An 83,017-nucleotide genomic window follows, 5' to 3' on the forward strand; every position below is an offset into this window, starting at 1 on the left:
TTTTCGGTGCTGGTGACCCAGTTGCAAAACTGGTCCCACAGGTTGGCGCTTTCGCGCTGCTGTAAGGTTGTTGTCATTTGTTTATGATTGCTTTATTTGGTTTTCAATGTTCGTGACGGCTTTGTGTTCCGCCATGTAAATAAACATAAAGCTTTTATTTCAGTTTGTAAAGGCCTTCTAAGCACAGATTTTCTTATACTTAACATAGATTATGCTTATTCAAAGCCAGAAGGCTTGCTGTATCGGGAGTTTAAAAGCAGAAGGCGTAATTTGTGGGCGATCGCCCACAAATGAAGAATACTCATAATCTACCTGGGCAACGAGATTCGGGACAGGCGTCCGTGTTAAGATAGATGAAGGGTTGCGATCGCCAACCGCAAAACTCGCACTGCACAGATAACAGATATATGTTGTTGCACAAGTCCGATCGATAAAAATCCCAAGAAATGTCCCGCACAGTCACCTACAGCCCTGCTTATACTCTGGTTCCCACTTACGAGTGTTTTAACCGCTGCACCTATTGCAATTTTCGGGCCGAACCCCTGCAAAGTCCTTGGCTGACGCTACCAGAAGCCGAAAAACAGCTCAACTTGCTGCAAACTCAAGGTGTAATTGAAATTCTCATCCTCAGCGGCGAGGTACATCCTCAAAGTAAACGGCGAAAAGCTTGGTTGCAGCGGATTTACGATTTGTGCGAACTGGCACTTGCTCTGGGATTTTTGCCGCATACTAATGTGGGGCCGCTCAGCTTTGAGGAGATGGCACAGTTAAAAGAGGTAAATGTATCGATGGGGCTGATGCTAGAACAGCTTGCCCCAGATTTGTTACAAACGGTTCACCGACACGCACCGAGTAAAGTGCCGGCGCTGCGGCTGCAACAGTTAGAATGGGCTGGGAAATTAAAGATTCCGTTCACAACTGGTTTGCTGCTGGGAATTGGCGAAAGTGAAGTCGATTGGATTGAGACATTAGAGGCGATCGCCCTGATTCATTCGCGTTACAATCACATTCAAGAAGTTATCCTCCAGCCCTACAGTCCGGGAAATCAGCAAATTTGGGACGGTGAAGTTTTTGATTCTACAAAAATGCCCGAAGTAATTGCGATCGCCCGCAGCATTTTACCTGATGAAATTGCCCTACAAATTCCGCCCAATTTAGTTGCACAGCCAGACATATTACTTGCTTGTGTAGAAGCAGGTGCTACAGATTTAGGAGGAATTGGGCCACGGGATGAAGTTAATCCCGATTATCCTCACTTGCAACACCAAACTTTAACAAAAACTTTAGCAGCATCGGGATGGCAACTTGTGCAGCGTTTGCCTGTTTATCCTCAGTACGATAAGTGGCTGCCACAAACATTGCAAAGTGCTGTAAAAAACAGGAGAGTTATATCAATTTCGGTAGCATCGGAATAGTAAAATCCAGCCAATAGTCAACAATCACAGATGGTGCAACCGGAATCGATTTAATTCATCTGCGTTAATCTGTGTTAATCTGTCTGTATCTGCAGTCAAAAAAAGATAATTTCTTCTTCACCGAAGATGACAAGAGATTGACGCCCATTTACGCAGAGGTCGAGAAGAGAGATAGGAATAATTCCGATTATAACAAATTTGATATTAGTCATTAGACACTATCAGGAAAAGGCACTGCAGTGTCCAGAGTTGCTATCATTCCGGTGCAACGGAAATTGATATAATATATTGAGATTTTAAATCAAAGAACCGCCACCATCAATCCAGACTTCTGTACCTGTGATAAAGCTGGACGCATCTGATACCAGAAATAAAACTAACTGGGCGACTTCTTCAGTAGAACCGGCCGTATTATCAGTCAAAGGAATCATATCTTGAATCGAATCAGGCGCGACTGGAATGCGATCAAGATGGCGCTTAGTGGTACTTTCCTCAATCGCAGTCAGCACCCCACCCGGACAGATAACATTGACTCGGATTTGGCTGGGAGCAAGTTCTAGCGCCAGCATTTTTGCTAAAGCTACTTGGGCAGCTTTGCTGGAAGCGTAAGCTGTGGCCCCCACTTTCCTGAAACTTCTGGTGCCATTAATCGATGATGTAATAACGATGGAACCTCCTTGTTTTTTTAGATAAGGAACAGCATATTTGACAGTCAAAAATGTTCCTCTGAGGTTGGTATTAATTGTCCGATCCCACTCCTCTGGTTCTATCTCTTCTATCGGCGACCATACGCCGTTAATACCCGCGTTTGCCAACACAATATCAATCCTTTGATATTTGTCAAAAATTGTTTGAAATGCCTGTTGCATTTGCTGAGAATCTGCCACATCGGCGGCAATAGCCAGCCCGCATCCTCCTTCATTGACCAACTTGCGGACGGTTTCTTGCCCCGTGTCTAAAATGCGATCGATAATAGCAACTTTTGCGCCTTCCTTAGCCATTAAAATTGCTGCTGCACGACCTATTCCCGACCCACCGCCGGTAATAACGGCAACTTTTGCTGAAAGTTTCATATTTTTTTATATAAATAATTTTTTGCGCGATCGCAGAGCATAAAAATAATACTAGAGAGAAGACTTTAGTCCTCACTACAAACAAGTTTTTTTCCTCAAAATCATGAAAGTAAAAAGTGGTTTAATGTACTAATTATAGCGGTAAGGTGTGCAGTGCACACCCTACTTTAGGCAGAGGAGTACGTCAATTTTAACGCTGTTCTTAGGGCTGTGGCACCCAGACCGAAACAGAACCGGCGTTACACCGAAAATCAGCCCAACCATCGTCATTAGTTGTGATTGGTTCTTTGATGTGTTCGGTGATGTCAATATAAGTTCGATTCGGTTGTCCGACTTCCATAAACTTGGTGCCATCGCCTCCGTTACTGAGTACCACAGCCATGCCGCCCGGATGTTCTTCATTTCCGAGTCGCGTCCAGCCAATAGTGTTGGCGTGGTCGAAGTAATCGTACTGATTGCCGTAGGAATAAGTTTGGCGGGCTAACAAGAATTTATCGAGAATAAACTGATGTTTGTCTAACCAAATCTCGTATTCGTTGCCATCGTTTCCTGTATCCTTATAGTGCTCGCCGTAATAATCGGGGTAGAAAATGCAAGGATATCCTTCGCGCCGCAGCAGGATTAAAGCGTAGGCAAGGGGTTTAAACCAAGCCTCGACAACTGATTCTAGGGATTGTAAGGGTTGCGAATCGTGGTTGTCAACCAAGGTAACGGCGAGGGTTGGTTGTTGTTGGACGAGGGTGTTATCAAAAATTGTTCGCAAGTCGTAGTTATTGCCGGCCTTGCTAGCAGCGTGGAAGTTGTAGTGGAGGGGTGCGTCAAATAAGGTGACTTTACCATCGGTTGCTGTAATGAAGCTGTGCAAAGCTTCCACTTCGTAAGACCAATATTCGCCGACGGCAAATAGGTCGCGTTGGGCATAGTGGCGGACGTGTTCCAACCATTCTTGGAAAAATTCTGCTGATACGTGTTTGACGGCATCGAAGCGAAAGCCATCAACGTTTGTTGTATCGACATACCACTCACCCCAGTATTTTAATTCCCCGGTGACTTCTGGGTTGTCCATATCTAAATCGCAACCCATTAGGTAGTCATAATTGCCTTTTTCTAAGTCTACTCCTCGATCGAATTCTTTACCTTTGAGCAGGTAAACGGCATGGGTTTCTGTGTTGTAAACGTTGTAATCAATGGCGTCAAAATGCCACCAATGCCACTCCATGCTGGAATATTTTTTGTCGCGGCCGGGGAAGGTAAAATGCGTCCAAGCTTTGATTTTTTGATATTCGCCTACGGTGTCGTTTCGGTTGTCGGGATTGAAGGGTGTGGCTTCGGCTTCTTCTTCGGCATCCGCACCTAATTTGTGGTTGAAGACAACATCGGCATAAATCCGAATTCCAGCATCTTGTGCAGCTTTAATCGCGGCTAAATACTCATCTTTTGTGCCGTATTTCGTGCGTACCGACCCTTTTTGGTCGAACTCGCCTAAATCGAATAAGTCGTAGACGCCGTAACCCACATCCATACCGCCGCCCGTTCCTTTATAGGCTGGCGGCAACCACAGGGATGTAACGCCTATTTTGGCTAAATCTTTTGCAGATTTCGCTAGCTGATTCCACAGGTTCCCGTCAGCGGGGGTGTACCAGTGGAAATACTGCATCATCACCCCATTTAGTTCAGACATAAATTTAGTTTTTCCTATTTTGTAATGTTCCCAGATAGATTTTTGTTCGTAGCTTGCTAGTTTACGTAGGTCTGCAATCTATCGCTAATAAATATCATAATAGATGGGGTTGCTCACCACAATCTATCTGTTGATGGATTGACAACAGAATGTAAATTTGATAATAATTATTTTCAGGCTATCGAAAATTATTAAAAAGGTAGCGATCCTTCTGCAACTCGTTCAACTCTGGTTTTCCAAGTACCGTCGATCGCCAATTCAAGCAATCTAAATCCTGGGGGGATTTCGTCAAGGATAATCGGATGGCTTTTGGGTAAAAGTTGGATGCAGGTGCTGGGTGTCCCCAAGTAGGTAACTGACCCCCGCTGTTGTTGAAATTCTTGGTGAATGTGGCCACAAAGAACGATTTTGATTTGAGGATATCGATCGACAATTGCCAAAAATTCATCGGCATTGTGCAGCATCATTCCATCCATTATTTCAGAGTCGATCGGCAGCGGATGATGGTGCAAGGCAATCATAACAGGTCGATCGCCCGTTTGTTGCAGTTGAGAGTCGAGCCAATGCAAGCTTTCTGGGGAAAGCCGCCCGCCGTCGCATCCGGCTTCGACACTCGAAAGTAATAGAAATTGCCAGTTTCCTAGCATCCATGATTTTTCTGGGGAAAGAGGCGACTGATTTAAGATTTCTGCCATGACTGGGATGTTATCGTGGTTCCCAGGTATCCAGTAGGCGGGAATTCCGATGGGGGCGATGAGAGAGACGAGGCGCTGGTAGGATTCGGGTGTTTCGTCTTGGGACAAGTCGCCTGTGAGTAGGAGTAAGTCGGGCGGCGGCTGTATCTGTTGCAAGCGATCAAGAACTGCTTGGAGGGTGCGGGTTGTTGAGAGGCCTTTCCATTCTCGATCGAGCTCTGCAAACAAGTGAGTGTCCGTGATTTGGGCGACGAGTAGGGGAGAATCGGGTGTCATGGCTGGTGTTGCGGGTCGTTGCTATAGTTCTAGAGTACCTTCCCACAAGGGTTTTGGGGATATGGGAAAAAAGGGCGATTCCCTACCCTTGGGGAACCCACGCGCGATCGGGATAGCTGCGCTTCACGAAATTTTTGACAGGTATGTTAAAATTTTCGAGATTTGGTGTACTATAAGAAAACGTCAAATTTCAGACGTGACGGCGGCATAGCCAAGTGGTAAGGCAGAGGTCTGCAAAACCTCCACCCCCAGTTCAAATCTGGGTGCCGCCTTTTTTAATTTGTACAGTAACAAATTCTTTGTCAGTGATGACAGAGTTTTGTCCATTGAGGGAGAAGGAACCAGAGTTTACGAATCCGGTTTCGCCGTGGCGGTTTATGCTGTGGTGGAATTCATTCATGGCGATCGCTCGATCTGGTAGAGTTGGATAAGTCGAGGGCGATCGTATCCCTAGATAAAGGTCAGCCTGTAATTCCGGTGTGGTTAGATGTAATTTATCAGCAGTTGAATAACAGACTTAATGAGGGGAACGAATAGGTTTAATCTCTATGGGAGATAATGCTTGATGACTAATAGAAATACACAACCTGATGAGGGTATTTTCGATTCTGCTCTGGCTAACCAACGTGGAGTACAAGAAACCTTCTTCCTAGATTTTTCGGCTGACGAAAGTATTGCCCAAAATCTTCACCAATCCGATGAATCTGTGCAGCGTCGGATACGCCAATTCATGGAACAGGCTAATACTCAAACTCAGTTTTTATTTGACTTCAATACATACGGTAATAATTTCGATGAAGAAGTCGCAGCAGATTTAAGGAGTGGGGCAATTGCAGCAATTGACTCTACAGATATTTTACCGATTACTGACTTAATGACCACATCTTTTTATGCTGTTGGAGTTGGATATATTACAAGCCAGAATCGCCATAAACCCGAGTTTGTTTTGACTTGGACAAACGCTAAATATGCAACACCTGATAAGATTACCGCGAATGATAAAGACTTGTGGAATTTATGCGACGACTTAGATAATGCTCGGCAGACGAAAGGATCTTGGGCAACTACATTTCGAGAACACCAAGAACGAAAAGTCGCAATTGATGATAAGTGTAAGCAAGATATCGTGCTACTAGATGGACCTATTTTTACTCAAAACCTGATTACCCAGCATTCAGGACGAGAACTTTATTCTGAGATGATGCAAACAGGGAAGCGTTTTATTGGTGTAATCAAAGATTTGGGGAGTTCATGGGCAATTAGTAAGTGGACAGCCATGAGTTTAGAAAGAGGAGAAGGATTCGTCCTGTGTCCTATCCAAGGCCAGTATCAACGACGCTTTAGAGATAACAGAAGCATTAATAATTGGATTGGTGCATTACCTGGGCAGTATGTCCGGGTCGTTTATCGTCCTGCTGAGAAAGCATTTGCCTTTGAATGCGCTCTAGCTGACTTATCATACGCAGTCAGCTTATTGCGCCAAGATGCTAGTCCAACAATTAACCACGAAATCCCGCTTTTGCTGGAAACGGTTGATTGGCATCTCAGAGGAAGCAACAACTCCCAGGCAATTAAACACTCCTTTATTAGCGAAATCCAGCGCAATAACTACCGTATGGGAGTAGATATTACAAATGAAGGTAACTACCGATGACACTCATTCAAATTCCTGACACGATCAATTCTGACTTAAGTTTAATCTGTGGCTACACTTTTAACGAACCAGAATTATCAGCCAACGATTTTGTAATCGTTGAAGATCGCGCCAGCCAAAGGAACTATTTTGGACAAGTTGTTGGACCACAAGCCAACTTGAATCGCTCGGCACTTGGCCCACAAGATAACGCGACAATTAATGCTTTTGAGCAGCTAGAGCAGAATAACTACGCTCGTGAAGTTGTAGTTCGAGAGGTTTATTTTTATCAAGTAAATCTGATTAAAGATATTACTCAAGACCCACCAAGTAGCGTTCGTCGGCGACCCCAAATTGGATCTATTGCCAGACAAGCAAAAGAAGATGAGATCATCACATACTTAAACTTGCCTCCTGTCGAGGAAAAATATCAAATTGGACAAATTATCGATACAAACATTGGCATTTATGTCAATCCACGAACTCTTTATTATCAAAGCTTGATTGCTGGTTCAACTGGGAGCGGAAAAACTAATTCTTGTGCCAATTACATTCGCGCAGCATTACAAATGGGCTTTGCAGTTATTATTTACGATCACAAGCCTGATTATCAACATATTGATAGACCAAATCAAGATGCAATAAACATTTTCAATCCAAATGGTCAAACAGACCAAAAGACAACCTGGATTGAAGGAGTTAATGCTGATTTTTACTACTTGGGAGAGGAATCAACTGCCTTTCAAGGTACTCCAATTGCTATTCCAGCCTCAGAGTTCGATCCAGCAGTTCTGGCAGCAGTAATGTACTATCCTCCTAATGAAACTAACTCTCGTGAAGAATTCGAGACTTTATTAGAAGAATTCGACGACGAGCGACAGGCAGAGCAGAATGGTAACGAGAGAGCAATTTGGACACTAAGCGACTTTTTCCGATGGGTCACTAGCAACAATGATCGAAATTGGCAGCCGCCTGCTCATACAGGTGATCGTTTTGCTGGACGCCAGAGATCCACCTATGACGCAATGGTAAAGAAAATGCTCCGCCGGAATCGTCGTCCGGCTTGGGTTGACGGTGGACTGCCAATCCGTCCAACGACAAATTCTAACGGTGCTAGAGACACAAGTCCGAGTGCGGCTGTATTTGGTCAAGATCAAACCCCTGAGAAACCAAAATGGTTTGATCCTACTGAGCTATTAAAAGGTGGAAAAGCATTAGTTATCCGTGTAGGACAGGCAGGTGGAGGACGTGACTATGGCTTATTCCTAAACTATATGCTTAAACGAGTTTACGAGCTCAAAGAGCAACGCAAGATTACTTTCCCAGTCCTGCATCATATTGATGAAGCTCAAGACCTCTTCAATGGTAGTAAGCAGTTTTCCTCTGCAATAGGGAATGTTCTTAGTGAAGGAGTTCGTAAAGGCAGAAGCCGACAAATTGCTTTTACTATTGCTGTTCAGAGCGCGGCTCAGATACCTGATGATATCTTAAATAATTTAAACACTCGCATTATTCATCGGCATAACCGAGCCAGTGAAGCACAGAGAGCATTGGAGAAAGCCGCAGATGCCCAAATTTCGATGACCAAGAATTTTGGGCCTGGTGAAGCACTTGTCGATCTATTTGGTGCTTCAGCAGTAGTTAATGCCAGAATGCGTTTATCGCCTTTTCAGCTTACTACTGAGGAGTTATTAGACCAGATAGAACAACAACAGCAGCCACACCAAGAGCAACAGCAGCAAGAACAACAACCACACCAAGAAATATCGGCAGAGGACGGAGACATACCGTTTTAAATGCAAGGACATCATAAAAACTTTTTGACGAAAAAAATCGAGCCCATGCAAGAGATACTAAATCAACAGCCAGCAGTTCTGGCTTCATCTTCTATCGTCCTAACTGTGGTTATCGGTAGTCAGGAGGAAATCAATCAATGAAAGAGCCTTCATTTGAACATGAATTTGCTATTATCCCCACCATTGTTAGTGGCAATCAAGAAACTGTTGTTGTCCAATTTTTGAAAGCAGCGACGGAATTATTAAGCAAAGCTAAAACTCTCGAAGAAATTCAGGATGCTTGGCAAAAAGTCAATGCGCTGGAAGCTCTCTCTAAAAAATTCAGATTAAGTAAGGATGTGCAGCTTGACGCTACTGAATTGCGGATTCGGATTGAACGTCGATTAGGAGAAATGTTAAGCAAAAAAAATCAAAGCGGAGAAGGAGGTTTAAAAAAACAGAATCAAAATTCAGTTAAGGTTGATTTGGATTCGGAGACTTCTAAAAGCATCCGATCAAATCTTAATTTTACCAAAAATGATTTGTCAAAATTCCAGGAACTTGCAAGCACTCCACAAAAACTATTTGAGGCTGTTGTAACTGATTTGAGGACTGAAGCAGTCATTAAAAGGCAGACAGCTTTATCCACAACCGGAATACTACGGGCTATTCGGAATGAACATAAAAAAGATAGCGAACCCCTATTTAGCCCTATTATCAAGCCTTCTGACAACTGGAACTTTAGCACGGTTCAATATGGTCGGATCGATGAAGAATTGGAGGAATACAGAGGTTACATTCCTGGAGAAATTTATGCTAACTGCTTCTGGTACTACGTCAAGCCAGGGGATTTAGTAATTGCACCAATGGCTGGCTCTGGTCAGGCTTGGCGAGTATATGAAGCTCGTCAAGAGTGGATGGGTCAGCACGTTTATGATTTTAAATTAAAAATGTTTGATCTGACTCCACGCGGGAAGTACAAAGATTTAATTATTCAACATGATTTGACAAAAAGCTTCCCGGTTGAGAATCCCGATTACATTGTTATGGACATTCCTTATTATGGGATGGTTGCCCAACAGTATTCTAATAAGTCGGAAGATTTAGCCAATATGTCTTTAGAAGATTGGCAGATAGCAATCGCTAGAATTGCTAAAAATTGTGCCACCGCACAAAAAACTGGAACTCTTTGCACTGTTATTTCTCCAAATTATCGGGATGTAGCCAATGGTTTAATTGTAATGGTTACAGATATAATCCGCTCTTTGTGGGAGTCTGCTGGCTATATTCTTCACGATAAGGCTTATTCAAGTCGAAGAATTCAGCAAAATCAAACCCCACAGATGGCGCGAATGAATAATCAAGCTAAAGCTAATCGAATTATGTTGACTGACATTACAGAGATTTTGACATTTCGGAGAGTTTAATTCCGAGAACTTCCCAACAACTTTAAATTGCCAGTCTATTGTATAACAAGGAGGCTCAGGATAATCTGACAATTAAATTGCTAATTGCTCATCGCCCCAAAGCAATTAGCAATTAGCAATCTTGCCCAAATCATCACATTTGGCTGATCGTTCTTTAAAACTTTAATTACCGTCTAAGAAATATTGAGCGGGATTGTCGCTCGCTTTAATATTTGTTGAACCACCCCATAATAGTTAGGATTTTCTAACCCTTCTAATTCATGTTCGATATCTTCCCAATCCCCTAGCTTGCTTTTCCACTTACCATCCTCTTCTTGTCGGGCTGCGTGCTGTGGCTGGCCGTTATAGGTGTAGATTGCTATTTTTTGAAACTCCGGTTCCAGGTCACGATTATCACAAGGTTCATATCCAATAGTTTGATAAGCTTGGATAAAAGCTTCCAGCGTTAACTCTCTTGAAACACCATCCGGCCAGTACCCATCTGGGTCTACCGGGTCCCATCTGCATTCCTCTTCTCCAGCAGCAAAAGCAAAACAATTATAATCTACTGTTTCTTCACTTGTTACTTGATATTCAGTAAGCTCTAAGTTAGGAAATCTCAATATTTTTCGGTACTCTAGCTTACCACTCATAACCGTGTTCTTTTCCCCATTGTATCCAGGCTTGGGCCATTTGCTTCATCCGGCCGCGCTGTTCGGGTTTTACCGGATTGTCACCAGTAATTGCCCTCAACGCCCAAAACCAATGGTCTGGCTTTTGTTCGAGGTCACGCAAAATCAACGGGATAACTGGCTGTCCCATGCCGATAATTCTCTGATAAGCCTGGTGCATGGATTTCTGTGTAACTAATGATAGCATCCCCGTTTCGACGCGCCATTCTTCGGCGAACTTCTTAAACTCTGCTTCGAGTTCTACCTTGCTTTTAATCGGGAAGTCATCAGCAGGAATTCCTGAAGGCAACAAATATACTTTTAAAACATCTTTGGCTTTTGATGCCGATTCTAAAAAGCTATTCGGCATCAACAAATCATTAAGCTTTTCACAAAATCGCTCTTTTTCTTCTGTTGATAAGTTAGAGAGTTCTTCAAATTCATCAACAGCCGCAATAAGCTCGTCTGCTAGTTCTTCCACTGTCCAAGTATAAGTTTTCTTTAAAGCGTATATAGGAATAATACTCTCTAGTATATTGACTAAATCATCATGGTTCGTGTTTTCTACCTCTGACTCTACGTTTCTGACTAAATCATCAAGAGGCAACGCAGGGACTGTTTTTCTCAACGCAGTCACAATAGCCTCAAACACTGAGTTGTCCAAGGCTATAATTTTTTCGATGCCGGATTGATATTGGCGATGTATTTTTAAAGAAGGCATATTAGTTTTCTTATCTTTGCTAAGAGAAAGTTAACTTGAGACTAATTGGCTGACTTATACATTCCTTCAAACACAAAGGGTAAGGTGCGCTAGGCGCACCCTACAAGTAGAGTCTTTGCGTAAGTCCTAAATTAGCAATCTTGCCCAAACGATCACATTTTGCTGATAATTCTTTGCAGGATTTCTACGCCTGATACCGCTTGCCAGCCAAACAGACCCAAGAGCACAACATTTAGAAAGATGTGAGTGTTTCTGGCCAAATCATTGCCTTTTTGCATCAAAGGAGTCAGCGAGGCGGCGATCGCAATTATTGCCGTCATTCCCAATCCTGCTAGCAAGTGCGGGCCGACAAATAGTTTGCCGTTGTTGATGTAGGTGACGGCCATTCCGCCGACTGCCCCCGTTACCATCAAGGCTAGCAGCAAAGAACCCATTTGGTGATGCTTGATGTTGAATTTACCCTTAATTAACTCTTTTTTGACTTCGCCTTCCGCACTTCTGGTACGGCGGATTTGCAGGCCGAGATACAAAGCATACAAGGAGATTGCTAGCAATACCCACATTAAAACTGGGTGGAAGAATTGGCTCCAAACTTTAACTGACTGAGGAATTTCGAGATTCATGGTGTTCTGAGGATTAGCAAACATACTTCATAAAACTTAGCATACCAGTCAGGCCGTCTCGTGCGACGGTAAAAATATACGGTATGAGAGACTATTATGGCTGCCACTAAACAAGACGCTGTATTGATTCAAGCCGCCAAGACTGGCAACATTATTCACGTCCAAGCTTTACTCGCTAAGGGAGTTGACGCTAATGCCAAAGACTCTGAGGGGACGACGGCTTTGATGTTTGCGACCCAAAAGGGCTATACGGAAGTCGTGCGTATCTTACTAAACAATGGCGCTAATGTCAATCAAGCGAGCAGGCGTTTTGGGCTGACGGCTTTGATGCTGGCGGCGGCTCACAAACAGCCTGATTCTGCACGGCTGTTGTTAGCTGCAGGTGCTGATATTAATGCTAAAAATGATGATGGAAGTACGGCTTTGATGGCGGCTTCTCTGAAAGGTGATATCAATGTTGTGCGGCTTTTACTTGATGCTAATGCTGATGTAAATGTCCGAGATAAAGATGGAGATTCGGCTCTAAAAATAGCTGCTTTATCTGGTCATCTAGCTGTTGTTAAAGTTTTGGTGGATGCGGGTGCGGTTGCTGACAATTCTATGCTCTTTTTAGCTGTCCGTCAAGGTAGCGCAGAAATTGTGCGAATTTTGCTCAAGTGTGGGGCGGATGCTAATGTTAAAAATCTAGAGAGCAAAACTGCTTTGATGCTGGCTGCGACGGCGGGAAATTTGGCTGTTGTCGAGGCGCTGTTGGCTGCTGGTGCTGATGTCGAAATTCGCGACAAAGAGGGCGAAACTGCTTTAACTTTGGCTGCGGATTCCGGCAATACTGATGTGGTGCAAACTTTGCTTGGTGCGGGTGCTGATGCGAATGTGAAAAATGGAGATGGGGGTACGGCTTTGATGGCCGCTGCTGCTGGCGGAAATTTGCCGATCGCCCATATCTTACTCGATGCTGGTGCCGATATCAACGCTAAGGATAAAGATGATGAAACTGCTTTGAATTTTGCCGTGGTTGAAGGCTGCGAAGATGTGGTGGAATTGCTCTTAAACCGAGGTGCTAGTGTCGGTTCGAGAAATCGGTTGGGCGATACGCCTTTACTGGTGGCGGCTGTTCACGGTCATAGTGCGATCGTATCGGCTTTGCTGCAAAAAGTAAACTCAAATCCGGCTGATTTTCTGAATGCTAAAAACTTTGGGGAGACGGCTTTGACGCTGGCGGCTTTTCACGGACATACCGAGACGGTAAAGGCTTTGCTTGACGGCGGTGCTGATGCGAATATCCCGGCGGATTTGGGGAAAACGGCTTTAATGAAGGCGTGCGATCGCGGTTATATGGCGATCGTCCAATTATTAGTCGAAAAAGGTGCGGATGTCAACTTGCTGGATGATTCGGGCGCAACTGCTTTAATGTGGGCTGCACATCGGGGTTATGCTGATGCAGTAAAGATTTTAATCGCTGCTGGTGCAGAACTAAACCACAAAAATCCGGGAAATTATACAGCTTTAATGCTGGCTGAGTTTAAGGGTTATTCCACTGTGGTGAAATTGCTCAAAAGTGCTGGAGCACAGGAGTAAAAATTAAATAGTATAGTTTTGAGTAACGTAATTATGTCATTCTCAGCGCAGGCTTTGCGAAGTAAAAAAGCTCACATATCCGGACTTACCGATTGTAACGGTGTGGCAATGGTTTGAGATTCTTCGGTTCACTCAGAATGATATAACTAGGTGATTAGTGCGTCCAGGACTATGAATTAACCTCAATTTGCTTTGCGTACCCAGCCGTTAATAGTAAAGCGGCTATCAGCAAAAGCTTTCGAGGGACAGCTAACTCGCAAAACTTCGTGCATATACCGACTAAGAAAAAATACGATGCTGTTATTACGAGGCTCAACGGTTCTGAATGTCTCGTCCGCAACATAGAAATTGTTCTCAATTTTGCTGTCATAAATCTGCAATTCGCCTCCAGAAAAAGCTTTGGGTTCTCGATTAAAATAGTAAACGTAAGTAAAAAATCTGGTTGCGGTATCTGGAGAGCCACTGTCGTTGTGAAGTTTGTAAAAGTTGTTGTCGTTGTGCATGGTTAACTGAGCTTCTATTTCACCAAGCGGAAATGAGGGAATATTTAATTTGCGCAGCACGTCGGGGAGAATTGCTTTGATGCGATTAACCATCAGTTCCGAAAATTCGGGGAACGAATGGAGTACCATCGAACGCCGATAATCTTCGGCATTGGTTGAGGTGCTGGTACTCACAAATTCTGATTCTTTTGCTAAAACATATTTGATGAGTTTGTTCTTTTCTGCGGATGTCAAAAAGTTGTCAATTTGGGCGTAGCGAGATATTAAGTCATCATTTACAGGTGGCGCAGGGGCGGGAATTTCTGGGGCGGGAATTTCTACGGGAGTTGCAGGCTGCTGCGGTTGCAGTTGCTGCAAGTAAATTGGGGGTTCGGTGACTAATCCGACTAGGTTTTCGCCGGGAAAAGAAAGGGCGGAACGACCTCCGTCTATAGGGATTTGAAATAAGGTGGAAAAACCGGGTGTTTGTTGAGTGCGATCGACTAATGTTTTAATCAGGCTGTGCAATAATTGTGTATCAGATTTGAGGGTGACGGTACATTGATGTCCGCCGGTGAGGAGGATTTTGACTTTTATGTCTTGGGGTTTAATTTGCGGTTTAATTGTGCTAGTCATAGCCGTTAGTTATAGAAGAAGAAAATTCGGCAACGGATTCGCAAGGGCGGATGGAAGATGGAAGATGGAAGATGGAAGATGGAAGATGGAAGAACAAAAATTCTATCATTGCTTTAGGGCTGGCTAGAAGCCCATCCCACAATAGAATTGACTCTTTGTGGAACAGGCATCTTGTTTGTTCGTGAGAGATACCTAAGATGTCATTACTACACTACGAACTTAATTAATGCAAAAAGTGACGGATGTCGGTGAAAACCATTGTGATTCCGAGTTGGTTGGCGGCTTCAATGGAATCTCGATCGCGCATACTTCCTCCCGGTTGGACGATCGCAATTATTCCCGCCTCAGCCGCAGTTTTGACTGAATCGTCGAAGGGGAAGAAACCGTCGCTAGCCAAAATCGCTCCTTTGCTCTTCTCTGCTGCTTGTTCCAATGCTAGTTTAACCGATCCCACGCGATTCATTTGTCCGGCGCCGACACCGATTGTAGTGCGATCGCGCGTCACAACGATCGCATTTGATTTGACGTGTTTCGCTACTTTCCAACCAAACAGCAATTCTTCCAACTCTCCCGCCGTCGGCTGTTTCTCAGTAACAGTCCGCCATTTGCTAGTTTCTTCTACTATATTATCTGACTCTTGTACCAGCAAACCGCCTGCAATAATTTTAACAGTTTGTGGCGGCCCTTGAGTCAAATCTGGCAAAATTAATACTCTAACTTTCGCCTTTTTCTTGATAATTTCTTCTGCTTCTGGTTCGCACCCCGGCGCGACAATACATTCTAAAAATGTTTTAGTTAATGCCGTTGCGGTAGCAGCATCAATCGGGCGGTTGAGGGCAACAATTCCACCGAAAGCTGAGACTGAATCGGTATCGAAGGCTTTTTGATAAGCTTCAGAAATAGTTGTTCCCAAGGCTGTGCCGCAAGGATTTGTATGCTTCAGAATAGCGGCGGCGGGGGTGTCAGGGAATTCTACGATCAGCCGCCTTGCTGCTTCTAAATCTACTAAATTATTGTAGCTTAATTCTTTGCCTTGCAGGATGGTGCTAGTCGTCCAGCCTGTCGGTGTACTTCCGCTTTGATACCAGGTGGCGGCTTGATGGGGATTTTCGCCGTAGCGGAGAGTTTGCAACTCTTTTCCTGATAAATTAAACTGGTCTGGTAGCGCAGATTCTTCAGCGGATTGGCTGCTGAGATAAGTTGCGATCGCGCGCTCGTAGTTTGCTGTATGTTTAAAGGTTTCTAGGGCGCATCTTTGCCGAAACTCTAAGGATGCTTCGCCGCCATTTTCCCGCAATTCTTTTAAATAAGTATTGTACTGTTCTGGGTCGCACAAAACTGTCAAATGAGCGTGGTTTTTGGCTGAAGCTCTCAACATTGCTGGCCCGCCGATATCTATCTGCTCAATTGCGTCTGCTAGAGTAACTCCTGGTTTAGAAATTGTCTCTTCAAATGGATACAGATTCACTACAACTAGATCGATCGCCCGAATTTGATTTTCGGTTAAATCTGCCAGGTCTTCCGGTACATCGCGGCGCGCTAAAATACCTCCGTGGATTCGTGGGTGAAGTGTTTTGACTCGCCCTCCCAAAATTTCGGGCGAACCAGTATATTCCGCAACTTTGGTCACTGGGATGCCTGCTTCTTTGAGGGCCGTTGCTGTCCCGCCGCTACTAATTATGTCAAATTCAAATTCTTCTACTAGACTGCGCGCTAAGTCGATTAGTCCGGTTTTATTAGATGTGCTCAGAAGTGCTAGACGTGCCATTGGTTTGAAGTTGCGATCGCAAAAATAGATAGGTTATATTCTATATCACATCTGCCTGCAGGGAGATGATTTGGTAATGGCTAATTATGATTATTTTTGAAGTTTTAAGGATGAGTTCGCTCATTTAAAGTATATTATTTGTCAAAATTATATAATATTTTATACTGACCAGTGGCTTCTAAATATTTAGGACTTTTGCGTGGAACTGATTATTTTGTGAGTGCGAGGGGGATTGAAGCCATATCCAGCTTGCACAGTTCGTGTCGCTACGTAAGTGTCAATGTTGTTGAAATTACTTAATAAAACTTAATTGATAATTCTATGGCGATGGCTGTTGAATTTTAACGATGTTTTATGATGAATTCTAAAAGTCATGTGCTAGCATCGGGTGTAAATTGCTCTCTCCCTAAATTTCCCGGAAAATTGGGCGAGCGCAACACCTTAATCTAGAAAATAATTTGGTAGGGTTAAAATATGTTTTTTCAAGAAGCCGATCCAGAAAATAAACTCAGTAATATTAGCAGGAACCATAAAAAAACTGCTCCCAATCTGACCAATAGAACAGGCTACCAACAGATGCCAAAAAAAAGAGCGGAGAATTCGACCGAGGCAAATATTTCCGAAGCTTATAGTGTTAGTTTGTGCGAACTGCAGCAGGTGGAGCGAGCAATGGAACAGCTAAAGCAGGATTTGAAGGCTAGCGAATCTCGGTTTCGGAATGCGATCGAAAAAAATGCCGACGGCATCGCAATCGTTAACAAGCGAGGACTTGTCTGTTTTGCCAACCAGTCAGCAGAAGCGCTGTTTAACTGCAAAGCAGAGGAACTTTTAGGTCAAGCATTTTTTGGCAATTTGGTAGTAGAAAGTTCAGCTTGCGACATTGAGATGGCCACGGATATTATTCCCCAAGTAGGAAAAACAGAAGTAGCAGGAACTCGCGTCGTGCAAACAGAAGTTGAAGCTATTCGCCAGCAAAAAGCAAATGCTGTAGTAGAAATGCGGGTGGTGGAAACGGAATGGGAGGGAGAAATGGCTTATTTAGCTACGCTGCGGGACATTACCGATCGCAAGCGCGCAGAAGAAATGCTTTGGTTGTACGATCGAGCTATAGCAGCTACTAGCACCGGAGTTACGATTTGTGACGCCACTCACCCAGAACATCCCATTATTTATTGCAATCCCGCATTTGAAAGCATGACAGGTTATCGCCGACAGGAAATTCTCGGAAAAAACTGCCGATTTTTGCACGGAAGCGATACGGATCTGGCGGCAGTAGAAATCATTCGCCAAGCCTTGCAAACAGAAAGCGAATGCAAGGTAATATTAAAGAATTACCGCAAAGACGGAACCGCTTTTTGGAATTGTTTCTCAATATCACCCGTGCGCGATCGAATGGGCAAATTAACTCATTTTATTGGCGTACAGAGAGACATCACTGAGCGCAAACAAGCCGAAGAAGCCTTGCATAATTCCGAAGCACAAAGCAGAGAACAAACCGCTCAACTAGCAGCTACACTTAACCAACTCAAAGCCACTCATTCCCAATTAGTTCAAAGCGAAAAAATGTCTAGTTTGGGATTGCTACTTGCCGGCGTCGCTCACGAAATTAACAACCCAGTTAGCTTCATTTATGGCAATCTCACTCATCTCACAAATTATACTCAAGACTTGTTTGACCACCTCGAACTTTACCAAAAGCATTATCCTAATCCAGTCGCTGAAATTCAACAGGAAAGAGAAGAAAATGAACTCGATTTTTTAGCTGAAGATTTACCTAAAATACTGTCCTCAATGAGCGTTGGTGTCGAGCGGATTTGCCAGATTGTGCAGTCGCTGCGGAACTTTTCGCGGCACGACGATTCACAGATGAAACCCGTTAACCTCCACGAAGGTATTGACAGCACGCTGTTAATTCTCAATCACCGTTTGAAAGGGAACGGAGAAAAGCCGCCAATTCAAATTGTCAAACAATACGGAGAATTGCCGACTGTTGAGTGTTTTGCTGGGCCGATCAATCAAGTTTTTATGAATATTCTCAGCAATGCGATCGATGCTTTAGAAGATGCGAACAGTAGGCAAAATTGTCAAGAAATGCTAGAAAATCCTAGCCAGATTAGTATTGGTACGGAAGTGGTCGGCAATTTTGTAGAAATTAAAATTGCCGACAACGGCCCGGGAATAAATGAGGAAGTCAAACAGCAGATATTCGATACATTTTTTACTACCAAACCCATTGGCAAAGGCACGGGAATGGGTTTGTCAATTAGCTACCAAATTATTGTAGAAAGACACAACGGCGAATTATATTGTACTTCGGAATTGGGCAAGGGCACGGAATTTACTATCAAAATTCCGATCGCACATTAGCGCGGAATGTGCAATCTGCACCTTACCAACTTGATATATAGGCAAACAAGCGATCGGGACGAGCGCACTCCTAAAAAACGAGAAAAAGCGTTTTTTCTCGTTACCCGAATCTGGCTGGAAACGCATATTTAGAGGCTTTGCCTCCCCATTGTAGAGACAATTTCAGGGTGCTTTTCTGCTGACATTACCCGCATAAATAGCGAATTAAAAAACCTCCGCACCATCCAACTTCTTAAAAGTTTCAACCTTAGCCCTCGCCGCTTCTCCGCAAGTCTTCGGCGTCGGAAACATCTTCCCAGGATTCGCCAAACCTTTCGGATTAAACACCTGACGCACCCACTGCATCGTCTCCAAATCTACCTCGGAAAACATATCTGGCATAAAACACTTCTTGTCAGCACCGATGCCGTGTTCCCCCGAAAGACTTCCCCCAACTTTCACGCAAAGCCTGAGAATTTCCCCGCCCAATTCTTCCACCTTTTCCAGCGCACCTTTTACCGAGTTATCGTACAGAATCAGCGGGTGTAAATTCCCGTCTCCCGCGTGAAATACATTAGCAATTCGATAACCGTATTTCTCGCTCAAACCCTCAATTTCTTTCAAAACATAAGCCATTTGCGTTCGTGGAATTACGCCGTCTTGCACGTAATAATCCGGGCTGAGATGACCCGCCGCAGCAAAAGCAGCTTTCCGCCCTTTCCAAATTTTTAGGCGCGTTTCCGGGTCGGTTGCCGTGGTGATATTTCGCGCTCCGTTATGCTTGCAAATATCGGCAATCCGCTGTTTGTTTGTGGCCACTTCCACTTCTAAACCGTCGATTTCTACCAGGAGAATTGCCGCGGCATCGCGGGGATAACATCCAGTTGCCACCACATCTTCCACAGCATTAATGCTGATGTTATCCATAATTTCCATGCCTCCGGGAATAATACCAGCGCTGATAATATCGGAAACCGATTCGCCCGCTGCTTCTATACTGGAAAAATCCGCTAGGAGAACGCAAATCGATTCCGGCGCTTTGAGAATTCGCAAAGTAACTTCTGTGGCGATTCCTAAAGTGCCTTCGGAACCGACAAATACACCAGTTAAATCGTAACCGGGCATTTCGGAAATTTCGCCACCGACATCGACAATAGAACCGTCTGGAAGTACCAATTTTAATCCTAAAACGTGATTTGTTGTGACTCCGTATTTGAGGCAGTGAACCCCGCCAGAATTTTCGGCAACGTTGCCGCCAATCGAACAAACAATTTGACTGGAAGGATCGGGCGCGTAGTAGAAACCAGCGCCGCTAACTGCTTGCGTTACCCAGTTATTAATTACTCCCGGCTGCACGACTACTTGCTGATTTTCTAAGTCTACTTTCAGGATTTTTCGCATCAGGGCAGTGACAATCAGCACGCAGTTTTCTACAGGCAAAGCGCCGCCGGAAAGGCCGGTGCCTGCGCCTCTAGCCACCCAGGGAATTGAGTTGCGATCGCATATTTTGACCAATTGCGCCACTTCCTCCGTAGTTCGAGGCAATACCGCCACGGCGGGGCGCTGGCGGTAGCTGGCGAGTCCGTCACACTCGTAGACAATTAATTCTTCGCGACGCTGCACAACGCCATTTTTGCCGACTACAGCCTCGAATTCTTTAATAACGGGTTTCCAGTTGCGTTCTGTTTCTATGGCTATCATTAGTGAATTTAATTAGGGAACTATCAATAATATTGTGACAAACTTTACTATTTTTGTGCAATTATTTTTCTAAGGGTTGCAATATTGACACAGGGAAGGATCGGCAGTCTCTCGACCGTCGGGAAATAGTTTTTCTTTAGTATAACCGCACTTTTTGCATTTATAGATTGCCGATCGCACTAGCTGAGTCGGAAAATAGCAAAGTTCGCAGGGCAATCCGATTTTCGTCTCAGCAATATCGAATCCCGGCCAACCGCACTCCGGGCAGAATTGCTTAAATTTTTTAACTAAATCGAGAGTTGCATTTTCGATGTTTTTCATCCGAGTTGGATTGTACATCGCCCGCATATCTGTTTCGATGTGAACTCGGCCAGTTGACGATTTTTTTAAGCCGGCTGTTACAGCGTCAAAAAGTTGTTTTTCTGTCTTAATGCCCTTGACAATTTCACCGTTACCGAGGGCAGCGTCACCAACTACAACCACCAGTCCGTGATCGGGAAATCCCGCTTTTTTCGCAAAATCATCTGCTTCTTCTGTGCTGGAAACTAACTGGTGACTGTAGTTAGTTTCAACGGAGAAAGAGTCGCCGATTAGTTCGATATTGTTGGCTCGATCTAATAAAATTACTATTTCTCTGTTAGCTGGCAGATACGGCATCATTGGGTGAGGGCCGAAAGTACCTTCGCTGGCAAAGGCAAGAGTTTCGCCCGCAATTTCTAGGGCTTTTTGTGCTTTATGGCGAGCCGCTTCTATTTGTGTTCCTAAGCGTTTGACTTCTCTGGTGAACGTGCCGAATGCGTCAGTGTCAAGCGCCGCAGGTACTAGGATATTTACACCCAATTCTCGTTCCAACACTGGAGCCATCACCCGTTCTTTTTGGTGCATGGTAGCAAGAACTGCGGTGCGATCGCTCAATAATTGATTGGGATTCACCGGCTCAGAAATATTAGACATATAGCAGCATCATTTCATAACAGTGTGAATTTCTTACTCCCTCCCCTTGGTAAGGGGAGGGTTGGGGTGGGGTCAAAAATTTACTACTCATTTACGATTGCTATACACCCTTTGACTTAAGTTATCAATTCAGCACTCCAGCGTCAATCTTAAAAGCGATCGCTAGTTGCCTCCTGTCACCCCCCCAGCTTGACCTCTGAGTACAAAAATTACTCCCGTCATAATCATGGCTACGCCTACTAACCGCAGCGGCGGCAAAGGCTCGTGAAATATAAGTTTGCCACCTAAAACAGTAAACAGGTAACTAATTGACAGTAAAGGCGAGACTATGCTAAGGTTTGCCCGCGACAAAACTACAATAAAGCCGATCGAAGAAATTGCATACAAAGAAAGACCGCCTACAATCAACGGCTGGGTAGCCATTGCTATAATTTTTTCCATTAAATTAGCAGCGCCAATAGGCCCTAATATTTTAGCTCCTGCCTTCAGGCTGAATTGACCTGCGACGCCGCACAAGATTGCAGCAAGCAATAACATAAAAACGCTTCTATTCATAAGTTTACTAACCTATAGTACAATCAAAAATTGCCGTTCCCAAAAACCTAAAAAACTTTAATTAAGTTTTGTTAGGTTTTATTCACCACTAATATTTTAAGCAGAGATACGGGAAAATCAAGTATGGTCGATCGCGATCGAGAGTGGAACAAATATATGGCAGAACAGACCAATCCAAGCGGAGAATATACTCTAGAACTATCGATACTCATGCCTTGTCTGAACGAAGCAGAAACTTTAGAAATCTGCATACAGAAAGCACTGAGGTCGCTGCGCGAACTTGATATTGCCGGCGAGGTCATCATAGCAGACAACGGCAGCACTGACGGTTCTCAAGCTATCGCTACCAGAATGGGAGCGAGAGTTGTGCCCGTAGCAGCCAAAGGCTACGGCAGCGCCCTGATGGGAGGCATCATCGCAGCGCGCGGAGTTTATATTATCATGGGCGATGCTGACGACAGCTACAATTTTTCCAACCTCGGCTTTTTTGTCAACAAATTGCGAGAAGGTTTCGACTTAGTAATGGGAAACCGCTTTCAAGGGGGCATCAAACCGGGTGCAATGCCGCCGCTGCACAAATATTTAGGAAATCCGGTGCTGACATGGGTTGGGCGGCTATTTTTTGCAAGTCCCGTCGGCGATTTTCACTGCGGATTGCGGGGTTTTAGGAGAGACTCAATTTTGAAACTCGACTTGCAAACAACGGGGATGGAATTTGCTAGCGAAATGGTGGTCAAGGCCTCTGTATACAAGCTGCGGATAACTGAAATCCCAACCGTACTTTCTCCCGACGGCCGCAGCCGACCGCCGCACTTGCGAACTTGGCGAGATGGCTGGCGGCACCTCCGATTTTTGCTGCTTTACAGTCCTCGGTGGCTGTTTTTGTATCCGGGTACTGCGCTGATGATTTGGGGTCTAATTATCGTGGTTTGGCTGTTACCCGGTACTCAAAAGATTGGGAGTATCAGCTTTGATGTACACACGCTGCTGTATGGTGCGATCGCAATTATCATCGGTTTTCAAGCAGTAACTTTCGCTTTTTTCACCAAAATTTTTGCCATCAGCGAGAAATTTCTGCCCGAAGACCCCAAACTCAACAAAATATTTCGCTATGTCACTCTAGAGACAGGATTGATTGTCGGAGTCACGCTGATTTTAATTGGAATAGTTGGCTCGTTCTTGTCATTAACTATCTGGAGCAAAACGGCTTTCGGGACTCTCGATCCTTCTAAAACTCTGCGTTTGGTTATTCCCTCGCTCACTTGCCTGACTGTCGGTTTGCAGATGGTTTTGTCGAGCTTTTTTCTCAGCGTGCTGGGGTTGAAGCGCAGGTGATAACATTATACTGGCAACATTCCTCACAACTAAATTGCAGTTTGGGGAAGTTCAGGGCGATCGCAATGCAGGCAATATCGGGGCGATCGCAATCCAGGCAATATCGGGGCGATCGCAATCCAGGCAGGGAAAATCAGGGCCGCAGGAGCCAAATTTCAGACTATCTGATATAATCAAACAGCCAGCTCTAATAATTTTCAATAGCTATGAACTATGAAAACTCAAGAACTTCGCCAGAATCTTAAGCAATCCATAGATCGCTTATCTCCTGAACGGCTGATCGTTGTGGCTGATTTCTTAGCTTATTTAGCAGAACGTGAAAGCAATGAAGCTACGGTGGAATTATTAAAAATTCCCGGTTTTCTTGAAGTATTTAATAAAGCCCAAAAAGATATAGCAGCAGGTAAGGTGACTTCAGTTGAGGAAGTCAAACGAAAATACTGATGAAAGTCTAAAGTTTTATTCAGTCGTTCTTAGCTTTGATGCTCAGGAGTTTTTTGAAGAATCATCAGCTTCTTTACAACGCAAGCTAGATAGATGTTTTGAGATGTTGAAAACTGACCCTCGCAGTCATCCAAATATTAAGCAACTCAAAGGCGAATTAGCTGGATACTATCGCTATCGCGTTGGAGATTATCGGGTAGTTTATGACATTGATGATGAGCAAAAGCGTGTGGTTGTGACTGTTATTGCTCATCGTCGTGAAGTGTATTAGGGCGCACTTTTGGGAAGATAAGGGCGATCGCACTTCCCACAATCCTAAATTGCTATAATAACAATCAGCCAAAAAATCTCAACATAAAGCCTATGTCTACTTATAACGAGGTACTGAGTCAGGCTCAAAGTCTCACTCCTGACGAGCAACAGCAGCTTTTAGAAGTATTGTCAGCTTTGATGCGCGATCGGGTAACAACCCAGACTGAGGGTAGTAGTGAAAGATTGCCGAGAAAAAATTTAAAGAGATGGCGCGGTTTTTTGCCTAAGCGTGTGGATGCTTTGGAATTCCAGTTGCAACTTAGAAAAGAATGGGATGATTAATAAATATCTTCTCGATACCAACATTCTGATTTACTACTTCTATGACGAGCCGGAGGTTCAGCCTATATTTGATGAGATTGAAGCTGGAGATGCAGAGGCATTTTACTCTCCGATTAGTTGGGTAGAGTTACTTTGTTACCCGGCATTGACAGAAGAACAAGCGAATGAGTTGCGGAAATTTTTGAGGCTTATTAAGTGCGTATCATTAACAGAATCAGTTTTAGATCGTGCAGCCCAAATTCGTAGAGATTATCGCTTGAAATTAGGTGATGGTGTAATTGCAGCCTGTGCTTTAGCTGAGGGATGTGTCTTGGTAACTCGCAATGCTAAGGATTTTAAGCGCGTTGATGGGTTAACTATATTGAATCCATTTGATTAGGTAAAAGAAGGGGCGATCGCACTTGAGGAAGAAAAGGGCGATTGTACTTTGGGAAAATAAGGGCGATCGTACGTTGGGCATAAAAGGGCGATCGTACTTTGGGGAAGATAAGGGCTATCGCTTTTCCCCGAATCCCGAATTGAGATATAATAAATAACAAGCAAAAAAATCAACGAAATTTAGTGTAAGTTAAGATAGCCTATGTTGACTATTGAACAAATAGAAAATGCGATTCTCCAACTTCCGCCCAACAAGATTGGAGAGTTGTTAGAGTGGTTTCTAAATTTGGATTACCAACGATGGGATGTTCAGTTAGAGAAAGATATTGCTGAGGGGAAACTGGATGCTTTAGCAGCAGAGGCGATCGCAGATTTTGAGAGTGGTAATTATCGAGAGATTTAATGCACTACACTACTCGAAAATTTTGGGATTGTTACAATGCTTTGCCATTAAATGTACAAGCTACAGCAGATCAGTGTTATGAGTTGCTGAAGGCAGATCCGTCTCATCCTTCTCTGCATTTTAAGAAGGTTGGTAATTATTGGTCTGTAAGGGCCGGACAAGCTTATCGGGCGTTGGGTATTGAAATTAAAACAGGTATTTTGTGGTTTTGGATTGGTACTCACGCAGAGTACGATCGGCTGATAGGAAAATAAGGGCGATCGCACTTTTGGGAAGAAAAGGGCGATGGCACTTTGGGAAAATAAGGGCGATCGTACTTGCGGAAATCAGGGCGATCGTACTTTGGGAAGATAAGGGCGATCGTACTTCCTTCGCTCCTAAATTGCTATAATGACAATCAGCCAAAAAATCTTAATGCAGAGTCTATGTCTACTTACAGCACGGTACTGACTCAGGTTCTAAAACTTGCACCAGATGAGCAAATGCGACTCATCTCTGAATTGTTTGCACATATTCGTCAACGGGTGATTCCTAAGCCGAAGCGCAGTATTTTAGAATTATCAGGCTTGGGTAAGGAAATTTGGCATGAGATTGATGCTCAAGAATATGTGGATCGGGAAAGAGATTCATGGAATGGATAGCTCAGTTACAGGGACAAGTTGTCGGATTGGATACTGCGCCTCTGATTTACTTTATGGAGCAAAATCCAAAATATCTAGAGATGATGCTGCTTTTCTTTGGATCGTTTAATCGCGGTGATTTTAGGATAGTGACATCAACAGTAACGCTCGTAGAAGTGCTAGTTCATCCCCTGCGACAGAAAAATACTGCCTTGGCTCAAGAATATCGTGAAATATTGATGAATCAAGAAAGTTTAACTGTTGTTGAATTAACTCCAGATATTGCTGAAACAGCGGCACAACTGAGAGCAACTTACAATTTGCGATCGCCCGATTCTATTCAAATGGCTACAGCTATCCATGAGGGTGCTTCGTTTTTTTTGACAAATGATGCGCGGTTGCCTTCTTTGCCGGGGTTAACGGTTTTAGTGTTGGATAATTTGAGAATTTGAGCGATTATTTTTGGATGGGAAGAGAGGGGCGATCGCACTTTGGGGAAGATAAGGGCGATCGTACTCTGGGAAAATAAGGGCGATCGTACTTTAGGAAGAAAAGGGCGATCGTACTTTGGAAAGATAAGGGCGATCGCACTTTAAGAAGAAAAGGGCGATCGCCATTCCTTCGATCCTAAATTGCTATAATAACAATCAGCCAAAAAATCTCAACATAAAGCCTATGTCTACTTATAACGAGGTACTGAGTCAGGCTCAAAGTCTCACTCCTGACGAGCAACAGCAGCTTTTAGAAGTATTGTCAGCATTGATTCGCGATCGGGTAACAAGCCAGACTGAGGGTAGTAGTGAAAGATTGCCGAGAAAAAATTTAAAGAGATGGCGAGGTTTTTTGCCGTATCGTGTGGATGCTTTGGAATTCCAGTTACAAATTAGAGAAGTGTCTTGGTAACTCGCAATGCTGAGGATTTTAAGCGCGTTGATGGGTTAAGAATGTTGAATCCATTTGATTAAGTTGGGCGATGTGTTGACTGAGCCTAGGTATCTTTTTTTTCTACTGAAGACAGCTCATAAGTCGAAAAAACAAGCGTACCATAATATAGTAATGAAGTGCATTACTAGGCCGAAATATGGCGGGTAAATGACCCTTTGGTGCTGACTCTTGATAAATTAGACGATCATTGTCTGATTCCCATCCTATTATGTCATAGAATTTACGGAAGGCATCGGACTGAGCTAAGAAGTCAAGTTCGTCGTGGCTACTTTCTATTTTTTCTCGCCTGTTAAATTCTTCTTTCTCATCGTAAAGACGAAGATAAATATCCTTCCAAATTATAAATTGAACACTCAAACCAAAACGTCCTTCGCTGTATTTGACCCACAGCCTGTCTATAGTAAATATATCTGTGCAAGGAATTCTTGGTATTTTCGTGTTTTGAGGATCTGGATTGGTTAGGGTAATGTCCATATAGGAAATTTTTTCAAAAATAGATTTAGTTTCCTTATTAGCAGATTCAAAATCTTTAACTGCTAGACACTTCCGCAGGTTTCGATAATCTATCCCTACTGCTGAACTCAGATCGTCATTCAGTTGACTTTCATCAATAGTCGGGTATCTTATTTCATTACGATTAGGAAGGCTAGGAGTTTGATTTTCATTTTTATTAACTAAGACAAAGTAAGCAATAGTGGCAATCACAATTACAATTAGAATTAATGTCATCATTATCAATTTTTATCGACAAATATTTTATGTATAACGGAGAGCTTAAGAAACGGTAGAACCGGATGGGGTTTTAACTTCACCAATTTTATCTTTAGCCATTGTTGACTCCTAGTCAGGTATAATGTACATAATGTGCGAAAATCTAAGCCGTGTCATTCGGAACTGTCGGGACTTACCCCAGACACCCCGATCGCAAATGCCCAAAATATCCACAATAACGGATGTAGCCCGATCGCTCTCAGTGCAATCAACCTCTACTCCAAAAATCATACAATGACCCCATTGCGCCATCGCCCACCAACTCACTTTAGAAAATGTTATATTTTGTTATCTAAAAAGTTATAAAAAATAAGTTATAATTACTAAAAATTACCCCATACGCGATCTATGGAGCTTCAGGAAGTCTTAAGATTTGCCGATGACAAAGTTTTTTCTAAAACAGGGAAGCATTTAGATGACCTCCAAGAAGCTATTTTAAAAGAAGCGCTCCAAGGTCGAAAATATGCAACAAAAATAGCGCAAGACCGTGATTGTAGTGAAGGTTATGTTAGGGTTGCTGCTTCTGAATTATGGAAGATATTATCAGATGTCTTCGGGGAAGATGTTAGTAAAGTAAATGTTAGAGCGATACTGGAAAGGGCAAAGTTTTATAATTCTCCATCAGCTATTTTGAGCAATCATGTCACGTTTAATAACGTCAATGTTTGTCAAGAAAGGGCGAGAAGTCCAACAGAAGCTCAAAACCCCCAACAAACTCCAACCCAACTCCACATAGACTTAGGCGACTCACCCGAAATATTCACCTTTTTCGATCGCACTTCTGAACTCTCCACCCTCGAAAACTGGATAACACAGGAACACACTCGCCTCATCGCCCTCCTCGGAATCAGCGGAATCGGCAAAACAACCCTCTCCCTAAGCCTGATCGATCGCATCAAAACTCAATTAGATTACGTCATCTATCGCAGCCTCCGCTTTTCCCCAACCCTCGATGCAACCCTCACCAACCTGCTGCAAATCTTTTCCCAACAATCAGAAATTCCCCAAAACATCGAAACCAAAATTTCCCAAATCCTCGATTACCTGCGAAAATACCGATGTCTGATTGTCCTCGATGACGTGCAGATGCTTTTCGGCAGCGGACAACTAGCAGGACAATATAAAACTGGATATGAAGATTATCAGTTATTTTTTAAACTAATCGCCGAAGTTTGTCATCAAAGTTGTTTGATCTTGAATAGTTGGGAAAAACCCAGAGAAATAGCCAGATTATCAAAAGATAATCATCCCGTGCGATGTTTTGTATTGGCAAGTTTAGGAGAAGCAGCTAAAGAGATTTTGAACTCACAAAAGTTATCCGATGAGGAAACATGGTCAACTTTGATTGATATTTATCAAGGCAATCCTCTGTGGTTGGAGTTCACTGCAACGCTAATTCAAGACTTGTTTGGGGGGAGAGTTTCTGAGTTTTTGCAGTGCGAGATGCCGATTTTAGATGAAGGGTTGCAATCTCAGTTATCTAAACCTTTTGGGCGTTTGACTCCTGCAGAATTAGCAGTGATGGTTCACCTGGCTAATCAACCTGAACCCGTTGCTGTGTCGCAAATTTTCAACAAAATACCTTTTTCGCCGTCAGAAATAGTCAATGCAGTGCGATCTCTTGGAAATCGCTTTTTATTGGATGCTGTAGAACGGGAAAAGATAACTTTATTTATTTTGAATCCTGTGATGAAACAGTATGTGAAAACTCAGTATCTTTCTAACCGATCGAATTAAAAAGGGCGGGAACCTTGCTCTATTATGCGAACATTAATCTACCTTTAGGTTGAGGGATCGATCGCCCTAAGTGCCGAGCAGTCTCAACCCACTCCTGCATAATAATCTCTAGATTTTGCAATGCTTCTTGATAAGTTTCCCCATCCGCAGCACATCCGGGCAATTCTGGTACTTCGGCAATAAATGCCTGGTCTTCATCACTCCAGTAAATGATTACTTCATACTTCATTATCATCTTGGTTCACCAATTTATATTTCAAAATTACTGCACGAACTTGCTTTACTTGATAAGCTTTAGCTTTTGACCTATAGCCTTTCTTAAAAAGATGAGGTGCACGAGATTCCCTGAATATCGGGACTTTCAAGCCTTATTACATACCTCATCTATCTGAGAAATGCTATATCTCCTTTTTGTGGTTGGAGGTTGAGAATTTCTGCGACTCCCTCCTTGCTGAAAATATGGTGACTACCATTAATTCTTACCTCAAATCCTAAAATCTGGAGTATTTGACATAAATCGCTAAAGGAAAAATTAGCATCGGATGCACCAACCATCAGCTTGGCGAGGAGTTTGTTTATTTGAGTCATTAATTATTTTCATTATAATCTTTGCTTTAGTAGTCTAAAAATAAGTGTCAGGGTAATTGCTTGCCCTGACACCATTCTACACTAATTCGGGAACCTTATTCTACCCCCTCAATCCGGTCTTCCACCTCCTGATAAAGTTCACGCAAGCGATCCAAATTGTTCTCCGAAGTTTCCCAATAACCCCGGCCATTCACCTCAAGCAAAGTGCTGACAATCTTGCGGAACGAATGAGGATTTAAGTTAAGCAAACGCTTCTGCATCTCCTCATCTTGGATAAACGTAGTGTTGACATCCTCATACACCCAATTATCCACAGCGCCCGCCGTCGCACTCCATCCAGTCGTATTCACCAGACGCTTAGAAATCTCCCGCACACCTTCATAACCGTGCGACAACATCCCCTCGTACCACTTCGGATTCAGCAGCTTAGTCCGCGAATCTAAACGCACGGTTTCTGATAGCGTCCGCACCTGCGCGTTGGCTGTGGTTGTATCAGCAACAAAGGATGCTGGTTTCTTCCCATCTGCACGCAAACTGCCGATCAATTTAGTCGGATCGGAGTCGAAATAGTGCGACACGTCGGTTAGCGAAATCTCCGCAGAATCCAAGTTTTGGAAGGTGACTTCAGCAGTTTTTAAGGATGATTCAAAAATTTTCCGGTCTTGTTCCATTGTTCCGGGATTGTCGGAAGAAAAGGCGAATGATTTGCGAGTTAAGTACATTTCCTGCAACTCTGCTTCGCTTTCCCAAGTGCTGTTTTCTACCGCCAAGTTGACGTTAGATGAATAGGAACCAGAAGCATTGGAAAATACCCGGGTTGCTGCTTGTCGCAGGTTGATTCCCATTTCTTCCGCTTGCTTCAGGGCGTGTTTGCGGACGAAGTTCATCTCTAACGGTTCGTCGGCTTCCGCTGCCATTTTCACGGCTTTATCTAACAAATTCATTTGGTTGATGAACAAGTCGCGGAATACGCCGGAACAGTTAATTACTACGTCGATCCGAGGGCGTCCCAACTCTTCTAAAGAAAGCAATTCGAGTTTGTTTACCCGGCCCAAAGCGTCGGGAACTGGCTTCACTCCCACCATCCACATTACTTGGGCGAGGGATTCGCCGTAAGTCTTGATGTTGTCGGTTCCCCACAACACAACGGCGATCGTTTCTGGGTAATTTCCGCCGTTATCAACGCGCTGTCTTTCTAACAGCCGATCGACTACAATCTTTGCAGACTTAACCGCCCCTGTTGTAGGGATTGACTGCGGGTCTAAAGCGTGCATATTCTTGCCAGTCGGCAAAACATCCGGGTTGCGAATCGGATCGCCCCCGGGCCCGGGGATAATGTATTCGCCCTCTAACGCGCGCAATAATGCGCCCAATTCGTTGTCGGCACAAACTTGCTGCAAGCAGAATTCCAGATACTCAAACAGCGGTTTAATCAGTTCTGGATCGACCTTTTTATAACCGGCTGCGTGCAAGGCTTCAACCCAAGGTGTTTTCTTGCCCATGTTGAAGAAATTCAACTTAGAAACCAGGGAAACTCTACCTTCAGCATCGGTTTGTTCCTTCACCAAAGCGCCAACAGCATCCCGACAGGCTAAAGTGATGTTTTGTAACAATTCAACATCTGCTAAAATGCCTTTGTCGTTATTGGTGTAGATCTCGTCAATATTGCGATCGAGACTTTGAGCAATAATCCGCGACAAACTGATTAATCCGTCTTCTTCCCGGTCTAAATTGGCAATATTCACCAAAGTTGCGATCGCCTCTTCCGCAGTCGGCGGCTTACCGATCACGTGCAAGCCGCAAGGTAACAACCGCGACTCAATCTCCATCAACTTGCGGTAAACCAAGCCAACTAAATTGTCCCGTTCCTCCGAAGTCATGTCCGCAGCAACCCCTCGTTCTTGTTCGGGAGGTAAGGCGATATCCTTATCCAAATTCACCAAACGGCATTTTTCGACGATCGCATCCACAATCGGCACACCGCGCCCAGTCTCTTTTAAAGTTTGATAAGAAGCAATTAACTCGCTGAGTTCCTGCAAACCTTTGTACAACCCAGCATTTTCAGCCGGAGGAGTCAGATAACTGATTGTTTCAGCATAACTGCGGCGCTTAGCAATTGTTGCCTCACTAGGATTATTAGCAGCGTAATAATAGAGGTTAGGAATCTTGCCGATCAAACTGTCAGGATAACAATCGACAGACATTCCCATCTGCTTACCGGGCATGAATTCCAGGGAACCGTGAGTGCCAAAGTGCAGCACCGCATCCGCACCCCAAATGCGCTCCAAATATGTATAGTAAGCAGCAAAACCGTGGTGCGGGCTAGCAGAACGAGAGAATAACAACCGCATCGGATCGCCTTCGTATCCAAAAGTAGGTTGCACTCCGATAAACACATTGCCAAAATGTTTGCCAAAAATCAGCAAATTTTGTCCGTCGCTGTTCAAATGTCCCGGAGGTGGCCCCCAATTTTCTTGCAACCGTTCCGAATAAGGAGTGAATTCTTCGTATTCAGCTACGGACATCCGGTAAGCAATATTTAATTCGGGACTTTGGTATTGGGCTGTTGCGTCATGAATGACTTCTTGCATCAGTTTTTCGGCGGAATCCGGCAATTCTGGCAAGTCGTAACCGTTACCTTTTAAGGCTTTCAATACTTCGTAAATCGAGCCGAAAACGTCCAAATAAGCGGCTGTTCCGACGTTGCCTTTATCGGGAGGAAAACTGAAAACTGTGATCGCAACTTTCTTATCTAATTTTGGTTTGCGGCGCAGCATTGCCCATTTCATGGCGCGCTGGGAAATTGCTTCAATTCGATCTTGCAGGGCGATCGCCTTGCCAGTTGCACCATCGCGTCCCGACACAATAATCGGTTCGATCGCACCATCCAACTCAGGAATCGCAACTTGCAACGCAACTTGAATCGGGTGCAAGCCTAAATCGCTATCTTCCCACTCTTCTGTCGTTTGGAAAACCAGCGGCAAAGCCACCATGTAAGGGCAATTTAATTTTTTCAAAGATTCGATCGCCTTCGGGTGATCTTGTTTCGCCGGGCCACCCACCAAAGCAAAACCAGTCAGAGAAACCACCGCATCAACAATCGGCAGAGGTGTCACACCTTTTGCCCCGACTTCCAAGAAAAAAGTCTCAACAGGTTTAGAGAAGTCCAAACCGCCGGCAAAAATCGGCACAACCCGTGCGCCCATTGCCTCCAATTCCTGCACCATTGCTACATAGTGCGCGTCATCTCCTGTGACTAAGTGAGTGCGTTGCAACACTAAACCAATGCAAGGTGCGAGGGGATCTTTGAGATCGGCAGAAATATCTGTACGGGCATTAAACCACGTCAGATATGCTTTTACATCTTCAAACATCGACGGTGCCAAAGGATGCCAAATTCCCATGTCTGGGTAGACAACCGGTTCTTGGAAAGTTGGCTGTGACTGGCCTTTGAAGACATATTTATGTGACAGCATCAGCAGGAAGTTTTCCAAGTTTTCTTGGGAACCGCCCAGCCAATACTGGAAACTCAGCATGAAGTTGCGCGCATCTTGGGCTTTGTCGATCGGCAAATATTTCAGCACTTTCGGCAAAGTTTGCAGCAGTTTGAGCATTCCGTCTTGGAAGGAACTCCCGGATTTTTCCTTCCGTTTTTTCATGAATTCGCCGATCGCACTTTTGCTTTGTCCCAACTGTGCCATCGAGAAACTGCCCATTTTATTTAGCCGCATCACCCCTGGCATCGACGGGAAGACGACGGCGACATCCAAGCTGTCGCGCAGCGGTTCAACTGCCGCTACCACTTTTTCGGCCAAATCTTCGATAAAAATTAGAGAAGCAATAAATACATTGGCATCCGCCACATCCCGCTTGAAGGCCTCGTAATTTTCCGGGCTGCGGAGTTCCTCGATCAGGTAGCCACTGATTTCTATTGCCAGATTCGGATTTTTCTGGTTTATCGATCGAACCGCTGCCGACAGGGCGCTTTGATACTGCGGTTCCAGTACGACATAGACCACCTTCATGAGCGATCGCCCCTGCAAGTTTTCCGGCACAACGTGGCGAATGGTGGGCTTGACGTGAGTGAACATCCGGTTAGGCTCCTTTAAGATGCTGTTTTCGGGAATCGGGAATTTTTTTATCCCATAAGCATTTTTACCAGAAAACACTTGCCATTAGGCGATTTGAGCCTGCACAGTACACAATTCGACAAATTTCTGGCAACTTTTCGTTACATTTTTTGATAAATTCCTTGAGCAAATACTCCATATTTTATTTACAAAAATTTACTTGACAAATTGTAATTTTTATGAATACGATTAATGGGTTGGATAAAAATAATTAAAAATTCACCAACTATTGAGCAAGAAATCCTGAAAAAAGTTCCAAGTTTTGTAGAACAGATCAAACTTGCGATCGAGCAATTAACAGATGGAAAAAAGGCATAATTTGTGAAGGCAGAATGTAGCCTTCGGATAATTGCTGACTCAAAAAAGTTGACATTTTACCAGGAACTTAAAACCATTTCATAACATATGTTTTGTGTAAATTCCCGATCTGCGATCGAGTTCATGGAAAGCTAATTGCTATAAACTCTCAAACTCATCCAAACTTTAAGGGGAAAACATGGCTAACTACGAAATTTTTGACGAACAATTCTACCTCGCCTCATATCCTTGGGTCAAACCAGCCATTGACGCAGGAGTAATCTCATCTGGGAGAGAACACTTTGAAAAATTCGGGCGAGAAGGCGGTCTAACTAAAGTATCGCGTTATTTTGACGAAAATGCTTACCTTACTGGGAATCCAGACCTCGCACCCTTCGTGCGCACAGTCAACCCAAACGCACCTTTTGCGACCGGCCTCGATCACTTTATTCAGTTCGGTTACGATGAAGGACAGCGCCGCACCCAAGTATCACCCGAGTACAACGAAAGCTTTTATTTAACAAACAACTCTGAACTCCAACCGTTCGTTCAGAACGGAACTTTCAAATCAGGCTACCAGCATTTCATTCAATTCGGCTCAAAAGAAGGTCGTTTTGGAACTTCATTTTTTGAACCGGAATACTTAAAAGAAAACCCTGACATCGTGCCGTTTGTCAACTCTGGAGCCTTGAACACTGGTCGGGATCACTACTTCAATTTCGGGAAAAACGAGCCGGCCCGCGACGCAACTTTTGTCGGCACCCGCAGCAACGACGTTTTAACTGGTGTTGGCGTGGGCGACGTCGAACTCGTGGGAGTGGAAGTAGGTATCGATCGCAACGGCAACCGTCAGTATGAAAGCTTTGGCACTAATGAATTCGATGTCCTGATTGGTGCCCCGGGAACTAATACATTCGTACTCGGAGTTCCTGCTACAGCCGGGAATGTCACCCCGACACCGCTGTATTTGGGTAACGGTCAAGCTACCATTCGCAACTTCGACATAGAAAGCGATTTTATCCAACTGCAAGGAACTTCTTTAAGCGGTTACAACCTGATTCCTGTTGGCAGCAATTTGTCAATCCAGCGTTTTGGAGATGTGCTCGGCGTGATTGAAGGAGGAGCAAGCTTGGGTTTGAGCTTCCAAGAATCTAACGGTAACGGTACTTTCTTGATTGGTTAGTCATTGGTCATTGGTCATTAGTCATTAGTCATTAGTCATTAGTTAATACTTATGATTGATGACTTTTTTATGTCGAACAATTAACTGATAGAAAAAAGTCTAACTACCGCAACAAAAATAAAGTCTTCGGATAAAGTGTTTATTTAAAAAATAATATTTCACCCGGAACTTAAAACCATTTCATAAAGTCTGCATTGTATAAATTATTTATAGGCGATCGAGTGAATGGAAAGCTGATGGGTATTCACGCTCCAAATCATCAAAACAGTAGGAGGAAAACATGGCTAACTACGCAATTTTTGACGAACAATACTACCTCGCCCAATATCCGTGGGTCAAGCCAGCCATTGATGCAGGAATCATCAAATCTGGAAGAGAACACTTTGAAAAATTCGGTCAAGCCGCCGGCCTCACAAAAATATCGCGGTATTTTGACGAAGATACATATCTAGCTCAAAATCAAGATATTGCACCCTTTGTTCGCACCACCAACAACCAAAACCGACCCTTGGCTTCAGGTTTAGACCACTTTATCCAGTTTGGTTACGAAGAAGGTCGCACGCGAGTATCGCCTGACTACGACGAAGTTTTTTATTTAAAGCGCCACCCGGAGATAACTCCCTTCGTGCAGAACGGAATTTTTCAATCCGGCTTTCAACACTTTATCCAATTCGGAAAAACAGAAGGTAGGTACGGGACAAGTTTCTTTGAACCACGTTACTTGGGAGATAACCCAGATGTGGCGGCAGTTGTAGAGGCTGGAAGTTTAAAAACTGGTCGAGAACACTATCTAAAATTTGGGCAATTTGAGTCAAATCGATACGGATTTTTTACAGGAACCAACGGTAATGATATCGTCACGGGATTTACAGCGGGAAAAAATCAAATTATCGGATTGCAAGTAGCTTTCGCCGGCCCAAATCCACCTTTTGGCATTAATAAGAATAAGTATGACGCTTTGAAATTGGATGACATCACGAGAGAGCCTTTCCTGACTACCGCTGAATTCGATACATTGATTGGCACTTCTGGCATTGATTACTTCGTGATCGGAGATGCTGTTCCCAACAACCGACGTAGTTTGATCGGCCGGGTAGATTTCTATACGGGCGGTGGCGAGGCCAGGATTGTCAATTTTGAAAAAGGAAAAGATTTTATTCAGTTGGTGGAAAACGTTAATGAACTGAGTATATTTCCATCAGGGGCGGACTTATTAATTCAAAAATCGGGAGATACACTTGCCAGAATTCAGGGCGGATCAAATCTAACTCTGCAACCGATTGAGATGATAAATCCATTTAGTCCTCCAGTCAGTCTCACTTTTTTCGGCTAGAAAGCATAGAGCTTAAGTGAGATTTGACACTTGGAAAAAATTACCCGCTCGGGTATTGTCTCAGTTTCTGATGATTGATAAATTGCATAAACATCTCATTAAAGCCGCAGGAGGAAAACATGGCTAGTTACGCAATTTTTGACGAAAAATACTACCTCTATCAATATCCTTGGGTCAAACCAGCCATTGATGCAGGAGTCATCAAATCTGGAAGAGAACACTTTGAAAAATTCGGTCAAGCCGCCGGTCTAACTAAAGTATCGCGGTATTTTGACGAAGCTACTTACCTTGCGGGCAACCCAGATATCGCTGCCTTAGTCCGCACCCCCAACAACCCAAATGCACCTTTTGCGACCGGACTAGACCACTTTATCCAATATGGTTACGAAGAAGGTCGCACTCGCGTATCGCCTGAGTATGACGAACCGTTTTATCTCGCAAATAACCGACAGTTGCAGCCGTTTATTCAGAAGGGAAGTTTTAAAAATGGCTACCAGCATTTCATTGAATTCGGCATCAAAGACGGTCAGTTTGGGACTTCATTTTTTGAAACAGAATACTTACAAAAATACTCCGATGTTCAGTCGTTTGTCGAATCGGGAGCTTTGAAAACTGGTCGCGAACACTACTTCAATTTCGGCAAAAACGATCCAAGCCGCTCAGCGACTTTTATCGGAACTTCCGGGAATGACATGATTGCCGGTGCTGGGGTGGGGAATACCGAATTAATTGGAGTTGAAGTAGGTTTAGGTAAAGGTGATGCCTTTTCCATCCCCGGCCGAAATTATGAAAGTGACGGCAGTAATGAATTCGATACTCTCACTGGCGGTAGCGGCCGCGATAAATTCATGCTCGGAGACGTTTTAGTAGGCCCTGGTGGTAAGGGATACAGTTCCCCAACCAAGTTATATATCGGGCCTGGTTTTGCTACAATTCGGAACTTTACCCAAGGTCAGGATAGCATTCAGCTAGCAACAAGCGATATCCAACCTTCCTTAGATAAATTCTTGATATTTCCCATCAACAACAATCGAGATTTAGCTATCCAAACGAACGGCTTGTTCGTCTCCCTTCCAGATGGAAGTTCGGGAATTAGTAGATTTGACACGATCGCTGTTATTGAAGGCGGCGGAAATCTCAAGTTGAATCTATTACCAGAATCTAGAGCTTCTCTACCTCTACTTGGCTAGAAATCTCGAAGCTATTGGGGATTTGGCTGATTGTTGCTGGGGAGTGCGATCGCACTTTCCTATGCCGGCAACTCACTTTTCTTGAATCCATAATTACCGAAACAAAAATAAAGTCTTCGCAGAATTAGTGTCTCACAAAAATTAATACTTAACCAGGAACTTAAAACCATTTCATAAAGTCTGAATTGTATAAATTATTGATAGCCGATCGAGTGAATGGAAAGCTGATGGGTATTCACGCTCCAAATCATCAAAACCGTAGGAGGAAAATATGGCTAACTACGCAATTTTTGACGAACAATACTACCTTTCGCAATATCCGTGGCTGAAACCCGCCATTGATGCAGGGATCATCCAATCTGGAAGAGAACACTTTGAAAAATTTGGTCAAGCCGCCGGCCTCACCAAAATATCGCGGTATTTTGACGAAGCTACATACCTAGCAGACAATCCAGACATCGCACCCTTAGTCCGCACTTCCAACAACCCAAACGCCCCTTTTGCAACAGGCTTAGACCACTTTATTCAGTTTGGTTACGAAGAGGGTCGCACCCGCGTATCGCCTGACTATGACGAAGCGTTTTATCTAGCAAATAACCGAGATTTGCAGCCGTTTATTCAGAATGGCAATTTTAAAAATGGCTACAACCACTTTATTCAATTCGGGGCAAAACAAGGCCGTTTTGGTACTTCATTTTTTGAATCAAAATACTTAAGGGACAACCCCGATATTGTACCGTTGGTCAACTCTGGAGCTTTGAAAACAGGTAGGGAACACTACTTTAATTTTGGGCAATTTGAGCCTAGTCGCTCTGCGACTTTTGTCGGAACTTCCGGCAATGATATCGTCACTGGTGTAGGGGTGGGGGATGTAACATTATTTGGAGTTGAAGTAGGAGGAAACCAAATATTTAGATACTTCGGGCCGGAAAGTGACGGCAGCAATGAATTCGATACTCTCATTGGTAGTAGTGGCCGCGATACATTTATGCTCGCCACAATTTTTACGGGGCGCCGGAGCGGGATTGACATCGAACCGTTCTACATCGGGCCCGGTTTTGCTACAATTCAGAACTTTACCAAAGGTCAGGATCGTATTCAACTCGGAGGGTATGGAGGGTATTTCTTAGATCCCTACATTCTGATTCCCACCAACAATAATCGAGATTTAGCAATCCAAACCAACGGCGGTGACACGATCGCAGTTATTGAAGGTGGCGGAAATCTCAAGTTGAATTTATTACCAGAATCTTCTTTTGGGACACTTTTACTTGGATAGAAATATCGCAGCTATTCGGGATTGGTATTGGTCTGCTGTCGGTGCGATAATTGATTGTACCCTCAAGAAACCGGATTTATCGAATAAACCCGGTTTCTAAGTCTTTAATGGCGATCGCGCGCTAGCTTCAAAACCTCAACCGCATCTTTGTGACCCTCCGAAGACGCCCAAATTAACGCAGTCCAAGTATTATTATCCTTAGCTTTGATATCAGCTCCTTTATCGATTAAAAATTCCACAACTTGAGTGCGCCCGCTACCTGCTGCACTCATCAAAGCCGTCAAACCAAAATTAGTTTTAGCATTCACATCCGCCCCCGCCTCCAGCAAAAGCTGTACAATCTCGCTATGTCCGGCAGCAGCGGCACTCATTAACGGCGTCCACCCGTCATTATCCTGGCTGTTTGCCCCCGCACCTGCAGCCAGCAATTTTTTGACGATCGCAGAATTGCCAGCCTCAGCAGCCGCCGTCAAAGCCGTCTCACCTTGCTCATCTTTGGCATTGATATCTGCACGCTGTTCGATCGCACTTTCTACAGCCGCAACGTCACCCGTCTTGACGGCATTAATTAAATCTGTCATAAAATCTCCCTTGCATCCTCTCAAATATTAAATCCTATGGCAGTAGATATTTTAATCCTCTCCAACGGCCCCGGAGAATTGGCAACTTGGGTGCGTCCCTCCGTGCAAGCTTTGCGCGAGCAATTGGGAAACGCGGGCACTCAAGCGCGCATCTCTGTGGTGCTGTCCCCCTGTCCGCACGCCACCGGGAAAGAAGCACAAATCGCCCGTTCCTACCCAGAAGTGGACAGAGTGCAGGCGCCGGAGCATTTTTTTCCATTCTTATTATCGGGCAAAACTGCTGAAAATTGGGATTGGTATGAAACAGGAGTTGTTTTGTTTTTAGGCGGCGATCAATTTTTCACGGTTGTTATTGGCAAAAGGCTAAAGTATCACACTGTTATTTATGCGGAATGGGATGCGCGGTGGTATCGCTGGATTGATAAATTTGCGGCGATGAAACCTGAAGTTTTCGCTAAAATTCCTCAAAAATATGCTAATAAATTTACAGTTGTGGGAGATTTGATTTCCGAAGTAGGGAACGGGAAATCGGGCAGGGCGGGCACGGGGGCACCGCCCCTACGGAAAATAGAATTAATTGGATTGTTGCCCGGTTCTAAAGCCGCAAAATTAGCTTTAGGTGTACCGTTATGTTTGTCGATCGCCCAATCCATCCATCGCATCCGCCCTGAAACTCGCTTTGTAATTCCCGTTGCTCCTACCTTAGATCTGCAAACTCTAGCACGTTTTGCCGACCCCAAACAAAATCCTTGCCTGCATTTATTTGAGAACGCCAGCGCCGAACTTCTGTTAACAGAACCGCCGTTTTTGCAGACAGCAAATAACTTGCAAGTAGAACTTTGGACGCAGACACCCGCTTACGATTTGCTATCAGAATGCAGTCTTTGTTTAACTACTGTGGGAGCGAATACTGCCGAATTGGGTTCGTTAGCTGTACCGATGATTGTTTTGATTCCGACGCAGCAATTGGATGCGATGAAAGCTTGGGACGGATTGCCGGGATTGCTGGCAAATTTGCCGTTAGTCGGTTCAGTTTTTGCGACGGGAATTAATTGGCTAATCTGGCAATTGGGAAAGGGAAAGCTTTATGCTTGGCCGAATATTTGGGCACAGGAAGAGATTGTGCCGGAGTTAATTGGGAAGCTGGAACCGGAAGTAATAGCTCAATTGGCGATCGACTATTTGAGCCATCCTGATAAATTAGCACAGATGGGCGATCGTTTGCGTGCGGTTCGAGGAGAATCAGGGGCGGCGAAAAAAATTGCTGAATTGGTTTGTGAAGAAATTGAGGTGCAATCTCATTCTGAGAAAAATTAGATTTTTTTATTTTTAACCGCAGATGTAGGCGCTTTGCCTTCGGGAAGGGTACGCGGATGAACGCAGATTTAATACAGATTAATTGGTGAAAACAGGCAAAAGAAAATTTATTTTCTCTAGCCTGTTTATTATCCAAAAACTGGATTTGGCCTCAAGTTAAGCTCGATCGTGCTTAGCAATGACCCAAACAGCGTGAATGATGCCGGGAATAAAGCCCAAAAACGTGAGAACCAGGTTGATCCAAAAATCAGTACCGATGCCGACAGTCAAAAATACGCCCAGCGGGGGAAGAAAAATGGCAGCGACTATGCGAATTAAATTGTCCATGTCAGTTACTCCAAACTACTTTTCTCTTTCAATTTAACTTCACTGACCGACCGAACCTTTCCCGAAAAACTTAGGCGGTGCTGCCATAGTGTAAACTTCGGTTTCAGCGGCGATTACCTGCCGTAAGTGACCGGGAACTTGCATCAACCCCAACAGTGTAATCCCGTCGAACATCCGCAACCCGCCAGTTGTTTTCTCGGCGAGTAATTTGTCAGTCACTTCAGGTTCTGGCCGCGTATTTATTTCTTGAGTAGAAGCTACCGCAAAACCCCAAGGAGCTCCGTAAGTAGAAATAAAGCTGGTGCAGGATTGAACGTTGGGGAAAACCGATTTCAGGGTATTGACAATGCGAGCGTGCATTTTCATTTCGGCAGGAGAAACTGGCCCCGCTTGCACTACGAAATATCCGTTAGGCGACATTACGCTGCGAACTTTCTCAAAATATTCCTTGGTAAACAACTGGAAAGATGGGCCTTCTTCAATGGGATCGGACAAGTCTGAAATGACAATATCCCAATCTTTGTCTGTGTTGTCTAAATAGTCCAAAGCATCGCCGATTACTACTTCGCAGCGGGGGTCATCAAAGGCGTTTTGGTGCATTTCTGGCAGGTGTTCGCGGCAAGCTTCTACTACTTCGCCGTCAATATCGATCATTACGACTTTTTCAACTGTTTTCCAGCGCAGCACTTCTCTAATTGTAGCTCCTTCTCCGCCGCCGAGAACTAGCACTTTTTTGGGGGAACCGTGACAAATCATGGCTGGGTGTACCAGGGGTTCGTGGTACAGAAACTCGTCGCCTGTACAAGATTGCCATTTGCCGTCCAGAACTAAGCCTTTGCCGTAGGTACCGGTCTGAACTACGTACATTTCTTGATAGGCTGTTTTCTTGTAAGCGAGCACGCCGATGATGCCGTGAACGTAAATATCCCAAGGGGTTATGTACTCGCTCATCCAAAAGTCTGCACGAACTTCGCTACCTGACATCAATTACTCTCCAAATATAAACTGCTGTGCGGATGTTGTCACAAGTAGTAGTTCTTAGCACAAAATGGTGCGGCTGTGTGAGTACGCTCGACACATCGGAGTCAGATTTCTCAGCAATGGTATAGTGGGATGGCGTTCTGGGAGAGCGCAATTGGCTTGGTACTTGAGATTGCTTGTGGGCGATCGCGCGCCCAGTCGATCGTACTTTTTCCGTCGCCCCCGGTCGATCGCAGTCACATTTAATATTTTCGCTTTGCATTGCCAGCGAGTTTTGTATAAATGTTGTCTGAATCGGGCCATGTTTCGCGCTCAGCCCGCCCTTCTAAGTTTGCGATCGGCCTGCTTATTTATCAATAATCGGATGAAAATCCCGCAAATGCTGCGGAGAAGAAAAGTTGCGCCCGGTTTTAACCAGATTTGTTATTAATAACTTACTTGACATTTTGAATATATCTTAGATAAGATTTTTAGATCGACTAAAATAAAGGAACGGTTGAATTTTTATGAAAAAATTGCAGAGGCAATGTGCGAGGATATTCTAGCTAGGTAAAAGGTGCAACTAAATTTACTAATAAAACTGTTATGACACTATTTTTAGGTTCAAAATAATAGCCGATGGAACCAACAGACTGGGAAAACAGAATCAAAGAGCTGGAAAAGGAAAATCGCATCCTGCGGGAAAAAATCGAAAGTTCGGAAACCGAACGCAGCCAATTAGAAGCCCTTAATCAAAAAAAAGAATCTTTGCTAAAAATAGTCACTGAGGAATTTAGAGATTCCGAAAATATTTTAAAAGCAAGAATGTCTACACTAGAAAAAGCTCTGGAAAACCAGCAAACAATGCAGCTCAAATTGATCGAAGCAGAAAAAATGTCGGCTTTGGGAATTTTGGTAGCTGGTATCGCCCACGAAATCAACAATCCCGTCAACTTTATTTACGGCAATATTACCTATGTCAATGACTACGCTGGTGACATTTTAAAATTGCTCGCAATGTACCAGGATCGGTATCCTGAAACAGATGCAGAGATTGAAGATTTTCTTGAAAAAATTGACCTCAACTTTCTGCGCGAAGATTTGTTAAAAACTCTTTCGTCAATGAAAGTTGGCTCCGAGCGCATCCGCGAAATTGTGCTGACTTTACGCAACTTTGCGCGGGTAGATGAAGCTGAAAAGAAACCAGTTAACATTCACGAAGGAATTGACAGCACGTTGTTAATTTTGCAGCATTTAACTAAAGAGAAACCAGGGAACCCAGCTATAAAAATTGTTAAAGACTATGGAGATTTACCGAAAATAGAATGTTATCCCGGGCAATTAAATCAGGTATTTATGAACATCATTAATAATGCTGTTGATGCCCTGCGGGAGCGAGACAAAAAGCGTTCCCTAGGCGAGATAGAAGCCAAGCCAAGCCATATTGTAATTACTACTTCTCTTTTTTCGGAAAAATGGGCTAGAATTAGCATCAAAGATAATGGTTTGGGAATGAATGAAGCTGTAAGAATGAAAATTTTCGATCCGTTTTTTACCACCAAACCAGTCGGTCAAGGGACGGGTTTGGGACTGTCAATTAGCTATCAAATTGTTGTGGATAAACACGGTGGGAGGTTGGAGTGCATATCCGCAATTGGAGAAGGGACTGAATTGGCGATCGAGATTCCGATCGCCAATTCCCGCAGCTAAGATCGATCGATCGAGCTAAACTGAGGGATAATGAAAACTCCCTTTGACCGCGGCTCCTCCTAGTTTGATGTGCAACCCTATGTCTACTGTCACTTTTGGTTTGTCAACCCCTATAGCGGCAGAGGCCGGGGCATCCTACGGCAGCAGCGAACCGCCACAGCGCCCCACCCTGCAAGCAGAGTGGATCGAGGTATTGGTGGACTCTCCTTTCAGGGTTGCGGGGGACTCCCCAGGGGAGGAAAATAAGTTATTTACCTATCGTTTACCTGCGGAACTTACCGTGCAACCAGGGGATATTTTGAGTGTACCCTTTGGCAGTCAACAGGTAGGGGCGATCGCGATTCGGTTCATTTCTCAACTGCCGCCAGACTTAGATCCGGCGCGGGTTAAAGATGTCGAGGATGTTGTCAGTACGGGCTTTTTCCCGCCTACTTACTGGGAATTGCTCGATCGCACTGCCACCTATTATTGCACACCATTAATTCAAGTAATTAGAGCCTCGCTGCCGCCCGGTTTATTAAACCGTTCCGTGCGCCGAATTCGCTTAATTAAGGACGCAATTTCTCCGAATGCCGAAACATTTCTCAATCCCGCAGCAAATCAAATTTTGCAATTGCTGCAAGCTCAAAAAAACGGCGATTACACTTGGCAATACCTCCAGCGCCAAGTTAAGGGAAGTTATCGGGGATTGAAAGATTTATTGAAACGCGGTTGGGTAGAAAGTTATTTAGAACCTCCCAATCCTCCCAAACCGCAACTAAAACCGGCAGTGACATTAATTGCTAGTGCATTTGTCACAGATTTAACCAAGCGGCAACAAGAAGTATTGGAAGTTTTGCGGCGCGGCGGCGGTGAAATGTGGATGAACGATTTGCTGAGAATTTGCAGCGCGAGTTCTTCCGTTGTCAAAAATTTGGAACAAAAAGGTAGCGTTGTAATTGACCAAAGGGAAGTGATCAGGGGCGATCGCGGAATTTCTCAATTGCCCGATGCACCGAAAACTTTAACTCATTTTCAAGCTCAAGCCTTAGCGTTTATTAACTCTTTTTCGGGATTCCGTCAAGTGCTGCTGCACGGCGTTACAGGTTCCGGGAAAACCGAAGTGTATTTGCAGGCGATCGCCCCAATCTTAGCCAGCGGCAAATCCGCCCTCGTACTCGTTCCCGAAATTGGTTTGACACCGCAACTTACGGATAGATTCCGAGCCCGTTTTGGCGAGCAAATTTGCGTGTACCACAGCGCCCTATCCGACGGCGAACGTTACGATACATGGCGTCAGATGCTGACTGGAACGCCGCAAATTGTCATCGGCACGCGATCGGCCATTTTCGCACCTTTACCTCACCTCGGCTTAATTATCCTCGATGAAGAACACGACAGCAGCTTCAAACAAGACCAACCAGCCCCCTGCTACCACGCCCGCACCGTTGCCAAATGGCGCGCCGAATTAGAAAATTGTCCTTTAATTTTAGGTTCCGCAACGCCAGCATTAGAGACTTTGGTGGGGACGCGCCGAGATTATTACTCATTACCAAATATCCATTATTTATCATTGCCCGATCGCATTTATTCCCGGCCGATGCCGCCTGTGGAAATAGTCGATATGCGCCAAGAATTGCGGCAAGGAAACCGTTCAATTTTCAGTGCTTCCCTGCAAAACGCGCTGGAACAATTGCAAGCAAGACAACAGCAAGGTATTCTATTTATTCACAGAAGAGGACACAGTACCTTTGTCTCTTGTCGAAGTTGCGGCTATGTGATGGAATGCCCGAACTGCGATGTTTCCCTGTCTTACCACCACGTCGGCGAAGGAACAGCAGAAATATTGCGCTGTCACTACTGCAACCACACGGAACGACACCCCCAAAACTGCCCGGAATGCAGTTCTCCTTACTTCAAAAACTTTGGTAGCGGCACTCAGCGAGTCGAACAGGAATTAACGAGATTATTTCCCGAATTGCGGGCAATTCGGTTTGACAGCGATACGACTAGAAATAAGGGCGACCACCGCAGATTGTTAACGCAATTTGCTAACGGGGAAGCTGACATTTTGTTGGGTACGCAAATGCTGACGAAAGGGTTAGATTTAGCCGGAGTCACATTAGTGGGAGTTGTGTCTGCTGACGGGTTGCTGAACTTATCCGATTATCGGGCAAGCGAACGAGCTTTTCAAACATTAACTCAAGTCGCGGGCCGTGCGGGCAGAGGCGACGATCCGGGGCGGGTAATTATTCAAACTTACACTCCCGAACACCGGGTTATTCAAGCAGTTAGGCGGCACGAATATGCGGGTTTTGTGGAAACAGAATTAGCAGAAAGAGCGGCGCTAAATTATCCACCTTCGGGGCGGCTGGTTTTGTTGCGGTTGAGCAGTGTAGATGCGGCGGAAGTGGCGGTGACTGCGGTACAATTGGCCTCTGTTTGTCAGGAGTATATTGAGCGATTGTCTGTACCGGGGTGTGAGTTGTTGGGGCCTGCACCTGCGGCGATTATGCGGGTGGCAAATCGCTATCGGTGGCAGATTTTGCTGAAGTTGCCTTTGGATGAGTCGGTGGATTTGTCGGATTTGATCGGATTGCGCGATCGCACGCCGCGTTCTGTTAGTTTAACTATTGATGTCGATCCGTTGAATTTTGGTTGATTGGTGGGGCTACAGGCCATTGTAGATACTGTCAACTGTCAACAGTTAACTGTCAACTGTCAACTGTTAACTGTTAACTGTCAACTGTCAACTGTCAACTGTCAACTGTCAACTGTCAACTGTCAACTGTCAACTGTTTAAGGCATTTTAGATTACAATATTTTTGTGGGTCTAGAAAAACTTGTATAAAACTCTAGCCACGGCGCGATCGCACTTCTAAAATCTTATGGTAACACTTCAGCTCAGACAGCTCGATATTCCGCTAGGACAGCGAGTGCTGCTACACGATGTTAGTTGGTCAGAATTTGAAGCAATTTTAGCAGAAATGGGCGAACATCGAGCCGCCCGCTTAGCTTATAGCCAAGGAACATTGGAGATTCGGATGCCTTTACCAGAACATGAGGTAGACAAAGAACTAATTGGCGATATGGTGAAAATATTGCTAGAAGAATTAGAAATAGATTGCGAGTGTTTTGGTTCGACGACGTTTAAACGAGAAACGAAAAAAAGCGGTGTGGAACCAGATCAATGTTTCTATATTCAAAACCATCAGCAAATGAGAGGAAAACGGCGACTGGATTTAACAGTCGATCCTCCTCCCGATTTAGCAATTGAAATCGATGTCACTTCCAAGACGCAATTGGATGCTTATCAAGCTTTGCAAGTTCCTGAACTGTGGCAGTATGAGAATAATCAACTGCAAATTAATGTGCTGCAAGATGGGAAATATGTTAAATTCCCCAGTAGCCCGATTTTTCCAGGATTGCCAATTATAGAAATGATAGCCGAGTTTGTCGCTCAAAGTGCAACTCTCGGCAGAAGCCCGACTTTAAGAAATTTTCGCGATCGAATTAGGCGGTTGAAAAAATAGATGTAAGCTGCTGTTTTACCAACCATGTATGTCGGAAACCAACAATATAAGAAATCAGGAAACGGCAGTGCCGTGTCCCTACAATTAATCGCGGTAGGGAAACGGCAATGCCGTGTCCTCTATATCATTCCGGCGCAGCCGGAATTGATATTAAATCCGAGTTTGAAAGGACTGAAGTCCTTATAGTTTTGGCAAATCAGGACTAAAGTCCTCACTACAAACACCTTAAAAATCTGGGTTGTGCCACTCTCTCTCGATTCTTTCTAAATCCTTCGCGGCTCCCAATTGTTGAAAGATTTGATGGGCTGTGTTGTAATGTTGTTGGGCAAGCTCTGGGTTGTTGCGCTGGCGTTCAAGTCGTGCTAAATCGTAGTTAGCCTCGGCAATTTTTGCAGATTCTCCCAGTTCTTGTAATTTCGCTAAAGCATCTTTTAAGTAACCGGACACAATTAATTACATCAAGCCTTTTGAAGAGGCAAGGTTTTTAGGCGGTATTTTGGGTAATTAATTGTGTCCTACTACTTATCAGCCATTCTGCTGCATCCAAATTACCCCTAAGCATCTCAATTTCTCCCAAACAACCGATCGAACTTGCCATACCAGAGCGATCGCCCAATTCTGTCATAACTTCCAAAGATTGTCGATACAATCTCTCAGCTTCATCCCAATTCCATCTCGTTTTTAAGTAAGTTGGGGGCGGGTTCACCAGATTTTGGGTTTTTTATTCAAAATCTTGGTGAACCCGCCCCTACCGACCCATAAATTAGCGGAAATTGAATAAGTTCGATCGACCCACACCTACAAACTAAGGTAAATCCGTGCTCCCCATCAAATAAAGGTCGCACTCACGGGCGACGCCCCGCCCTTCGTTAATCGCCCAAACCACCAAACTTTGTCCCCGGCGACAGTCCCCTGCCGCGAAAACTCCCGGAATGCTGGTTGTATATTTTTCGTGTTCGGCTTTCACGTTGCTGCGGGCGTCGCGTTCCAATCCCAAGTCATCCAGCAAGGGCTGTTCCGGGCCGAGGAAGCCCATCGCTAGCAACACAAGCTGCGCCGGCAACACTTTTTCCGTGCCCGGGATTTGTTTCGGAATGAACTGCCCTTTCTCGTTTTTCGTCCACTCCACCTCAACGGTGTGCACAGCTTTGACATTGCCGTTTTCGTCGCCCTCGAACTTTGTCGCGGTGGTGAGATAGCCGCGGGGGTCGTCGCCGAATTTGGCTGCGGCTTCTTCTTGGCCGTAGTCGAGACGGTAGACTTTCGGCCATTCGGGCCAGGGATTGTTGGCGGCGCGTTCCGAGGGTGGTTTGGGCAGGATTTCTAGCTGTACCAGGCTGTTGCAGCCGTGGCGGATGGAGGTGCCCACGCAGTCGGTGCCTGTGTCGCCACCGCCGATGATTACGACATCTTTGCCGGTGGCGGAGATGAAGTTCTCGTCCGTGCTCTTGTCTAAAACTGCTTTGGTGTTCGCAGTCAGAAAGTCCATTGCGAAGTGGATGCCTTTTAATTCCCGGCCGGGGATGCCCAAGTCGCGGGGTTTGGTGGCGCCGGTACAGAGCACAACGGAGTCGTATTCTTTTAGCAGTTGTTCGGCTGGTAAGTCTTTGCCGACTTCGGTGTTGCAGACGAATGTCACCCCTTCCTCTTCAAGGACTTTGAGGCGGCGCATCACGACTTGTTCTTTGTCTAGCTTCATGTTGGGGATGCCATACATTAGCAGGCCGCCTGGTCGATCGGCTCTTTCGTATACTGTTACCCAATGACCGGCTTTGTTGAGTTGGGCGGCGGCGGACAAACCGGCGGGCCCGGAACCGATGACGGCGATTTTTTTGCCGGTGCGTTTGGCTGGCGGTTCGGCGGTAATCCAGCCTTCATCCCAGCCTTTGTCGATAATCGAGGCTTCGATGTTTTTAATCGTGACTGGCGGGTTGTTGATGCCGAGCACGCAAGCGCCTTCGCAGGGTGCGGGACAGACGCGGCCGGTGAATTCAGGGAAGTTGTTGGTTTTGTGGAGTCTGTCTAGGGCTTCTTTCCACAGTCCGCGATATACTAGGTCGTTCCATTCGGGGATGAGGTTGTTAATCGGGCAGCCGCTTGCCATGCCGCTGATGACGGTGCCCGTGTGGCAAAACGGAATGCCGCAATCCATGCAGCGCGCGCCTTGGGTGCGGAGTTTGTCCTCATCCATCGGCAGGTGAAATTCGTCCCAGTTGTGGACTCTCTCGACTGGTGAGAGTTCGGAGGGCAATTCGCGCAAGAATTCGATAAAGCCTGTTGGTTTTCCCATAGTGGTGTCTCTGTTAGAATTTACTATTCTGTCAGTTTCTCAAAGGTGAAGCTGGCGGGCTTCTGAATTAACTATTGTGATCTAAATTGTGTGCGATCGCACCTCAGATTGAGCAATTCCTACCTTAAATCTTCAATATCGCCGGGACTGGCGAATTGTCGGTAGTCGGGGAATCGTCAGGCCAGCAGACTACCGCAAAACAGCCATTGCTGCTAAGCTGTTGGGCATTTAACCTGCATACTGCGGGCGAGGACATTTAATTTTTCCCGAATTGACTGACGATCGCATTTATCGTATTTACCGCTACAGCCACATCTCAAAACGCTCACGGGTTAACTTTTCCGGCCCGCCAGCGTCAACTTTCAAGCGCAGTCCCCATCAGAAGGGCCTCGAAATACAATACAAAAAGTTACAGGTGTGGCAAAATATTATTTATTTTCAGGATATACTACTGTAAATCGGTCAGATAAGCGGAGTTTAGTTTTTTAACTCCTAAAATAGGTAAATAGACTCATGAGCATTACAGTTCAGAACGTATCGAAACACTTCGGCTCCTTCCACGCAATTGACAACGTGAATTTGGAAATTAAAAGGGGTTCTTTAGTCGCGCTGTTGGGGCCTTCCGGTTCCGGGAAATCGACTCTGCTGAGGATGATCGCAGGGCTAGAACCGCCGGACAGCGGTCAGATTTACCTGATCGGTGAAGATGCTACTCATCAGTCGGTGCAGGAACGCCATATCGGTTTTGTGTTTCAGCACTACGCTTTATTCAAACACATGAGTATTCGGAAAAATATTGCTTTTGCGATGGAAATTCGCAAAGTTCCTCAAGGCTCAATTAGCAGGCGGGTTGATGAACTTTTGGATTTAGTGCAGTTGACAGGTTTGGGCGATCGCTATCCTTCGCAACTTTCCGGGGGCCAGCGGCAGCGGGTGGCTTTGGCGAGAGCTCTAGCAGTTCAACCCAAAGTGCTGCTGCTAGACGAACCTTTTGGAGCATTAGATGCTAAAGTCCGCAAAGAATTGCGATCGTGGCTGCACAACCTTCACAAAGAAGTTAACATCACTACAGTTTTTGTGACTCACGACCAAGAAGAAGCTATGGAAGTAGCCGATGAAATTGTGGTGATGAACAAAGGTAGAGTCGAACAAGTTGGCACTCCTGCTGAAATTTACGACAAACCCGCAACAGCTTTTGTGATGAGTTTTATTGGGCCTGTCAATGTGCTGCCGAATGCTGCGGGTTTGTTCGCCAGCAACGGCACAACGGCTCACAATAACGGAGCAGCCCATTCTGATTTAGTGTTTTTGCGCCCCCACGATGTGGAAATTCAAACTAAGCCGCAGTCTGGTTTTGCATTAGCAACAGTCAGCCGCATTATTCATTTAGGGCGGGAAATACAAACCGAGTTGCTGTTAGAATCGGAGCAGGTAGTAACAGCTTACGTGAGTCGCGAGCGCTTCGATTCTCTACAGTTAACGCGAGATCAGCAGGTTTACGTCAAGCCAAAACACGCGATGACTTTTCCTGCTTATTCAATTTAAATCAGCGCCTGCATCTTACTCAAAATACTATCGGGGAGCTTTTACAAAACACTGCTACCACATCGTTACCAGGCACGTGCCTGGTAATGCTGTCTCGTGGCTCTAAATCGGAGGCAGAGCCTCCTGAAATTCATTCCCAGGCAGAGCCTGGGAAGGGGAAAAAGCTTCCTCCTGAAATTTTGAGTGGGAAGCATAAAAAAAGGTCAGCGAAGAATATGAATCCTAACAAATTGTTTAATTTAGCAACTAGCACTTTAGTTGGTTATCGCCGTTACATCCAGGCAGGATTAACACTTTGTGCAGGATTGGGACTGTCTGCGATCGCCTCTTCAGTTGCGTACAATTGGGAATACAAATCCATGCAAGCTGAACTGCAAGACCGGCTGGACAAAATAGCTACAGACATTCAGAGAGATGTTAGCGGCAATTTAGAAATAATTCGTGCTGCTGGAGCATTTTACAGCGTATTTGACGGCGTTAAAAAACCAGAAATGAAGACATTTGTTGGTCCTGCCCTCTACCGCCATCCGAGCCTGAAGGCGATCGCTTGGTTGCCCCGTGTTTCTGACTCTCCGCAATTCCTGACAGAGGAAATAGATTTAAGTTTAGATTTAACCGCCAATCGGGTAGCGTTAGAAAACGCCACAAAAAGACAAGAAATTACCGCGACTGACCGCCAAAAATTGCCCTCACAAAATCCCCCAAGCTTCTTTGTCTTTCTGCCAATTTTTAGTCAAACGTCTCCTGACGATACCGCAGCCTTGTCGGAAAAGTCACCTGCTAAAAAACCAGAAAATTTGAAAGGTTTTACTCTGGGGATTTTGCTCATTGATGCTATTGTTAAATCGGCTTTACAGGAAACTCAACTTAACTTTGTTAACGTGTATCTTCAAGATGCTATGGCTCCTGAAGCCGAAAGATTTCTCGCTTTTTACGAAGCGAAGACTAAAAGAATAATTACTGACGAAAACATTAAAAATCAACTATCTATTGGGGAAAAAGCTTACTGCCCGGACGGCAGCAGTTGCACCCGCATTCTCAATATTGAAAATCGCAGGTGGCTGCTGCAACTGCGGCTGACGCCAGAGTACATTAATCCTCTAAGATTTTGGCGTTCTTTGACTGTTTTAATATTAGGGAATATCTTAAGCTTTGCTGTGACACTTTATCTAATGAGCTTGTTGAATTATACCGATAGACTTGAAAGAGTAGCAGCAGAACGCACGGCTAAATCTCAACAGCTAGAGCAAACCTTACAAGAATTGCAGCAAACTCAAACTCAACTGATTCAGCAGGAAAAAATGTCTAGTTTGGGTTTATTAGTTGCTGGTGTCGCCCACGAAGTTAACAATCCTATTAGTTTTATTTACGGCAATATTCAACACGCCAGCGCATATAGTAGCGATTTGTTGGAGTTGGTAAAACTCTACCAAAAACACTATTCATACCCTCCATCGGAAATTTCAAAGTATTTAGAAAATATTGACTTTGAGTTTCTCAGCAAAGATTTGCCACAACTGCTGTCATCGATGAAAATAGGAGCAGATCGCATTGTTCAAATTGTCAAGTCTTTGCGTAATTTCTCTCGCTTAGATGAAAGCGAAATGAAACCTGTCAACATTCATGAAGGCATTGACAGCACTCTGCTAATTCTCCAAAGTCGCCTGAAAGCTACAGCCGATCGCCCGGCGATCGAGATTGTTAAAAATTACAGCCATTTACCTTTAGTAGAGTGCTATGCCGGACAATTAAATCAGGTGTTTATGAATATTCTGGCTAATGCGATCGACGCCCTTGAGAGTTACAACCTCGATCGCGGGCCCAAAGCAGCGAAAGCCAATCCGATCGCGATCGCCATAACCACAGAATATTCGAGCCCCGATAAAATAATTGTGCGGATATCTGACAACGGCCCCGGTATGGCAGAAAATGTCAAAAAACTGCTGTTTGACCCGTTCTTTACAACGAAACCAGCCGGAAAAGGGACGGGATTGGGACTGTCAATCAGCTATAAAATTGTCGTAGAAAAGCACAAGGGTGCGCTGCGCTGCGATTCGACACCGGGATTGGGGACGGAATTCTCCATCGAGATTCCGCTGCGGCAAGAAGTCAAACAAGCTGTACCGTTTGTTTCGCGGAAAATATCGGAGGCAGCTTAGAAAGGGTTGGGGAAGAAAAATTTTTTTCTCATTAACTACTGTAAATCGGTCGATTTACAGTATTATGTGTAATAATGCCAAAACCAATACTGCTTTATGCAGCTTAAACCCTTGGCACTGCCGATACTGTATAACCCAAACACGGCGAGACTAAATATGTTCAGTGACTTGCAAATTATTTACGAACGCGACCCCGCGGCGCGCAACTGGCTGGAAGTATTATTTTGCTATCCCGGACTGCAAGCACTTTTTTTGCACCGGATAGCAAACTGGCTTTATTCCGCTGGCCTGCCGTTTGTACCCCGCTTGATTTCCCAACAGAGTCGGTTTTTAACAGGTATTGAGATCCACCCAGGTGCGAAAATTGGTAGGGGGGTGTTTATCGACCACGGCATGGGGGTGGTAATTGGCGAAACTGCGATCGTTGGAGATTATGCTGTAATTTATCAAGGAGCGACCATTGGCGGCACGGGCAAAGAAATAGGAAAACGGCATCCAACGCTGGGAGAAAATGTAGTCGTGGGAGCCGGCGCTAAAGTTTTAGGCAATATTCAAATTGGCAATAATGTTCGGATTGGTGCGGGTTCGGTAGTGCTGCGGGATGTCCCTAGCGATTGCACAGTTGTAGGAATTCCCGGTCGCATCATCCCTCGGAAAAAACAGGTGGAAGATGCTCAAAATTCTCAAGACATACCGGATTTGGAAGCTCAAGCGATTCGAGCTTTGTTCGATCGGATTAAGGATTTAGAAGACCAGGTTAATTTTTTAAAATCTCAAGTCTCTCCGCTTAAAGCAACTGAATCTGAGCAAAAAGAAGCCGAGAAGCATAAATTATTTATGTCTTCTAATTTATTCATTACAGACTTTTTAGACGGTGCAGGAATCTAGTAAAGCTTTAATTTATATAGATTTTTGCCAGCAACACTATCCTGCTGCCATTGTGCAAACTAACTTTAGATTCCTTAAATAACTGGCTATGACTATTGCTTCTCTTTCCACTAAAACTTTTGATGAAACGAGCAGACATATATTTTCTCGCCGCTCGCACTTGCCCAACAGAAGCAATGCTCTGTGGCGAATTGAAACTGGAGTAGTGCGAACTGTAACGTGGCTTGAAGATGGCACAATTATCACCTTGGGATTGTGGGGGCCTGGTGATACGATCGGCAAACCGATATCAAAATGCGATCCTTTTCAAATTGAATGCCTCACTAAAGTCGAAGCAATTTTACTATCTGGCGATCGCTGGCTAAATAGAGAGATTTTGCTCAGTCACATTCAGCAGGCTGAAGATTTTATGGTAATGCGAGGTTACAAAAGAGTTGATTTTATGCTCTATCAACTCTTAACTTGGCTGGCTAAGAGGTTTGGTTCCGAGGTAGAGCGAGGACATCTGATCGATATGATTTTAACGCATCAGGACATTGCAGAAATTCTCGGTACAAGTCGCGTAACTGTCACTCGCACCCTCGGTAATTTTGAGCAGCAAGGCTTGATTAATCGTCTGCCGCTCCACCGGATTATTCTGCAACCTTCCGAGGTGTGGCACTACGAAATATAAAAAAAGGATATTAACTGTTAATCTTTTCAACTCCAGATATTTTATAATGTTTCACAAAAAATCATGTAGAGTTTGTGAGGTATTTGTGATTGGCTGTGGAGGGCCGCTAGCTTTTGGCTGCAATGTCGGCGCTTTTTTTAGCGGCATTGCTTGCATCAGTTTGCACGGTTGGCTGTGGATTGCTGCTGATGAAGTGGGTAGTGTTACGGGAGTTAAATTGCGATCGCTCCTCCGACTCCACAATTAAGCCACCATAAAATACTGTTTGCCTATAGACATTAAGTAGTTAATCGTGTAGTCTGTTAAATTAAGCAGAGATCGTTTGCGATCGAGCCTTGAGTGCGAAGCCCAACTGCGGGCAAAAAACTCTCTCAATAGTGCCATTGTTGCCCTTAGCAAAAATTACTGCCATAGCGAAATGTTATAGATGTTCGTGGCAAATATTATTGGATTGCATTTGCACTGCTTGCCAGCGCAGGACATTATGTTTTGCGCTCAATTCACCTGAAACTAAAACAACAATAGGAACTCTCCTTAATGTGGTACGATCGCCTAAAAAATAGAATTTTGTGGTTCTCGGAAAAAAAGACTGGTTCGGCAGGTTTTTCTCTGAAGTCAGCAAATTTCCTTAAATCGTCACTGTTCAAAGTTTTTACTTTCTTTTTTGCAGTAGGTTTAGGCTTGAGCTGGTTAATTCCTCAGCCTGCAATCAGCCAGCCAAAACCAAAAGATGTCGAACTCACCTTAGTTTCCTTTTCTGTTACCAAATCCGCCTACGAAAAGATTGTTCCCGGCTTTGTAGCGAAGTGGAAACGAGAAAACAACCAGAATGTCAGTATCAGCCAAAGCTACGGCGGTTCAGGTTCCCAAACCCGTGCTGTGATTAGCGGTTTGGAAGCCGATGTCGTACACTTAGCCTTAGCTTTTGATACCGATCGCATCCAAGAAGCCGGTCTAATTAAACAGGGTTGGGAACGAGAAGTACCTAATAACGGAATTGTTAGCAAATCAGTTGCAGCATTAGTAATGCGGGCCGGAAATCCCAAAAAAATCCAAGGCTGGGCCGATTTAGCCAAACCGGGTATCAAAGTAATTACTGCTAATCCCAAAACCTCTGGTGTCGCGCGCTGGAACTTCTTAGCTTTGTGGGGTTCGATAAGTCGAAACGGAGGAAACGAACAAGCAGCCCGCACCTTTGTCAGCCAGGTTTACAAAAACGTACCAGTGCTTCCCAAAGATGCCCGCGAAGCATCTGATACCTTCTACAAACAAAACCAAGGCGATGTACTGATCAACTACGAAAACGAAATTCTCTTGGCGAAAACGAAGGGCGAAGCTGAACCTTTCATCATCCCCCAAGTGAATATTTCCATTGACAACCCCGTGGCTGTAGTTGATAAATACGCAGCCAAACACGGAACTACGAAGGTGGCGGAGGCTTTTGTGAAATATCTTTACACGCCGGAAGCTCAGCGAGAATTTGCTAAAGCGGGTTTTCGACCTGTGAACTCGACGGTAGCCGGAGAATTTAGCAGTAAGTTTCCCAGAATTGGCAAACTGTTTACTATCGCCGATGTAGGCGGCTGGAATGCGGTGCAAAAGAAATTCTTTGCTGACAATGCGATATTCGATCAAATTGAGAATGCTCTGGGCCGGAGATAATCTGGAGCGAAATTGCGTTAATTAAATTTAATCCTCGACTGGTCAATAAGTTCAAAAGCAAGTGCGACGATCGCCCTTGCTTTTCTCTTTCTCCTGATTTCTTTCTTCTCACTGCCAACAGATGCGATATCTCGCACCTGTTGACGGCCCCCAAGTAGGTGAGTATGAATAAACTTAACGATGACACAGCATATATCCGCCTACCTACTTAGCAGTTACTTCAAGGTGGGGGTATTGCCTGTAAAATAGTTGCTCCCTGCAACATTTGAGACTTTCGGGCTCTACCCGCTTCTGGGTGTTCCCAAGACGGTGCAAATGGCGGAACCAAGAAGGGGCAAGCTTTCCACCCACCCTGTACCGCCACGCCGAGCATCTGGCAGTTTCCGCCCCTGTGCCCGTGCTGCTCGTAATATCGACAGTGCCGACAGCTTAAACCTACATTTACGTTGCTCACGGGATTTCTCCAACCGTTTTTGTAATAAAAAGATACTAACACCTGTACACCTACCGGAATTGTGTACTATGATATAATGTACAATTTAAATTCGATCGCCAGTGGGGAATGTGGAACTATCTTCTAGAGTAGAATATGCCCTGTTAGCGCTCTTGGAACTGGCGAGCCACCACCCGAAGGATTCGCCCCTAACAGTGAACGAACTTACTGCTTCTCAAGAGATACCGGAACGCTATCTAGACCAAATTCTTGCCGTGCTGCGGCGTGCAAGTATCGTCCAGAGTTTGCGGGGCGCTAAAGGCGGTTATTTGCTGGCAAAAGAGCCTTGGCAGATTACTTTGCTAGAGGTGTTTTCGACACTCGAAGGCGACGGCAGCAGCCAGACTCAAAAAGTTTCGGAATCTGTAACAATAGAAAAAACTGCGGTGCTAGAAATCTGGCAGGAAGCTCAACAGGCATCTTGGGCTGTTTTGGGCAAATACACATTACAAGATTTGTGCGAACAGCGGGATGTTCGCAAACAAGCACATCCCATGTACTACATTTAAGGGGAGAGAAATTAAACCATGAGAATTGCTAAGGATGTTACAGGAATAATTGGCAGAACTCCATTAGTTCAGCTCAATAAAATTCCCCAAGCCGAAGGAGTAGTTGCTCAAATTGTGGCAAAATTGGAAGGGATGAATCCGGCTGCTTCGGTGAAAGATCGGATTGCGGCAAGCATGATTCAGGCGGCAGAAGATGCGGGGTTAATTCAACCGGGGAAAACTATTTTAGTTGAACCGACTTCAGGAAATACTGGAATTGCTTTGGCAATGATCGCGGCGGCGAAAGGCTACAGTCTGATTTTAACTATGCCGGATACGATGAGTTTAGAGCGCCGATCGATGCTGAAAGCTTACGGAGCTCAGTTGGAATTAACTCCGGGACATGAAGGGATGTTAAGCGCGATCGCCCGTGCGGAAGAAATTGTAGAAGAAACCCCCGACGCTTTCATGCTGCAACAGTTTCGCAACCCCGCTAATCCGAAAATTCACCGGGCAACCACGGCCGAAGAAATTTGGGAAGATACAGAGGGTAAAGTAGATTTTTTAGTTGCTGGAGTTGGCACCGGCGGTACGATTACTGGAGTTGCTGAGGTAATTAAACAGCGGAAACCGAGTTTTAAGGCGATCGCAGTTGAACCAGCCACCAGCGCCGTGCTTTCTGGAGGTAAATCTGGTGCTCACAAAATTCAAGGAATTGGTGCAGGATTCATCCCGGAAGTGTTGAAACCAGAGTTAATTGATGAGGTGATTGCAGTTAGCGACGCAGATGCGATCGCCTACAGTCGCCGACTAGCCAGAGAAGAAGGATTGTTGTCAGGAATCTCAGCAGGCGCGGCTTTGTTTGCCGCAATTCAAGTCGGCAAGCGTCCCGAAAATGCTGGGAAATTGATAGTTTTTGTGCAGCCTTCTTATGGCGAACGCTACCTCAGTACAGTCTTGTTCAAAGACTTAGAATTGCCGACAGTCAGCGAACTCGAAGCATTAGTCAGCAATTATTAATACGTAGTAGGGCATTGGTGACAACTTAACGTCAAACCGACCGTCTCTCTTATTGTATCGAAGTCTAGATCCCCCCTCACTCCCCTTAATAAAGGGGGGACAAAATTATTCTCAAAGTCCCCCTTCTTAAGGGGGATTTAGGGGGATCTAGACTCGGCGATAAACAAGATATACAAAGGTTTTTATGGGATTGTTGACACCAATGGGCTGGGTACTATCCCTACTTTTCAGACTTGATACAACTTCCAACTAGCCATCGCCAACATTCCGTAAATCACAAACTTTAGCGGGCGTTGAGGCATAATTTGGCAGAATTTAGCCCCTACCAAAACTCCCGGCACCGAACCCAACCAAATTGGCAAAACTAAACTCCAGTTTACTGTTCCGAGGCTGAGGTGTCCCACAGACGTAAACATCAACAAAATTGCCGCCTGGGAAATATCTGTACCCACCAATTTAGAAGTATCCAAGCGGAAAACAGCAATCAGCAACAGTGCAAACATCGAACCGGAAGACACGCTAGTGATTCCCACTATGCAGCCTAAAATTGCTGCCGCACTCACAGTACAAATACGGCCATAATTAGTATTTAAGTCCCATTCTGGGGTCGCAGGCAATTTAAAATTAGGGAAAAATGTTTTGAGAACTAATTGGGTCAGCGATAAAGCGACAATTAGTGCGATCGCTACTCCGAGAACGCGCAGCAATATGCTGTCTAAATTCTGATTTCCGCTGGATTTGATGCAGTGTAAAATCCACACCCCAGTCAGCGAACCGGGCACGCTGCCCAAAGCCAGCCACTTAACTACTTGCAAGTCGAGGGTTTTTTGCTGCCAGTGTTTGAAGCCGCCAACAACTTTCATCAGTGTAGCAGCTACGACATCCGAACTAATAGCAATTGATGCCGGAACCTGGAAAACAAAAATTAACATTGGGGTGATGAGCGACGCTCCGCCAACTCCGGTCAAACCAACGATAATGCCAACAAAAAAGCTGAGAAAGGATAGTAATAAGTAGTTCACGGTTATGCCCAAAAATTGTGTATTTAAGCGCTGCCAACCAACAAATAGATAACTTGGGCGGCTCCTGCCACACAGCAACACAGGCAAAATCTTACTCGCATTTCAATATTTGTTACCAGAACTTTTGCTCTTCAACGCTTATTTTTTTTTCGTTTTTAGCTACAATATTCTAGGTTAAACTCAGTAAATGCAATTAAACAAACCTACAAAAAATGTAGTGTAAAAGCTCCCTGATTTTATTATATTTACCTGTGTAACTGATTAAAAACCCTCGATTAATTGATGGGTTTATGTTCTGCCTTTTACCTTAAAGTGACTATCGTCATAGGTAAAACAGAGCTGAGGTTAACCGATTCTTTGCCGGCAAAGAAATCGGGAGTATCGAGAACATTAAAATGAATCAATGCCACAACGACAATTGTGAAGACGGTTGAGGAAACTAAACCCGTCAATAACTCTTTTTTGAGGTTTTTTTCCTTGGGTTTGTCTGCAAAAACATCTACAGCCCCGAATTGCATCAACAGAATTCCAGCAATATTGGAAAGCCAGTAGCCGACAATTGTGCCAGGAAACAGTAAATCTGGGGAAAGCCCACTACAGATATACCCAAAGGCGTAGGCAATTGGCAGATTGAAAAATATGTCGTTCCACCAACACAGCGGTGATAGCAAATATCCAATTGCCAGAAGCAACCCGCCTCGGATTTTTTTAAACCTGACTTCCTTAAAGCCCTTAGCTTCTGGCAACTGTTGGGTCAGTTGTCCTGCAAGCTGGTACTCTTCAATGACTTTTTTAGCGTTTTCCACGTTAATAGCTCATTACTCGATCGACTTACCGTAGTTTAGCATTCCAACAGAGCTATGTCTAGTAAGTCAATCAAGTTACCGTATTTTAGGAGCGATCGGCTACATCTACTTTGTTCCGGGTACAAAAATATCTATCCGGGAGAAATTGTTGAGAATGCTGGCTGGTGGGAGTTTAGGCGCCCATCGAGAAATTGAAAGCTTCAGGCAAATGCTTGACAGTTTGCCAAAGATATGCAGTATCGATGCCCCAGTAAAATTGCAGGTAAACGAGCAAAAGCCCGATCGCGACTGTCACGCCCAGCAATTTAGGGAATATTTTCGCGACACTCTCGAGCACTGCGAATGCTGCCCAGATAGCAGCAGCTAAGATGATAATGGAAGCGATCGTGGCAATTGTATCGCTGTTCATGGTTAACTCCTGTTGACAATCAATCGGGTATTACAGAACTACTTGGGCTGACGGCGGCTACAAAGATAAAATAAATTACTCCAATCCCCAATAAGCCGACAGCCGAACTGAAGAGGAATATCAACCAATCTGAGGGTTCGTAGGTATCCTCCTCAATTTGGCGGCGAACGATAAAGTATTTTCCAGTTGAGATTAAGACTGTCGCCAAACCTATGAGAGAGAAGATTAAACCTAACTTCCACCCCATCACCTGGCGGTACTGCACGGGCAGTTGCCCGACGCGAAGTCGGACGATGATGACGCCAAAAGCCATGAGTGCAACCGCGACCCGCATCCACGATAAAAAGGTGCGTTCGTTTGCCGATCGATCGATCGCCCGCGACAGATTTTGCTGCGTTTGTTTCTCATCATCTACTTGCATCGGTTTGAACGATAATTGCACGCGCTCCAACTCTTTAAGATTAATATAAAACCAGCGCCATTATTCTGGTGCCATCAAACCTTCTAAGCTAGAAGGAATGGTGAAAATATAATAAATTACCCCAGTCCCTAGGATGGCGATCGCGAGGCTGAAAAGAATTACCCAGCGATCCGTAGGTTCATAAGTATCGTAATCGATATCGTGGCGAACGCCGAAGTAGTGCTTAGTTGATAAGAGCACTGTCAGCAAACCCACTATTGAAAAAAGCAAACCCAACTTCCAACCATTGCCGGGAGTTGGCAGCAGAGGGGGATGGAAGGCGCGAAGGCGCACGATAACTACGCCAAAACCCATCAGCGATATTGCTGTCCGCATCCATGCTAAATAAGTGCGCTCGTTTGCCAAGTGATCCCGCACCCGCGACGGATTTGGTCGCTTAATCTTTTCTGTATTTACTTTCGTGGATTTCCAATTTAATAGCATAGAGCAACCTTTTAATATTAACTCCAAATATGAAGGTAAACCGATATATTTTCGCTGGGACGATTATCCGCCGGGGATCGATCCCCGGCGGTTCTTGCGTTGCAACGGGCTTTACACAGCCGATCGCATTACAACTTCACCAAAACTAATCATTTTCCTCAGTAGGTGCGTTGGGAAGTTGCGTATCTATGTACGCCTGAGTCACGTCAGGAACAAACCAATTCGCATCCCCTGGCTGGAAAACTTTAGCAGTAGGAACGTTGAATTCTACAGCCCCCGTATCGGGATTAGCTCTCGCTACAAGTTGAGTTCCGTCAACTATCTTAACAGCTAGACCGCCAGTCAATTGTTCTGAATCTTGATCGGTCGTTCTTAAATCGGTTGCATTGACATCGCTGGGTAGAAAAATCCCATCGCAATCCCATTTATATTCAGTTGTTTGGCCGTCAGCTAGAAAATACAGGGCATTCTCGTAAGAAGAGTCCGCTGCTTTTTTGCCTTTCGGGCCGTAGACAGCCAGGGTTTTCCCTGTCTCGTTGCGGCACTGACCCCAAGGTTTTCCCGTTTCTAAAGTGTATTTTTGAAACTCCAATTGAGAGATTTTTTTGTGGAGTTCCTTAGGGGTATAATCCTGGGCGCTATCCGGTGAGTCTTTCGCAGCCTTGAGAGTGTTCAGAGCTTCAGTCAGAGCTTCACTCACCTCTATGTAGTCGGGATTGCTCGCATATCTCGGCGTTTTTGGAGCGTCGGCCCAGGAGGGAGGAACGAATACTAAATTGGCGACCATTACCAAGAGCACTAAAACAAATTTGAACATTTTCACAATTTTTCTCCTTTTCTAGATTGTCAGGTTTTTTCCAACTTTCTGTTTGCTTGCTATTTTCGGACTTAGGCAAAAACGATATCTCTTTAAATGGTTTGCCTGAGAAGCCAAATTTGGCAGAATCGAAAAATCAGGTTTTTTAGCATTATACCTATTGTCAAAGTCGAGCTGGGTGGGGTAGTGGCAAAGTGTTCGGGCGATATTCTAGGGATTCATCCTCAAGTTTTTAGCTTTGTTAGATTCACCACTACAGGATTTCTTGAGACAATAGGTATATTGTTGCCTAAGTCTGGTTATTGGCTAGCTCAAAAGATGGTTTGCACTTTAGTGAAGACTAGAGCCTAAATTCGTTTGAAGCTGCTTTTAGTTTAGTCAATCACTTCATTATTAACTTAGCATATTTCTTGAGATATTTCAAGCGAATTAGCGCAATTTTTAAGCAAACAATTGTTAAGGTAAAAATGATGAGTTGGGAGTTATGAATTATGGCAAATTATCTACCTATAGAGGGATGCAAATAGCTGCACTTGGGCTGATTATTAGTTAGATTGAAATTGCGGGAGCAGGCGATAAGTACCGCTTTCAATCAGAATAAATATTCCCAAACCAATCAAAACAAAAGGAACAACAACCTTGGTATAGCGAGTCAAAATACGGGCGATCGCCCTTTGGCGAGTTAATCGGTAAGCGGCATAAGACCAAACACCTACCATCACCGAGAAAACCGCCAAAATCACCACCAACCTCGGCAAATCGCTGCTAGCAAACAGCGGCAAATAAATACCGATGTTGTCACCCCCGTTGGCTATAGTAACAGCAGCCACATTCAAAGTTTGGGGGTTGAAAAGATTTGCTATTTTTGACACAGGTGAATTAGATTTCCGGTTAAATTCGCCCGATACCGCTTGTACGTCATTTTCCTCATTTTCTTTCTTGACTAAGTGACTGATGCCGATCGCGATCGGAACCAAACCCAGCAAGCCAATCCAAGCTTTCGGCACAATTAAACCGCCAAAAAAACCGGGCAAACTAGCAGCGATGAGTGCTGCAAATCCGAGGTACTTACCGACAAAGATATGCCGGGGGCGGAAAGTATCATTTACCTGGGCGAAGAACAGCATGGAAAGCACCATATCGTCGATATTGGTTGCGGCAAAAGATGTAATCCCGGCAATAATCGCTGCTGCAATCCAATTCATGTGCTATCCCTTCAATATTTCTAAACTTCAGTTTCCCTGGCGTTACTTCTGCTCATAGTTATCAAACAGAAACAGCAACCAACTAAAGATATTATACTTAAAGTTGGGCTTGCCAGAGTGCCGCTTTTGACCAGAATCGCCATTCCCAATCCGATCAAAACAAAAGGCACAAGCTGATTGCCGTAACGAGTCAAAGTATCCGCGATCGCCTGCATCTGAATTAACCGATAAGCAGCGTAGCACCAAACGCCAACCATCGCGAAGAATACAGCGAGAATCACCGCCAAACTTTCTAAAGTATTGCTAGCAAAAAGCGGCACATATATCCCGATATTGTCGCCCCCATTTGCCACCGTCACCGCTGCTACGCTGTAAGTTTCAGGAGACAGGAAACTGCTAAAAAAAGATTTCTCAGATTGCTCTAATTCTGCCTCAACTTCCGAATCGTCGGTTTCTGGATTCAGCAAGCGGCTAAGCCCGATCGCAATTGGCAGCAAACCCAGCATTCCGAGCCAATCTGGCGGAAAGATTAAGCGGCCAAAAAAGCTGGGAAGGCTAACAAACACCAGTGCAGTAAAACCCAGATACTGACCGAAGACGATATGCCTGTGCCGAAATACTGCATTCACCTGCGAGAAAAACAGCAGCAAAATCAGAATATCGTCAAGATTCGTAGCCGTAAAAGCCGTCATACCCGTAGAAATTGCTGTTAGTAATTCATTCATTTCTGTGTCTCCTCAGATTTTTTATTTCGTTGTACTCGCTGGGATCGTATCTTAGGAACAGGCTCTCCGGCCCGTTCCACACAAATTAAATTTTATTGTGGCCAGTTGCTCCGACGCTGCCCTTGAAATGCCGATCGACAATCCTGCCATATCTCAGTAAAAACCCCGTTGCTAAAAACTCTTCGTTCTGACTGCGAACTGGTAACTGCTAATCAAAAACGATCGCTGTCAAAGGGAACGGCTTTCAATCGAACACCACCATAAATTGCATTTTCTTCCTCGAACTTGGCATGAATTGCGTCAATACCCTGCTGCATCGATCCCGTCAGTCCAGGAGAACGCAGCCGCTGCCAGAAAAACCATCCGCAAGTAGCCACCAAGTACATCAAGAACAAGTAAGGAAAGGCATCGTAAGGAGCTTCTGGAGGTGGGAACATAGTGCTGCCGGGAATGCCCACGCTGCCCGCAATCGGAATCATCATAAATGCGATCGCCACAGCCGAGAACGCTACATCTCGCACGCGCAATTTACCAATTTTGTGCAGGTAAACCGGGGCTGCGATCGAAATTAAGACGTACACGGTTAAAAATCCGTAGCTGCAAATTGCCCCCAAATAACCCATACAATCGAACAGTTTGATGTTAAACATAGACATCACAGCCGGCACCAAAAATGTCAGAAATGTACACATCGTTACTGCAACGTGGGGAGTTCTATTAGATGAATGCGCTACACCTAATGAAGAGTGAAACAAACCGTGCCGCGCCATCATAAAAAACACTCTCGCCGCTGGATTGATGCTGCCAAGCACGCAAGCAAAAAAGCTAAATAAAGCGCCTAAAGCCACTAACTCTCCCAACCAGCCCATGCCCACTTGTTGCGCTAGAAAAGTCAGAGGTTCTTCACTATTAGTAATAGAAACTCCAGTACCGCTAAAACCCAAAACCTCAATATAGGTCATCAGAATGAAGAATAAGCCTGCCATGACAGCACTGCCCATGACAGCCCTGGGGATATTTTTTAAGGGTTTTTTCGCTTCGTCGCCCAGAGATGTAGCACTTTCAAAACCTGAGAAACCAAACATGACTAATACAAGTCCCGTCGCTATGTTGCCGGGAGTTACGCCTTCCAAAGTTAATTGGGACATATCCAGGGCAAAACCTTTGTGCGCCCAGATGATAATTCCTAAAAGTGCGATCGCGGCCACTGATGCCCCCTCCAGCCACAGCATCGCCATAGCTGAGAGTTGGATATCTTTATAACCTGCATACCAAGCAACGCCCGCCCCGATCGCTAACAGCGTAATCGGTGACGGATGGATGCCTAAATGACCGATGAAAGTACCCGTAAAGTTGGCAAAACCACACAAAACGGCCATCGCAGTAAATAGATAAGCCAGTACCAAACTCCAGCCGCAAATTACGCCGGCAGTCGGGCCTAGTCCTTTAACAATATAAGAATAAAGAGAACCTGCAGAAGCCGATCGACTCGCAAATTGGTTGATATTGATACTGACAAATACTAGGCCGATCAAGCCGATCGCAAAACTCAGCCAAGCCCCGTTACCCGAAAGAGCGACGATTAAACCTATATTAGATGCTGGTATAGTTGTAGGTGCAATGACGGCAAAGGATTGAGCTAAAACCTCACCGAAGGAGAGGCAGTCCGGCTTTAAGCCGTGGGTACTGTGATTTTTTTGCGTTTTCTTGGTCATTTATCTTCTCTATTTTTGTCGATCGACTTTTGGCGATCGGCTTCAACTTGTCGGTTCTGCTTCGGCGTCGGGCCGAGCGTTCAGACGCTTGAGTCTAACTGTAAGACCCTTCAGCGGTAAAATCAAATGTTGTTTTTTATCGAATTCATAAATGCAAGTGATGCAGTGCCGCGGCAAAAGAACTGTTGGAAGACGATACCTATCGGTCGCCACAAGCTCAAACCCTTGACGTTAAAAGGAAAATTTAAATAGCGGCTGGCAACCGTACTTTTTTGGTAATTCCAGCCTGTACCAGAGACTCGATCCAAAAGTTCAGGTCAAAGTTTAGCCGCCAGAGATTTTAATCTCAAAAAATAACTGTATTTAGTAAAAGGGTACTCAGCATGGCCGGAATGACACTTGACCAACTGCGAGTTTTTCTAGCTGTCGCGGAACACCTGCACTTCAGCCGCGCGGCGGAGGAACTTTACATCACTCAACCCGCTGTCAGTGCGGCAATCCAAAGCTTAGAGGCGCAATATGGAGTAAAACTATTTCACCGCATCGGTCGCCACATCGAAATCACGGAAGCCGGGAAGTTGCTGCAAGTTGAAACGCAGAAAATTCTCGACCAAGTTGCTTTGACTGAGAGAGGTTTGCGGGAGTTGAACGACTTGCAGCGAGGCGATTTAAAATTGGGTTGCAGTCTGACCATTGGCAATTATTGGTTGCCTGATAAAATTAGCACGTTCAAACAGAAATATCCTGGTATTTGCGTGAATTGTACTCTGGCAAATGCCGAAGAAATTTGTGCGGGGACGGCGACGGGAACATTTGATTTGGGTTTAGTGACGGGAGACATCAAAGCTTCGCTTAAGAACACTCTGGAGGAAGAAGTTATAGGCAGCGAACGCTTGCTGATTGTTGTTGGCAAATCTCACCCTTGGTTTGAACGTGCAGAGGTGAGTTTAACGGAAATTGCGCAAACGGATTGGGTGATGCGAGAAGCTGGTTCTGGAGTTCAGCAAATGTTGGAACAAGCTTTGCAAAGTTGGGGCATTAATCCCAATGAATTGAATGTAACTTTAGTTTTGAACAGCAGTGAAATGGTAAAAGCAGTGGTGGAAAGTGGCACAGGTGCAGCGGCTATTCCTGAATTGATGGTAAAAAAAGAATTGCAGCTATCTACACTGCGATCGATAAAAATTATAGATAACCAACCAAGTTCTAATGTATGTTTTGAAATAATTAAACCAGTTTTAAAACTGAAGCACCGACAGCGTTTTCAAACTGGAATTACTAAAGCTTTTGAACAGATATTAAGTCAAGATGCTGATAATTGGTAATTCAGGACTTACGCAGGAATACTCAAGAAAGCGGGTTTTTTACCGACATAAAAAGCTAAACGCCGTGTATTTTCGTAAAGAAACCCGGTTTCTGGCCACCAGTGCGTCCAGGATTATAATTATCTCTCAACCAATTTCCTCAAGTCCAATAAATTTTTACCTCCATCACCAACAATCAGCGGCAATTTCCCATTCCATTTTTCTATAGCCTGCCTTTCCAAAAATTCCGGAGTCAAATTGTCCCGCAGCAACCTTTGCACTTCGGCTTCTCCCTTGGCTAAATTCACCTTAGCCTCGGCTTCTTTTACTGCCTTCAGCGCTAAAAACTCCCCTCTTTTTGCCTCCTGTTCGGCAATTTGTTTCGCCTCCACCGCATCGCTAAACCGCTCAGAAAAATGAACGTGTACTAAAGAAATATCGTCAACGGCAATATGATATGTAACCAGTCTCAAGGTCAAATAATCATCAACTGCGGCTTTAACTTCTCCCCGTTTAGTAATAATTTCTTCAGCCGTGTATTTTGCCATAACTGCTTTTAATACTTCTTCAACTGCCGGATCTATAATGCGAGCAACCACTTCTTTTTCGTCACCTATTTGTTGAAAAATAGCATTAGCTTCTTCTGGGATAATGTGCCAGTTCAGCGCTACATCCGTGAAAACATCTTGCAAATCTTTTGAGGAAGCTTCAGCGGAACTTTCCTGTTTTTGCACCCTGACGCTCAACTTTTTTACAGTATAAACTATGGGGACTATTACGTGAATTCCTTCTCCGAGTACCTGTTCTTCCACTTTACCAAACTGCATCATCACGCCCCGTTCTCCAGCGTTGACAATGACAAAAAATTTGGACATAATAGCTAAAAACACTATCACTAGAGCTAGTAGAACTGCTATGTAAAATTCCTTATTTTTTTTATTGCTGGATTTGAGTGAGTTAACGTTACTGCTGGATTCTGCCACCATATTCTACCCCGACGATAGCACTTAATTATAGGACAAATATTGACTTAACCGATATTCTATTTGCCTTCCACCAGCAACTGTTCAAAATCTGCTGCAGACACAGGAGGACTGAACAAATATCCTTGCATTGTATCGCAATTGTAGCGCCAGAGAAAATCTTTTTCTGCTTCCGTCTCAACTCCTTCTGCAATTACCTCAAGACAGAGACTGTGCGCCATTTCAATAATAGCTTTTACAATTGCTGCATTTGTGCAACCATCGGTGATATTGCTGATGAAACAGCGGTCTATTTTTAAAGTATCGAATGGATATTGCGCCAGATAGCTTAAAGAAGAATACCCAGTTCCAAAATCGTCAATAGATATACAAACTCCCAAATTTTTCAATTGTTGCAAAGTAGCGATCGCGCTTTCGGCATCCTCCACCATCAAACTTTCAGTCAGCTCTAATTCCAAACTGCTCGGTTCCAAACCAGTTTCTGCTAAAATTTGGGCAACTCTGCTGCTGAGCTCCGGTTGGTGAAACTGGCGCGCCGACAGATTCACCGCTACCCGCAGCGAAAAACCTGCTTTTTGCCAAACTTGCATTTGCCTGCAAGCTGTCTGCAAAACCCACTCGCCTAACTGTACAATGAAGCCAGTTGCTTCCGCAGACGGAATAAATTCTGCGGGCGAAATCAGCCCTTTTTCTGGATGCAGCCAGCGTACTAAAGCTTCTGCGCTCATAATTTTACCAGTCTGGACATTGACCTGCGGCTGATAATAAACTTGGAATTCTTCTCGTTCCAATGCGTCGCGCAAACTTGTTTTTATCTGGTCTAATTTGTCGGCGGCATCTTGGATCAATTCGCTGCTTGGCGATCGCAAAGTATTGTACTTTTCGGCGACAGCTTCTTGTTTTTTCAAGCGGCTCGATATCGCCCCCACAAGTTCAGCTTTAGTAAAAGGTTTAGTCAGATAATCATCTGCTCCCAATTCCATACCTTGCCGCATTTCAGAGCGATCGGCTTTACCGGTGAGAAAAACAAAAGGCAGTGTAGCAGTAACAGGATTAGATCGCAAGGCCACCAGCACCCCGTACCCGTCAAGTTCCGGCATCATCACATCGCAAAGAATCACGTCGGGAAGATTTGACACCGCCGCATTTAAACCTTGCGCTCCATTTTCTGCACCCGTCACGTCGAAACCTTCAGCTTTGAGGAGTTTGAGAATATTCTCCCGGATTATTTGCTCGTCCTCAATCACTAGAATCTTTTTCATACGTCATTCCCTGAAAGCGATATAATTGACCCTCTAGCTGAAAGCGATAAGCGTGGCAATAACTGAGAACGCACAGCTCGATCGGCTAAACAGCCGAAGCTTTTCCGACCAAAATAGCAGACGCCCCTGAAAAACGGTAATTTTTCAAAGATAACTAGATTAATGTTTCTCTGTTTACTCAGCGCCGTCCGTATTATTACAAGCTTAATTAATAATGTCTAAACTAATTCTAGGCGATCGACAGTTAGCATCGCCCTGAATAAATGCTAAACTAATTGTGCCACCTGAACGAGGGTCTGCAAACAATCTCAGCCTATTTATACAAGTTGCAAAAAATAATGCAACTGCAAGCAAGTTCCAAAGCCTTGCGGAGTCAGTCTTTTCCCATTCTTCAATGTAAAATCTCAACTTTCAAATCTCAAATGGTATTACCTACTGGATTCCCTGAACCCGCACAGATTGGGGTCATAGAAGTTAAGCAATATCCTCAGTACCGCGCTGTCACATACACCCACGCGGGCGATTTGCGACAAGCAACTGGAATCGCCTTCAATCCCTTATTTCAACATATCAGCAACAACAAAATTGCGATGACAACGCCAGTAGAAGCGCGCTACACTGCAACTTCCGGGCAAATCGATGCGGTTCCCCAAGCAGAAGTTTCGTTCCTCTATCCCGCACCAAATATCGCCCCCAGCAGCGTTAACTCCGCTGTAGAAGTCACGGATACTTCGCCGATGACGGTTGTCAGCATCGGTGTGGGCGGTGCTTACACTTGGGAAAGCTATGAAAAGAACCTCCAGAAACTCAAAGATTGGCTTCAAGAACATCCTGAATACGAAATAGTCGGGCCGCCGCGCCGTTTTTTTTACAATTCCCCGATGACGGCGGAAGCAACTAAAATCAGCGAGGTACAAATTCCGATCGAGTGCCGCTGACGTGAACGACTAATTCGCGAATGTGGCCCCGCTGGCGGTGTTCCCACAGGTAAATTCCCTGCCAAGTTCCTAACAATAACCTGCCGCGATCGATCGGGATTTGTTCAGAAGTATGAGTCAGCGCAGTGCGAATGTGCGCCGGCATATCGTCTGGGCCTTCCGCATCGTGAATGTAGCGATCGCCCTCCGGTACCAGTTTAGCCAAAAAGTTAGCCAAATCCTTAAGTACATCCGGGTCAGCATTTTCTTGAATCACCAAACTAGCAGAAGTGTGGCGCAAAAATAAACTACAAAGTCCCGTTTTAATACCTGAATTTGCCACCGCATCTTCTATCTTAGGAGTGATGTTACACAGAGACTTCCCGGTAGTTTGAATCTTGAGTATCTGTTGATAGTGAGTCATTCGATTTTAGATTTTAGATTTTAGATTTTAGATTTTGGATGAGACTGATGCAAAACTCTTCAGTCGGCGAAGGCGGACTTTGTTTGTCTAGGATCGATTTCAATCGCCTTATGTAAAATAATCTACAACAGCTTGGGCGATCGCCTCCGTACCATTTTTATCCAATTTACCCGACAAACGCGGCGGATGTAGCGGTTGTCGCAAAAACTCCCAATCCCCCTCAAAAAACTCCGTCGCCGTCACAATTTGATGTTCCGCATAATTTTGAATCCCTTCCAGCAACACCGCAGCTTCTGCAAAACCTTCTCTCATTATAGAAACAACAGGTATTTCCAAGCGCAAAGCTTCCGCAAAAGTGCTGTATCCCGGTTTAGAAACTAAGCGCCCGCAGACAGGCATAATATCAACCGGACGCGGTAAAATAGGGAAAGATTGTGCAAACTCCTGATTTTTGACATTAATCAAATTCGGCAAATTGGGAGCTCCCGCATCAAAAGTAATAAATTGCCAGTCGCTAAATTGCTGTAAATTTTGATAAGGAATTTCCTCTAAACCCAGTCCGCCGAAAGTCAACAATACAGTTTTTTCCAGGGGTGTTTCGATTGCGAATACTTCCCGAATTTTCTCGTTACTGTAGCGAGGATTGCCGCCAGTCAAGCCAACATCTTGAATATTGGGGAAAGCTGTCATCGGTTCGTGTAAAGGAAGACGAAAAAGTCGATCGCACATTCCGAAACACTCACCAATCCAATCTGCCATTTCTGCAAATTCCCCGCCCCAATCGCGATAGATAAAATCCCACCCGAAATTGCTCATCATCCAGCAAGGAACCCCAGCCGCTGCCGCCATTCGCGTTGCCAAAGGAGGAATATCTGCCAGCACCAAACCCACCCGATTTTGCTTGATAAAATTAACTTCGCCCGCAATTAGCGAATTTTGCTTTTTCCGAATTTCCAGCAATTTTTCCAGCGTCGCGTCTTTATCCATATGCAAACTGTCAGCTTGCACGACACCCACATCAAAAGCCCGGGGACGGTGGATAAAGTCGCCGCCAATGTAAGATTCTAGCAGCCAACGAGGGGCAGTTGTTGTCATAATTAGTAAAATATCTGGATTTAATTCTTGAATTTTTGCAGCTACGGAGGAGGCTCGGACAGCGTGGCCGAATCCGTGATTCGTGATGGCAATATATAATGTAGGTCGAGACATTGATAATAGGGAATAAGGAATTGGGAATTGGGAATTGGGCATCGGGCATCGGGCATGGGGAATTGCGAATTGGAGGTAGAGACTGGAAGGCAACAAGGCCAAGCTTCAAGAGACGCAGAACGAACAATGACAAAATTAATAACTAATGACTATCGAATATGCAAGAACTCATCAATCGGACGCGCCCTCAGACCAAACAGGCAATTGATTAATCTTGTCCAGCGTTATATCTACATACTTTTGACCCTCTGCCGCCCGATTTTCCCCAAAATATCCATCATCGCCGTCGTGCTTGTGAGGGCCGCTCAAAGCTTCTGCATAGCGGCCTTGCAAACGAGCTTGATTGAAAGGAGAAGTCGCGTACCAGTACCAGCGAGTTGGAAAAACTATGCCGCCAATATCCTCAATTGAATCGCGAGTGCCGCGAAAATGGAAAACGCGATCGGCTTCTGCAAAACCATTTTCTCCCGAAAACACGCCCCCAACCGAAACAACCGTAATGTCTGCCTTCAGCCATTCTTTAAGATAGCGAGTAGCACCCAAAGCAACTTGTGCGCCGCCGCTAGTGCCAATTAAAATAACTTTCAAAGGTTGTTGAGGATTAACTGAAATCGGAGATTGAGCATTCATGCGCTCGATAATTGCATTAGCAATTCCCTGATTGTATGCAAAGCCGTAGCGATAATCTAGAGAAATTGCAAACCTCCAGAGATTGCGAATTTTAATGAATATATTCCCCGCAATCGGCCCTTTTTTTGCCTGTTCTGCAAACCGCCAAAAAGGAGCTAGCCACCGCTCTCCTCCCAAACTTTTGTTAGACGCTGAATAAGGAAAAACATCGCCCACTGCTACGCACTGCGGGTGACTTTTAACTAAACGCTTGAGAAAAAACTCTTCACCAGGGGTTAATTCATCCCCTGAAAAATCGCCAACTCCCGGTAAAAAGATGATATAACAATTGAGCGGCGAAGACTTGCGCGCTTCTAGATTGCCCTTGTTTGAAGGCAATATCTCCGGCGGATTTTTCTTGAAACCCAAAGTTTCGGCACTTTGATTCAGCCACCATATAACAGTTCCCACCGGGGAAAGAATGCCCCAAATTATCAGGATTACACCTGCGACGATCAGCAAATTTAAACTTCCCCCGCGCAGCCATGCAAGTATCCGTAAAATCAATCTTAGCATTTAATAAAATCTGGTAGAATGCCAATTAATTAGCTAATTACGTAGAAATAGTTCGGTGATTCTGCTGTATTAGACCTTATTTTGTAAAAGTTGTCAACTATCTTGAGGAGCAGGAGTTCAACGTGAAGGGAGAAGATTCAATTGCAGGTTTGGGGGCAACCCTTTGGAACGCACTTTCTTTGAACGGCAATTTTTACGAAAAAACTCCCTACACTCCCAGAACTAAGCGGATAGCTTTAACAATTGTAATTTTAGCAGCGGTGTCCCGCGTGTTGGGCAGTGCCGTCATCTTATTAATCAACCGAACTGAGCCATCAGTGTTATTTTTAGCACTTTGGATAGATGGTTTGGCAGTCGCGGGGGGTTATTATTTTTGGACTTTCACTATCTTTAAAATTGGGGAGTGGCTGAAGCCGGGGCACGTAACTTATGGGGAGTTGTTGGTTCCGATCGGCTTTGCCTACGCGCCCCAAGTGCTGAATTTTTTAACGCTGATTCCCTTGTTGGGAGAAGGAATAGAGCGCATATTAGCTGTGTGGAGTTTGCTAGCTGTAATTGTGGCGGTTCGCCAAGGTTTGGATATTCAAACTCGCTGGGCGGTATTCATTTGTTTTGTAGGTTGGCCGTTGATTCAAATTGCGATCGGCTTTGTGAAAGTAATTGAACAGTTGCTTTCACGATGGCTTTAATTAATCAATACGGAAGCAGTATAGTAAACTCGCTGCCCTCTCCAGGTTCCGACTTGCAAATTAGCTTTCCTCCATGCTGTTGTACCACAATTTGATAACTGATAGACAATCCCAAACCAGTCCCCTTACCTACCTCTTTAGTAGTAAAAAACGGGTCGAATATTTTACCCAGTACCTCCGAACTCATCCCCACACCATTATCAACAATGCGAATCGCTACTTGATTTCCTTCCGCGACTTCCGTGCAAATCTGAATTGTTGGAGTCTTTGTCGAGTTAGCTTCACTCACTGTTTCGCAAGAAAAAGCATCAATTGCATTGGTAAGTAAATTCATAAATACCTGATTAATTTCTCCCGGATAGCAGTTCACTAAAGGCAAATTGCCGTACTCCTCGATCACTTGAATATCGCTTAATTTTTGAGCCAAAATCATTAAGGTGCTGTCGATCCCTTCGTGGAGATTAACCGATTTTTTATCTGATTCATCTAGTCGAGCAAAGTTTCGCAGCGACAGCACAATATCGCGAACCCTCGCAGCACCAACTCTCATGGAATCAATCATTTTAGTGAAATCATTCATCAAAAAATCTAAATCAATTTGCTCACTTTTATTTATTATTTCTTGCACGGGATTTTGGTAATTATTTTGGTATAACTGTAGTAAATCTAGTAAATTTTTAGAGTATTCATTGGTGTAATGTAAATTTCCATAAATAAAGTTAATCGGGTTATTAATTTCGTGAGCAATCCCCCCTACCACTTCCCCTAAACTGGACATTTTTTCACTTTGAATTAGCTGCAATTGAGTGCGGCGAAGTTCTTCCAGTGCAGTTTGCAATTTCTCAGTTCTTTGGGCTACTCGCGTTTCCAGAATAGTATAAAAACGGGCATTTTCTAGAGAAATAGCTGCTTGTGCAGACAGGATTCCCAAAACTTCTACCCTGTCGCTAGTAAAAGCACCTTTGGTTAAATTATTTTCTAAATATAAAATTCCCGTAAGGTTGCCTTGATGGATAATTGGCAATACCAGGATAGATAGGGGTTGATTAATGGCAATATACGGGTCAAATTGAAATTGATCGGATCTGGTAGCATCGTCTAAAACCAAGTATTTTCTGGTTCTTTCTACATATTTAATTAAGGAAATTGGCAGCATATCGGATTCGGCAATTGGGAGAGATTGCAACACGGTTACATCCTTAAAGTCACCTGTCATCGCCGCTTCTATGAATAATTGATTACCTGTATTGGCAATAAATAATACTTTTTGAGCACCTGCGTTTTCCTTTACAAGCTGTACGAGTTTCTCTAGCAAGCGGCTGAGAATAATTTCGCTCGAAACAGCTTGTGATGCTTTTACAACTGTTGAAAAATCCAGCACCAAACTATTGTTAATAGTTGTTTTCGCAGTGGTGACAACATTTTTATATATTGCGTCTTGATGGCGCTCAACTAAATAATCATAACGGGATTCTAAGTCTTTAACCTTGGCTATAGCTCCCCAGCGGATGTAAGCATAATAAGCTTTTGTCAGATAAGCTCGAGCACTTATCTCTTTATCCAAAGATTGATAAAACTCTCCAGCTAATTCATAAGCTAATGCTTCTTCGTGGATGTAACCGTTAGCAGCAGCTCCTTTAATAGCTAAGTCATAATAATCCATTGCGGCAAGTTTATCGCTGATAACTCGCGCTTTTTCTGCTTCGACTAACTCGTATTTATGCTGATAATTCATGGGTGCATGGTAGGCCCACTTTTTCATAATTTGCTGATTAGAGTTAACAATAGCTAGGTATGCTTCTTGATTGTCACTGTCAGGATAGTGAGCGAGGAGAGCCAGCGAATAGTAGAAATTGTGTACCCCAACAGTGATTAAGCCGATCGCCCCATCTGCATATTCTGCCGCTAATTTACCGCTGGCAACAGCCGAAGCATAATCTTTCAATAAATAAAGCAGCATCAATTTACCCACATAAGCTGCAAACAGCGACATTCGATTATTTTCTTTCTGCCAACACGACATCACAGCAGGTTCATCCAACCTGCCGCTAACTAACCGTACTTGCTCTGCTGTTTGGCTTCTTAAGCTTGAAGCAATTCCTTGCCAAATTTGAGCATAACCTATGGCAAATTCGTGTTTATTTTTTTGCAAAAACTCCATATAAACGCTTTGTTTATCTTCGACATATTCTAGCGGTTGTCCCACCAAAAATAAATTGGTAATATAGTGCTTACAATTATAAATTGCCCATTCTAAATCGCCAGTTTCGACACCAACTTTCATTCCTTCTAGAAAAGAAGCAAGTGTATTTTTAGTAGACTCTTTCCAGATTCTTATATGAGCATTAAACATTACATAAACCTTAGCTTTTTGTTGGCTAGCATTAAATTGTTCTAGCAGCTTTAAAGCGATTAGTCCAGCGTAGTAGCCAGCTTCGATGTCGCCTTCGGTTCCGCACAGGATCATTCCATAAAGAGTATAGGGAAAAGTGGCTAATGCTGAATGACCGCGATCGATACAAAGATTGACCATAGTCAAAACGAGGGAGGACACAATTTCTGGTTTGGCAATATAAGCAGGAGGATAGAGGGCTGTCAGGATTTCCATAGCTGCCAGTTGATAAGGATCTGTCATGACTGGCAGGTTGGCTAATTCATCAATTCGCGGCAATTTTGGCACTGCAACGCTTTGCTTATCTAATAGGTTTACTCCCAGCATTTTCAGCACTTCTAGACCTGTTTCAACAGCTTTTAGCATCTGGCTTTGAGCCTGATAAAATAGGACTTTTAGCTGATACACTTTCACTATGTCAAGCTGGTTTTTAGCCGCTCGCAAAACCACTTCTGCCAAAACTTCTGCTTGCTCAAAGTTGGTGTTTAAATATTCCGCTTCCAGCGTCTCTACATACAGCCGCAGCGTCATGTTATAGTTGTGAACCCAGCTATCAGGTGCTAATAAGGAAATTCCCACATTCAAATACTTAACAGCGGGTTCGTAAGCGTTAGCTGCTTTTGCCTTATGCCCAGCCATTAAATTTAATCCTGCTAATTCATCTTTTTCTGATTGCCGAGTGAGACAATCAATTCCTACATTCAACTGGTTAATAATATCAAAAATTCTCTCTTCTACTTTATCGGGCGGCGTATTTTCAAGTAGCAATTTACCGATGCTAAGATGAGTGGCTTTCTTTTCATCATCAGGAATCAGCGAATATGCAGCTTGCTGGACGCGATCGTGCAAGAATTTATAGCCGACTCGCGAAGAATTGAAAGTTATATGATTAACATTATTAACTGCAGCTTCTAAATCTAAAAACAAAGGAATCAGATAACTCTCATTCAATGGAAGTATTAACCCGGCTTGTAAAGCATCCCAGAGTTCCGTCGCAGTGACTGATGGAGATTTTGCATTGACAGTAGAGAGAACATCTAGAGTGAAATTGTCCCCAACACAAGCGGCTAATTTCAAAACTTCTTGTGTAATCTCTGGCAGTTTTTTAATCCGACTGGCTACCAGTTCAACTACACTCTTATCTGTAATACCAATAGCTTGAATTTCCTCAATATTCCACTGCCACTGCCCTTTTATTCCGGGAGATGTGAGCCTGTTAAAGTCAAATTTCAAAAGTTTTTCTTGATAAAGACTGTTGAGCAATTGCGTCAAAAAGAAAGGATTTCCACCAGTTTTATTCCAAATCAACTCCGCTAAAGGGTGAATTTTTTCTGAATGATTCAATGTCTCATAAATTAACTCAGTCACCTGCGCTAAAGAAAGAGGTTCCAGCACTAAATTGTTAATAAGAGTACCCGTTTGTTGAAGGTACTCAACTGTTTGCATTAAAGGATGTGTAGAGCTAACTTCACGATCTCGATAGGCTCCAATTAATAGTAAATATTTGCTGTCTGGGTCAGTTGCCAGCAATTCCATTAATTTCAATGTCGCTGAATCTGACCACTGCAAGTCATCGAGAAATATGACTAATGGATGCTCTTTTTGTGCGAATACGTGGATAAATTCTTTGAATAGCCTGTTAAAGCGGTTTTGTGCTTCTGTTGGGGCAAGTTCGGGAACGGCAGGCTGTTTGCCAATTACCAATTCTACTTCGGGAATCACGTCAATAATTACTTGCCCGGAATCACCTAGTGCGGCTAAAAGTTTATCTTGCCAATCTTGTAATTTTTTGTTATTTTCCGCAAGTAACTGCTGGATCAAAGATTGAAAAGCTTGAATTAAAGATGCGTAAGGTATATTCCGCTTGAATTGGTCAAATTTACCTGAAATAAAATAGCCCCGCTGTCTGGTGATGGGTTTTTGGATTTCGCTGACTACGGCCGATTTGCCTATACCTGCATAACCAGAAACTAGGATCAGTTCAATTTGGGAAGGGGAAGAAATTTCCTCGCAGGGATTAGCTACACGTTCAAAGGCTGCTAATAGTTCGCTGACTTGTGTTTCCCGACCGTACAATTTTTGAGGAATCAACAACTGACTCAATATATCTAAGTTTCCGGGGGTAAAATCGACTATCTTGCCTGTAGTTTCTAACTGATTTAAACAATTTTCTAAATCAGCTAACAATCCGCCTGAGGTTTGATATCTCTGTTCTGCATTTTTTGCCATCAATTTCATCACAATTTGTGAGATAGCTGGTGGAATCTCTGAATTAATTTGATGGGGTACAATTGCTTGAGAGGCTATGTGACTGTAAACAATTTCTAAAGGGTCGTTGCTCATAAATGGCAATTGACCTGTCAGCATTTCATATAAAGTGATTCCGAGAGAATAAAAGTCGGTGCGGTAGTCGAGGGTGCGGTTCATTCTCCCGGTTTGTTCGGGAGACATATAAGCCAAAGTGCCGACTATCGAGTTAGTATTATTAATTTGGGGAGTTTCTTTGGACAATCGCGAAGCAATCCCAAAATCTGTCAGTTTAATAATTCCTGTGTGGCTGTTGATGATGATATTGCTAGGCTTAATATCTTTATGAATAATTTTTTGAAGGTGCAGATATTCTAAGGTTTTTATGAGTTGAATGCCAAACCTCAAACAGGTTATGACTTCGAGCTTTTGTCTCGCCATCAGTCGATCGATAGATTCGCCATTATAGTCTTCCAAAAGCAAGCCGAGACGGTTGTCAAAGGTTTCTAGGCTAATGACTTTAACTAGGCCCGGATGGTCTAAATGTTGGCGAATGCGATACTCGTGCTTGATCCGGGTAATTGCATCGAGGGTGGGATATTCAGCTTTCAGGATTTTGAGTACGGTTGTCTCTTGGTGGGTGGGGCTTTTTCCTCGATAAATAATCGTTTCCATACCTTCGTGGAGAGTGGAGTGGATTTGGTATTGCGAGAGAAATTGCATGGAGTTCTCCTCAGAGTTAAAAAAATATCTGATTCGAGTCGCTGTTGGCTGTTGACTGTTGGCTGTTGGCTGACGGCACGACCACCCTCAACCGTCAAAAGTCTTGACATGGCAACCGTCAAAAGTCTTGACATGGCAACTGTTATATGCTTAATTAAACCACGTACTTAGGTAAAAAAAAATCAAGCTTTATTTACTCGTACAAGAATCTATTTATAGATAAAATGATAGTATTCATGGAATCAAGCCATTTTGCTACTATTATTCTCAATTAATATCCGATCGACAGCGGACGGCAACCACACCCCTACTATTCGGGTCTCCCCACTGTCCCTCCCCCCTTAGCAAGATACATTGTTAGAGAAGGAAATACACAAAAATTTACATCTATAATTTGTGTAGTGTTCCAAATCGCTCCTTACCAGCAGCGATACAGCCCTCGCCAAGACAGTAGGATAGAAAAAATATGTTTGAACGCTTTACAGAACAAGCCATTAAAGCAATCATGCTAGCCCAAGAGGAAGCGCGGCGTCTCGGCCACAATTTTGTAGGCACCGAGCAAATCCTCCTGGGACTCGTCGGCGAAGGCACTGGCATCGCTGCAAAAGTATTACTGGATATGGGCCTCAACTTGAAAGAGGCGCGTAATGAAATCGAAAATATCATCGGTAGGGGTTCCGGGTTCCTCCCGCCGGAAATTCCTTTTACGCCCCGCGTTAAGCGCATTTTTGAGACGGCGCTGAACGAAGCGCGGCAGTTAGGCCACAATTACATCGGCACCGAGCACATCCTCTTGGGGCTGATCCAAGACGACGAAGGGGTGGCGGGGAAGGTGCTGCAAAACTTGGGGATCGATCGCCAGAGAGTCCGCACGCAGGTAATTCGTGCCGTGGGAGAAGTGGCGGCGGTACCCGGAGGCAGGGGGGATAGCGGCGATCGCAAAATCCCGACTTTAGAAGAATTCGGCACAAACCTGACCAAGTTAGCCGCAGCAGGCAAACTCGATCCTGTGGTGGGCCGCGAAAATGAAATTGAGCGCGTGATCCAAGTGCTCGGCCGCCGCACGAAGAACAATCCAGTGTTAGTAGGCGAACCGGGAGTCGGCAAAACAGCCCTCGCTGAAGGCCTAGCCCAGCGGATTGTTAATAGAAACGTCCCGGAAATTTTAGAAGACAAACAAGTAATCAGCCTCGATATGGGTTCGCTGATTGCTGGTACAAAGTTCCGAGGCGAATTTGAAGAACGGCTGACGAAAATCATGGCCGAAATTCGCGCTGCCGGCAATATCATTCTGGTAATTGATGAAATTCACACCTTAGTCGGTGCAGGCGCAATTCAAGGCAGCATGGACGCCTCCAATATGCTCAAACCCGCCCTTGCCAGAGGCGAATTGCAGTGTGTCGGCGCCACTACCTTGGACGAATATCGCAAACACATCGAGCGCGACGCTGCCTTAGAACGCCGCTTCCAACCGATCAAAGTCGGCGAACCGAGCGTGGCTGAAACAATAGAAATATTGTACGGGTTGCGATCGGCTTACGAACAGCATCACCGACTGACAATTTCCGACGCAGCTTTAGAAGCAGCGGCTACACTGTCAGACAGATACATTAACGATCGGTTTTTGCCAGACAAGGCGATCGACTTAATTGACGAAGCAGGTTCCCGCGTCCGCGTGATGAATTCACAAACGCCGCCCGAAGTTAAAGAACTCAAAAAGCAACTGCCTGCAGTAACAAAAGAAAAAGATGCAGCAGTGCGCGAGCAAGACTTCGACAAAGCTGGAAAATTGCGCGATCGCGAATTAGAAATTGAAGCCGAAATCGCCGAAGCTACGATCAACAAAAGCCAACTCAAAACTTCTCCCATCGTCACCGAAGAAGACATCGCCCACATCGTGGCTAACTGGACGGGAGTACCAGTCAGCAAGCTGACAGAATCCGAATCAGAATTGCTGCTGCACATGGAAGATACTTTGCACCAGCGCTTGATCGGTCAAGAAGAAGCTGTCAGCGCAGTTTCTCGGGCTATCCGCCGCGCGCGGGTAGGCTTGAAAAATCCCAATCGCCCGATCGCTAGTTTCATCTTTTCCGGCCCCACAGGCGTCGGTAAAACGGAACTTACAAAAGCCCTGGCAACATATTTCTTCGGTTCCGAAGAAGCCATGATTCGGTTAGATATGTCCGAATTCATGGAACGCCACACGGTTTCTAAACTCATCGGTTCGCCTCCGGGTTACGTTGGCTACGATGAAGGCGGCCAACTAACAGAAGCAGTCCGGCGCCGTCCTTACACGGTCATCTTGTTCGACGAAATCGAAAAAGCTCACCCGGATGTCTTCAACATGATGCTGCAAATCTTGGAAGACGGCCGCTTGACCGATGCCAAAGGTCGGACAGTAGACTTTAAGAATACGCTGCTCGTGATGACATCAAACATCGGTTCGCGAGTGATTGAAAAAGGCGGCGGCGGTCTCGGTTTCGAGTTTACTGAAAGTGCCGCAGACGCGCAGTACAACCGCGTTCGCAGCTTGGTAAACGAAGAAATGAAACAGTTTTTCCGTCCCGAATTTATCAACCGCTTGGATGAGATTATCGTCTTCCGCCAGTTGAACAGGGAAGAAGTGAAGCAGATTGCGGACATTATGTTGCAGCAAGTCTTCAGCCGCTTAACCGAACAGGGTATTACTTTGTCGGTGACGGAACGGTTCAAGGATCTGTTAGTTACAGAAGGCTACAATCCCAGCTACGGTGCTCGACCTTTGCGCCGCGCAATCATGCGGTTGTTGGAAGATGTACTGGCTGAGGAAATGCTGTCTGGGAAGCTTAAAGAAGGCCAAAAGGCGATCGTTGATGTGGATGAAAACGGTCAGGTTAAGGTAGTGCCGGATGGTTCATCTGAGCCGAAATTGCCCGAATTCGCATTGAGCCATTAATGCGATCGACAAACGGATAAATACTGTTGATTAAAAACCCGGTTTCTCAGAGAAACCGGGTTTTTAATTAAATAAAACCAGTTTAAAAAAAGCAAGCAACGGAGGACACGGCAGTGCCGTTTCCCTACCCCAAAATAATCGATAATGCTCTTTCGATATGTAATACCAATTTCATAAAATAGTGCTACAGTTAGTAGAAATGCATTTTGCAATTTAGTAGCCAAAGAGAGGTCAAAACCATGTCAGGAGTTGTCAAGATTGTGATTCGAGAAACCGCAGCAGAACTGAAAACTTTGCTGTGCC

The 83,017-nt window shown here is 44.5% G+C and carries 78 protein-coding genes and 1 tRNA gene; 40 read left to right on the forward strand and 39 right to left on the reverse strand.

The features are described 5' to 3' along the window. Window positions 1-446: 446 nt before the first annotated feature. Entirely contained in the window at window positions 447-1,415 is a 969-nt protein-coding gene (cofG, locus tag QUA78_RS12445; RefSeq protein ID WP_333304279.1) for a 7,8-didemethyl-8-hydroxy-5-deazariboflavin synthase subunit CofG, read from the forward strand. A gap of 296 nt (window positions 1,416-1,711) precedes the next feature. Here the strand turns inward: cofG and QUA78_RS12450 are convergent, their stop codons facing one another. From QUA78_RS12450 to cpdA, 3 genes are all read right to left on the reverse strand, one after another. Beyond that, window positions 1,712-2,488 (reverse strand): SDR family NAD(P)-dependent oxidoreductase, encoded by a 777-nt coding sequence (locus tag QUA78_RS12450; protein WP_333304278.1) that lies wholly within the window; start codon window positions 2,486-2,488, stop codon window positions 1,712-1,714. 202 nt (window positions 2,489-2,690) lie between these two features. Beyond that, complete coding sequence (locus tag QUA78_RS12455; protein WP_333304277.1) at window positions 2,691-4,169, reverse strand: alpha-amylase; 1,479 nt, start codon at window positions 4,167-4,169, stop codon at window positions 2,691-2,693. Between the two features lie 191 nt (window positions 4,170-4,360). Further along, the gene (cpdA, locus tag QUA78_RS12460) at window positions 4,361-5,140 is read right to left on the reverse strand and encodes a 3',5'-cyclic-AMP phosphodiesterase (protein WP_333304276.1); all 780 of its coding nucleotides are present in this window, start codon (window positions 5,138-5,140) and stop codon (window positions 4,361-4,363) included. Between the two features lie 201 nt (window positions 5,141-5,341). Here cpdA and QUA78_RS12465 point away from each other — a divergent pair. The 4 genes from QUA78_RS12465 to QUA78_RS12480 all read left to right on the forward strand — a co-directional run bounded on the left by QUA78_RS12465 (window position 5,342) and on the right by QUA78_RS12480 (window position 9,975). Then, window positions 5,342-5,412: transfer RNA gene (locus QUA78_RS12465), tRNA-Cys, on the forward strand. Between the two features lie 293 nt (window positions 5,413-5,705). After that, a complete protein-coding gene (locus QUA78_RS12470) occupies window positions 5,706-6,794 on the forward strand; it encodes a hypothetical protein (RefSeq protein ID WP_333304274.1) in 1,089 nt (362 codons plus the stop codon). Continuing rightward, a complete protein-coding gene (locus QUA78_RS12475) occupies window positions 6,791-8,569 on the forward strand; it encodes a helicase HerA-like domain-containing protein (RefSeq protein ID WP_333304273.1) in 1,779 nt (592 codons plus the stop codon). The genes QUA78_RS12470 and QUA78_RS12475 overlap by 4 nt, the downstream gene beginning before the upstream one ends. A gap of 137 nt (window positions 8,570-8,706) precedes the next feature. Further along, a complete protein-coding gene (locus tag QUA78_RS12480) occupies window positions 8,707-9,975 on the forward strand; it encodes a hypothetical protein (protein WP_333304272.1) in 1,269 nt (422 codons plus the stop codon). Between the two features lie 173 nt (window positions 9,976-10,148). Here the strand turns inward: QUA78_RS12480 and QUA78_RS12485 are convergent, their stop codons facing one another. From QUA78_RS12485 to QUA78_RS12495, 3 genes are all read right to left on the reverse strand, one after another. Next, window positions 10,149-10,607, reverse strand: a complete 459-nt coding sequence (locus QUA78_RS12485) for a DUF7689 domain-containing protein (RefSeq protein WP_333304271.1) — start codon at window positions 10,605-10,607, stop codon at window positions 10,149-10,151. Further along, the gene (locus tag QUA78_RS12490; protein ID WP_333304270.1) at window positions 10,597-11,346 is read right to left on the reverse strand and encodes a hypothetical protein; all 750 of its coding nucleotides are present in this window, start codon (window positions 11,344-11,346) and stop codon (window positions 10,597-10,599) included. The genes QUA78_RS12485 and QUA78_RS12490 overlap by 11 nt, the downstream gene beginning before the upstream one ends. Before the next feature lie 152 nt (window positions 11,347-11,498). After that, window positions 11,499-11,969, reverse strand: coding sequence for a DUF4079 domain-containing protein (locus tag QUA78_RS12495; RefSeq protein ID WP_333304269.1), 471 nt, complete (start codon window positions 11,967-11,969; stop codon window positions 11,499-11,501). Window positions 11,970-12,065: 96 nt separating this feature from the next. Between QUA78_RS12495 and QUA78_RS12500 the strand changes: the two genes are divergently transcribed. After that, complete coding sequence (locus QUA78_RS12500) at window positions 12,066-13,547, forward strand: ankyrin repeat domain-containing protein (RefSeq protein WP_333304268.1); 1,482 nt, start codon at window positions 12,066-12,068, stop codon at window positions 13,545-13,547. Between the two features lie 182 nt (window positions 13,548-13,729). Here the strand turns inward: QUA78_RS12500 and QUA78_RS12505 are convergent, their stop codons facing one another. Next, on the reverse strand, window positions 13,730-14,665 hold the full coding sequence (locus QUA78_RS12505) for a 2OG-Fe(II) oxygenase (protein WP_333304267.1): 936 nt from the start codon (window positions 14,663-14,665) through the stop codon (window positions 13,730-13,732). A gap of 223 nt (window positions 14,666-14,888) precedes the next feature. Beyond that, complete coding sequence (gene purH, locus QUA78_RS12510; protein ID WP_333304266.1) at window positions 14,889-16,433, reverse strand: bifunctional phosphoribosylaminoimidazolecarboxamide formyltransferase/IMP cyclohydrolase; 1,545 nt, start codon at window positions 16,431-16,433, stop codon at window positions 14,889-14,891. A 474-nt stretch (window positions 16,434-16,907) separates the two neighbouring features. On the opposite strand from purH, the gene QUA78_RS12515 reads away from it, so the two are divergent. After that, the gene (locus tag QUA78_RS12515; protein ID WP_333398822.1) at window positions 16,908-18,800 is read left to right on the forward strand and encodes a PAS domain S-box protein; all 1,893 of its coding nucleotides are present in this window, start codon (window positions 16,908-16,910) and stop codon (window positions 18,798-18,800) included. 204 nt (window positions 18,801-19,004) lie between these two features. Here the strand turns inward: QUA78_RS12515 and glcD are convergent, their stop codons facing one another. The 3 genes from glcD to QUA78_RS12530 all read right to left on the reverse strand — a co-directional run bounded on the left by glcD (window position 19,005) and on the right by QUA78_RS12530 (window position 21,971). Further along, complete coding sequence (gene glcD, locus QUA78_RS12520) at window positions 19,005-20,480, reverse strand: glycolate oxidase subunit GlcD (protein WP_333398823.1); 1,476 nt, start codon at window positions 20,478-20,480, stop codon at window positions 19,005-19,007. Between the two features lie 69 nt (window positions 20,481-20,549). After that, window positions 20,550-21,434 carry a DUF6671 family protein gene (locus tag QUA78_RS12525; protein WP_333398824.1) on the reverse strand — a complete coding sequence of 295 codons (885 nt, stop codon included), beginning with the start codon at window positions 21,432-21,434 and terminating at the stop codon, window positions 20,550-20,552. A gap of 162 nt (window positions 21,435-21,596) precedes the next feature. Continuing rightward, window positions 21,597-21,971, reverse strand: a complete 375-nt coding sequence (locus QUA78_RS12530; RefSeq protein WP_333398825.1) for a transporter — start codon at window positions 21,969-21,971, stop codon at window positions 21,597-21,599. 141 nt (window positions 21,972-22,112) lie between these two features. On the opposite strand from QUA78_RS12530, the gene QUA78_RS12535 reads away from it, so the two are divergent. Continuing rightward, window positions 22,113-23,324, forward strand: a complete 1,212-nt coding sequence (locus QUA78_RS12535) for a glycosyltransferase family 2 protein (protein ID WP_333306075.1) — start codon at window positions 22,113-22,115, stop codon at window positions 23,322-23,324. 51 nt (window positions 23,325-23,375) lie between these two features. Here QUA78_RS12535 and QUA78_RS12540 read toward each other — a convergent pair whose 3' ends face one another. Then, window positions 23,376-23,501: a hypothetical protein gene (locus tag QUA78_RS12540; protein ID WP_333398827.1), complete on the reverse strand. Its 126-nt coding sequence runs from the start codon at window positions 23,499-23,501 to the stop codon at window positions 23,376-23,378. A gap of 36 nt (window positions 23,502-23,537) precedes the next feature. Between QUA78_RS12540 and QUA78_RS12545 the strand changes: the two genes are divergently transcribed. From QUA78_RS12545 to QUA78_RS12590, 10 genes are all read left to right on the forward strand, one after another. Next, the gene (locus tag QUA78_RS12545; protein ID WP_333306072.1) at window positions 23,538-23,768 is read left to right on the forward strand and encodes a hypothetical protein; all 231 of its coding nucleotides are present in this window, start codon (window positions 23,538-23,540) and stop codon (window positions 23,766-23,768) included. Continuing rightward, window positions 23,743-24,039 carry a type II toxin-antitoxin system RelE/ParE family toxin gene (locus QUA78_RS12550; protein WP_333306070.1) on the forward strand — a complete coding sequence of 99 codons (297 nt, stop codon included), beginning with the start codon at window positions 23,743-23,745 and terminating at the stop codon, window positions 24,037-24,039. Before QUA78_RS12545 ends, QUA78_RS12550 begins: the two co-directional genes overlap by 26 nt. A 92-nt stretch (window positions 24,040-24,131) precedes the next feature. Continuing rightward, window positions 24,132-24,362, forward strand: a complete 231-nt coding sequence (locus tag QUA78_RS12555; RefSeq protein WP_333306067.1) for a hypothetical protein — start codon at window positions 24,132-24,134, stop codon at window positions 24,360-24,362. Then, complete coding sequence (locus tag QUA78_RS12560) at window positions 24,355-24,741, forward strand: type II toxin-antitoxin system VapC family toxin (protein WP_333306066.1); 387 nt, start codon at window positions 24,355-24,357, stop codon at window positions 24,739-24,741. The genes QUA78_RS12555 and QUA78_RS12560 overlap by 8 nt, the downstream gene beginning before the upstream one ends. Before the next feature lie 201 nt (window positions 24,742-24,942). Then, window positions 24,943-25,143, forward strand: a complete 201-nt coding sequence (locus QUA78_RS12565; protein ID WP_333143126.1) for a hypothetical protein — start codon at window positions 24,943-24,945, stop codon at window positions 25,141-25,143. After that, entirely contained in the window at window positions 25,143-25,397 is a 255-nt protein-coding gene (locus tag QUA78_RS12570) for a ParE family toxin-like protein (RefSeq protein WP_333306064.1), read from the forward strand. Before QUA78_RS12565 ends, QUA78_RS12570 begins: the two co-directional genes overlap by 1 nt. A 14-nt stretch (window positions 25,398-25,411) precedes the next feature. Further along, window positions 25,412-25,534: a hypothetical protein gene (locus QUA78_RS12575; RefSeq protein WP_333398828.1), complete on the forward strand. Its 123-nt coding sequence runs from the start codon at window positions 25,412-25,414 to the stop codon at window positions 25,532-25,534. Window positions 25,535-25,568: 34 nt separating this feature from the next. Further along, window positions 25,569-25,784: a hypothetical protein gene (locus QUA78_RS12580; RefSeq protein ID WP_333306062.1), complete on the forward strand. Its 216-nt coding sequence runs from the start codon at window positions 25,569-25,571 to the stop codon at window positions 25,782-25,784. Then, complete coding sequence (locus tag QUA78_RS12585) at window positions 25,772-26,215, forward strand: PIN domain-containing protein (protein ID WP_333306060.1); 444 nt, start codon at window positions 25,772-25,774, stop codon at window positions 26,213-26,215. The genes QUA78_RS12580 and QUA78_RS12585 overlap by 13 nt, the downstream gene beginning before the upstream one ends. Window positions 26,216-26,438: 223 nt before the next feature. Continuing rightward, the gene (locus tag QUA78_RS12590) at window positions 26,439-26,666 is read left to right on the forward strand and encodes a hypothetical protein (protein ID WP_333306058.1); all 228 of its coding nucleotides are present in this window, start codon (window positions 26,439-26,441) and stop codon (window positions 26,664-26,666) included. Window positions 26,667-26,768: 102 nt separating this feature from the next. On the opposite strand, the gene QUA78_RS12595 is transcribed toward QUA78_RS12590, so the two are convergent. After that, complete coding sequence (locus QUA78_RS12595; protein ID WP_333398830.1) at window positions 26,769-27,440, reverse strand: GUN4 domain-containing protein; 672 nt, start codon at window positions 27,438-27,440, stop codon at window positions 26,769-26,771. Window positions 27,441-27,827: 387 nt separating this feature from the next. On the opposite strand from QUA78_RS12595, the gene QUA78_RS12600 reads away from it, so the two are divergent. After that, complete coding sequence (locus tag QUA78_RS12600) at window positions 27,828-29,216, forward strand: ATP-binding protein (protein ID WP_333306049.1); 1,389 nt, start codon at window positions 27,828-27,830, stop codon at window positions 29,214-29,216. A gap of 22 nt (window positions 29,217-29,238) precedes the next feature. Here QUA78_RS12600 and QUA78_RS12605 read toward each other — a convergent pair whose 3' ends face one another. The 3 genes from QUA78_RS12605 to QUA78_RS12615 form a co-directional block, all read right to left on the reverse strand. Then, a complete protein-coding gene (locus QUA78_RS12605; protein WP_333398831.1) occupies window positions 29,239-29,445 on the reverse strand; it encodes a type II toxin-antitoxin system HicB family antitoxin in 207 nt (68 codons plus the stop codon). Window positions 29,446-29,600: 155 nt separating this feature from the next. Then, window positions 29,601-29,804 (reverse strand): type II toxin-antitoxin system HicA family toxin, encoded by a 204-nt coding sequence (locus QUA78_RS12610; protein WP_333306045.1) that lies wholly within the window; start codon window positions 29,802-29,804, stop codon window positions 29,601-29,603. 95 nt (window positions 29,805-29,899) lie between these two features. Continuing rightward, window positions 29,900-33,895 (reverse strand): magnesium chelatase subunit H, encoded by a 3,996-nt coding sequence (locus QUA78_RS12615; RefSeq protein ID WP_333398832.1) that lies wholly within the window; start codon window positions 33,893-33,895, stop codon window positions 29,900-29,902. A gap of 231 nt (window positions 33,896-34,126) precedes the next feature. On the opposite strand from QUA78_RS12615, the gene QUA78_RS12620 reads away from it, so the two are divergent. The 5 genes from QUA78_RS12620 (at window position 34,127) to QUA78_RS12640 (ending at window position 39,216) form a co-directional block, all read left to right on the forward strand. Continuing rightward, the gene (locus QUA78_RS12620) at window positions 34,127-34,252 is read left to right on the forward strand and encodes a hypothetical protein (protein ID WP_333305375.1); all 126 of its coding nucleotides are present in this window, start codon (window positions 34,127-34,129) and stop codon (window positions 34,250-34,252) included. A 178-nt stretch (window positions 34,253-34,430) separates the two neighbouring features. Continuing rightward, complete coding sequence (locus QUA78_RS12625) at window positions 34,431-35,414, forward strand: calcium-binding protein (protein WP_333305373.1); 984 nt, start codon at window positions 34,431-34,433, stop codon at window positions 35,412-35,414. A gap of 280 nt (window positions 35,415-35,694) precedes the next feature. Further along, window positions 35,695-36,747: a calcium-binding protein gene (locus QUA78_RS12630; protein WP_333305370.1), complete on the forward strand. Its 1,053-nt coding sequence runs from the start codon at window positions 35,695-35,697 to the stop codon at window positions 36,745-36,747. A gap of 119 nt (window positions 36,748-36,866) precedes the next feature. Continuing rightward, window positions 36,867-37,937: a calcium-binding protein gene (locus tag QUA78_RS12635; protein ID WP_333305367.1), complete on the forward strand. Its 1,071-nt coding sequence runs from the start codon at window positions 36,867-36,869 to the stop codon at window positions 37,935-37,937. A 271-nt stretch (window positions 37,938-38,208) separates the two neighbouring features. After that, window positions 38,209-39,216 carry a calcium-binding protein gene (locus tag QUA78_RS12640; protein WP_333305365.1) on the forward strand — a complete coding sequence of 336 codons (1,008 nt, stop codon included), beginning with the start codon at window positions 38,209-38,211 and terminating at the stop codon, window positions 39,214-39,216. A 104-nt stretch (window positions 39,217-39,320) separates the two neighbouring features. Here the strand turns inward: QUA78_RS12640 and QUA78_RS12645 are convergent, their stop codons facing one another. After that, the gene (locus tag QUA78_RS12645; protein WP_333305362.1) at window positions 39,321-39,797 is read right to left on the reverse strand and encodes an ankyrin repeat domain-containing protein; all 477 of its coding nucleotides are present in this window, start codon (window positions 39,795-39,797) and stop codon (window positions 39,321-39,323) included. 36 nt (window positions 39,798-39,833) lie between these two features. On the opposite strand from QUA78_RS12645, the gene QUA78_RS12650 reads away from it, so the two are divergent. Then, window positions 39,834-41,114 carry a lipid-A-disaccharide synthase gene (locus QUA78_RS12650; protein ID WP_333305359.1) on the forward strand — a complete coding sequence of 427 codons (1,281 nt, stop codon included), beginning with the start codon at window positions 39,834-39,836 and terminating at the stop codon, window positions 41,112-41,114. A gap of 156 nt (window positions 41,115-41,270) precedes the next feature. Here the strand turns inward: QUA78_RS12650 and QUA78_RS12655 are convergent, their stop codons facing one another. Genes QUA78_RS12655 through QUA78_RS12665 form a run of 3 tightly spaced genes read right to left on the reverse strand, consistent with a single transcriptional unit; the run spans window position 41,271 to window position 42,684 of the window. After that, window positions 41,271-41,441, reverse strand: a complete 171-nt coding sequence (locus tag QUA78_RS12655) for a YqaE/Pmp3 family membrane protein (RefSeq protein WP_333041499.1) — start codon at window positions 41,439-41,441, stop codon at window positions 41,271-41,273. 39 nt (window positions 41,442-41,480) lie between these two features. Next, entirely contained in the window at window positions 41,481-42,425 is a 945-nt protein-coding gene (locus QUA78_RS12660; protein ID WP_333305356.1) for a fused MFS/spermidine synthase, read from the reverse strand. After that, window positions 42,415-42,684: a hypothetical protein gene (locus tag QUA78_RS12665; protein ID WP_333305353.1), complete on the reverse strand. Its 270-nt coding sequence runs from the start codon at window positions 42,682-42,684 to the stop codon at window positions 42,415-42,417. The genes QUA78_RS12660 and QUA78_RS12665 overlap by 11 nt, the downstream gene beginning before the upstream one ends. Window positions 42,685-43,040: 356 nt before the next feature. On the opposite strand from QUA78_RS12665, the gene QUA78_RS12670 reads away from it, so the two are divergent. The 3 genes from QUA78_RS12670 (at window position 43,041) to QUA78_RS12680 (ending at window position 47,623) form a co-directional block, all read left to right on the forward strand. Then, on the forward strand, window positions 43,041-44,111 hold the full coding sequence (locus QUA78_RS12670; protein ID WP_333305350.1) for an ATP-binding protein: 1,071 nt from the start codon (window positions 43,041-43,043) through the stop codon (window positions 44,109-44,111). Window positions 44,112-44,190: 79 nt separating this feature from the next. Next, window positions 44,191-46,752, forward strand: coding sequence for a primosomal protein N' (priA, locus tag QUA78_RS12675; RefSeq protein WP_333398834.1), 2,562 nt, complete (start codon window positions 44,191-44,193; stop codon window positions 46,750-46,752). Between the two features lie 226 nt (window positions 46,753-46,978). After that, a complete protein-coding gene (locus QUA78_RS12680; protein ID WP_333302410.1) occupies window positions 46,979-47,623 on the forward strand; it encodes a Uma2 family endonuclease in 645 nt (214 codons plus the stop codon). A gap of 225 nt (window positions 47,624-47,848) precedes the next feature. Here QUA78_RS12680 and QUA78_RS12685 read toward each other — a convergent pair whose 3' ends face one another. The 3 genes from QUA78_RS12685 to gltD all read right to left on the reverse strand — a co-directional run bounded on the left by QUA78_RS12685 (window position 47,849) and on the right by gltD (window position 49,913). Then, window positions 47,849-48,070 (reverse strand): hypothetical protein, encoded by a 222-nt coding sequence (locus QUA78_RS12685; RefSeq protein ID WP_333302412.1) that lies wholly within the window; start codon window positions 48,068-48,070, stop codon window positions 47,849-47,851. A gap of 37 nt (window positions 48,071-48,107) precedes the next feature. Beyond that, entirely contained in the window at window positions 48,108-48,329 is a 222-nt protein-coding gene (locus tag QUA78_RS12690; RefSeq protein ID WP_333302414.1) for a hypothetical protein, read from the reverse strand. Window positions 48,330-48,428: 99 nt separating this feature from the next. Further along, window positions 48,429-49,913 carry a glutamate synthase small subunit gene (gene gltD, locus QUA78_RS12695; RefSeq protein ID WP_333302415.1) on the reverse strand — a complete coding sequence of 495 codons (1,485 nt, stop codon included), beginning with the start codon at window positions 49,911-49,913 and terminating at the stop codon, window positions 48,429-48,431. Window positions 49,914-50,426: 513 nt separating this feature from the next. On the opposite strand from gltD, the gene QUA78_RS12700 reads away from it, so the two are divergent. From QUA78_RS12700 to QUA78_RS12725, 6 genes are all read left to right on the forward strand, one after another. Continuing rightward, window positions 50,427-51,458, forward strand: coding sequence for a sulfate/molybdate ABC transporter ATP-binding protein (locus QUA78_RS12700; RefSeq protein WP_333302417.1), 1,032 nt, complete (start codon window positions 50,427-50,429; stop codon window positions 51,456-51,458). 215 nt (window positions 51,459-51,673) lie between these two features. Continuing rightward, window positions 51,674-53,617: an ATP-binding protein gene (locus tag QUA78_RS12705; RefSeq protein WP_333302419.1), complete on the forward strand. Its 1,944-nt coding sequence runs from the start codon at window positions 51,674-51,676 to the stop codon at window positions 53,615-53,617. 156 nt (window positions 53,618-53,773) lie between these two features. Beyond that, window positions 53,774-54,505 (forward strand): serine O-acetyltransferase, encoded by a 732-nt coding sequence (gene cysE / locus QUA78_RS12710; RefSeq protein ID WP_445302365.1) that lies wholly within the window; start codon window positions 53,774-53,776, stop codon window positions 54,503-54,505. Between the two features lie 88 nt (window positions 54,506-54,593). Further along, on the forward strand, window positions 54,594-55,178 hold the full coding sequence (locus tag QUA78_RS12715) for a Crp/Fnr family transcriptional regulator (protein ID WP_333302423.1): 585 nt from the start codon (window positions 54,594-54,596) through the stop codon (window positions 55,176-55,178). Window positions 55,179-55,224: 46 nt separating this feature from the next. Further along, window positions 55,225-55,425: a YeeE/YedE thiosulfate transporter family protein gene (locus QUA78_RS12720; RefSeq protein WP_333398835.1), complete on the forward strand. Its 201-nt coding sequence runs from the start codon at window positions 55,225-55,227 to the stop codon at window positions 55,423-55,425. Window positions 55,426-55,715: 290 nt separating this feature from the next. Further along, window positions 55,716-56,840, forward strand: coding sequence for a sulfate ABC transporter substrate-binding protein (locus QUA78_RS12725; RefSeq protein ID WP_333302426.1), 1,125 nt, complete (start codon window positions 55,716-55,718; stop codon window positions 56,838-56,840). A gap of 220 nt (window positions 56,841-57,060) precedes the next feature. Here the strand turns inward: QUA78_RS12725 and QUA78_RS12730 are convergent, their stop codons facing one another. Next, window positions 57,061-57,294, reverse strand: coding sequence for a hypothetical protein (locus QUA78_RS12730; RefSeq protein ID WP_333302427.1), 234 nt, complete (start codon window positions 57,292-57,294; stop codon window positions 57,061-57,063). A gap of 110 nt (window positions 57,295-57,404) precedes the next feature. On the opposite strand from QUA78_RS12730, the gene QUA78_RS12735 reads away from it, so the two are divergent. Continuing rightward, window positions 57,405-57,842, forward strand: coding sequence for an RrF2 family transcriptional regulator (locus QUA78_RS12735; RefSeq protein ID WP_333188866.1), 438 nt, complete (start codon window positions 57,405-57,407; stop codon window positions 57,840-57,842). Window positions 57,843-57,860: 18 nt separating this feature from the next. Continuing rightward, entirely contained in the window at window positions 57,861-58,841 is a 981-nt protein-coding gene (gene cysK / locus QUA78_RS12740; RefSeq protein WP_333302429.1) for a cysteine synthase A, read from the forward strand. A 227-nt stretch (window positions 58,842-59,068) separates the two neighbouring features. Here the strand turns inward: cysK and QUA78_RS12745 are convergent, their stop codons facing one another. The 9 genes from QUA78_RS12745 to QUA78_RS12785 form a co-directional block, all read right to left on the reverse strand. Further along, window positions 59,069-59,863: a sulfite exporter TauE/SafE family protein gene (locus QUA78_RS12745; RefSeq protein ID WP_333302431.1), complete on the reverse strand. Its 795-nt coding sequence runs from the start codon at window positions 59,861-59,863 to the stop codon at window positions 59,069-59,071. Between the two features lie 302 nt (window positions 59,864-60,165). After that, on the reverse strand, window positions 60,166-60,669 hold the full coding sequence (locus QUA78_RS12750; protein ID WP_333302432.1) for a hypothetical protein: 504 nt from the start codon (window positions 60,667-60,669) through the stop codon (window positions 60,166-60,168). Window positions 60,670-60,841: 172 nt separating this feature from the next. Further along, entirely contained in the window at window positions 60,842-61,078 is a 237-nt protein-coding gene (locus QUA78_RS12755; protein WP_333302433.1) for a hypothetical protein, read from the reverse strand. 19 nt (window positions 61,079-61,097) lie between these two features. Continuing rightward, complete coding sequence (locus tag QUA78_RS12760; RefSeq protein ID WP_333398837.1) at window positions 61,098-61,520, reverse strand: DUF202 domain-containing protein; 423 nt, start codon at window positions 61,518-61,520, stop codon at window positions 61,098-61,100. Window positions 61,521-61,559: 39 nt separating this feature from the next. After that, a complete protein-coding gene (locus QUA78_RS12765; RefSeq protein WP_333302436.1) occupies window positions 61,560-61,982 on the reverse strand; it encodes a DUF202 domain-containing protein in 423 nt (140 codons plus the stop codon). A 145-nt stretch (window positions 61,983-62,127) separates the two neighbouring features. Next, a complete protein-coding gene (locus QUA78_RS12770) occupies window positions 62,128-62,799 on the reverse strand; it encodes a hypothetical protein (RefSeq protein WP_333302459.1) in 672 nt (223 codons plus the stop codon). A gap of 545 nt (window positions 62,800-63,344) precedes the next feature. Further along, complete coding sequence (locus tag QUA78_RS12775; RefSeq protein ID WP_333302438.1) at window positions 63,345-64,004, reverse strand: cadmium resistance transporter; 660 nt, start codon at window positions 64,002-64,004, stop codon at window positions 63,345-63,347. Window positions 64,005-64,024: 20 nt separating this feature from the next. Then, window positions 64,025-64,729: a cadmium resistance transporter gene (locus QUA78_RS12780; protein ID WP_333302440.1), complete on the reverse strand. Its 705-nt coding sequence runs from the start codon at window positions 64,727-64,729 to the stop codon at window positions 64,025-64,027. A 212-nt stretch (window positions 64,730-64,941) separates the two neighbouring features. After that, window positions 64,942-66,444: an APC family permease gene (locus tag QUA78_RS12785; protein WP_333302442.1), complete on the reverse strand. Its 1,503-nt coding sequence runs from the start codon at window positions 66,442-66,444 to the stop codon at window positions 64,942-64,944. A gap of 392 nt (window positions 66,445-66,836) precedes the next feature. Between QUA78_RS12785 and QUA78_RS12790 the strand changes: the two genes are divergently transcribed. Then, window positions 66,837-67,769 carry a LysR family transcriptional regulator gene (locus QUA78_RS12790; protein ID WP_333302443.1) on the forward strand — a complete coding sequence of 311 codons (933 nt, stop codon included), beginning with the start codon at window positions 66,837-66,839 and terminating at the stop codon, window positions 67,767-67,769. A gap of 119 nt (window positions 67,770-67,888) precedes the next feature. Here the strand turns inward: QUA78_RS12790 and QUA78_RS12795 are convergent, their stop codons facing one another. Both QUA78_RS12795 and QUA78_RS12800 read right to left on the reverse strand, forming a co-directional pair. Further along, a complete protein-coding gene (locus tag QUA78_RS12795) occupies window positions 67,889-68,734 on the reverse strand; it encodes a prohibitin family protein (protein ID WP_445302364.1) in 846 nt (281 codons plus the stop codon). A 56-nt stretch (window positions 68,735-68,790) separates the two neighbouring features. Further along, a complete protein-coding gene (locus QUA78_RS12800) occupies window positions 68,791-69,993 on the reverse strand; it encodes an EAL domain-containing response regulator (RefSeq protein WP_333302447.1) in 1,203 nt (400 codons plus the stop codon). Window positions 69,994-70,415: 422 nt separating this feature from the next. Between QUA78_RS12800 and QUA78_RS12805 the strand changes: the two genes are divergently transcribed. Further along, a complete protein-coding gene (locus tag QUA78_RS12805; RefSeq protein ID WP_333302449.1) occupies window positions 70,416-70,931 on the forward strand; it encodes a heme-binding protein in 516 nt (171 codons plus the stop codon). Here the strand turns inward: QUA78_RS12805 and QUA78_RS12810 are convergent. The 3 genes from QUA78_RS12810 to QUA78_RS12820 form a co-directional block, all read right to left on the reverse strand. Then, window positions 70,897-71,334: a secondary thiamine-phosphate synthase enzyme YjbQ gene (locus tag QUA78_RS12810; RefSeq protein ID WP_333302451.1), complete on the reverse strand. Its 438-nt coding sequence runs from the start codon at window positions 71,332-71,334 to the stop codon at window positions 70,897-70,899. The two genes, QUA78_RS12805 and QUA78_RS12810, sit on opposite strands and share 35 nt — an antisense overlap. Window positions 71,335-71,442: 108 nt before the next feature. Continuing rightward, window positions 71,443-72,543, reverse strand: a complete 1,101-nt coding sequence (locus tag QUA78_RS12815) for a glycosyl transferase (RefSeq protein WP_333302452.1) — start codon at window positions 72,541-72,543, stop codon at window positions 71,443-71,445. A 171-nt stretch (window positions 72,544-72,714) separates the two neighbouring features. Further along, window positions 72,715-73,728: a hypothetical protein gene (locus QUA78_RS12820; protein ID WP_333302453.1), complete on the reverse strand. Its 1,014-nt coding sequence runs from the start codon at window positions 73,726-73,728 to the stop codon at window positions 72,715-72,717. A gap of 122 nt (window positions 73,729-73,850) precedes the next feature. Between QUA78_RS12820 and QUA78_RS12825 the strand changes: the two genes are divergently transcribed. Further along, window positions 73,851-74,417 (forward strand): hypothetical protein, encoded by a 567-nt coding sequence (locus QUA78_RS12825; RefSeq protein WP_333302455.1) that lies wholly within the window; start codon window positions 73,851-73,853, stop codon window positions 74,415-74,417. A gap of 4 nt (window positions 74,418-74,421) precedes the next feature. Here QUA78_RS12825 and QUA78_RS12830 read toward each other — a convergent pair whose 3' ends face one another. Continuing rightward, window positions 74,422-79,779 carry an AAA family ATPase gene (locus tag QUA78_RS12830; RefSeq protein ID WP_333302456.1) on the reverse strand — a complete coding sequence of 1,786 codons (5,358 nt, stop codon included), beginning with the start codon at window positions 79,777-79,779 and terminating at the stop codon, window positions 74,422-74,424. A gap of 466 nt (window positions 79,780-80,245) precedes the next feature. Between QUA78_RS12830 and QUA78_RS12835 the strand changes: the two genes are divergently transcribed. Continuing rightward, window positions 80,246-82,714 (forward strand): ATP-dependent Clp protease ATP-binding subunit, encoded by a 2,469-nt coding sequence (locus QUA78_RS12835; protein ID WP_333398838.1) that lies wholly within the window; start codon window positions 80,246-80,248, stop codon window positions 82,712-82,714. Window positions 82,715-83,017: the final 303 nt, after the last annotated feature.

The sequence above is a fragment of the Microcoleus sp. K4-B3 genome (genome assembly GCF_036704615.1).
Classification (GTDB): Bacteria; Cyanobacteriota; Cyanobacteriia; order Cyanobacteriales; family Microcoleaceae; genus Microcoleus.

Excerpts from the sequence above, each read along its gene's own strand:
- QUA78_RS12780 (WP_333302440.1), bottom strand. The coding sequence starts at position 64,729 with ATGAATGAATTACTAACAGCAATTTCTACGGGTATGACGGCTTTTACG.
- QUA78_RS12680 (WP_333302410.1), top strand. The coding sequence starts at position 46,979 with ATGGTAACACTTCAGCTCAGACAGCTCGATATTCCGCTAGGACAGCGA.
- QUA78_RS12660 (WP_333305356.1), bottom strand. The coding sequence starts at position 42,425 with ATGTCAGGTAGCGAAGTTCGTGCAGACTTTTGGATGAGCGAGTACATA.
- QUA78_RS12480 (WP_333304272.1), top strand. The coding sequence starts at position 8,707 with ATGAAAGAGCCTTCATTTGAACATGAATTTGCTATTATCCCCACCATT.
- QUA78_RS12490 (WP_333304270.1), bottom strand. The coding sequence starts at position 11,346 with ATGCCTTCTTTAAAAATACATCGCCAATATCAATCCGGCATCGAAAAA.
- QUA78_RS12650 (WP_333305359.1), top strand. The coding sequence starts at position 39,834 with ATGGCAGTAGATATTTTAATCCTCTCCAACGGCCCCGGAGAATTGGCA.
- QUA78_RS12555 (WP_333306067.1), top strand. The coding sequence starts at position 24,132 with ATGTCTACTTATAACGAGGTACTGAGTCAGGCTCAAAGTCTCACTCCT.
- QUA78_RS12790 (WP_333302443.1), top strand. The coding sequence starts at position 66,837 with ATGACACTTGACCAACTGCGAGTTTTTCTAGCTGTCGCGGAACACCTG.
- QUA78_RS12830 (WP_333302456.1), bottom strand. The coding sequence starts at position 79,779 with ATGCAATTTCTCTCGCAATACCAAATCCACTCCACTCTCCACGAAGGT.
- QUA78_RS12620 (WP_333305375.1), top strand. The coding sequence starts at position 34,127 with ATGGGTTGGATAAAAATAATTAAAAATTCACCAACTATTGAGCAAGAA.
- QUA78_RS12775 (WP_333302438.1), bottom strand. The coding sequence starts at position 64,004 with ATGAATTGGATTGCAGCAGCGATTATTGCCGGGATTACATCTTTTGCC.
- QUA78_RS12545 (WP_333306072.1), top strand. The coding sequence starts at position 23,538 with ATGAAAACTCAAGAACTTCGCCAGAATCTTAAGCAATCCATAGATCGC.
- QUA78_RS12800 (WP_333302447.1), bottom strand. The coding sequence starts at position 69,993 with ATGAAAAAGATTCTAGTGATTGAGGACGAGCAAATAATCCGGGAGAAT.
- QUA78_RS12715 (WP_333302423.1), top strand. The coding sequence starts at position 54,594 with ATGACTATTGCTTCTCTTTCCACTAAAACTTTTGATGAAACGAGCAGA.
- priA (WP_333398834.1), top strand. The coding sequence starts at position 44,191 with ATGTCTACTGTCACTTTTGGTTTGTCAACCCCTATAGCGGCAGAGGCC.
- gltD (WP_333302415.1), bottom strand. The coding sequence starts at position 49,913 with ATGGGAAAACCAACAGGCTTTATCGAATTCTTGCGCGAATTGCCCTCC.
- QUA78_RS12505 (WP_333304267.1), bottom strand. The coding sequence starts at position 14,665 with ATGACTAGCACAATTAAACCGCAAATTAAACCCCAAGACATAAAAGTC.
- QUA78_RS12765 (WP_333302436.1), bottom strand. The coding sequence starts at position 61,982 with ATGCTATTAAATTGGAAATCCACGAAAGTAAATACAGAAAAGATTAAG.
- QUA78_RS12815 (WP_333302452.1), bottom strand. The coding sequence starts at position 72,543 with ATGTCTCGACCTACATTATATATTGCCATCACGAATCACGGATTCGGC.
- QUA78_RS12725 (WP_333302426.1), top strand. The coding sequence starts at position 55,716 with ATGTGGTACGATCGCCTAAAAAATAGAATTTTGTGGTTCTCGGAAAAA.
- QUA78_RS12810 (WP_333302451.1), bottom strand. The coding sequence starts at position 71,334 with ATGACTCACTATCAACAGATACTCAAGATTCAAACTACCGGGAAGTCT.
- cpdA (WP_333304276.1), bottom strand. The coding sequence starts at position 5,140 with ATGACACCCGATTCTCCCCTACTCGTCGCCCAAATCACGGACACTCAC.
- QUA78_RS12500 (WP_333304268.1), top strand. The coding sequence starts at position 12,066 with ATGGCTGCCACTAAACAAGACGCTGTATTGATTCAAGCCGCCAAGACT.
- QUA78_RS12565 (WP_333143126.1), top strand. The coding sequence starts at position 24,943 with ATGTTGACTATTGAACAAATAGAAAATGCGATTCTCCAACTTCCGCCC.
- QUA78_RS12605 (WP_333398831.1), bottom strand. The coding sequence starts at position 29,445 with ATGAAGTATGAAGTAATCATTTACTGGAGTGATGAAGACCAGGCATTT.
- QUA78_RS12835 (WP_333398838.1), top strand. The coding sequence starts at position 80,246 with ATGTTTGAACGCTTTACAGAACAAGCCATTAAAGCAATCATGCTAGCC.
- cofG (WP_333304279.1), top strand. The coding sequence starts at position 447 with ATGTCCCGCACAGTCACCTACAGCCCTGCTTATACTCTGGTTCCCACT.
- QUA78_RS12590 (WP_333306058.1), top strand. The coding sequence starts at position 26,439 with ATGTCTACTTATAACGAGGTACTGAGTCAGGCTCAAAGTCTCACTCCT.
- QUA78_RS12535 (WP_333306075.1), top strand. The coding sequence starts at position 22,113 with ATGGTCGATCGCGATCGAGAGTGGAACAAATATATGGCAGAACAGACC.
- QUA78_RS12625 (WP_333305373.1), top strand. The coding sequence starts at position 34,431 with ATGGCTAACTACGAAATTTTTGACGAACAATTCTACCTCGCCTCATAT.
- QUA78_RS12560 (WP_333306066.1), top strand. The coding sequence starts at position 24,355 with ATGATTAATAAATATCTTCTCGATACCAACATTCTGATTTACTACTTC.
- QUA78_RS12455 (WP_333304277.1), bottom strand. The coding sequence starts at position 4,169 with ATGTCTGAACTAAATGGGGTGATGATGCAGTATTTCCACTGGTACACC.
- QUA78_RS12630 (WP_333305370.1), top strand. The coding sequence starts at position 35,695 with ATGGCTAACTACGCAATTTTTGACGAACAATACTACCTCGCCCAATAT.
- QUA78_RS12700 (WP_333302417.1), top strand. The coding sequence starts at position 50,427 with ATGAGCATTACAGTTCAGAACGTATCGAAACACTTCGGCTCCTTCCAC.
- QUA78_RS12635 (WP_333305367.1), top strand. The coding sequence starts at position 36,867 with ATGGCTAGTTACGCAATTTTTGACGAAAAATACTACCTCTATCAATAT.
- QUA78_RS12705 (WP_333302419.1), top strand. The coding sequence starts at position 51,674 with ATGAATCCTAACAAATTGTTTAATTTAGCAACTAGCACTTTAGTTGGT.
- QUA78_RS12770 (WP_333302459.1), bottom strand. The coding sequence starts at position 62,799 with ATGTTCAAATTTGTTTTAGTGCTCTTGGTAATGGTCGCCAATTTAGTA.
- QUA78_RS12755 (WP_333302433.1), bottom strand. The coding sequence starts at position 61,078 with ATGAACAGCGATACAATTGCCACGATCGCTTCCATTATCATCTTAGCT.
- QUA78_RS12665 (WP_333305353.1), bottom strand. The coding sequence starts at position 42,684 with ATGCAAAGCGAAAATATTAAATGTGACTGCGATCGACCGGGGGCGACG.
- QUA78_RS12570 (WP_333306064.1), top strand. The coding sequence starts at position 25,143 with ATGCACTACACTACTCGAAAATTTTGGGATTGTTACAATGCTTTGCCA.
- QUA78_RS12670 (WP_333305350.1), top strand. The coding sequence starts at position 43,041 with ATGGAACCAACAGACTGGGAAAACAGAATCAAAGAGCTGGAAAAGGAA.
- QUA78_RS12525 (WP_333398824.1), bottom strand. The coding sequence starts at position 21,434 with ATGTCTAATATTTCTGAGCCGGTGAATCCCAATCAATTATTGAGCGAT.
- QUA78_RS12645 (WP_333305362.1), bottom strand. The coding sequence starts at position 39,797 with ATGACAGATTTAATTAATGCCGTCAAGACGGGTGACGTTGCGGCTGTA.
- QUA78_RS12640 (WP_333305365.1), top strand. The coding sequence starts at position 38,209 with ATGGCTAACTACGCAATTTTTGACGAACAATACTACCTTTCGCAATAT.
- QUA78_RS12485 (WP_333304271.1), bottom strand. The coding sequence starts at position 10,607 with ATGAGTGGTAAGCTAGAGTACCGAAAAATATTGAGATTTCCTAACTTA.
- QUA78_RS12600 (WP_333306049.1), top strand. The coding sequence starts at position 27,828 with ATGGAGCTTCAGGAAGTCTTAAGATTTGCCGATGACAAAGTTTTTTCT.
- QUA78_RS12470 (WP_333304274.1), top strand. The coding sequence starts at position 5,706 with ATGACTAATAGAAATACACAACCTGATGAGGGTATTTTCGATTCTGCT.
- cysE (WP_445302365.1), top strand. The coding sequence starts at position 53,774 with ATGTTCAGTGACTTGCAAATTATTTACGAACGCGACCCCGCGGCGCGC.
- QUA78_RS12595 (WP_333398830.1), bottom strand. The coding sequence starts at position 27,440 with ATGATGACATTAATTCTAATTGTAATTGTGATTGCCACTATTGCTTAC.
- QUA78_RS12580 (WP_333306062.1), top strand. The coding sequence starts at position 25,569 with ATGTCTACTTACAGCACGGTACTGACTCAGGTTCTAAAACTTGCACCA.
- QUA78_RS12785 (WP_333302442.1), bottom strand. The coding sequence starts at position 66,444 with ATGACCAAGAAAACGCAAAAAAATCACAGTACCCACGGCTTAAAGCCG.
- QUA78_RS12450 (WP_333304278.1), bottom strand. The coding sequence starts at position 2,488 with ATGAAACTTTCAGCAAAAGTTGCCGTTATTACCGGCGGTGGGTCGGGA.
- QUA78_RS12515 (WP_333398822.1), top strand. The coding sequence starts at position 16,908 with ATGTTTTTTCAAGAAGCCGATCCAGAAAATAAACTCAGTAATATTAGC.
- cysK (WP_333302429.1), top strand. The coding sequence starts at position 57,861 with ATGAGAATTGCTAAGGATGTTACAGGAATAATTGGCAGAACTCCATTA.
- QUA78_RS12820 (WP_333302453.1), bottom strand. The coding sequence starts at position 73,728 with ATGCTAAGATTGATTTTACGGATACTTGCATGGCTGCGCGGGGGAAGT.
- QUA78_RS12610 (WP_333306045.1), bottom strand. The coding sequence starts at position 29,804 with ATGACTCAAATAAACAAACTCCTCGCCAAGCTGATGGTTGGTGCATCC.
- QUA78_RS12530 (WP_333398825.1), bottom strand. The coding sequence starts at position 21,971 with ATGTTATTGCTTGCTGCAATCTTGTGCGGCGTCGCAGGTCAATTCAGC.
- QUA78_RS12585 (WP_333306060.1), top strand. The coding sequence starts at position 25,772 with ATGGAATGGATAGCTCAGTTACAGGGACAAGTTGTCGGATTGGATACT.
- QUA78_RS12475 (WP_333304273.1), top strand. The coding sequence starts at position 6,791 with ATGACACTCATTCAAATTCCTGACACGATCAATTCTGACTTAAGTTTA.
- glcD (WP_333398823.1), bottom strand. The coding sequence starts at position 20,480 with ATGATAGCCATAGAAACAGAACGCAACTGGAAACCCGTTATTAAAGAA.
- QUA78_RS12655 (WP_333041499.1), bottom strand. The coding sequence starts at position 41,441 with ATGGACAATTTAATTCGCATAGTCGCTGCCATTTTTCTTCCCCCGCTG.
- QUA78_RS12720 (WP_333398835.1), top strand. The coding sequence starts at position 55,225 with ATGTTTCACAAAAAATCATGTAGAGTTTGTGAGGTATTTGTGATTGGC.
- QUA78_RS12495 (WP_333304269.1), bottom strand. The coding sequence starts at position 11,969 with ATGAATCTCGAAATTCCTCAGTCAGTTAAAGTTTGGAGCCAATTCTTC.
- QUA78_RS12795 (WP_445302364.1), bottom strand. The coding sequence starts at position 68,734 with ATGGTGGCAGAATCCAGCAGTAACGTTAACTCACTCAAATCCAGCAAT.
- QUA78_RS12615 (WP_333398832.1), bottom strand. The coding sequence starts at position 33,895 with ATGTTCACTCACGTCAAGCCCACCATTCGCCACGTTGTGCCGGAAAAC.
- QUA78_RS12805 (WP_333302449.1), top strand. The coding sequence starts at position 70,416 with ATGGTATTACCTACTGGATTCCCTGAACCCGCACAGATTGGGGTCATA.
- purH (WP_333304266.1), bottom strand. The coding sequence starts at position 16,433 with ATGGCACGTCTAGCACTTCTGAGCACATCTAATAAAACCGGACTAATC.